This window comes from Curtobacterium sp. 314Chir4.1 (assembly GCF_900215175.1).
GTDB classification, from domain to species: domain Bacteria; phylum Actinomycetota; class Actinomycetes; order Actinomycetales; family Microbacteriaceae; genus Curtobacterium; species Curtobacterium pusillum_A.
Genome location: NZ_OCMI01000002.1, coordinates 400,485 through 515,827 on the forward strand (window position 1 = coordinate 400,485; position 115,343 = coordinate 515,827).

101 protein-coding genes and 1 pseudogene (2 of these 102 cut by a window edge) are annotated in these 115,343 nt (G+C 71.1%); 60 read left to right on the top strand and 42 right to left on the bottom strand.

All coding sequences use genetic code 11. The annotated features are described in order from the left end of the window. On the bottom strand, positions 1–1,193 hold the 5' portion of the coding sequence (locus CRP27_RS06880) for a SufS family cysteine desulfurase (protein ID WP_255257511.1). Its footprint begins 109 nt before the window's first position; 1,193 of the gene's 1,302 nt are visible here — the first part of the coding sequence; its start codon is at positions 1,191–1,193; its stop codon lies beyond the left edge, outside the window. 66 nt (positions 1,194–1,259) lie between these two features. Between CRP27_RS06880 and CRP27_RS06885 the strand changes: the two genes are divergently transcribed. Continuing rightward, the gene (locus CRP27_RS06885) at positions 1,260–1,562 is read left to right on the top strand and encodes a hypothetical protein (RefSeq protein ID WP_141399709.1); all 303 of its coding nucleotides are present in this window, start codon (positions 1,260–1,262) and stop codon (positions 1,560–1,562) included. A 57-nt stretch (positions 1,563–1,619) separates the two neighbouring features. Here the strand turns inward: CRP27_RS06885 and CRP27_RS06890 are convergent, their stop codons facing one another. The 5 genes from CRP27_RS06890 to CRP27_RS06910 form a co-directional block, all read right to left on the bottom strand. Beyond that, the gene (locus tag CRP27_RS06890; RefSeq protein ID WP_369680009.1) at positions 1,620–1,874 is read right to left on the bottom strand and encodes an antitoxin; all 255 of its coding nucleotides are present in this window, start codon (positions 1,872–1,874) and stop codon (positions 1,620–1,622) included. Positions 1,875–1,928: 54 nt separating this feature from the next. Further along, positions 1,929–3,221 carry a chloride channel protein gene (locus CRP27_RS06895; RefSeq protein ID WP_097179965.1) on the bottom strand — a complete coding sequence of 431 codons (1,293 nt, stop codon included), beginning with the start codon at positions 3,219–3,221 and terminating at the stop codon, positions 1,929–1,931. 57 nt (positions 3,222–3,278) lie between these two features. Next, entirely contained in the window at positions 3,279–3,722 is a 444-nt protein-coding gene (locus tag CRP27_RS06900) for a zf-TFIIB domain-containing protein (RefSeq protein ID WP_097179966.1), read from the bottom strand. A gap of 138 nt (positions 3,723–3,860) precedes the next feature. Beyond that, positions 3,861–5,987, bottom strand: coding sequence for an alpha-galactosidase (locus tag CRP27_RS06905; RefSeq protein ID WP_255257466.1), 2,127 nt, complete (start codon positions 5,985–5,987; stop codon positions 3,861–3,863). A 14-nt stretch (positions 5,988–6,001) separates the two neighbouring features. Beyond that, positions 6,002–6,985, bottom strand: a complete 984-nt coding sequence (locus tag CRP27_RS06910; protein WP_097180330.1) for a magnesium and cobalt transport protein CorA — start codon at positions 6,983–6,985, stop codon at positions 6,002–6,004. A 187-nt stretch (positions 6,986–7,172) separates the two neighbouring features. On the opposite strand from CRP27_RS06910, the gene CRP27_RS06915 reads away from it, so the two are divergent. Next, complete coding sequence (locus CRP27_RS06915; protein WP_097179968.1) at positions 7,173–7,982, top strand: tryptophan-rich sensory protein; 810 nt, start codon at positions 7,173–7,175, stop codon at positions 7,980–7,982. Between the two features lie 116 nt (positions 7,983–8,098). On the opposite strand, the gene ald is transcribed toward CRP27_RS06915, so the two are convergent. The 4 genes from ald to CRP27_RS06935 all read right to left on the bottom strand — a co-directional run bounded on the left by ald (position 8,099) and on the right by CRP27_RS06935 (position 12,693). Further along, positions 8,099–9,199 (bottom strand): alanine dehydrogenase, encoded by a 1,101-nt coding sequence (gene ald / locus CRP27_RS06920; RefSeq protein ID WP_097179969.1) that lies wholly within the window; start codon positions 9,197–9,199, stop codon positions 8,099–8,101. Positions 9,200–9,324: 125 nt separating this feature from the next. Then, entirely contained in the window at positions 9,325–10,713 is a 1,389-nt protein-coding gene (locus tag CRP27_RS06925; RefSeq protein WP_097179970.1) for an FAD-binding oxidoreductase, read from the bottom strand. 9 nt (positions 10,714–10,722) lie between these two features. Next, the gene (locus CRP27_RS06930) at positions 10,723–11,691 is read right to left on the bottom strand and encodes a helix-turn-helix transcriptional regulator (RefSeq protein ID WP_097179971.1); all 969 of its coding nucleotides are present in this window, start codon (positions 11,689–11,691) and stop codon (positions 10,723–10,725) included. A 60-nt stretch (positions 11,692–11,751) separates the two neighbouring features. Continuing rightward, positions 11,752–12,693 (bottom strand): sugar-binding transcriptional regulator, encoded by a 942-nt coding sequence (locus tag CRP27_RS06935; RefSeq protein WP_097179972.1) that lies wholly within the window; start codon positions 12,691–12,693, stop codon positions 11,752–11,754. Between the two features lie 216 nt (positions 12,694–12,909). Between CRP27_RS06935 and CRP27_RS06940 the strand changes: the two genes are divergently transcribed. Continuing rightward, complete coding sequence (locus CRP27_RS06940) at positions 12,910–14,652, top strand: glycerol-3-phosphate dehydrogenase/oxidase (protein WP_097179973.1); 1,743 nt, start codon at positions 12,910–12,912, stop codon at positions 14,650–14,652. Positions 14,653–14,883: 231 nt separating this feature from the next. On the opposite strand, the gene CRP27_RS06945 is transcribed toward CRP27_RS06940, so the two are convergent. Next, the gene (locus CRP27_RS06945; protein ID WP_097179974.1) at positions 14,884–15,540 is read right to left on the bottom strand and encodes a histidine phosphatase family protein; all 657 of its coding nucleotides are present in this window, start codon (positions 15,538–15,540) and stop codon (positions 14,884–14,886) included. Positions 15,541–15,568: 28 nt separating this feature from the next. Continuing rightward, on the bottom strand, positions 15,569–15,691 hold the full coding sequence (ykgO, locus tag CRP27_RS06950; protein WP_056224971.1) for a type B 50S ribosomal protein L36: 123 nt from the start codon (positions 15,689–15,691) through the stop codon (positions 15,569–15,571). Between the two features lie 59 nt (positions 15,692–15,750). On the opposite strand from ykgO, the gene CRP27_RS06955 reads away from it, so the two are divergent. Beyond that, on the top strand, positions 15,751–16,773 hold the full coding sequence (locus CRP27_RS06955; protein WP_097179975.1) for a GTP-binding protein: 1,023 nt from the start codon (positions 15,751–15,753) through the stop codon (positions 16,771–16,773). A 100-nt stretch (positions 16,774–16,873) separates the two neighbouring features. On the opposite strand, the gene CRP27_RS06960 is transcribed toward CRP27_RS06955, so the two are convergent. Continuing rightward, on the bottom strand, positions 16,874–18,406 hold the full coding sequence (locus tag CRP27_RS06960) for an MFS transporter (protein ID WP_097179976.1): 1,533 nt from the start codon (positions 18,404–18,406) through the stop codon (positions 16,874–16,876). A 192-nt stretch (positions 18,407–18,598) separates the two neighbouring features. Here CRP27_RS06960 and CRP27_RS06965 point away from each other — a divergent pair, with 192 nt between their 5' ends. Continuing rightward, positions 18,599–19,123, top strand: a complete 525-nt coding sequence (locus CRP27_RS06965) for a DinB family protein (protein ID WP_097179977.1) — start codon at positions 18,599–18,601, stop codon at positions 19,121–19,123. Positions 19,124–19,217: 94 nt separating this feature from the next. Here CRP27_RS06965 and CRP27_RS06970 read toward each other — a convergent pair whose 3' ends face one another. Beyond that, entirely contained in the window at positions 19,218–20,180 is a 963-nt protein-coding gene (locus CRP27_RS06970) for a sugar-binding transcriptional regulator (RefSeq protein WP_097179978.1), read from the bottom strand. Between the two features lie 25 nt (positions 20,181–20,205). Then, positions 20,206–21,054, bottom strand: coding sequence for a GolD/DthD family dehydrogenase (locus CRP27_RS06975; protein WP_097179979.1), 849 nt, complete (start codon positions 21,052–21,054; stop codon positions 20,206–20,208). A gap of 118 nt (positions 21,055–21,172) precedes the next feature. Here CRP27_RS06975 and CRP27_RS06980 point away from each other — a divergent pair, with 118 nt between their 5' ends. The 4 genes from CRP27_RS06980 (at position 21,173) to CRP27_RS06995 (ending at position 25,941) form a co-directional block, all read left to right on the top strand. Continuing rightward, positions 21,173–22,306, top strand: a complete 1,134-nt coding sequence (locus CRP27_RS06980; protein WP_097179980.1) for a zinc-binding dehydrogenase — start codon at positions 21,173–21,175, stop codon at positions 22,304–22,306. Positions 22,307–22,335: 29 nt separating this feature from the next. Further along, positions 22,336–23,649 (top strand): MFS transporter, encoded by a 1,314-nt coding sequence (locus CRP27_RS06985; RefSeq protein ID WP_217990701.1) that lies wholly within the window; start codon positions 22,336–22,338, stop codon positions 23,647–23,649. A gap of 70 nt (positions 23,650–23,719) precedes the next feature. After that, positions 23,720–25,462: a dihydroxyacetone kinase family protein gene (locus CRP27_RS06990; RefSeq protein WP_097179981.1), complete on the top strand. Its 1,743-nt coding sequence runs from the start codon at positions 23,720–23,722 to the stop codon at positions 25,460–25,462. Beyond that, positions 25,459–25,941 (top strand): ribose-5-phosphate isomerase, encoded by a 483-nt coding sequence (locus CRP27_RS06995; protein WP_079236733.1) that lies wholly within the window; start codon positions 25,459–25,461, stop codon positions 25,939–25,941. The genes CRP27_RS06990 and CRP27_RS06995 overlap by 4 nt, the downstream gene beginning before the upstream one ends. Before the next feature lie 175 nt (positions 25,942–26,116). On the opposite strand, the gene CRP27_RS07000 is transcribed toward CRP27_RS06995, so the two are convergent. Continuing rightward, positions 26,117–27,640 carry an FGGY-family carbohydrate kinase gene (locus CRP27_RS07000; RefSeq protein WP_255257467.1) on the bottom strand — a complete coding sequence of 508 codons (1,524 nt, stop codon included), beginning with the start codon at positions 27,638–27,640 and terminating at the stop codon, positions 26,117–26,119. A gap of 150 nt (positions 27,641–27,790) precedes the next feature. Between CRP27_RS07000 and CRP27_RS07005 the strand changes: the two genes are divergently transcribed. From CRP27_RS07005 to CRP27_RS07015, 3 genes are read left to right on the top strand one after another with little or no spacing between them, the layout of a single operon-like run. Further along, complete coding sequence (locus tag CRP27_RS07005; RefSeq protein WP_097179982.1) at positions 27,791–28,861, top strand: sigma-E factor regulatory protein RseB domain-containing protein; 1,071 nt, start codon at positions 27,791–27,793, stop codon at positions 28,859–28,861. Positions 28,862–28,878: 17 nt separating this feature from the next. Continuing rightward, positions 28,879–29,844 (top strand): ABC transporter ATP-binding protein, encoded by a 966-nt coding sequence (locus CRP27_RS07010; RefSeq protein ID WP_097179983.1) that lies wholly within the window; start codon positions 28,879–28,881, stop codon positions 29,842–29,844. After that, on the top strand, positions 29,831–30,745 hold the full coding sequence (locus tag CRP27_RS07015) for an ABC transporter permease (RefSeq protein WP_097179984.1): 915 nt from the start codon (positions 29,831–29,833) through the stop codon (positions 30,743–30,745). Before CRP27_RS07010 ends, CRP27_RS07015 begins: the two co-directional genes overlap by 14 nt. On the opposite strand, the gene CRP27_RS07020 is transcribed toward CRP27_RS07015, so the two are convergent. From CRP27_RS07020 to CRP27_RS07035, 4 genes are all read right to left on the bottom strand, one after another. Continuing rightward, entirely contained in the window at positions 30,738–31,742 is a 1,005-nt protein-coding gene (locus tag CRP27_RS07020) for an NADP-dependent oxidoreductase (RefSeq protein WP_097179985.1), read from the bottom strand. The genes CRP27_RS07015 and CRP27_RS07020 overlap by 8 nt on opposite strands. Positions 31,743–31,984: 242 nt before the next feature. Then, on the bottom strand, positions 31,985–32,899 hold the full coding sequence (locus CRP27_RS07025) for a metallophosphoesterase (protein WP_097180333.1): 915 nt from the start codon (positions 32,897–32,899) through the stop codon (positions 31,985–31,987). 10 nt (positions 32,900–32,909) lie between these two features. Continuing rightward, the gene (locus tag CRP27_RS07030; RefSeq protein WP_097179986.1) at positions 32,910–35,495 is read right to left on the bottom strand and encodes a family 78 glycoside hydrolase catalytic domain; all 2,586 of its coding nucleotides are present in this window, start codon (positions 35,493–35,495) and stop codon (positions 32,910–32,912) included. 89 nt (positions 35,496–35,584) lie between these two features. After that, positions 35,585–36,475 (bottom strand): helix-turn-helix transcriptional regulator, encoded by an 891-nt coding sequence (locus tag CRP27_RS07035; protein ID WP_097179987.1) that lies wholly within the window; start codon positions 36,473–36,475, stop codon positions 35,585–35,587. Between the two features lie 147 nt (positions 36,476–36,622). Here CRP27_RS07035 and CRP27_RS07040 point away from each other — a divergent pair, with 147 nt between their 5' ends. The 7 genes from CRP27_RS07040 (at position 36,623) to CRP27_RS07070 (ending at position 45,296) form a co-directional block, all read left to right on the top strand. Next, a complete protein-coding gene (locus CRP27_RS07040) occupies positions 36,623–36,814 on the top strand; it encodes a ferredoxin (RefSeq protein ID WP_097179988.1) in 192 nt (63 codons plus the stop codon). After that, positions 36,814–37,905: an NAD(P)/FAD-dependent oxidoreductase gene (locus tag CRP27_RS07045; RefSeq protein ID WP_097179989.1), complete on the top strand. Its 1,092-nt coding sequence runs from the start codon at positions 36,814–36,816 to the stop codon at positions 37,903–37,905. Before CRP27_RS07040 ends, CRP27_RS07045 begins: the two co-directional genes overlap by 1 nt. Before the next feature lie 32 nt (positions 37,906–37,937). Then, positions 37,938–39,167: a cytochrome P450 gene (locus tag CRP27_RS07050; RefSeq protein ID WP_097179990.1), complete on the top strand. Its 1,230-nt coding sequence runs from the start codon at positions 37,938–37,940 to the stop codon at positions 39,165–39,167. 211 nt (positions 39,168–39,378) lie between these two features. Next, positions 39,379–40,746: an extracellular solute-binding protein gene (locus tag CRP27_RS07055; protein ID WP_176505495.1), complete on the top strand. Its 1,368-nt coding sequence runs from the start codon at positions 39,379–39,381 to the stop codon at positions 40,744–40,746. Continuing rightward, a complete protein-coding gene (locus CRP27_RS07060; protein ID WP_217990702.1) occupies positions 40,743–41,714 on the top strand; it encodes a carbohydrate ABC transporter permease in 972 nt (323 codons plus the stop codon). The genes CRP27_RS07055 and CRP27_RS07060 overlap by 4 nt, the downstream gene beginning before the upstream one ends. After that, on the top strand, positions 41,711–42,640 hold the full coding sequence (locus CRP27_RS07065) for a carbohydrate ABC transporter permease (RefSeq protein WP_097179992.1): 930 nt from the start codon (positions 41,711–41,713) through the stop codon (positions 42,638–42,640). The genes CRP27_RS07060 and CRP27_RS07065 overlap by 4 nt, the downstream gene beginning before the upstream one ends. 10 nt (positions 42,641–42,650) lie before the next feature. Further along, positions 42,651–45,296 (top strand): glycoside hydrolase family 78 protein, encoded by a 2,646-nt coding sequence (locus CRP27_RS07070; RefSeq protein ID WP_097179993.1) that lies wholly within the window; start codon positions 42,651–42,653, stop codon positions 45,294–45,296. An 82-nt stretch (positions 45,297–45,378) separates the two neighbouring features. On the opposite strand, the gene CRP27_RS07075 is transcribed toward CRP27_RS07070, so the two are convergent. Then, positions 45,379–45,720, bottom strand: coding sequence for an L-rhamnose mutarotase (locus CRP27_RS07075; RefSeq protein WP_097179994.1), 342 nt, complete (start codon positions 45,718–45,720; stop codon positions 45,379–45,381). Then, complete coding sequence (locus CRP27_RS07080) at positions 45,717–47,072, bottom strand: MFS transporter (RefSeq protein WP_217990703.1); 1,356 nt, start codon at positions 47,070–47,072, stop codon at positions 45,717–45,719. Before CRP27_RS07080 ends, CRP27_RS07075 begins: the two co-directional genes overlap by 4 nt. Before the next feature lie 123 nt (positions 47,073–47,195). On the opposite strand from CRP27_RS07080, the gene CRP27_RS07085 reads away from it, so the two are divergent. The 11 genes from CRP27_RS07085 (at position 47,196) to CRP27_RS18185 (ending at position 62,991) form a co-directional block, all read left to right on the top strand. Continuing rightward, positions 47,196–48,206, top strand: a complete 1,011-nt coding sequence (locus CRP27_RS07085; RefSeq protein ID WP_097179995.1) for a LacI family DNA-binding transcriptional regulator — start codon at positions 47,196–47,198, stop codon at positions 48,204–48,206. 218 nt (positions 48,207–48,424) lie between these two features. After that, the gene (locus tag CRP27_RS07090; RefSeq protein ID WP_176505496.1) at positions 48,425–49,519 is read left to right on the top strand and encodes a LacI family DNA-binding transcriptional regulator; all 1,095 of its coding nucleotides are present in this window, start codon (positions 48,425–48,427) and stop codon (positions 49,517–49,519) included. A gap of 337 nt (positions 49,520–49,856) precedes the next feature. Then, positions 49,857–51,179, top strand: coding sequence for an ABC transporter substrate-binding protein (locus CRP27_RS07095; protein ID WP_097179997.1), 1,323 nt, complete (start codon positions 49,857–49,859; stop codon positions 51,177–51,179). Between the two features lie 80 nt (positions 51,180–51,259). Next, positions 51,260–52,114 carry a carbohydrate ABC transporter permease gene (locus CRP27_RS07100; RefSeq protein ID WP_097179998.1) on the top strand — a complete coding sequence of 285 codons (855 nt, stop codon included), beginning with the start codon at positions 51,260–51,262 and terminating at the stop codon, positions 52,112–52,114. A gap of 29 nt (positions 52,115–52,143) precedes the next feature. Then, on the top strand, positions 52,144–52,977 hold the full coding sequence (locus tag CRP27_RS07105; RefSeq protein ID WP_097180336.1) for a carbohydrate ABC transporter permease: 834 nt from the start codon (positions 52,144–52,146) through the stop codon (positions 52,975–52,977). 121 nt (positions 52,978–53,098) lie between these two features. Further along, on the top strand, positions 53,099–55,405 hold the full coding sequence (locus CRP27_RS07110; RefSeq protein WP_097179999.1) for a family 78 glycoside hydrolase catalytic domain: 2,307 nt from the start codon (positions 53,099–53,101) through the stop codon (positions 55,403–55,405). Positions 55,406–55,595: 190 nt separating this feature from the next. Further along, on the top strand, positions 55,596–56,765 hold the full coding sequence (gene rhaI, locus CRP27_RS07115; RefSeq protein ID WP_097180000.1) for an L-rhamnose isomerase: 1,170 nt from the start codon (positions 55,596–55,598) through the stop codon (positions 56,763–56,765). A gap of 5 nt (positions 56,766–56,770) precedes the next feature. Further along, on the top strand, positions 56,771–58,858 hold the full coding sequence (locus CRP27_RS07120) for a bifunctional aldolase/short-chain dehydrogenase (protein WP_097180001.1): 2,088 nt from the start codon (positions 56,771–56,773) through the stop codon (positions 58,856–58,858). A gap of 21 nt (positions 58,859–58,879) precedes the next feature. Then, the gene (locus CRP27_RS07125) at positions 58,880–60,358 is read left to right on the top strand and encodes a rhamnulokinase family protein (protein ID WP_097180002.1); all 1,479 of its coding nucleotides are present in this window, start codon (positions 58,880–58,882) and stop codon (positions 60,356–60,358) included. Positions 60,359–60,486: 128 nt separating this feature from the next. Further along, a complete protein-coding gene (locus CRP27_RS07130; RefSeq protein WP_097180337.1) occupies positions 60,487–61,680 on the top strand; it encodes an alpha-hydroxy acid oxidase in 1,194 nt (397 codons plus the stop codon). A gap of 369 nt (positions 61,681–62,049) precedes the next feature. After that, positions 62,050–62,991: a glycoside hydrolase family 16 protein gene (locus CRP27_RS18185; RefSeq protein ID WP_255257468.1), complete on the top strand. Its 942-nt coding sequence runs from the start codon at positions 62,050–62,052 to the stop codon at positions 62,989–62,991. 61 nt (positions 62,992–63,052) lie between these two features. Here the strand turns inward: CRP27_RS18185 and CRP27_RS07140 are convergent, their stop codons facing one another. Both CRP27_RS07140 and CRP27_RS07145 read right to left on the bottom strand, forming a co-directional pair. Continuing rightward, entirely contained in the window at positions 63,053–63,607 is a 555-nt protein-coding gene (locus tag CRP27_RS07140) for a hypothetical protein (RefSeq protein WP_097180003.1), read from the bottom strand. A gap of 267 nt (positions 63,608–63,874) precedes the next feature. Then, complete coding sequence (locus CRP27_RS07145; RefSeq protein WP_097180004.1) at positions 63,875–65,074, bottom strand: ROK family protein; 1,200 nt, start codon at positions 65,072–65,074, stop codon at positions 63,875–63,877. A gap of 133 nt (positions 65,075–65,207) precedes the next feature. Here CRP27_RS07145 and CRP27_RS07150 point away from each other — a divergent pair, with 133 nt between their 5' ends. From CRP27_RS07150 to CRP27_RS07175, 6 genes are all read left to right on the top strand, one after another. Beyond that, a complete protein-coding gene (locus tag CRP27_RS07150) occupies positions 65,208–66,503 on the top strand; it encodes an ABC transporter substrate-binding protein (RefSeq protein WP_097180005.1) in 1,296 nt (431 codons plus the stop codon). Between the two features lie 11 nt (positions 66,504–66,514). Further along, positions 66,515–67,474, top strand: a complete 960-nt coding sequence (locus CRP27_RS07155) for a carbohydrate ABC transporter permease (protein WP_097180006.1) — start codon at positions 66,515–66,517, stop codon at positions 67,472–67,474. Beyond that, positions 67,474–68,394: a carbohydrate ABC transporter permease gene (locus tag CRP27_RS07160; protein ID WP_097180007.1), complete on the top strand. Its 921-nt coding sequence runs from the start codon at positions 67,474–67,476 to the stop codon at positions 68,392–68,394. The genes CRP27_RS07155 and CRP27_RS07160 overlap by 1 nt, the downstream gene beginning before the upstream one ends. Positions 68,395–68,420: 26 nt before the next feature. Beyond that, on the top strand, positions 68,421–70,088 hold the full coding sequence (locus CRP27_RS07165) for a glycoside hydrolase family 13 protein (RefSeq protein WP_097180008.1): 1,668 nt from the start codon (positions 68,421–68,423) through the stop codon (positions 70,086–70,088). 399 nt (positions 70,089–70,487) lie between these two features. Next, positions 70,488–71,417, top strand: coding sequence for an ABC transporter ATP-binding protein (locus CRP27_RS07170; RefSeq protein ID WP_097180009.1), 930 nt, complete (start codon positions 70,488–70,490; stop codon positions 71,415–71,417). Further along, the gene (locus CRP27_RS07175; protein WP_097180010.1) at positions 71,414–72,631 is read left to right on the top strand and encodes an ABC transporter permease; all 1,218 of its coding nucleotides are present in this window, start codon (positions 71,414–71,416) and stop codon (positions 72,629–72,631) included. The genes CRP27_RS07170 and CRP27_RS07175 overlap by 4 nt, the downstream gene beginning before the upstream one ends. A 6-nt stretch (positions 72,632–72,637) precedes the next feature. Here the strand turns inward: CRP27_RS07175 and CRP27_RS07180 are convergent, their stop codons facing one another. Together CRP27_RS07180 and pnuC are read right to left on the bottom strand one after the other, a co-directional pair. Then, the gene (locus tag CRP27_RS07180) at positions 72,638–73,270 is read right to left on the bottom strand and encodes a TetR/AcrR family transcriptional regulator (protein WP_097180011.1); all 633 of its coding nucleotides are present in this window, start codon (positions 73,268–73,270) and stop codon (positions 72,638–72,640) included. Positions 73,271–73,369: 99 nt separating this feature from the next. Next, on the bottom strand, positions 73,370–74,035 hold the full coding sequence (gene pnuC / locus CRP27_RS07185) for a nicotinamide riboside transporter PnuC (RefSeq protein WP_097180012.1): 666 nt from the start codon (positions 74,033–74,035) through the stop codon (positions 73,370–73,372). A 348-nt stretch (positions 74,036–74,383) separates the two neighbouring features. On the opposite strand from pnuC, the gene CRP27_RS07190 reads away from it, so the two are divergent. From CRP27_RS07190 to CRP27_RS07220, 7 genes are all read left to right on the top strand, one after another. Next, positions 74,384–74,938 carry an alternate-type signal peptide domain-containing protein gene (locus CRP27_RS07190; RefSeq protein WP_097180013.1) on the top strand — a complete coding sequence of 185 codons (555 nt, stop codon included), beginning with the start codon at positions 74,384–74,386 and terminating at the stop codon, positions 74,936–74,938. 156 nt (positions 74,939–75,094) lie between these two features. Next, positions 75,095–75,691: a TasA family protein gene (locus CRP27_RS07195; RefSeq protein ID WP_097180014.1), complete on the top strand. Its 597-nt coding sequence runs from the start codon at positions 75,095–75,097 to the stop codon at positions 75,689–75,691. Next, positions 75,688–76,581, top strand: a complete 894-nt coding sequence (locus CRP27_RS07200; RefSeq protein WP_097180015.1) for a hypothetical protein — start codon at positions 75,688–75,690, stop codon at positions 76,579–76,581. The genes CRP27_RS07195 and CRP27_RS07200 overlap by 4 nt, the downstream gene beginning before the upstream one ends. Further along, complete coding sequence (locus CRP27_RS07205) at positions 76,578–77,249, top strand: signal peptidase I (protein WP_255257469.1); 672 nt, start codon at positions 76,578–76,580, stop codon at positions 77,247–77,249. The genes CRP27_RS07200 and CRP27_RS07205 overlap by 4 nt, the downstream gene beginning before the upstream one ends. Position 77,250: 1 nt before the next feature. Next, the gene (locus CRP27_RS07210; RefSeq protein WP_097180017.1) at positions 77,251–77,778 is read left to right on the top strand and encodes a hypothetical protein; all 528 of its coding nucleotides are present in this window, start codon (positions 77,251–77,253) and stop codon (positions 77,776–77,778) included. A 93-nt stretch (positions 77,779–77,871) separates the two neighbouring features. Next, complete coding sequence (locus CRP27_RS07215; protein WP_097180018.1) at positions 77,872–78,777, top strand: NADP-dependent oxidoreductase; 906 nt, start codon at positions 77,872–77,874, stop codon at positions 78,775–78,777. Between the two features lie 161 nt (positions 78,778–78,938). Then, on the top strand, positions 78,939–79,475 hold the full coding sequence (locus CRP27_RS07220) for a GNAT family N-acetyltransferase (protein ID WP_369680010.1): 537 nt from the start codon (positions 78,939–78,941) through the stop codon (positions 79,473–79,475). A gap of 97 nt (positions 79,476–79,572) precedes the next feature. On the opposite strand, the gene CRP27_RS07225 is transcribed toward CRP27_RS07220, so the two are convergent. From CRP27_RS07225 to CRP27_RS07235, 3 genes are read right to left on the bottom strand one after another with little or no spacing between them, the layout of a single operon-like run. After that, positions 79,573–80,097 (bottom strand): GrpB family protein, encoded by a 525-nt coding sequence (locus CRP27_RS07225; RefSeq protein WP_097180339.1) that lies wholly within the window; start codon positions 80,095–80,097, stop codon positions 79,573–79,575. A 34-nt stretch (positions 80,098–80,131) separates the two neighbouring features. Beyond that, on the bottom strand, positions 80,132–80,680 hold the full coding sequence (locus CRP27_RS07230; RefSeq protein WP_097180019.1) for a GNAT family N-acetyltransferase: 549 nt from the start codon (positions 80,678–80,680) through the stop codon (positions 80,132–80,134). Between the two features lie 11 nt (positions 80,681–80,691). After that, positions 80,692–81,621 (bottom strand): NADP-dependent oxidoreductase, encoded by a 930-nt coding sequence (locus CRP27_RS07235; RefSeq protein ID WP_176505497.1) that lies wholly within the window; start codon positions 81,619–81,621, stop codon positions 80,692–80,694. A 91-nt stretch (positions 81,622–81,712) separates the two neighbouring features. Between CRP27_RS07235 and CRP27_RS07240 the strand changes: the two genes are divergently transcribed. The 5 genes from CRP27_RS07240 to CRP27_RS07260 all read left to right on the top strand — a co-directional run bounded on the left by CRP27_RS07240 (position 81,713) and on the right by CRP27_RS07260 (position 85,457). Then, the gene (locus tag CRP27_RS07240) at positions 81,713–82,207 is read left to right on the top strand and encodes a MarR family winged helix-turn-helix transcriptional regulator (protein WP_097180020.1); all 495 of its coding nucleotides are present in this window, start codon (positions 81,713–81,715) and stop codon (positions 82,205–82,207) included. Positions 82,208–82,335: 128 nt separating this feature from the next. Next, on the top strand, positions 82,336–83,655 hold the full coding sequence (locus CRP27_RS07245) for a GNAT family N-acetyltransferase (protein ID WP_097180021.1): 1,320 nt from the start codon (positions 82,336–82,338) through the stop codon (positions 83,653–83,655). Beyond that, positions 83,655–83,981: a MazG nucleotide pyrophosphohydrolase domain-containing protein gene (locus CRP27_RS07250; protein ID WP_097180022.1), complete on the top strand. Its 327-nt coding sequence runs from the start codon at positions 83,655–83,657 to the stop codon at positions 83,979–83,981. Before CRP27_RS07245 ends, CRP27_RS07250 begins: the two co-directional genes overlap by 1 nt. After that, complete coding sequence (locus tag CRP27_RS07255) at positions 83,978–84,460, top strand: DUF2087 domain-containing protein (RefSeq protein ID WP_097180023.1); 483 nt, start codon at positions 83,978–83,980, stop codon at positions 84,458–84,460. Before CRP27_RS07250 ends, CRP27_RS07255 begins: the two co-directional genes overlap by 4 nt. 10 nt (positions 84,461–84,470) lie before the next feature. Continuing rightward, the gene (locus tag CRP27_RS07260; RefSeq protein WP_097180024.1) at positions 84,471–85,457 is read left to right on the top strand and encodes a squalene cyclase; all 987 of its coding nucleotides are present in this window, start codon (positions 84,471–84,473) and stop codon (positions 85,455–85,457) included. A gap of 140 nt (positions 85,458–85,597) precedes the next feature. Here CRP27_RS07260 and CRP27_RS07265 read toward each other — a convergent pair whose 3' ends face one another. The 9 genes from CRP27_RS07265 to CRP27_RS07310 all read right to left on the bottom strand — a co-directional run bounded on the left by CRP27_RS07265 (position 85,598) and on the right by CRP27_RS07310 (position 97,953). Then, the gene (locus CRP27_RS07265; RefSeq protein WP_097180025.1) at positions 85,598–86,596 is read right to left on the bottom strand and encodes an ABC transporter permease; all 999 of its coding nucleotides are present in this window, start codon (positions 86,594–86,596) and stop codon (positions 85,598–85,600) included. Continuing rightward, on the bottom strand, positions 86,593–87,531 hold the full coding sequence (locus CRP27_RS07270; protein WP_097180026.1) for an ABC transporter permease: 939 nt from the start codon (positions 87,529–87,531) through the stop codon (positions 86,593–86,595). Before CRP27_RS07270 ends, CRP27_RS07265 begins: the two co-directional genes overlap by 4 nt. Then, positions 87,528–89,279 (bottom strand): ABC transporter ATP-binding protein, encoded by a 1,752-nt coding sequence (locus tag CRP27_RS07275; RefSeq protein ID WP_097180027.1) that lies wholly within the window; start codon positions 89,277–89,279, stop codon positions 87,528–87,530. Before CRP27_RS07275 ends, CRP27_RS07270 begins: the two co-directional genes overlap by 4 nt. Next, complete coding sequence (locus CRP27_RS07280; protein WP_176505498.1) at positions 89,276–90,943, bottom strand: ABC transporter substrate-binding protein; 1,668 nt, start codon at positions 90,941–90,943, stop codon at positions 89,276–89,278. The genes CRP27_RS07275 and CRP27_RS07280 overlap by 4 nt, the downstream gene beginning before the upstream one ends. 658 nt (positions 90,944–91,601) lie before the next feature. Beyond that, positions 91,602–92,861: a D-arabinono-1,4-lactone oxidase gene (locus tag CRP27_RS07290; protein WP_097180341.1), complete on the bottom strand. Its 1,260-nt coding sequence runs from the start codon at positions 92,859–92,861 to the stop codon at positions 91,602–91,604. 10 nt (positions 92,862–92,871) lie between these two features. Then, complete coding sequence (gene araA, locus CRP27_RS07295) at positions 92,872–94,395, bottom strand: L-arabinose isomerase (protein ID WP_097180030.1); 1,524 nt, start codon at positions 94,393–94,395, stop codon at positions 92,872–92,874. Then, positions 94,392–95,090 (bottom strand): L-ribulose-5-phosphate 4-epimerase, encoded by a 699-nt coding sequence (locus CRP27_RS07300; protein WP_097180031.1) that lies wholly within the window; start codon positions 95,088–95,090, stop codon positions 94,392–94,394. Before CRP27_RS07300 ends, araA begins: the two co-directional genes overlap by 4 nt. Then, complete coding sequence (locus CRP27_RS07305) at positions 95,087–96,775, bottom strand: xylulokinase (protein WP_101686000.1); 1,689 nt, start codon at positions 96,773–96,775, stop codon at positions 95,087–95,089. The genes CRP27_RS07300 and CRP27_RS07305 overlap by 4 nt, the downstream gene beginning before the upstream one ends. 179 nt (positions 96,776–96,954) lie before the next feature. After that, positions 96,955–97,953: a LacI family DNA-binding transcriptional regulator gene (locus CRP27_RS07310; RefSeq protein ID WP_097180032.1), complete on the bottom strand. Its 999-nt coding sequence runs from the start codon at positions 97,951–97,953 to the stop codon at positions 96,955–96,957. A 165-nt stretch (positions 97,954–98,118) separates the two neighbouring features. Between CRP27_RS07310 and CRP27_RS07315 the strand changes: the two genes are divergently transcribed. From CRP27_RS07315 to CRP27_RS07330, 4 genes are read left to right on the top strand one after another with little or no spacing between them, the layout of a single operon-like run. Then, a complete protein-coding gene (locus CRP27_RS07315) occupies positions 98,119–100,095 on the top strand; it encodes a glycoside hydrolase family 127 protein (RefSeq protein ID WP_097180033.1) in 1,977 nt (658 codons plus the stop codon). 4 nt (positions 100,096–100,099) lie between these two features. After that, positions 100,100–101,407: a sugar ABC transporter substrate-binding protein gene (locus CRP27_RS07320; protein ID WP_097180342.1), complete on the top strand. Its 1,308-nt coding sequence runs from the start codon at positions 100,100–100,102 to the stop codon at positions 101,405–101,407. 40 nt (positions 101,408–101,447) lie between these two features. Further along, on the top strand, positions 101,448–102,413 hold the full coding sequence (locus tag CRP27_RS07325; RefSeq protein WP_097180343.1) for a carbohydrate ABC transporter permease: 966 nt from the start codon (positions 101,448–101,450) through the stop codon (positions 102,411–102,413). Positions 102,414–102,416: 3 nt separating this feature from the next. After that, positions 102,417–103,370 carry a carbohydrate ABC transporter permease gene (locus tag CRP27_RS07330; protein WP_097180034.1) on the top strand — a complete coding sequence of 318 codons (954 nt, stop codon included), beginning with the start codon at positions 102,417–102,419 and terminating at the stop codon, positions 103,368–103,370. A gap of 123 nt (positions 103,371–103,493) precedes the next feature. Here the strand turns inward: CRP27_RS07330 and CRP27_RS07335 are convergent, their stop codons facing one another. Continuing rightward, positions 103,494–104,543 (bottom strand): substrate-binding domain-containing protein, encoded by a 1,050-nt coding sequence (locus CRP27_RS07335; protein WP_097180035.1) that lies wholly within the window; start codon positions 104,541–104,543, stop codon positions 103,494–103,496. Positions 104,544–104,723: 180 nt separating this feature from the next. On the opposite strand from CRP27_RS07335, the gene chvE reads away from it, so the two are divergent. The 3 genes from chvE (at position 104,724) to mmsB (ending at position 108,788) form a co-directional block, all read left to right on the top strand. Then, complete coding sequence (gene chvE, locus CRP27_RS07340; protein WP_097180036.1) at positions 104,724–105,851, top strand: multiple monosaccharide ABC transporter substrate-binding protein; 1,128 nt, start codon at positions 104,724–104,726, stop codon at positions 105,849–105,851. A gap of 215 nt (positions 105,852–106,066) precedes the next feature. Next, entirely contained in the window at positions 106,067–107,620 is a 1,554-nt protein-coding gene (gene mmsA, locus CRP27_RS07345) for a multiple monosaccharide ABC transporter ATP-binding protein (protein ID WP_097180037.1), read from the top strand. After that, positions 107,607–108,788: a multiple monosaccharide ABC transporter permease gene (mmsB, locus tag CRP27_RS07350; RefSeq protein ID WP_079236786.1), complete on the top strand. Its 1,182-nt coding sequence runs from the start codon at positions 107,607–107,609 to the stop codon at positions 108,786–108,788. The genes mmsA and mmsB overlap by 14 nt, the downstream gene beginning before the upstream one ends. A gap of 78 nt (positions 108,789–108,866) precedes the next feature. Here the strand turns inward: mmsB and CRP27_RS07355 are convergent, their stop codons facing one another. After that, positions 108,867–110,204 carry an alpha-amylase family glycosyl hydrolase gene (locus tag CRP27_RS07355; protein ID WP_097180344.1) on the bottom strand — a complete coding sequence of 446 codons (1,338 nt, stop codon included), beginning with the start codon at positions 110,202–110,204 and terminating at the stop codon, positions 108,867–108,869. A gap of 68 nt (positions 110,205–110,272) precedes the next feature. Here CRP27_RS07355 and CRP27_RS07360 point away from each other — a divergent pair, with 68 nt between their 5' ends. The 4 genes and pseudogenes from CRP27_RS07360 to CRP27_RS18435 all read left to right on the top strand — a co-directional run bounded on the left by CRP27_RS07360 (position 110,273) and on the right by CRP27_RS18435 (position 112,562). Next, entirely contained in the window at positions 110,273–110,671 is a 399-nt protein-coding gene (locus tag CRP27_RS07360; RefSeq protein ID WP_097180038.1) for a DUF3253 domain-containing protein, read from the top strand. Positions 110,672–110,708: 37 nt separating this feature from the next. Further along, positions 110,709–111,803: an SDR family oxidoreductase gene (locus CRP27_RS07365; RefSeq protein WP_097180039.1), complete on the top strand. Its 1,095-nt coding sequence runs from the start codon at positions 110,709–110,711 to the stop codon at positions 111,801–111,803. Positions 111,804–111,953: 150 nt separating this feature from the next. Beyond that, positions 111,954–112,067, top strand: a pseudogene (locus tag CRP27_RS18615) (TetR family transcriptional regulator); the annotation flags it as partial. Positions 112,068–112,220: 153 nt separating this feature from the next. Beyond that, positions 112,221–112,562: a hypothetical protein gene (locus CRP27_RS18435; RefSeq protein ID WP_255257470.1), complete on the top strand. Its 342-nt coding sequence runs from the start codon at positions 112,221–112,223 to the stop codon at positions 112,560–112,562. On the opposite strand, the gene CRP27_RS07380 is transcribed toward CRP27_RS18435, so the two are convergent. Next, entirely contained in the window at positions 112,550–113,623 is a 1,074-nt protein-coding gene (locus CRP27_RS07380; RefSeq protein WP_097180041.1) for a spore photoproduct lyase family protein, read from the bottom strand. The genes CRP27_RS18435 and CRP27_RS07380 overlap by 13 nt on opposite strands. A 44-nt stretch (positions 113,624–113,667) precedes the next feature. Between CRP27_RS07380 and CRP27_RS07385 the strand changes: the two genes are divergently transcribed. Next, positions 113,668–113,970, top strand: a complete 303-nt coding sequence (locus CRP27_RS07385; protein ID WP_097180042.1) for a biopolymer transporter Tol — start codon at positions 113,668–113,670, stop codon at positions 113,968–113,970. Between the two features lie 128 nt (positions 113,971–114,098). Here CRP27_RS07385 and CRP27_RS07390 read toward each other — a convergent pair whose 3' ends face one another. Next, on the bottom strand, positions 114,099–115,343 hold the 3' portion of the coding sequence (locus CRP27_RS07390) for a beta-galactosidase family protein (RefSeq protein ID WP_097180043.1). Its footprint extends 570 nt past the window's final position; only the last 1,245 of its 1,815 coding nucleotides appear in the window; the start codon falls outside the window, past its right edge; its stop codon occupies positions 114,099–114,101.

Consider the following 115,343-nt stretch of genomic DNA (forward strand, 5'->3'; position numbering starts at 1 on the left):
GTGGCGACGAGGCCGAGTCGACGGTGCAACGGTTGGGCGCAGTGGTGGCCGGAGCGGACCGCGATGCCCTGCGCGTCGAGGTACTGCGAGACGTCGTGCGCGTGCACGCCGTCGACGTCGAACGACACGAGGCCGGACCGCGGCACGTCGACGGGCGGACCGACGGTGCGGATGCCTGGGATCGCCGCGAGGCCCTCGAGCAGACGGCGCGCGAGGTGCTCCTCGTGGGCGCGGACGCGTTCCGTGCCGATGGCCTGCAGGTACCGGACGGCCTCGGCGAGCGCGACGGCCTGGGACACCGGCTGGGTGCCGGCCTCGAACCGTTCGGGCGCCGGCATGAAGTCGGTGTGCTCCATCGTCACCGTGGTGATCATCGACCCGCCCGTCCGGAACGGGGGCAGGGCGTCGAGGAGTTCGTGGCGCCCCCAGAGCACGCCGATGCCGTTGGGTCCGAGCATCTTGTGGCCGGAGAACGCGGCGAAGTCGACGCCGAGCGCCTGCACGTCGAGGGGTCGGTGCGGCGCGGACTGGCAGGCGTCGAGGACGACGAGCGCACCGTGCGCCTGGGCCGCCGCGACGACGGCGGACACCGGCGCGACCATGCCCGTGACGTTGGAGACGTGCGCGAACGCGACGACCTTCGTGCGGTCCGAGATCAGGGCGACGGCCGCCTCGGCGGTCCAGGTGCCGTCGTCGGCGACCGGCACCCACCGGAGGGTCGCACCCGTCAGCGCGGCGAGTTCCTGCCACGGGACGAGGTTGGCGTGGTGCTCGGCCTCGGTGACGAGGACCTCGTCGCCCGGACCGATCCGGAAGCGCTCGGCCGCCGCTCCCCCGCGGCCACGGCTGGCGTTCGCGATGCCGTACGCCACGAGGTTGAGGGCGTCCGTCGCGTTGCTCGTCCACACGACCTCGTTGGGTGACGCCGCGCCGATGAACCCGGCGACGGTGGCTCGGGCGTCCTCGTAGGCGTCGGTGCTCAGCGCGGCGAGGGTGTGGGCACCACGGTGGACGGCGGCGTTGTCCTGCTCGAGGAACCGGCGCTCGGCGTCGAGGACCTGGCGGGGTCGCTCTGCCGTCGCCCCGGAGTCGAGGTACGCGAGGGGGAATCCGTTGACCTCCTGCTGGAGGATCGGGAAGTCCCGCTTGATCGCCTCGACCTCGGACTCGGTGAGCGGTTGGTTCGGCGCCACGACTGTCACCTCCCCATGGTGGTCCCTCGTGGTTCGCACGTCCAGTCCGCAGGATATATCAGTTTTATGACCATAAAGGCCTGTCACCATATAAATCCGATATGTATACTGCTCACGGAGTGCGAACACGACCCCGGACGACGTGAGGACGAGACCATGCGCACCACGACACGACCCGACATCGATTCGGCCGTCGCCGAGTACACGGACGCCGTGGACGACGGCCTGGTCCACATCGCGGACGCCGTCCGACGGCAGGCGACCCGCGAGATCGCGGCGTCCTCCGGTCTCTCGAGCACCGCGGCGGAGGAGGTCTTCGAGCACGCCGTCGAGGACCGTTCGTCGACGGTTCCGATCATCGTCGCCTGACCGCCCCACGGCGAAGGGCCCCGGACCGCTCGGTCCGGGGCCCTTCGTGTCGCGCGACTACTCGTTGCCGATCTGCTTGTCGGCGGCGTCGCGTGCGCCCTCGATCTTGTCGTCGAACTTGCCGCCCGTCGCCTTCTTCACCGCGTCGGCGACACCGTCGAGCACCTTGTCGCTGATGCCCTCGGCCTTCTCGCTCTTCAGGGCGTCCTGGACCTTCCCGTCCTTCAGGAAGTCCTGGGCCTTCTTCGTGATGTCGTCGAACCCCGCCATCGGGTGCTCCTCGCCTCGGTGCGGAGCCCTGCGCCCCGTCATGGCGCCGATGCTAGGCCCGATGTCCGGGATGTGCGCCGGATCGTGACGAACTGTTCAGACCATCTGTGCGCTGCGCCGACGGGCCAGGACGTAGCCGACCGCGACCGATCCGGAGACGGCGAGCAGTGAGGGGATGAGGATGTCGGTCCCCTGCTGTGTGAACTCGACGACGAGCACGAGGGCGGTGAAGGGTGCCCGCATCGTCGTCGCGAGGAACGCCGCGGCGCCGATGAACGCGAACGCCGTGAGGCTCGGACCGTCGGTGGGCCAGAGCAGGAGCCAGAGACCACCGAGGCCGCCGCCGACGGCCGAGCCGATCGCGATGGACGGGGTGAGCGTGCCGCCGACGGCTCCGGCACCGATGGTGGCCGAGGTCGTGATCGTCCGGATGACGCCGAGGACGAGGAGGAACACGATCGGCGACAGACCAGCGACCGAACCGGCGTCGAGGGAGGAGTTCATGGCGACGAGCCCGAGTGCCCGACCGTTGCCGAGGATCTCCGGGAAGGGCACCGCGATGAGCCCCACCATCGCGAAGACGACGGGGAGCACGACGAGCAGGTGCCACCCCTTCGGCGCGAGCCCCTGCAGCCGGTTCGTGAGCTTCACGAAGCCGACCCCGGCGAAGCCCAGCACGGGGCCGACGATCACGGCCCAGACGAGCAGGGACGGCGAGAGGTGCATCGCGGGCACGTGGTACAGGACCTCGTCCGGGATGACGAGGCGGGCGACGAACGCCGCGACCGCACTCGTGGCGAACGCCGGCAGCGCGGTCGCGAAGGTCAGTTCACCGAGCAGGACCTCGACCGCGAACAGTGCACCCCCGAGCGGGACGTCGTACACGGCAGCGAGACCGGCGGCCGCACCGCAGGCGACGAGGATCTTCGTCTCGCGGGCCGTCAGGCCGGCCCGTGCGGTGACGAGCTGGGCCAACCAGGCACCGATCTCACGCGGCGCCACCTCCTTGCCGATGGAGGCGCCGAGGCCCACGGCGAGGATCTGCACGCCGGCGTTGGCGACCGTGGCCAGGGCGGGCATCCGCTTGCCGTCGACGGCTGCCGGCACGGACACGATCGGTCGACCCCAGCGGCGCAGCGCCCACCAGGCGAACCCGGTCAGGACACCGGCGGCGACGAGGGCCAGGAAGCGGTTCAGCGCCGAGGGGGCGTCGGCTGCCTCGAGGTGGCCGCCGAACGGGTACCCGAACGCGACGAACTGGATGAGCTGCAGGGCGAGCCAGACGGAGACGCCGGCGATGCCGCCCGCGACCCCGACGAGGCCGGTGACCACGGCGAGCTTGAGGGCCCAGACAGGGGTCGCGCGTGTCGCGTGTCCGGTGTGCGGCATATCGGGAAGCCTACTGGCTCACCCAGCCCGGACCGGACACGCGAGGACGCGGAGTGATCAGTCGAAGAGCTCGCTCAGCCAGTTGCCCCGACGCTTCTTGCCGTACCCGTACTGCTGCTGGCCGTACCCGGGCTGGCCGTACTGCTGGCCGTACTGCTGCCCGTACCCGGGTTGGCCGTACCCACGACGCCCCTTGTCCCACGACCCGGGCGAACCGGGCGACCCCGGCGAGGCGTACCCGTTGCGGGGCACGGCCATCCCGGGTGCGTACGCCGGCTGCGGGTACGGGCCGCCGGACTGCGGGAAGGCGGGGTCCGGCACGGCCCGCTGCGCCTGCGGTGCCGGCGGCGTCGTCTGCGCGGGTCCGCCCGAGGCGCGCTCGATGATCTTGTCGAGTTCACCGCGGTCGAGCCACACACCCCGGCACTCGGGGCAGTAGTCGATCTCGATGCCGGACCGCTCCGACATCACGAGGGTGGCCTGGTCGTTGGGGCACTGCATGGGGAGGTCCTTCCGAGCGGAGGCGCCGGTCGAGGCGCTTCCTGTGATCCTGGCCAGGTTCCATGGGGCGACCATGCGAAGGACCTGGACGGACCCGGTGAGACGACCCGTGCCTCCAGGCACGATGCCCCGCTGCGGTCAGACGGCCGTCAGCCGGAACGGCACCACGCAGTCCGCCGGCACCAGCGGCGGCTGCAGGCCGACGCGCTCGAGCGCATTTCCCCGGAACACCCGCTCGCCGGCCCACCACGCGGGTGCCGAGATCCCGTGGCCGTCCCCGACGACGACCGGGTCGACGCGGTACACCGTGTCGGGGTCCAGGTCGCGGAAGGTGATGCGCCCGGTGCCCGACACCTCGGACCGTCCGACGCTCGCGAAGAAGAACAGCGCCTCCCGCTTGTCCGCGGCGACGGTGCCGGAGACGAGACGGGAGCCGTCCACCTCGTCCACCCGGACCAGGTCCCCACCGTGCAGGAGCCCCCGCCACTCCTGGTACAACGCGATCCACTCGGCCAGCTCGGACTCCTCGGCCGGGGTCGCCTGCGCGAGGTCCCACTCGATGCCGAAGTGCCCGACGATCGCGGTGCCCGCGCGGAACGCGAGGTCGTGCACCCGGCCGGTCGTGTGGTTCCGCCCGCTCGCGACGTGCGAGCCGAGGAGCTCCGGCGGCAGGAGCTGCTGCGTCCACCGGTGCATCTGCTGCCGTTCCAGCGGGTCGATGTCGTCCGACACCCAGACGCGGTCGGTGTGCTCCAGGACGCCGAGGTCGGCCCGGGCACCACCCGACGAGCACGACTCGATCTCGAGCGTCGGGAAGCGTTCCTTGAGCGTGGCCATGAGCCGGTAGGCGGCGAGGGTCTGCTCGTGCACGGCCGCGGAGCCGCCCGGGTGACCGGCCTCGACGAGGTCGCGGTTGTGGTCCCACTTCACGTACTCGACGCCGTACTCGCCGATGATCGCCGTCATCCGCTCGAGCACGTGGGCGAAGGCCTCCGGGATCGCGAGGTTCAGCACCTGCTGGTGGCGCGACCGGATCGGCAGGCGGCCGTCGGCCTGCAGGATCCACTCCGGGTGGGCACGGGCGAGGTCGCTGTCCTCGTTGACCATCTCCGGCTCGAACCACAGCCCGAACTCCATGCCGAGGGCCCGCACGCGGTCGACGATCGGGCCGAGGCCGTCCGGCCAGACGTCCTCGTCGACGTACCAGTCGCCGAGGCCGGCGTGGTCGTTGCGGCGGTGGCGGAACCAGCCGTCGTCGAGGACCCAGCGCTCGACCCCGAGCCGGGCGGCCCGTTCCGCGAGGTCGGTCAGGCGGGCGAGGTCGTGGTCGAAGTACACGGCCTCCCAGACGTTGAGGGTCGTCGGGCGCGGGGTCGTCGGGTGCTGCGGGCGGCTGCGGAGCCAGCGGTGGAACCGGCGGGCCTGGTCGTCGAGGCCGTCCCCGTACGCGGCGTACACCCACGGGCCCTCGTAGGTCTGCCCGGTGTCGAGCCGGACCTCGCCGGGAAGGAGCAGCTCGCCGCCGCCGACGACCTGCCGACCGGTCGCCAGGCGCTCGGCGACGTGCCGGTGGTTGCCGCTCCAGGCGGTGTGCACGCCCCACACCTCCCCGCGGGCGAAGCCGAAGCCGAGCGTCCCGACGCTCAGGACGGTCGCCGCGTCGGCCCCCGTGCGGCCCTTCCGCCCCTCGCGCTCGTGCGTGCCGACGACGAGCTCGCGTCGCTGCGGCGTGCGTTCCTTGCCCCAGCGGCCGGCGAAGTCGAGGACCTCGCGGGCGCGGGACGGGATCGGGAACGCCAGGGTGAGGTCGTCGACGGTGTACGCGCCCACGGCGGTGTTCGTGACGGCGGCACGGGTGCGGACGAGCCCGGAGGCGAGCATCTCGACCGTCAGGCGGAGGGCGAGACCGGCGGTGCGGTCCACCGCGTGGGCGGTCACAGCGCCCGGGCCCTGGCCGGGGTCGACGTCGAGCTGCTCCACCGTGAACGCCGGCGACCAGTCCCGTCCGTCCCGGTGCCCGGACAGCCCCGGACGCCCGGTCCACCCGCGGTGCGGCTCGGGCAGGATCGCCAGGCGGACCGGCACGTCGGCCTCGTTCGGTGCGACGGGCGCCACGTCGGCGGACGCCAGGGCGGCGAGCTCGGCGTCGTCGAGGGGACCGAGGGCCGCACCCCAGTGCACGACCGCGGGCAGCGCGTCCTCGCGGCAGTCGAGGACGAGGGAGACGCCCCCGGCGGTGAGGTGGACGACGTCGTTCGTGGACACCGCCCCAGTCTCCATCAGAACCAGCGTTTGACCTTGAACACCACCCAGAGGACCGCCGCGAAGAGCACCATCGCCACGATCGCCAGCGGGTACCCCCAGGGCCACTGCAGCTCGGGCATGTGCGTGAAGTTCATGCCGTAGATCGCCGCGACGAGCGTCGGCGCGAACAGGATCGCCGCCCACCCCGAGATCTTCTTGGTGTCGTCGTTCTGCTTCTGCGCCGCCAGGGTCGAGTCGACCGTCAGGGCGTTCTGCAGCAGCTGCCGGAAGGTGTCGAGGCGTTCGACGGTCCTGATGGCGTGGTCGAGGACGTCGCGGAACCGGCGCTGCATCTCCACCGGCAGGTGGTACTTCTCGGCGCCCCGGTGCAGGTTCTCGATCATGTACACGAGCGGCCGGGCGGCCCGCTGGAAGTCGACGACCTCGCCGAACAGCTCGTAGATGCGTCGGGAGACCCCGGCTTCGCCCGCGAACAGCTGGTCCTCGATCTGGTTGATGTCCTCTTCGAGCCCGTCGATCACCGGCACGTAGCCGTCGACGATCGAGTCCATCAGCGCCCAGAGCTGCGCCTGCGGCCCCACCGTCACGAGGCCCGGCTTGCCGCTCATCCGCTGCAGGGCCCGCGGGACGGTCTGCTTGCCACGCGGATCCGCCTGTACGACCGCGAGGAAGAAGTCCTCGCCGACGAACGCGTGCACCTCGCCGAACTCGACCTCCTCCGCCTGGTCGTTGTAGAGCGCCGGCTTCAGGACGACGAACAGCGTCTTGCCGTAGCGCTCGAGCTTCGGGCGCTGGTGGCCCTCGGCGGAGTCCTCGACCGCGAGCTCGTGCAGGCCGAGGGCGACCGCGACGTCGCCGAGCTCCTGCGCGTCGGGCTGGTGCAGGACGATGCACGCACTGGCGCCCTGGTCCTCGAGCATCCGGAAGGTGTCGTCGAGCGAGGGACTCGGGATCGGAGCGATCCGGTCGACGTAGACGGTGTTCAGCTCGACGGTCACGTGCCCACCGTACGCAGGCTGCGCGGCAGCCGCCGGGCGCGACCCGCTGACGGCCTGGAGGCGCGTGGCGGCCCCGCCCCGTGCCTCCAGACCGTCCCGTCCCCCGTCTGCTGGACGTGCGCTGCGCGCCGGGGCCGCGCACGCGCCTACGGTGCAGGTCATCAGCATGCTGACGAAAGGGGCTGACATGCAGAGGATCTGGAAGCGGATCGCGGTCGCGGTGAGCGCGGTCGTCGCGGTGGTCGGCGCGTTCGTCGGCTCCGGGGCAGCCGGCGGGACCCCGATCCAGGACGCTGCGGGCGGGGCGCTGTCGGCGTCCTCCACTGCCATCGCACCGGACGGGCCGGCGTTCTCGATCTGGAGCGTCGTCTACGTCGGCCTGCTGGCGTACGCGATCCGGCAGTGCTTCCGCACTGCGGACGACGACCGGCACGCGCGGCTCACCCTGCCCGTCGTGCTGTCCCTGCTGCTCAACGCGGCGTGGATCCTGTCCGTGCAGTTCGGGTTCCTGTGGCTGAGCGAACCGATCATCGTGGCGCTGCTCGCGGTGCTGGTGTGGACGTTCGTGCTGCTGCGGCGCTCCCGACCGTCGGGCGTCGTCGAGGCGATCGTCACCGACGGGACCTTCGGGCTCTACCTCGGGTGGGTCTGCGTCGCGACGGCGGCGAACACGGCCGCGGTGCTGACGGCAGCGGGCTTCCGGGGCTTCGGGCTGGGCCAGGACCTCTGGGGGGTCGTCGTGGCACTCGTCGCCGGGCTCGTCGGGGTCCTGCTCGCGGTGTGGGGTCGGGGGCGCCTGGCGCCGACGGCGTCGCTCGCGTGGGGGCTGGCGTGGGTCGCGGTCGCGCGGCTCGACGGGCCGCTCGTGTCGACGCCGACCGCCGTCGCCGCGGTGGTGGCCGCGGCTGCGGCGGTCGTCGTGACGCTCGTGGTGCGCGCCCGGGCGGGGTGGCGCGGCGCGGCCGTCGGCGGCAAAGCGACACTCCTCGCCCACTGAGCCTCGTTCCTCCCGCGAAAGCGACAGATCCCCGCCGGATTCCGGCGGGGATCTGTCGCTTTCGCGAACCGGCGGCCGCGGCACGGCGCCGCCGCTCAGCGCGCGGCGCCGCGCGCTCAGCGCGCGGCGGCCACCAGGCCGTGCGCGGCCGCGACGGCCTCGTTGACGACCTGCCCCGCGTGCACGTTCACCCCGAGCGCGAGCGCCGGGTCCGCAGCGGTCGCCGCCTCCCAGCCCTGGTTCGCGATCGCCACGGCGTACGGCAGCGTCGCGTTCGTCAGCGAGATCGTGCTGGTGCGGGGCACGGCTCCGGGCATGTTCGCCACGCAGTAGTACACCGAGTCGTGCACGGCGAAGGTCGGGTCGTCGTGGGTGGTCGGGTGCGAGCCCTCGAAGCAGCCGCCCTGGTCGATCGCGATGTCGACGAGGACCGACCCCGGCTGCATGTCCGCGACCATGGCGTCGGTGACGAGCTTCGGCGCCGAGGCTCCGGGGATGAGCACGGACCCGATGACGAGATCGGCGTCGCGGAGCGCTTCGGCGATCGCGTGCGACGAGGACCGCAGCGTCGTGATCCGACCGTCGAACCGTGCGTCGAGCGCGCGCAGTCGGGGCAGGCTGATGTCGAACACGGTCACGTCCGCTCCCATGCCCAGGGCCATGGTCGCGGCGTGCTCCCCCGCGACGCCGCCGCCGATCACGACCACGCGGCCCTTCGGCGTCCCGGGCACCCCGCCGAGGAGCAGCCCGCGGCCGCCCTTCGTACGCATGAGGTGGTTCGCGCCGACCTGGGCGGACAGCCGTCCGGCGATCTCGGACATCGGCGACAGCAGCGGGAGCGAACGGTCCGGCAGCTGCACGGTCTCGTACGCGATCGCGGTGGCGCCGGAGTCGATCAGGGCGTCGGTGAGCGGCCGGTCGGCGGCGAGGTGCAGGTAGGTGAAGAGGACCTGCCCGGGTCGGATCGACGCGTACTCCGATGCGACGGGCTCCTTCACCTTGAGGATCATCTCGGCGCGCGACCACACGTCGGCCGCGGTCGGGACCACGGTCGCGCCGGCTTCGGCGTACTCGGCGTCGGGGAAGGACGATCCGTCGCCCGCTCCCGCCTGCACGAGCACCTCGTGGCCGTGCAGCGTCAGCTCGGCGACGCCGGCCGGGGTGGCGGCGACACGGAACTCGTTGTTCTTGATCTCGGTGGGGACGCCGATGAGCATTGCGGACTCCTTCGTGGGCGGTGCTGGTGTCCCCACCATTGAGCGCCGAATTCGTTACGGGAGTGTTACTGCCGAACTTTCCTGCACCGTTGCGCTGATCCGTGCCACGAGATTCGGCGCGGGCCTCAGAACACCTTGCCCGGATTGAGGATCCCCGCGGGGTCGAACACGTTCCGGATACCCCGCTGGAGCTCGAGCACATCATCGCCGAGTTCGTCGCCGATCCACCGCCGCTTGAGCACGCCCACCCCGTGCTCCCCGGTCAGCGTCCCGCCGAGTTCGATCGCCGCGCGGAACAGCTCGTCCGCCGCCTGCCACACGTGCGGGGGTACCTCGTCGCCGTCGAACACGAAGTTCGGGTGCAGGTTGCCGTCTCCCGCGTGCGCGACCGTCGGGATCGAGATGCCGTGGCGGGCACCGATCGCCTCGACCCGCGCGAACATCTCGGCGAGTCGGCTGCGCGGCACGGCGACGTCCTCGATGAGCACGCGGCCGCGGGCCTCCATCGCCGGGTGGAACGAGCGACGGATCGTCAGCAGGCGGTCGCGTTCCGCCGCCGACGCGGCCAGGCGCACGGTCCCGCCGACCTCCTGGAGGCCTGCCACGGCTCCCAGCGCCGCCTCGGCCGCACCAGGACCGTCCCACTCGACGAGGAGGAACACCCCGTCCGCCGACGTGCTCCCCATCGTCTCGGTCATCACCGCTGGTCCGAGGTACGCCGCGATCCCCTCGAGCGCCGCCCGGTCGAGCAGTTCCACCGTCGACGGGCGGGCAGCGTCGGTGACGACGAGCGCCGCGGCCCACGCCGCACGCTCGACGTCCGGGTAGACGGCCGCCAGCGTCGCGGGCTCACCCTCCGGGATCGGCACGAGGCGAACGGTCGCGCCGACGATGACGCCGAGCGTGCCCTCCGACCCGACGAGCAGTGCCGTGAGGTCGAGGCCGGTGACACCCTTGACGGTTCGGTGCCCGGTGGAGATCAACCGGCCGTCGGCCAGGACCACGTCGAGCCCGAGCACGGCCTCCCTCGTGACGCCGTACTTCACGCAGCGCAGGCCGCCGGCGTTCGTGGCGATGTTGCCGCCGACGCTCGCGATCGCCGCACTCGCGGGGTCTGGCGCGAACCGCAGGCCGAACTCGGCGACCGCGGCGTTCAGATCGCCGTTCAGCACGCCGGGTTCGACGATCGCGTACTCGTCCTGCGTCGACACCCCGAGGATGCGGTCCATGCGCGCCACGCTCAGGACGACGCTGCCCTCGGTGCCGTTCGCACCACCGGCGAGCCCGGTGCCGGCGCCGCGCGGGACGACCGGGACACCGAGCTCGGAGCACGTCCGGAGGGTCGCCTGCACGTGCTCGACCGTCCGGGCCTCGACCACGACGCGGGGACCGCCAGGGGCGATCCAGCCGGACTTGTCCGTCCGAGCCGCGTCGAGCACGGCACGCTCGGTCCGGACGACCTCGCCGTCCGGGTCGGCGAGCGCGGAACGGAGGGCGGTGACGACGGTGTCCATCCCGCCACGCTACCGAGCGCGGAGGGACTCGCTCGGCAGTTCCCCGAAACGGGACCGGTACGTCGCCGAGAACCGGCCGAGGTGCCCGAAGCCCCACGCACGGGCGACGTCCGCCACCGACGTGTCGTCGCGGTCGCCCCGGACGAGGTCGGCCCGTGCACCGTCGAGCCGCACGCCACGGAGCAGGTCACCAGGGGTCTGGTCGAGGTGCCGACGGAGCGACTGCTGCAGCCCGCGCGGACTGAGTCCGGCCGCCGCGGCGATCTCCGGCGTGCCGATCGGTTCGCGCGCGTGCTCGTGCACGTACTCGAGCGCTCGCCGGAGCCGCTCGTGCTCCGGCCCGCTGCCGGTCACGGTCGACCGCCACCGGCTGCGCTGCGGGAACGCCGCGATCGCCGCGGTCGCGAACGCCTCGGCGATGTCGCGCTGCGCCGTCGCGGTGAGCTCGTGGTCGACGTCGAGCCAGGTGGCCGAGTGCGCACGGACGACGGACTGCCAGGCCCGCATCCCCTCGGCCGACGGGCGGCGCAGGGGTTCGAAGGCGAAGTCGTCCTCGCCCACGACGGACCGGAGGAACCCGGCGTCGAGGTGCACGAGGTTGAGTGCGATGTCGCGGTGGTGGAGTTCGTAGGTGTCGCAGAACGGCAGCACCACGGGCACGCCGGCTTCGAGGTCGTGCGATTCGCCGCCGTACGTGATCGTGCTCGAGCCGCTGCGCATCCAGGCGACGAGGAACTGGTCGTCGACCCGGCTGTCGCTCCGGAGGTCGACCAGGAACCGCGAGGACCGCAGGGACATCCGGTCGTCGCCGACCCCCGCGAAGTCCCAGTGGGGCTGCGTGCGGGTGCGACGGACGGACGGCGTGCGGAAGTCGTAGTCACCGCCGAAGAACGCCAGTGCCTGGTCGACGTCGGTGCCCACGAGTCGCCGGAAGTACCGGGTGTCGCCGGAACGGCGGGGATCGATGGTGGCAACCATGCTCCAGAACGTACTGCGCACCACCGACAATCCGGATCGGAAGGTGACGCAGGACGCCGCTCAGGGCTGCAGGATCGCCTGCCCGACGCTCTCGTCCAGGATCAGGTCCGTGATGAGCCCGGCGGCGAGGGCACCCTTCAGCGAAGCGGCCTTCGACCGTCCGGCGACGACGCAGACCCGACGAGGAGCGCGCTTGATCGTGTCGAGGTCCGGCGCCCCCGCGCGGGCGTTCACGCCGATGTCCTTCCAGGACCCGTCCGCCCGGTAGAAGACGGTCGAGACGTCCCCGACGACCTGGGCCTTGGTCAGCTCGTCGCGGTCGGACGGGTCGAGGTAGCCACCGGAGTACACGTGCGAGGGCACCGGGGCCTGGGGCGCGCCGACGCCGAACACGACGAGGTCCATGCGTTCGTGCAGGTCGAGCACGCGGCGGATCGAGCGCTCGCGGAACAGGGCCTCCTTCGTCGCGGGGTCGTCGAAGAACGCCGGGACGGGGAACTGCTGCACGAAGGCGCCGTAGGCCTCGCCGAACCGACGGAGGATCTCGGACGCGTAGACGATGCCGGTGGTGCGGGTGTTCGCCGCGCCGTTGATCTGCACGACCGTCGAGCCGTGGGTCGTCTTCGGCACGAGGTAGCGGCTGACGGCGCTCACGGTCGAGCCCCAGGAGATCCCGATGACCATGTTCGACTCGACGTACTGCGTCAGGATGCGGGCGGCGGACAGGGCGACCCGCTCGAGGCGGTCGACGTCGCTCGTGTGGTCGGGCACCGGTACCACGTGCGCGTGCACCCCGAAGCGCGACCGGATGCTGCGGCTCAGCGCGGCGGCCTGGTCGAGCGGCGACCGGATCTGGATGTCGACGAGCCCGGTGTCGCGGGCGTACTTCAGCAGGCGCGACACCGACGACCGCGACGTGGCGAGCTCGTCGGCGATGGCGTCCATCGTCAGGTCCTGCAGGTAGTAGAGGTGCGCAGCGCGCAGCGCCTGCTGCGTGCGCATGGGTTGAGCCGCATCGCTCACGAGTGCTCCGATCGGTAGAACGCAACCATGCACGGACGTGCACGGCCTCTGCAACCCCTGTCGCGCCTCCAGGCCAGCGTCCGGGCCGTGTCCACACGTGTGCTGCACGTTCGTGCACGCGAGTTGCCCGACCTCTCACCCGAGGCGCACGATCGGTGGCGAACCCCACGGAACCGACCAAGGAAGCGACGCACCATGTCGAAGAAGACGCAGCCCCGGAACACGGTGAACGCGCTCACGGAGCGCCCGAACGCACAGGTCCTCGTGGTCGGTGGCGGCATCAACGGCATCGCCACCTTCCGCGACCTCGCCCTGCAGGGGGTCGACGTCGCCCTCGTCGAGCGCGGCGACTACGCCTCCGGCGCGTCGGCCGCGTCGAGCCACATGATCCACGGCGGCATCCGCTACCTGGAGAACGGCGAGTTCCGCCTGGTGCGCGAGAGCGTGCAGGAGCGCAACGGCCTCATCCGCATCGCCCCGCACTACGTCAAGCCGCTGCAGACGACGATGCCGATCTTCTCGACCTTCTCGGGCATCATGAACGCCCCGCTGCGCATGCTGACGCACAAGCAGCGCTCCACGAAGGAGCGCGGCGCGATGCTCATCAAGATCGGCATGACGATCTACGACTCCTTCTCGCGTGACGGCGGCTCCGTCCCGAAGCACGTCTTCCGCACGAAGAAGGCCGCGCTCGAGGACATGCCGGCCCTCAACAGGGACCTCAAGTACACGGGCACCTACTACGACGCCTCCGTGCACGAGCCGGAGCGTCTCGCGCTCGACGTGCTCAAGGACGGCCTCGCCGCAGGGAAGGGCACCGGCTCCGCCGCGACCGCCCGCGCGACCAACTACGTCGAGGCCGCCGGCACCCGCGACGGCGGCGTGCTGCTCCGCGACCGCGAGACCGGTGCGGAGTTCGTGTTCACGGCCGACGTCGTCATCAACGCCTCCGGCCCCTGGACCGACCTGACGAACGGCGCGTTCGGCGGCGAGACGAAGTTCATGGGCGGCACGAAGGGCTCCCACATCGTCGTGCACAACGACGAGCTGCTCGAGGCGACGAAGGGCCGCGAGCTCTTCTTCGAGAACGACGACGGCCGCATCGTGCTCATCTACCCGCTCAAGGGCCGGGTGCTCATCGGCACGACCGACATCGACGCCGACCCCTCGAAGCCGGTCACCACGACCGACGAGGAGATCGACTACTTCTTCGGCCTCGTGAAGCACGTGTTCCCGCAGATCGAGGTCACCCGCGACCACATCGTCTACAGCTACTCCGGCATCCGCCCGCTCCCCCGTCACGAGGACACCGCCCCCGGCTTCGTCTCGCGTGACTACCGGATCGTGGACACCCCGATCGCCGGGCTGCCGCGGTCGACCGTGCTGTCGCTCGTCGGCGGCAAGTGGACGACGTTCCGCGCCCTCGCCGCGCACCTGTCGACCGAGGCCACCACCAAGCTCGGCGTCACCCGCTCGGTCGACACGACGGGCATGCCGATCGGTGGCGGCAAGGACTTCCCCACGACTGACGCCCAGCGCGCCCTCTGGATCAAGTCGCACCGCGACGGGCTCGACGCGTCGGTCGTCGAGGGGCTCCTCGAGCGCTACGGCACCCGTGCCGCCGAGGTCGTCGACGTCCTGGTCGACGGCCCCGTCGAGCCGCTCGAGTCCGACCCCGCGCTGACCCGCGCCGAGGTCGCGTACTTCGCCGAGCACGAGCAGGCCGTGCACCTGGTCGACGTCGTGCTGCGTCGGACGAACCTCGCGTTCGTCGGTGGCGTCACGATCGACCTGCTCGACGAGCTGGCCGACGTGCTCGCGGGAGCGCTGGGCTGGACGCCCGAGGAGCGCGCCGACGAGGTCCAGCGCACGCTCGACGTCCTGCGCGAGTCGCACGGCGTGATCGTGCCGCTGACGTCCGCTTCGCAGCTCGCGTAGCGCAGGCGGCGTCTCGTCTCACCGAGACGAGACGCGCCCTCGTCCGCGAGACGCCGCCTCGACGACGAGACGCCGCCGGATCCGGCGGCGTCTCGTCGTCGAGGCGGCTTCTCGCTGCGCACACGGCGTTTCGCCGCGTGCGTGCACGTCCTGTGTGAGACGGAATGGAGGCGCGGTGCCAGCTGGCACCGCGCCTCCAGTCCGTTGCGTGGTCGCGTTCGCGACCGTGCGTCAGAAACGCTCGCCGGTCGGGTCCTGCGCCGTCCGGTCGATGAGCTGCTCGCCGCCGACCGGTTCGCCCTCCCAGTCGACCAGGCGCCAGCCGTCGTCGAACGAGCCCTCGAGCTCGACGATCCCGGTGTTCTCCAGGTGCCGCTGCGTCCCGAAGTGGTCCGGCGTGTTGTCCGCCGCCGCGCTCGCCCAGGTACGGATCGCGGCACCGTGGCTGAACGCGGCCGCGACGTCGACCCCGGTCTCGAGGATCTGCCGGACGGCGTCGTCGTAGCGGGCGAAGAACTCGTCGCCGCTCTCGGCTCCGGGCATCCGCGTGCTGCGGTCCCCCGCCGACCACCCGTGCACCGTCGAGATGTACATCTGCACGGACACCTCGTCGCGTTTGCCCTGGGTGTCGCCGGCCTCGATCTCGCGGAGCCCCGGCAGCACGACCGGCTCGAGGCCGAGCGACGCCGCCAGGGGTGCCGCGGTGATCTGTGTCCGGACCATCGTCGAGACGAACAGCCGCTCGATCCCCCGGTCGGCGAGGGCGGCGGGGAGCGCGTCAGCCTGCTGCTGGCCGAGTTCGGTCAGACCCGGCCCGGGGACCTCGGCGTCGAGGACGCCGTTCACGTTCGCGGGGGTCTGGCCGTGGCGGATGAGCAGCAGTCGCATGGAACCACCCTACGGAACACCGGCGACGTCACCCCTGGCGGGTGTTCCAGCGCGGGTCCTTCTTGTTGATGACGTACACGCGGCCGCGGCGGCGGACCACCTGCGAGCCGGGGATCTTCTTGAGCGCCTTGAGCGAGTTGCGGACCTTCACGGAGTCTCCTTCGAATGGCGTTCTCTTGTTGAGAACGATGATCATGTACATTAGCCGACATGCGTCCCGCCGCCATCACCCTCGTCTCCGCCCTGCACGACGTCGACACCGACCGGGTGGCCGCACGGATCTCCGTCGGCCACCGGATGCACGCGCGTGGGAGCGCGTTCGCCGCGGCACGCGCGATCGCCGAGCGGGCCGACCAGCTCGACCGCGTCTGCGGGCCCGACGCCGACCACGGCCTGGTCGTCACCCTGCCGCCCGGAGCCGACTCCCGCGCGGTCGGGATGATGCTCGCGAACGCCGCACGGTCCGAGACCGGCGACGACCGGATCCTGCGGCACGTCGTGAGCGTCCTGCGCGCCGACGACGTCGTGCGACTGCTGTGGTCCGACGTCGACGACGCCTTCGTCGCAGCCGACCGGGTGGCATCACTCGTCGAGTACGCCACCGTCATCGCCCTCGACCGTGTCGGGCCCGTCCCGGTCGACCGCCGCCGTGCCCTGCTCGCGCTGCTGCACCGGCTCGCGCCGCAGGCCGTCGTCGTGGCGGTGTCGTCGATCCGGAGCGCCGCGGACCTGCCGGCGTCGAACGGCGGGGCGGCGAGGGTCCTCGCGGCCGGGGCCGGGTGGATGCGGGCGCTCTCCGGCTCGGCGGGACGGGACCCACGGGACGGCCTGGTCGCGCTGCGGTACCGGGAGCCACTGCCGTTCCACCCCGCACGGCTCGCCACGGTGATCGAGCACGACCTCGCGGCCGGGGTCAACGGGCGGGTCCTGCGGTCGAAGGGGTTCTTCCGCCTCGCCTCACGACCGGACCACGTCGGAGTCTGGTCGAGCCTCGGCGCGATGCTGGCGCTCGATCCCACCGCGAACCCGTCGTGGGACGAGGACGCACCGATCGGTCAGGCACTGTGGTTCGTCGGCGAGGGGCTCGACGTCCACGCGATCGAACGGGCGCTCGACGGGGCGCTGCTCACGGCGCCGGAGCTGCTCGCGGGGCCGGAGCTCTGGCGGTCGTGGGCGGACCCGTTCCCGGTGTGGCCGGCGCTCGACCCGTCCGGGGAGCACCGGCACGAGTGACGGGCGGGCGGGCGGGCGGCCGGGCTGCGGGTGGGCTCGGAACGACGAGTCCGACGTCGTACGACATCGGACTCGTCGTTCCGAGTCGACGGGCGGCCGGTCAGCGCGCCGCGCTCAACCCCTCGTCACGAGCAGCCTCACGCGCTCGACGCGCAGCGTCCTCGGCGGCGAACGGCAGGTCCCCCAGGTCGAGGTTCGGGTTCGTGTCCTGCGTCTGCACGAGCTCGCGGGCCTCGTCCTCCGTCTCCACCGCCGGCATCGAACCGGGCAGCGGGCGACGCGAGGACTCCTTCATGCAGAACACCCCGACGGCCCCGAGGACGCTCATGGCCATCAGGAAGTACGCCGGCGCGAGCTCGTCACCCGTCGCCGTGAGCAACGCCTGCACGATGAGGGGCGTCGTCCCACCGAACACGGCGATGGCGATGTTGTACGCGAAGCCCATTCCCCCGTACCGCGTCGAGGTGGGGAAGAGTGCCGGCAGGGACGCCGCCTGGTTCGACACCCACAGCGCCGTCATGAGCGCGAGGAGCCCGAGCCCGGCGAGCGTCGACCACTGCGCACCGTGGCCGATGAGCAGGAACGCGGGGACGACGAGCACGACCGTGGTGGCCGCGCCGATCCACATCACGACGCGGCGGCCGAGCTTGTCGGACAGCTTGCCGGTCAGGGGCAGCATGACCGCGAGCAGCACGAGCACGGGGATCGTCAGGAGCGTGCCGTCGAGCGCGGAGTAGCCGAGCGAGTCGGTGAGGTACGTCGGCATGTACGACGTCAGCGCGTACCCGACGGTGTTCGAGGCGGCGACGAGCATCACGGCGATGACGATCGGGCGCCAGTGGTCGCGGACCATGACGAACACGTTCGCGGGGCGCTCGTCCTCGAAGGACGCACGGTTCGACGAAGCCGCCTCCTGTGCGGCCTGCGTGGCCTGGAACACCGGGGACTCCTCGATCCGCAGGCGGAAGTAGATCGCGACCACACCGATCACCCCGGCGGCCAGGAACGGGAAGCGCCAGCCGTAGGCGGTCATCGCCTCGTCGCCGAGGGTGATCTGCAGCACCGAGACGACGGTCGCACCGAGCGCGAAGCCCAGGTAGCTGCCGAAGTCGAGGATGCTCGCGAAGAACCCGCGACGGCGATCCGGGGCGTACTCCGTGACGAACGTGGTGGCACCGGCGTACTCACCGCCGGTCGAGAAGCCCTGCGCGAGCTTCAGCACGACGAGGACGATGGGCGCGAACACCCCGATCGTGGCGTAGGCGGGCAGCGCGCCGATGAGGAACGTCGACGCCGCCATCATGATCAGCGTCGTCGCGAGGACCTTCTGCCGACCGATGCGGTCGCCGAGCCGACCGAACACGATGCCGCCGAGCGGACGCGCGATGTAGGTCGCCGCGAAGACACCGAGGCTGAACAGGATCTGGACGGAGGGTTCGGCGGTGGGGAGGAAGACCTTCCCCATCGTGACGGCCAGGTAGCCGTACACACCGACGTCGTACCACTCCATGGTGTTGCCGACGACCATGCCACTGACGGCTCGGCGCATCATGCTCTTGTCGACCACGGTGACGTCGCTCACGCGGAGGCGTCGCTCGGGTCGGGTCGGGGTTCGGCTGGGATCGGAGCCCATGCGTTTCTCCTCGAGGGGATCGGCGGGCCGACGGGTACCGGCCCGGGAACAGCGGACGACGTTACCGAGCAACCGAAATGTCATTGGCCGGTGATTCACAGGTACCGGGCGTGTCACCCGAACGAGGGCCACCTGACTCCCGCGCGCCGACGGCGATCGCGGCCCTTCGCGGCGGGGCCGTAGCATCGCGTCATGGCGATCGAACCCGAGACGAAGAACTGGACGTGGGTCATCGAGTCCGCGTGCCCCGAGTGCGGCTACGACGGCAGCACCGTGACGATCCGCGACGTCCCGGGCATCATCGACGCGAACACGTCTGCATGGCCGGCCGAACTCGCCCGCGACGACGTGCGCGACCGCCCCGACGACCAGACCTGGTCACCGCTCGAGTACGGCGCGCACGTCCGGGACGTCCACCGGAAGATGGCGGAGCGGCTGGCGCTCATGCTCGCCGAGGACGCGCCCACGTTCCCGAACTGGGACCAGGACGCCACTGCCGTCGAGGACGACTACGCCGCGCAGGACCCCGCCGTCGTCGCCCGCGAGCTCGGCGAGGCCGCGCACCGCGCGGCCCGGGCGTTCGACGACGTCCGGGACGACCAACTCGGCCGCACGGGCCTCCGCTCCGACGGCAGCGCGTTCACGGTCGCGACGCTCGCCACCTACTACGCGCACGACCCGGTGCACCACCTGTGGGACGTGCGGCGCACGCGGTAGACGCACCCACCTGACGGCCTGGAGGCGCGTGGCGGCCCCGCCCCGCGCCTCCAGGCCGTCACCGGGTCGGGTTCCCGGGAACGAGCGCGCAGGATCAGGCGAGGGCGTCGAGCAGGGCGCGCGCCGTCGCGGCGTCCGTCACCAGCTCGTTGACCAGTCCCCCGCGCACCGCACCGACGATGCTCGCGACCTTTGCGGCCCCGACCGCCACACCGACGGCGTGCGGGACGGACGACAGGACCTCGCGGGAGGTCCGCACCATCCGGTCGCTGCCCGGGAACTCGATCGCCGAGCCGTCGGCGGCGTAGAAGTTGAGGCACACGTCACCGGCGGCCTGGTCGAAGACGGCGTCCTCGACGGGGACGCCACGCGCGAGGGCGTCGCGGGTCGGGGTCGGCGCGCCGATGCCGAGGATCGCGCCCTTCGCCCGCCCCCAGAGCCCGACGACGTGCTGGAACGCCGGGTCCTCGTCGAGCGAGGAGCGCATCGCGGGCGACGGCAGCGCCTGCGCGAAGAGGAACGCCGGGATCGCCCCGGAGTGCTCCGCGGCGGTCCGGGTGATCTCGTTCGTCTGGAACCAGGGCATCGGGTCCGCCTGCCCGCCGACGGTCGGGACGAGCTGCACGCCGGCCAACGGGGGCATGCCCGCGTGCGCGACGTCGTACACGGTGCGACCGGAGGACATCAGGACCGCGTCACCGGGGACGAGCGACATCCCCTCGACCGCGGCGGCCAACGGTGCGGCCAGGTCGGCCCCGAGCGTGGCGGTGTGCGTCACGGCGGCGAGGTGCACGGCCCGGAGCCCGAGCACGACCTGCAGTCGTTCGGCGAGCGCGACGGTCTCGTCCTGGAACGGGTCGACGACCTCGATGCGGACGAGGCCGGCCCGGCGCGCCTCGGCCACGAGTCGCGACACGGTCGGGCGCGAGACACCGAGGCGCGAGGCGATCTCGACCTGGGTGGCGTCCTCGAGGTAGTACATCCGCGCAGCCTGGTAGACGGTGTCGAGCGGGAAGCGGGTCCGGGCACCCTCGGCGGCGGGGATCTCGGCGGACATGGGGCGATCGTAGTCCCGGCACTCGTCAGCGGATCGTGAACCCGCCGTCCACGCGGAGGTCGGCACCGTTCACCATCGCGCTCGACTCGCCGGCGAGGAAGAGCACCGCGGCGGCGATCTCGTCGGGGGTCGCGAAGCGTCCGGTGGGGATCTCGTCCTGGTGCCGGATGCCGTTCTCGTTCGCCCAGGCCGCTCGGCCGAGGTCGGTGAGCACCACGGTCGGCGAGACGGTGTTCACGGTGACGCCACGCCCGCCCCACTCGAGGGCGAGCACGCGGGTGAGCCCGATCACACCGGCCTTCGACGCGCAGTACGCCGCGTGGCCGTCGATACCGACGTGGGCCGCCTGCGACGCGATGTTCACGATCCGCCCGTACCCGGCGGCGAGCATGTGCCGGCCGGCGGCCTGCGCGACCCGGTAGGTGCCCGTGAGGTTGACGTCGATGGTCTTCGCCCAGGACGCGGCGTCGAGGTCCTCGGCCGGGGCGAGGGCTGCGATGCCGGCGCAGTTCACGAGCACGTCGATGCCGCCGAACTGCTCGGAGACGGCGGCGACCGTGCGGGCGACGGAGCCCTCGTCGGTGACGTCGCAGCCGAAGCCGGCGTGGACGCCGACCCTGTCGTCGACCCCGTCACCGGCCACGGCGTCGGCCGCTGGCAGGTCGGCTGCCGCAGCGGCGGCGCCCTCGGCCCGGACGTCGACGATCGCGACCCGCGCGCCACGCTCGGCGAGCGCCCGGGCGACGGCGTTCCCGATGCCCGAGGCGCCCCCGGTGACGATCGCGGTGCGACCGGTGAAGTCGTTCGTCAGGTCCACGCTGCTCGGGCCCGGGCGGAGGGCCGCGGCGAAGTCGGTGGGGGTGCTGGTGGTCATGTGCGCTCCGTTGCGTTCAGTCAGCCGTTGGACCAGACCGTACCAGAAATTGTGTTCTGGACAAACGTTCCGGAGGGTGTACAGTCATCGCCGAAGCCACCCAACGGAGGAACAGCTCATGTCGACGACGACCGAGAACGCGGCCACCACCACCGCCGCCACCACCATCCCCACGACGATGCGCGCCGTCGTCGTCCACGGCCCGGGCGACTACCGCCTCGAGACCCGCCCCGTGCCGACGCCGGGCCCCGGCGAGCTCCTGCTCCGCACCGACGCCGTCGGCATCTGCGCCAGCGACCTGAAGTGCTACCACGGCGCCGCGAAGTTCTGGGGAGACGAGAACCGCCCCGCCTGGGCCGAGAAGGACCGCATCCCCGGCCACGAGTTCGTCGGCACGATCGTCGCCGGCGACGACGACACCCTCGCCAAGCGCGGGGTGTCCGTCGGCGACCGCATCGCGTGCGAGCAGATCGTGCCGTGCTGGGAGTGCAAGTACTGCCTCGAGGGCGCGTACTGGATGTGCAACGTCCACGACATGTTCGGGTTCAAGGGCTACGACGGCGCCATGGCCGAGTACGTCCTCGTGCCCGCCAAGGCCCTGACGCACCCGGTGTCGAGCGCCCTCCCCGGCCAGGTCGCCGCCTTCGCCGAACCGCTCTCCTGCGCCTTCCACGCCGTCGAGCGCGGCGACGTCAAGTTCGGCGACACCGTCGTCATCGCCGGCGCCGGCCCGATCGGGCTCTCCGCCATCGCCGGCGCCCGCCAGAAGAACCCGCTCCGCATCATCGCGCTCGACGTCGTCGAGGCGAAGCTCGAGCTGGCCCGCAAGGTCGGTGCGGACATCACGATCAACATCGCCGAGGACGACGCCGTCGCCCGCGTCAAGGAACTCACCGACGGGTACGGCGCCGACGTCTACATCGAGGCGACCGGCCACCCGTCCGCGGTGCCGCAGGGCCTCAACCTGCTCCGCAAGCTCGGCACGTTCGTCGAGTACTCGGTCTTCAAGGACAACGTCTCCGTCGACTGGTCGATCATCTCCGACGACAAGGAACTCGACATCCGCGGCGCCCACCTCGGCCCGCACACCTGGCCGGCCGCGATCAAGCTGCTCGAGACCGAGACCCTGCCGATGTCCGAGATCTGCACGCACCAGTTCCCGCTGGAGCGCTTCCAGGAGGCCCTCGACCTGGTCGGCGACTCCGCCGGCGCCAGCGTCAAGGTGTCGATCATCCCGTCCCTGCAGGCCTGAGCCGAAGCCCACCACAGGAGTCAGCAAGCATGTCAACGACGACACAGCGCGCCACCGGTGCGCCGACGACGCCCCGCACCGAGGGCCGCCTCGACAAGATGGGCATCCCCCGCCCGCTCGCCCTCGGGTTCCTCGCCGTCCTGGTCTTCATGACCGGCAACGGCGTCGAGTCGAACTTCATCACGCCGCACATGGTCGCGGTCCTCGGCAGCCCCGAGGCCACGGTCGCGACGATCGTGACGTTCTACAGCCTCGCCGCGCTCATCGGCAGCTACGTGTCCGGCGCCCTGTCCGACCTGGTCGGTCCGCGCCGGGTGATGATCCTCGGCTTCGCCGTCTGGGTCGTCTTCGAGGTCCTGTTCCTGCTCGCGCTGAACGTCGGCAGCGTCCCGTTCGCCGCCGTGACCTACGCGATCCGCGGCTTCGGGTACCCGCTGTTCGCCTTCGCGTTCCTGGTCTGGGTGAACATCACCACGCCGGTCGAGCGGAACGGTTCGGCCGTCGGCTGGTTCTACGTCGCCTTCACGGGCGGCCTGCCGACGCTGGGGTCCCTCTTCGCGATCGGCGCCATCCCGGTGTTCGGCGGCGGCACCGGCGGTGAGACGGGCGCGATGGTCGCCTCGATCGGCCTGGTCGTCATCGGCTTCCTCATCCTGCTGTTCGGCGTGCGCCTGCCGAACGGGTTCTCCCGCATCGCACCGGAGGGCGAGAGCGCCTGGCGCGTGCTGACGAGCGGCATCCGGCTCACGGCGACACGACCGAAGATCCTGATGGGCTTCCTGGTCCGACTGATCAACACCGCGCCCGAGTTCGGCATGTTCGTCGTCCTGCCCGCCGTGATCGCGAACGAGCGTGGTTGGGGGCAGAGCCGCTGGCTGCTCATGACCGTGTGCGTCTACGCGACGAACATCCTGGTCAACGCGCTGTTCGGCTGGGTCGGCGACAAGATCGGCTGGCAGCGCACCGTCAAGTGGTTCGGCATCGTGGGCTCCGCGACCGGACTCGTCGCCTGGTGGTACGTCCCGCAGCTCGTCCCCGCCGGGTCCGACTGGGGCTACGTGCTCTCGGTCATCGCCGGCTGCGTGTTCGGCTGCCTGCTCGCCGGGTTCGTCCCGATGGGCGCGATCATGCCGGCGCTCGCCCCGGAGCACAAGGGCGCCGCGATGGCGATGTACACGACGGCTGCGGGTGGCGCGGCGTTCCTCGGCACCGGTGTGGTGGCCGCGGTGCTCGCCCTCGGCGGCGGCGGTCAGGCCGTGACCTGGACGTTCGTCGGCCTGTACGCCTGCGCGTTCGTGATGATCCACTTCCTCAAGGTGCCCCAGGGCCGGAGCGCACACTGAGTTCCGGGCGACGGCGGCCGTCCCGCCGTCGCCCGGTGCACCACCCCCACACGACCGAAGGACACGCACCATGACCACGATCCACGACGACCCCGACGAGTTCGCCGAGGACCAGCTCGCCGGCTGGCTCGCCCTCTACGCCGACCGCGTGCGGGGCGTGCACGGCGGCGTCGTCGCCCTGCCGACCGAGGGCGCCGAGCCGCAGGTCGCCGTCGTCGTCGGCGGCGGCTCCGGCCACTACCCCGCGTTCTGCGGCGTGGTCGGCCCGGGCTTCGCCACCGGCGCCGTCGTCGGCAACATCTTCACGTCGCCGTCCACCGCGCAGGTCTACTCCGTCGCCAAGGCCGCCGACCAGGGGAAGGGCGTCGTGCTCTCGTTCGGCAACTACGCCGGCGACACGATGAACTTCGGGCTCGCGGCCGAGCGGCTGAACGCCGAGGGCATCGACACCCGCATCGTGGTGGTGACGGACGACATCGCCAGCGCCGACGAGGAGTCGAAGCGCCGCGGCATCGCGGGCGACTTCTCGGTCTTCAAGGCGATGGGTGCCGCAGCGGCAGCGGGTGCGGACCTGGACGAGGTCGAACGGATCGGCAACGCGTCCAACACGGCGACCCGCACCATCGGCGTCGCGTTCTCGGGCTGCACCATGCCCGGCGCGACCGAGCCGCTCTTCACCGTCCCGGACGGCCACCTCGGCCTCGGGCTCGGCATCCACGGCGAACCCGGCATCGAGGACGTCCCGCTGCTGCCCGCGACCGAGCTCGCGAGCCTGCTGGTCGAACGGCTGCTCGCGGACCGTCCGGCGAACGCGGGCACCAGGGTCGCCCCGATCCTCAACGGTCTCGGCGACACCAAGTACGAGGAGCTCTTCCTGCTCTGGGGCCGCGTGCTCCCGCTGCTGCAGGACGCCGGCATCGAGGTCGTCGAGCCCGAGGTCGGCGAACTCGTCACGAGCCTCGACATGGGCGGCTGCTCGCTCACCCTGCAGTGGCTCGACGACGAACTCGAGACGCTCTGGAGGGCCGACGCCTACACGCCCGCGTACCGCAAGGTCGCGGCGGCGGTCGCCGCGCTCGTGCCGGCCGACGCGGTGGACGCGGCGGAGGACGAGGCGACGGTCGTGCCGGAGGCGAGTGGTGCCTCCAGGCAGACCGCGCAGACGGCGCGCGCCGCGATCGAGGCCGTCGACGCGCTCCTGCGGGAGCACGAGGAGGAGCTCGGCCGCATCGACGCGGTCGCCGGTGACGGCGACCACGGACGCGGCATGGTCAAGGGGATCGGTGCGGCCCGCAAGGCGGTCGACAGGGTCGGCCAGGAGGCAGGGGTCGCCTTCGTCCTCGGACGCGCCGGTGATGCGTGGGCCGAGTTCGCGGGCGGCACCTCCGGGGTCCTGTGGGGTGCGGCACTCGAGGCGTTCGGTCGGTCGCTGCGCGACGACCGCTCCGCGTACGAGCCCGCAGACGTCGTCGAGGCAGCGCAGGCGTTCGCGGACTCGATCGTGCACCTCGGCGGGGCGTCGCGCGGGGACAAGACCCTGCTCGACGCACTGCTGCCGTTCGTCGACGAGCTGCGGAGCGGCGTCGACGCTGGCAGCTCCCTCACCGAGGCGTGGCAGGCTGCCGCCGAGGTCGCGGTGTCGGAAGCCGCGGCGACCGCAGACCTGAAGCCGAAGGTCGGGCGGGCCCGGCCGCTTGCGGAGAAGAGCCTGGGGACACCCGACGCGGGTGCCACCTCGATGGGGATGATCCTCACGCGGGTCGGCGAGGTCCTCGCCGCCCGTGCAGCAGACAAGGAAGGGACACACGCATGACGTACCGTCTCGTGGTCGGCTCGGACGATGCCGGGTTCGACTACAAGGAGATCATCAAGGCCGACCTCCTCGGCGATCCGCGGGTGGAATCCGTGGTCGACGTCGGGGTGGACGCGGACGGGCACACCGCCTACCCGCACGTGGCCGTCGACGCAGCACGACTCGTCGCGAACGGTGAGGCCGACCGGGCGATCCTGATCTGCGGCACCGGTCTCGGCGTCGCGATCAGCGCGAACAAGGTGCCGGGCATCCGCGCCGTCACGGCGCACGACTCGTTCTCGGTCGAGCGGTCCATCCTGTCGAACGACGCCCAGGTCCTCTGCATGGGCCAGCGCGTCATCGGCGTCGAGGTGGCCCGACGCATGGCGAAGGAGTGGTTGGGCTACGAGTTCGACCGCTCGTCCGCGAGCGCCGCGAAGGTCCAGGCGATCTGCGAGTACGACGGCTCGGCGCCCGCGGGCGTCGACGCCTCCGCCTAGGGCGCGCCGCGCTCCGCTGCGGGGCGGCGCGCGCCGCCGAGGGGCGGCGCGCGCCGCCGAGGGGCGGCGCGCGCCGCCGAGGGGGCGCCGCGCGCCGCACAACCAAAGTGGGCCGGAACCGCGAACTTCCGCGGTTCCGGCCCACTTCGGTTGTGCGGCGGCAACCGGAACCGGGTCAGCCGCGGGCCGCCAACCGGTGCACGACGGCCTTCGTCGCCTCGTACAGCTCGCGGTAGTCGCGGTACCCCGGTTCGTACGCGGCCGTCGCCGCCGGGTCCGGTTCGATGCGGGCTGCGGGCGGGTTCCAGGCGCCGAGGTCGACGCCGTCGCCGGGCCCCGCCACGAGGCCCGCCGCGAGGAACGCCGACCCGTAGCAGGCACCGATCGTCACGCTCGGCACCGTCTGCGGCAACCCGGTGACGTCCGACACGATCGTCGGCCACAGCCGCCCGAGCAGTCCCCCGCCGGCGCCGACGAGTTCGCGGACCTCGACGCCGGCCTCCCGCAGCACCTCGATGTTGTGGCGCACCGCGTACGCCGTGGCCTCGAGCGTCGCCCGGTACAGGTCGCCTCGCGTGTGCCGGACGGTCAGCCCCGCGATCACCCCGCGGGCGTCCGGGTCGGCGATGGGTGTCCGCTCGCCCGCGAAGTACGGCAGCATGAGCAGCCCGTTCGCGCCGATGCCGGAGCAACGGGCCTCCTCGAGCATCGTCGACCACTCGCCGTCCACGAGCCGCCGCAGCCAGTCGGTGATCGCGCCGGAGGTCGCCATCCCGCCGGACACGCTCGGCTGCCCCGGGTGCGTCCCGACCGTCGTCCACATCCCCGGCACCGGGATCGGCTGGGCCGTCGGCACGATCATGAACATCGTGGTGCCGTACTGCAGGAACATCCGGCCCGGCACGGACTCGCCGACGCTCACGCCCTCGGCCCAGGCGTCGATCGTCCCGGCCGTCACGGGGATGCCGGCCGGGAGGCCCGTGGCCGCGGCCGCCTCGTCCGTCACGACCCCGGCCCGGTCACCAGACCAGACGAGCCTGGGCATCTCGAGCCCCGGGGCGAGCCGCTCGCACCACTCCGGGATCCAGGCGTTCTCGTGCACGTCGTAGAGGGGCGTCGTCTGGCTCGCCGAGTGGTGGTCGAGGACGTACTCCCCCGTCAGCCGTTCCACGATGCGCGACGACGGCATCGTGAACCTGGCGGCCTTCGACCACACCTCGGGCTCGTGCCGGGCGACCCAGGCGAGCTTCACCCCGGCCGCCTGCGTGCTGAGCGCCGACCCGCAGCGCTCCCGGATCGCCCCCTCGCCGCCGAGCTCCGCGGTGACGTCCTCGAGCATGTCCGCCGTCCGGGTGTCGACGCCGTACAGGATCGCCGGACGCAGCGGTTCCCCGGCGTCGTCGCTGAGGAGCACGCACGGACCGATGCCGCTCACCCCGACGGCGGCGACGTCGGCGTTCGGCACCCGCTCGAGCAACTCGCGCGTCAGCGTCGTGAACTCGTCCCACCAGACGTCGGCGTCCATCTCGACGAGCCCCTGCTCCGGGCGGTCGACGTCGTGCTTCCGGCTGACCTCGGCGATGACGGTGCCGTCGAACCGGGCGAGCAGCGCCTTCGTGCTCGACGTCCCGATGTCCAGACCGAGCACCGCCCGCATGCCGTCTCCCTCGTCGCCACCGACCGTCGTCGGTCGTGCCACGAGTCTACGAACGATTGACGCCCGTCATCCTCGCGGTGGACGACGGCGCGCGCCTCGGGAGGGATCGTTGGAGTACGGCGACGCCCAGGCTCCTGTCGGGGGCCGGACGTACCGTACTCCCGACTCCGATGCTCCACCGAGGGGAAACCGATGAAGAAGTCAGCCTGGCTGCCCGCCGTCATCGCGCCGGTCGTCGTCGCCGGCGCCGTCGCGGCTCCGATGATCGCGAACGCCGCCAGCGACCCAATCGCCGGCACGAGCCCGACCGCGGCCGCCGTCATCGCGAGCATCGCCCAGTCGTCCGACGCGCAGTACTCCGGCAAGCTCGTGCAGACGAGCGACCTCGGACTGCCCGAGCTCCCGACCGGATCCGGCGGTTCCTCGCTCGAGGGGAACGCGTCCGACGCCCTCGGCCTGCTGACCTCGTCGCACACCGCTCGTGTCTACGTGGACGGCGCCGACAAGCAGCGGGTCCAGCTGACCCAGCAGCTCGCCGAGCAGGACCTCGTCCGGAACGGCTCCGAGGTCTGGACCTGGGACTCGAAGGAGCGCACGGCGACGCACGTCGTCCTGCCGAAGGACGCCGCGACGCCGAAGAGCGGCACCGCGACGCCGTCCGACATCGCGCAGCAGGCGATCGACGCGATCACGCCGAGCACGAAGGTCTCGAAGCCGAAGGACGTCCGGGTCGCCGGGCACGACGCCTGGCAGATCACGCTGACGCCGAAGTCCTCCGGCACCCTGGTGGGCTCCGTGCGGCTCGCGGTCGACCAGCAGACCGGTCTCCCGCTGCGCGCCACGATCGAGGCGACGGGCCAGTCCGACCCGGCCGTCCAGGTCGGCTTCACGAGCCTGCAGTACGGCGCGCCGGCCGAGCGGCTGTTCGACTTCACCCCGCCGTCGAACGCGAAGGTCGAGACGAAGGACCTCTCCGACGCGCCCGCACACGCGAAGGGTGACGCCCAGCACCGGTCCGCACCCTCCGGAGACGAGCCGACGTTCACCGGGAAGGGCTGGAGCACGATCGCCGAGCTCCCGAAGGGTTCCGTCGACCAGTCTGCGCTCGGCGACGACGCGACCGGGCTGCTCGACCAGCTGACGAAGTCGGTCGACGGCGGCCGCGCCGTGCAGACCTCGCTCGTGTCCGTCTACCTGACCGACGACGGACGGGTCCTCGCTGGTGCCGTGCCGGTGTCGGCGCTGGTCGCCGCCGCGAAGTGAGCACGACGGAACCACCGGTGGTGGACCAGGCCGCCCCGTCGGCCGCAGCCGACCTCGCGATCCGCACCACGGGCCTCCAGAAGGTCTTCCGCAAGCAGCGCGCGGTGGACGGCATCGACCTCGCCGTCCCCCGGGGAGCCGTCTTCGGCTTCCTCGGGCCGAACGGCTCCGGCAAGACCACCACGATCCGCATGCTCCTCGGGCTGTCGAGCGCGACGGGCGGGACGATCGAGGTGCTCGGCGAGCCGATGCCGAAGGCGTTGCACGACGTGCTGCCCCGGGTCGGTGCGCTCGTCGAGGGCCCGGCGTTCTACCCGTACCTGTCCGGTCGGGCGAACCTGCTCCGCTTCGACGCAGCGGACCCGACGTCCGATCCGCGCAGCCGGAAGGCCCGGGTGGCGAGCGCCCTCGACCGCGTCGGGCTGAGCCACGCGGCGGACAAGAAGGCGCACGCGTACTCGCTCGGGATGAAGCAGCGGCTCGGGTTGGCGAACGCCCTGCTCTCGCCACGGGACCTCCTCGTGCTCGACGAACCGACCAACGGCCTCGACCCGCAGGGCACCCGCGAGGTCCGGAACTTGATCCGTTCCCTGGCGGACGACGGCACGACGGTGTTCGTGTCGAGCCACCTCCTGGCCGAGATCGAGCAGGTGTGCACGCACGCCGGGGTCATGCGGACGGGCAAGCTCGTTGCGCAGGGCACCCTCGACGACCTCCGGTCCGCCGGGGCGCGCACGGTCACGGTCCGCACGCCGGACCTCGGACAGGCCGGATCCGTGCTGACCCGGCTCGGGCTGACCCCGCGGCACGACGGCGGTGCGGACGTGCTCGTCGCCGACCTGCCGCACGAGGTCATGCCGGAGACCATCACCGCCGAACTCGTCCGCGCCGACGTGCGGGTCCGCGGGCTGACCGTCGGCGGCGGAACCCTCGAGGACCTGTTCGTCGCCCTCACCGGAGAGGGCTTCGATGTCGCAGCCTGAGCCCGCCACCGCGCCGCAGCCTGAGCCCGCCACCGCGCAGCCGGACGCCACGCCGACGCACGACGTCCGCGAGTTCGCACGGCGCCGCCCACGCCCGTTCGCCCTGCTCGGCTCCGAGCTCGCGCTCGTGTTCCGCCGTCGCCGGACCTGGGCGATGCTCGGAGCACTCGCGCTGGTGCCGATCCTCATCGCCGTCGCGGTCCGGCTGACGACGGGCGACGACAGCGGTGGCCCGGCGTTCCTCGGCGACATCACCAACAACGGCCTGTTCGTGTCGTTCACCGCGCTGACGGTGTCGATCCCGCTCTTCCTGCCGCTCACCGTCGGGGTGGTGGCGGGCGACACGGTCGCGGGCGAGGCGAGCCACGGCACGATCCGCTACCTGCTCGTCGCCCCGACCGGCCGGGTGCGGTTCATCCTCGTGAAGTTCGCGGGTGCGGTGGCGTTCTGCCTGGCAGCGACGCTCCTCATCGTGCTCGTGGGTGCGGCGATCGGCGCAGCGCTGTTCCCGATCGGACCGGTCACGCTGCTGTCCGGCACGCAGGTCGACGGCTGGTCGTACGCCGGCCGCGCGCTGCTCCTCGCGCTCTACGTCACCCTGTCGATGCTCGGACTGTCCGCGATCGGCTTGTTCGCGTCGACGCTGACGAGTGTGCCGGTCGGGGCGATGGCCGCGACGGTCGTGCTCGCCGGGGCATCACAGGTGCTCGACCAGCTGCCGCAGCTCGACTGGCTGCACCCGTTCCTGTTCTCGCACCAGTGGCTCGGGTTCGGGGACCTGCTGCGCGACCCGATCGCGTTCGACTCGTTCGGGTCGAACGCCGTCCTGCAGCTCGGGTACGTCGTCGTGTTCGGCGCGCTGGCCTACGGCCGGTTCGCCAGCAAGGACATCCTCAGCTGACGGGGTCCCGCAGGTCGCGCGACTTCTCGGACTTGTACCAGTGCAGCCGCGCCCCGGTCTCGACGGGCTGCATCCCGACGACGACCTTGCCGCGCGAGTGCATCTCGGCGAGGTCCTCGTACGCGTCGACGATGTACTCGAACGGGTAGTACCCCGAGATGATGAACTGCACCTTGTGCCGCTGCACGAGGTCGCCGAGCGTGGTGAGCATCTCCGCCGCCTCGGTGTCGTCGCCGGGCGCCCGCAGGAACCGGATCTCCAGGTCGCGGCGGTCCTCGCTCGAGACGAAGCGCTTCGGGTCGACGCCGAGTCGGGACGCCAGGTCGACGTTCTCGCCGTGCTCCCGGTTGTCGATGAACGCCGTGATCGGACGGTCCTCGGCGATGTCGCGGATCCGCTGCTCCTCGCCCTCGCCGTAGGCGACCGGACGGACCCCGATCTGCCGAAGGGCGTCGTGGTTGCGCGGACTGCCGAGGCCGATCACGGTCGCCCCGGCGTCGCGCGCGAGCTGGCACTCGATGTGCCCGACCCCGCCCGCGGCGGCGCTGATCACGACCGTGTCGTCGGGGCCGAGCTTCAGGGAGCGGACGACCGAGAGCGCGGTGCACCCCGCCAGGTACAGGCTGCCGGCCACCTCGAACGTCATCGTCGAGGGCTTCTTCACGACGGCACCACGCGGCACCGCCACCCAGGTCGCATGGGATCCGCCGTGCGGCGCGTGGCCCATGACCTCGTCGCCGACGTGCAGGTCGCGCACGTTCGACCCTCGGGACCGGACGACACCGGCGAAGTCGACGCCCTGGTGAGCGGGGAACTCGAGGTCGATGAACTCGCGGAGCCGCCCTTCGCGGAGGAACCGCTCGATGTGGTTCAGCCCGGCGACGGAGACCTCCACCACGACCTCGTCGGGGCCGGGGTCCGGCCGTTCCTGAGGGACGAGCTCGACGACGTCGAACCCGCCGTACCGGTCGTACTGCACTGCACTGCCGATCCGCATGGGGTGCTCCTTCGCTGGAGGTGTGGCCCCGGCCTACTCGGTGTTCCCGCATGCAACCCGTGCGTGCGGGGTACCAGCGTCCCGCGCACGACGCCGCGCCGCGCGAGAAACGCCGCGTCCTGCATGAGACGCCGCGTCGCGCACGAGACGCCGCCGGATCCGGCGGTGTCTCGCACGGCGCCCGGTGTCTGACCAGTCCGGCGTCGTCTCGGCCGAGCCGGACACCGCGCGTCGGCGGGCGTCTACTGCCCGGTGGACGCCTCGATGATGCGCGCAACCGTGTCCGCGTCGAACGCGAACGCGAGCGGATCGGCGTCCGGACGCGGCACGCGGACCGGCGTCGACCAGACCGAGCCGTCCTCGGCGACGTCGACGACGAGGGCTCCGGCGTCGACGTACGCGGCTTCCTTGTCGTACGGCCCCGTGACGTCCGTGTCGTTCGCGACGCCCGGCGCGACGAGCACGGGGACGCCTGCGAGGGCCCCGGCGAAGTGGTGGTGGTAGTGGCCGGCGAGGACGACCCGGACGTCCGACCCGCGGATCACGTCGGCCAGGGCCTCCGGGTTCCGCAGCTGCAGCGCCGCGTGCAGTGCGGTCGGGGCGGGCAACGGCGGGTGGTGCAGGACGACGACGGTGCCGTGCGGGGCGTGCTCGCCGTCGAGTGCTGCTCGGAGTCGCTCGAGCGATGCCGCGCTGATCTCGCCGTACCCGGCGCCGGGCACACTCGTGTCGACCGTCACGATGCGGCGACCGGCGACGAGTGACTGCCCCCAGACCGGGACCGTCGGCGGGTGGTACTCCATGGTGTGCATGAGGGGACGACCGCCCTCGCCGAGCACGTGCCCGTTGGTGAGGACCTGCCGGAAGCCCTCACGCAGGTCGTGGTTCCCGGGCACGACCACGAGCGCCGCACCGTGTCGTTCGGCCCAGCCGCCGACGCGCTCGACCAGTGCGGCGTAGGACTCCGGGCTGCCGTCCTCGGACACGTCTCCGGACACCACGACGAGGCCGATCCCGGGGACGCCGTCGAAGCGGGCGAGCACGCTCTCGAGCGCTGCGGTGGTGTCGACCGATCCCTGGTGCAGGGCGCCGTCACCCGTCAGGTGGGTGTCGGAGAGGTGGAGGATGCGGAGGGTCCCGGCGGCTGGCTGCTGCATGCGGCCCACGCTACCGAGCGTGCCTTGCGGGCCCCGGTGCCTTCGGCCTGCGTTCAGTGGGCAGGGTGTGGGTGCCGGGGCCGACCTGATCGGTCCCGCCGGACGGCAGGCGGACCTCGGCCGACGTGCCGGGCGGGACGGTCACCGTGAGTGCCACGTCGTCTCCCTCGACCCGCCAGTCGACGGCGGCCGTGCCGTACGGCGTCCGCACCGAGCACGACGCCGAACCGACCGGGCCGCACACCGCTGGTGCGACGAGGAACCGCCGCCAGCCGGGGTCGATCGGCCGGATGCCCGCGACGTACCCCGTCAGCCAGTCGTCCGCCGTCCCGAGGAAGTAGTGCCCGTGCGACCGCGCGGCGAGGTCCCAGTGCTCGAACGTCGACGTCGCCCCGGCCTCGCGCCAGGCACCCCACGACGGCGCCGTGGTCTGCCGGGCCACGGCGAGCGCGAGGTCGGCGTACCCGGCGTCCGCGAGGACCGGGAGCAACCACTTCGTGCCGATCGCTCCGGTGTCGAGGTGGTCGCCGCGCGCCCGGACGTCGTCGGCGAGTGCTGCGGCGATCGACGCGCGCAGCGGGCCCGAGGTGACGACGTCGAACGCGAGCGCGAGGACCTGGTGCGATTGTCGGAAGCCCTCGTCGCGCTCGCCGCGAACGACTCCGTCGACGACGAAGGTGCGCTCGAACGCCTCGCGGACCGAGGCCGCCGCGTCGATCGCCCACGACGGATCGCGTCCGAGCACCTCGTCGATCCGGGCGACGGTGTCGAGGATCCGCACGAGGAACGCCGTTGCCGGCACCCGGGAGTCCTCCGGCGGGTTGCCGCCTCCCGGGTCGGTGCCCGGTGCGACCCAGTCCCCGAGGATCGTGTCCGCGATGCCGCCGGATGAACGGGAGACCTCGAACCGGGCGTACGCCTCGATGACGTCGACGTGCCGTTCGAGCACCGCGGGATCACCGGTGTGCCGGTACACGTCCCACGGCACCGTGACGAGGGCCGAGTGCCACACGGGGGCCTGCGTGTCGACGCCGAACACCCCGGCGTTCGGGGCGATGAGCGCCGGCGGGTGCCCCGGCGCGACCGTCTCGGCGAGGTCCTGCACCCACTTCGTGAGCAGACCGGCGCTGTCGGTGTTCGTCAGGAACATGTCCGCGCCCACCGCGGCGTCGCCGGTCCACCCGTTCTTCTCGTACTTCGGGGTGTCCGTCGGGTACCCGTGCAGGTTGTTCTCGACGGTGTGCATCGTCGCGTCGTGGATCCACTGCAGCAGGTCGTCGTCGACGACGAAGGTGCTCGTCCGTTCGACGTCGGTCCGGACGACGCAGGCGGTGACGTCCGCAGCGGTGGGTGCTCCGGGCCAGCCGGACAGCTGCACGTGCCGGAAGCCCTTGTACGAGAACCGCGGCTCCCACTCGACGGCGTCGTCGTCGAGGGTGACCTCGTCCGTCTGGAACCCGTCCGCGAAGTAGTGCTTCTCGTCGTCGGCGTTCGGGAGTCCGTCGGTGCGGAGCCGTTCGCCGTACCGGATGCGCACGGTCGCGCCGGGCGAGCCACCGGGCAGTCGGAGACGCACCCACCCGGCGATCACCCGTGGGAAGGTGACCACCCATTCCCCGGGCGCTGCCTCGACGACAGCGGTCGGGGCGAGTTCCTCGACGACCCGGATCGGGGGTTCGAGGCGCGCCTCGAAGTGTCCGGCGGGGCCGGTCACGACGGTGGCGGAGACCGCCGGCTCCGCGAGTGGTCGGCCGGGTCGACGGCGCAGGTCGTGGACCTCGCCGCCGTACAGGTCGTCCAGGAGGATCGTCCCGCGCCGGGCGAGCCAGTCACGGCCGGTACGGATCACCTCCACCCCGCCGTCGGCGCGTTCCAGACGCAGCAGCGCGCGGGCGCGTGGTTCGGCGTGCCACGGCGCACGCTCCCACGCCCAGACGTTCGCGTTCGTCATGCCGAAGAACCCGCGGCCGAGCTCGAGCGCGAGGTCGTGGGCTCCCCCGTCGGCGAGCGTCGCGGTGAGGTCGTGCAGGACGACCTGCACCCGCTGGTCCCAGTGGGTGGTGGTCGGTGACAAGACCTCGTCGGTTGCGAGCGCACCGTCGAGACGGACGTCGACGTGCCCGCCGGCCGCGACGGCCAGGAGCGCGCGGACGACCGGCTCACCCGACGGCACGGTGGTGGTCAGCACGGGGGCCGCGAACGACCCGTCGTGGCAGCGCTCCCGCGGGCTCGTGTCGGTCGTCGCCGCCGGCGACGGCGCGGCGGTGAGCCACTCGGCACCGGACCATTCCCGGTCGTCGACGGGGGCGGGGGTGAACGTCCCGCCCGCGGTGGTGACCGTCGCACCGGACTCGATCCGGGCCTCCCATCCGAGTCGCCGCCACGGTGCGAACCGCAGGCCGCTGGGCGACCGCAACCACGGTCGGTCGGTGGCGACGCGGCCGGAGTCCCAGACGGTGCTGTCACCGTCGGTGACGACCACGCGGACGGCGGTCTGCGGCTCGGTGCCGACCGAGCGCCAGGCGAACCGGACGCGTTCGTCCGTGGTCCCGAGCGGGTCACGTCGGCCGTCGACTTCGGTGTCGAGGGACTCCATCGATCCTCCGTGTCCGGCGCATCGGCACGCTCGGACGCCTGAAACGATTCACCGATCGGGAGCACGTTGTCAAGCCGACGGCACGTGCGTCAGGGTCGGATCCGGCCCTGCCCGTACCGACTCGGCGGCACGCCGTACTCGTTGCGGAAGACGCGCGAGAAGTACAACTGGTCGGTGAAGCCCACGGCTCGGGCGACCTCGCCGACCCGGAGCCCGCTCGTCCGGAGCAGCTCCGACGCCTCGCGCATCCGGGCGCCACGGACCCACGAGGACACCGACGTGCCGAGGTGCGCCGCGAAGAGCCGGCCGGCGGTCGACACGCTGCAGTCCCCCGCGGCCGCGACGTCGGCGACGGACAGCGGCCGCTCGAGGTTCCTGGTGACGAAGGTCGTCATGGTCTCGAGCGCCCGCGGGAGCGCGCCGTCGGAAAGCCCGTCGACGCCGACGCCCCCGGTGGCACCGGCGGCTCCGGTGGCACCCGCGACTCCGACCGTTTCGGCGACGAAGAGCGCTCCGAGCGCACGGAGCACGGTCTCGTCGGCAGCCCCGTCGTCGAACCGCTCGACCGCGTACCGGCCGAGCGAAGCGACCCGCTGCGCGACCACGGACGACGCCGGGGTGAACACCGGGGAGCCCGGGTCGCCGGAACGGTCCGACGACCGGTACAGCGGGTCACCGGGCTGGTGCGCGACGACCGCGAGGACCGGGTGGTCGAAGCCGTACCGCGGCACCACGTGCACGGTCCCGAGGCGGAACGGCGAGCCGTCGTCGGCGACGTACTCGACGTCGTGTCCCCACGGCAAACGGAGGACGGCACCCGGGTCGAGGGTGAACGACCGCCCGTGCGAGCGGACCGTCCCGGTGCCGCCGAGCGCCCACAGGAAGCACATGCTCATCACGCGGTCGTGGTGGATGCGTTCCCGCGCTCGGAAGCGGTACCAGTTCGCCCACACGACCGCGGGCCCTGCGGCTTCGTCCATGTGCTCATCCTGTACTCGCCGAGCGAGATAGCGCAACTGACCGGATCGTCCATGTTCTGCTCGGTCGTCCCATGTCGTCGGACGCACCGGCGACCGTAGCGTCGTGGCCACCGGTCAGGACGACCGGACGGACCAACGGAGGTCAGCATGCGGATCATCGCCGACACCGGCGCCTGCGTCGGAGCAGGTCAGTGCGCGCTCGTCGCGGGGACGCTCTTCGACCAGGACGACGACGGCATCGTCGAGCTCCTCGAGGAGCACCCGGGCGCCGCCGACGAACCGGCTGCCCGACGCGCGGCGAGCCTCTGCCCGGCCCGCGCGATCACGATCGAGGACTGATGGTGCACGTGGTCGTCATCGGTGCCTCGGTCGCGGGCGTCACCCTCGCCGAGGCGCTCCGAGCATCCGGGCACAGCGGGCCGATCACCCTCGTGGGCGCGGAGCCGCACGCCCCGTACGCCCGACCGCCCCTGTCGAAGCAGGTGCTCGACGGCACGTGGGAGCCGGACCGTGCGGCCCTGCGGACGGCGTCGGAGCTGCAGGCGCTCGGCGTGACGCTGCGGACCGGGGCGGCCGCGTCCTCGCTCGACCCGGTCCGACACGAGGTCGTCGTCGACGGCGACCCGCTCGGGTACGACGTCCTCGTGCTCGCCACCGGGGTCGAGCCGACCCGACCGGTGCTGCCCGGGCGGTCGGTGCACGTGCTGCGCACCCTCGACGACGCCGTGGCGCTCCGGGCGACCTGGGAGCGGGCGTCGTCCGTCGCGGTGCTCGGGACCGGGGTCCTCGGGTCCGAACTGGCATCGGCCGCACGGAAGTCCGGCCGCGACGTCACGATGATCGGTCGCAGTGGTCGTCTGACGTTCGGCACGGTCGGGGCACTGCTGTCGGACCGGCTCGCCGAGCTGCACCGCGCGAACGGCGTGTCCCTGCGCCTGACCGCCGCGGCCGAGCCGAGCGCGGTCGCCGCGGTCGACGCCGACCTCGTCGTCGCCGCGCTCGGCGGGCGGCCCCGGACCGACTGGCTCGCCGACTCGGGCCTGACGATCGACGACGGAGTCGTGTGCGACGCCACCGGGCTGGCAACACCCGACGTGTACGCCATCGGCGACGTCGCCCGGTGGACCGACCCGTCGACCGGCCGAACCGTCCGGGTCGAGCACCAGACGAACGCGATCGAGCAGGCACTCGCGGTCGCGGCGACGCTCACCGGGGGGCCACCGCAGGCCGCACCGACCCCGTTCTTCTGGTCCGAGGTGCACGGCGTCCGGATCCAGGCCGCCGGGTCCTTCGACGCCGCTGTCCCGCTCGTCGCGGATGACGACGAGCCACGGGTCCTCCGACAACCGGCCGGCGTCGTCGGCTGGGGAGCCCCACGGGCGTTCCGGCTCGCCCGCGCCGAGCTCGCATCCGTCCCCGCGCCCGCCTGACCGCGGACGACACACCGACCCGAGGAGTCCCGATGTCCGGATGTCCGTTCCACCAAGCCGTCACCCTCCCCGGCGACGGCACCCCGCTCACCCCCTCCCAGACGATCGCCGATTGGCGCGAGGCCGGCCCGGCAGCGCCGCTCGAGTACGACGACGGCCACGTCGGCCTCGTCGTCACGCGGTACGACGCCGCACGGGCTGTCCTGTCCGATCCCCGGTTCAGCCAGCTCCCGCACCGGATGCCGCGGGGACCGGCTGCACCGGTGGACCACGCGGACCGCACTGACCACGCGGCGGCCGAGTCCCCCGCTCCGCTGCTCGACGACGCCGCACGCCGCTCGATCGACGCCGCGAACCTGCTCGCCCTGGACGGCGACGTCCACCAGCGGATGCGCCGGGGCGTCACCGGCCGGTTCTCCCTCAAGCAGGTGCGGGGCCGCGAAGCCGAGGTCTCGCAGCGGGTCGCGGCGCAGCTCGAGCACCTCCGCGCCCTCGGCGGCCCGGTCGACCTGTTCGCCGAGTACGCGAAGCCGATCTCGGCGGGGACCCACTGCAGCGTGATCGGGGTGCACGAGGAGCTGGTGCCGGAGTTCGTCACGCACTTCGTGGCACCGAGCGCCAGCAGCACGCAGCAGCGGTTCGACTTCATCCGCCGGGTGGTGGACCGACGCGCGGCCGACCCGGGCGAGGATGTGATCACGGACCTGCTCGCGTCGGAATTCTCACGGGTCGAGACCGAGGGGCTGGTGTTCCAGCTGATGAGCGCCGGGCACGACTCGGTGGCGTACCTGATCGCGACGGCCACCGTGGCGTTGCTGACCAACCCCGTGCAGCTCGAGCGCCTCCGCGAGGACCCGGACCGGATCGCACCGGCGATCGAGGAGTTCATGCGCACGGGTGCGATGTTCCTCACACTGTTCCCGCGGACGGCGACCGAGGACGTGGACCTCGACGGACTCGTGGTGCCCGCCGGGACGACGGTGTCGGTGTCCCCCGTGGGCGCGAACCGCGATCCCCGCCGCTACGACGATCCGGAGACGTTCGACGTCGACCGGGACGCGTTCGGGCACCTCGGGTTCGGGTTCGGCCCGCACGGGTGCATCGGTCAGCAGCTGGCTCGTCTCGAGATCCGTCAGGCGATCACCCAGCTCCTGGCCGGCCTGCCGGACCTGCGGCTGGTCGAGGCCGAACAGCTGCACCCCCTGCCGTTCGCGAACCCGGTGGCGACGTACGAGGCCGGTGCCGTGATCGTCACCTGGTGATCGGAAACCGACCGCAGTTCGATTTCTCCATCATTCTGACTTAACGCTTGCGCACACGACGACGACTGCGTACATTCGTCGCCACCGGCACCTGAAACGATTCACTCGCGGTTCCGGTCCCAGCTCCATCCCGATCCTCAACGACGACGACCGGAGGCACTCGATGACGAGTCGACCACCACATCCACCCACCAGGCCCGCGGCACGCGACGTGTCCCGACGGGCGTTCCTCGCCGCGATCGCCGCTGGCGGCGCAGCCATCGGACTCGCCGGCTGCACGGTCATCTCCGGCGGTGCCGTCGCCGCCGACCAGCAGGGCCTCCGGCTCAGCAAGGACCCCGCCCCGGGGCGCACCCACGTCGTCGAGATGTACAACATCTGGGGCGGCACCCTCGGGAACGCCTGGGTCGAGCTCGCCGAGCTGTACGAGAAGTCCCAGTCGCACACCGGCGTCCGCGTGACCTACGCCCCGCTGTCCGGGAACACGCAGATCCGCCTGCAGACCGCCATCGCCGCCGGCACCCCACCGGACCTCGCGTTCTGCACGCCCGAGGAGTACCCGCAGTTCGCCGGGTACGGCGTCGTCGAGCCGCTCGGGTCCCGGATCAAGGCAGCCGGTCTCGGCGAGGCGAACTTCGCACCGGCGGTCTGGAAGCAGATGACCGCGACCGACGACATCTACGCGATGCCGGTGCTCGTCGACGTCAACTTCCCGATGTTCTGGAACAAGAAGGTGTTCGCGTCGGCCGGCCTCGACCCCGAGGCACCGCCGAAGACCATCGACGAGCTCGAACGCTACTCCGACAAGATCCTGCAGAAGCGCGGGAACCAGGTCACCCGGATCGGCACCGTCCCGTGGGACTACTACGGCTTCAGCAACTCCATGTTCACGTTCGGGTTCGCGTTCGGCGGCAAGTTCATGAGCGATGACAACATGGAGGCCACCCCAGACGACCCGAACATCGTGCAGGCGCTGCAGTGGATGGTCGACTACGCGCGGAAGGTCGGCGGCGCGAGCCACCTCGCCCTCACCAGCCCGTCGCAGACCCTGCCACCGATCGCGAGCGGCAACATCGGGATGGCCCCGATGACGACGACCGACGCGCAGAACGTCTACCGCAGCGGAGACAAGGCGAAGGTCGAACTCGGCGCGACGCTCTTCCCGTACGCCGAGGGGCTCGGCTCCCCCGGCAGCGCGACGTGGCTCGGCGGATACGACCTCTTCATCCCGAAGGCGTCCAAGGAGCGCGACGCCGCGTGGGACTTCCTGCAGTTCGCCACGGTGTCCGACGCCGGCACGCAGTCGAACTTCACGTACGGCACGCTCCTGCCCGGCTGGTCGGACTCCCCGGTCCTCGAGGAGTTCCAGAAGGACCCGAAGATCGCCGTCTACCGCGAGGGCCTGCTCACGGCGAAGAACATCCGCCCGACCATCCCGGTCGCCAGCACCTACGCGACCGCCCTCGACATCCAGGTGAGCTCGGCGATCTACGGCCAGATCACTCCAGAGCGCGCCCTGGCCAAGGTCAAGACCACGGTCAACAACGCGTTCGCCGAATTCCGGGAGGAGAACTCGTGAGCGTCACACGGAGCATCACGACGCGCGGCCCGAAGCCGCGCGGAACGTCCTGGCTGACCCACTGGATCCCCCGGACGAAGCGGCAGCGCGCGACGTTCGGTTGGGGCCTGTTCTTCACCGCCCCGGCGATCATCGGGCTCGTGCTCTTCACGGGCGGCCCGATCATCACGAGCGCGGTGAACAGCTTCACGAACGCGAACCTGCTCGGCGGCACGAGGCAGTGGGTCGGGTGGGACAACTACTCGCAGCTGTTCGCCGACGACCAGTGGTGGCTGTCCCTCGGCAACACCCTGTTCCTCACGGTGATCTCGGTGCCGCTCGGCATCGCGGTCGCCCTCGGGTTGGCCCTGCTGCTCAACCTGCGCGTGAAGGGCCTCGGCATCTACCGGGTCATCTTCTTCATCCCGTCCATCGTGCCGATCGTCGCCAGCGCGGTGATCTGGGCGTACGTTCTCAACCCGCAGTACGGCGTGATCAACAACGTCCTGAACGTCTTCGGCATCCAGGGACCCGGCTGGCTGTCCGACCCGAACTGGTCGAAGCCGGCGCTCATCCTGTTTGGCCTCTGGGGCGTCGGGAACCTCATGGTGATCCTGCTCGCCGGCCTGCAGGGCGTGCCGCAGGACCTCCTCGAGCAGGCGTCGCTCGACGGCGCCGGCGCGTGGCAGAAGTTCCGCAACGTGACGATCCCGTTCATCAGCCCACAGCTGCTGTTCGCCACGATCACCGGGCTGATCGCCGGCTTCCAGTACTTCACGCAGGCGTTCGTGATGACCGGTGGCTACGGCGACCCGGCCGGATCGACCCTGGTGTCCGGCGTGTACCTGTACCAGTCGGCGTTCTACCACTACCAACTCGGCTACTCGAGCGCGGTCGGATGGGTGCTCTTCGTGATCATCGCCATCGTCTCGATCCTGGCGTACCGCATCATGGGCCGCCGCGTGTACTACGGAGGCGAAGCACGATGACCGCGATCGAGAACCCCACGGCGGCCGCGGCCGTCGCCGGTGAACCCCGGGGGTCGGCGAACCCGACCCGACCGATCCCGAAGCACCGCAAGCTCACCTGGCCCCGCGTCGCCGAGGCGATCGCGAAGCACGCCGTCCTCATCGTGCTGAGCGTCGTCTTCCTCATGCCGCTCATCTGGATGGTCACGGGGTCGTTCAAGACCCAGGCGGACATCGGCGCGTTCCCGGTGAAGTGGTTCCCGGAGACGATCACGACGGGCAACTACACGTACGGGCTGCAGGCGTTCCCGCTGCTGCAGTACTTCTGGAACACGCTCGTGATCTGCGTGCCGTCGATGATCGGTGCCGCACTGTCGAGCGCGATGGTCGGCTACGGCGTCTCGCGCATCCGCTGGCCCTGGCGGAACGGCGTCTTCACGATCCTCATCGCGACGATGATGGTGCCGTTCTACGTGACGATGGTCCCGCTGTTCGTGGCGTACCGCGACGTCGGCTGGACGGGTACGTACCTGCCGCTCATCGTCCCGACGTTCTTCGGCATCCCGTTCTTCATCTTCCTGATGCGGCAGTTCTTCCTCGGGATCCCCGACGCCCTGACCGACGCGGCCCGCATCGACGGCGCCGGCGAACTGCGCATCTTCGTCCAGGTCATCCTGCCGCTGTGCAAGCCGGCACTCGCCGCCGTGATGCTCTTCCAGTTCCTCGCCTCGTGGAGCGACCTGCTCGGGCCGCTGCTGTACCTCACGAAGTCGAGCCAGTACACGCTGTCCCTCGGCCTGACGTTCTTCCAGGGAGCGCAGGGCGACACGGCGACCGGCCCGCTGATGGCCGTCTCGACCATCATCCTCATCCCGATCGTGGTGCTGTTCTTCTTCGCCCAGAAGACCTTCATCCAGGGCATCACGATGTCCGGCATCAAGGACTGAAAGGAACCGCATGACCGACACGACGATCGCTCCGGCCTGGAGGCGCGGCTCGGCCCCGGCAGGCACGTCCGGCCCGACGGCGCTCCGGGTCGAACACCTCCGCGAACCCCTCGGGATCGGCTCGCCGGAGCCGCGCCTCTCCTGGCACGTCCCGGACGCACCGGAAGGTTGGGTCCCCACCGCCGCCGAGGTCGAGCTCCTCGACCGTTCCGCCGGCGACGACGCCGGCACCACCACCCGTGTCGACGCGTCCGGGGTCCTCGTCGCGTGGCCGTTCGCCCCGTTGGTCTCCCGCGAGCGCGCGGTCTGGCGCGTCCGCGTGGTGGGTGACGACGGCTCTGGAGCCGAGCACGCGACGGACTGGAGCGAACCCCTGGAGGTCGAGGCGGGCCTCCTGGCCGACACCGACTGGACCGCCTCGTTCGTCGCCGCGCCCTGGCGGGAGAACACGCGCGTGGACCAGGCGCCACCGATCCTCCGACGCGAGGTCACGCTGCGCGACGAGGTCGTGCGCGCACGGCTCGTGGTGGCGAGCCTCGGCCTGCACGAGGTGACGATCGACGGCGTCCGTGTCGGCGACGCCGAACTCGCGCCGGGCTGGACCTCGTTCGGGCACCGCGTGCGCTACCTCGTGCACGACGCGACCCCGCACCTGGCCGGCGGCGCACGCACCGTCGCCCTCGGCGCACGGCTCGGCGACGGTTGGTACCGCGGCCGCATCACGTGGGACGACCGTGTCCGCAACGTGTACGGCGACCGGCTGGCGCTCATCGCCCAGCTCGAGGTCGAGTACGCCGACGGCTCCGCGGAGACGTTCGGCACGGATGACTCCTGGCGCGCCTCGCGCGGCGGGATCCTGCTCTCCGGACTCTACGACGGAGAGAAGTGGGACGGCAGGGTCGAACCCGGCGGTTGGCAGGCTGCCGGGTTCGACGACACCGAGTGGGACGCCGTCGACGTGCTCGACCGTCCCGCCGCCGCGCTCGTCCCGTTCGACGGCCCCGTGGTGCGCGTCACCGAGGAGATCCAGCCCGTCTGGTCCCGCCGGTGGGACGCCGGTGCGATCCAGCTCGACTTCGGCCAGAACCTGCCGGGACGGCTGCGGATCCGGAACCACCCCGTCGGACCGTTCGGGGTCACGCTCCGGCACGCCGAGGTGATGCAGGACGACGAGCTCGCGACCCGCCCGCTGCGGACCGCGAAGGCCACCGACGTCTACTACTCGGGAGCCGACGACGACGGCACCGGGACCTGGGAACCGCGGTTCACGGTGCACGGCTTCCGGTACGCGGAGGTCGAGGGCTGGCCGGTCGAGGCGCTCGAGGACGGTGACGTCGTCGCGCAGGTGATCCACTCCGACATGCGACGCACCGGCTGGTTCCGCTGCTCCGACCCGCGGCTCGAACGGCTGCACGAGAACGTCGTGTGGTCGATGCGCGGCAACTTCGTCGATGTGCCGACCGACTGCCCGCAGCGCGACGAACGGCTCGGGTGGACGGGCGACCTGCAGGTGTTCACGCCGACCGCGGCGTTCCTCTACGACTGCGCCGGGGTGCTCCGCTCGTGGCTGCGGGACCTGGCGCTCGAGCAGCGTCAGGACGGGGGCGTGCCGTTCTTCGTGCCGACCCTGCCCGACTCCGACCCCGCCGGCCACCACGCCGCCGTGTGGGGTGACGCGGCGACGCTCACGCCGTGGGGGCTCTACCAGGCGTTCGGTGACCGTGGGCTCCTCGAAGACCAGTGGGCCTCGGCGAAGGCCTGGGTGGACGGAGTCCTCTCGACCTCGGACGACGCCCTCGTCCGGTTCGAGGGGTTCGAGTTCGGCGACTGGCTCGACCCGCTCGCCCCGCCGGAGGACGCCGCCGCCGCGAAGGCCGACAAGTACTGCCTGGCGACCGCGTACTCGTACCGGTCGACCTCGGTGCTGGCGGCGTGGGCTGCCGTCCTGGGCTTCACCGACGAGGCTGCACGGTACGAGTCGCTCGCATCGCGCGTGGCCGACGGGTGGCGGTCCCGGTTCCTGACCTCGTCGGGCACCGTGGTCGACGATTCGCAGGCGTCGTCGGCGATCGCGATCGTGTTCGGGCTGGTCGAGCCGGACGGTCCGGTCGGCGCCCGCCTGGCCTCGCTCGTGCGTTCCAACGGCCATCGCATCGGCACCGGGTTCGCCGGGACGCCCGTGGTCTGCGACGCCCTCCTGCTCGCCGGGTACCCGGACGACGCGTACGCGATGCTGCTGCAGGACGAGTGCCCGTCGTGGCTCTACCCGCTGACGCAGGGTGCGACGACGATCTGGGAGCGGTGGGACTCCCTGCTGCCGGACGGCCGCGTGAACTCGGGCGGGATGACCTCGTTCAACCACTACGCGCTGGGATCCGTCGCGGACTTCATGCACCGCGTGGTGGCCGGCATCGCGCCCGCGGCACCGGGGTACCGCGAGATCCGGTTCGCACCGCGGCCGGGCGGTGGGCTGACCTCAGCCGGTGCGACGCTCGACACCCCGTACGGTCGGGCGGCGATCGACTGGTCGGTGGCCGACGGCACGCTGTCCGTGGCGGTCACGGTGCCGGTCGGTGCGACGGCGGTGCTCGACCTGCCCGGTGCCGATCCGGTGCCGCTCACCCACGGCACGTGGGAGGCGTCCGTCCCCGTGTGAGTCCCGTCCCGTCCGCTTCGTGAGCCGAAATGGTCGAGTCCGTTGGCTGGACTCGACCATTTCTGCTCACGCGATGCACGCGTCACTCTGCGACGGCCGCCAACTGGTCCTCGAGGTTGAACACCTCGGGCAGCACCCGCGCGGTCTGGTCGGCCCGCCCGGTCGCACCGTCGAACAGGTCCTGCATGTGCGACTCCCACGCCGCCGCGACCTCCGAAGCGGCGAGCGACGCATCGGCATCGGCCACCGAGTCGGTCTCGTAGTACCCGATGAGCAGCCCGTCGTCGTCCAGGAACAGCGAGTAGTTCCGACGTCCGGCCGCCGCGATCGCCCGGAGCATCGCCGGCCAGACCGCCGCGTGCCGCTCGCGGTAGGCGTCCAGGTGTGCGCCCTGCACCTGCAGCCGGAAGCAGACGCGGGTCACCGGTCGGCCTCGGCGCGACGACGCTGCTCGGCCTCTCGGACGGCCCGCTCGTCGGCGGTGCGCACGGTGCCGGTGACGCTGGTCACGGTGCCGTATCGCTCGGCCTCGATCGCCTCGAGCGTCTTGCCCTGCGTCCGCGGCGCCCAGATCGTGCCCACGAGGAACGACAGTGCGAGCAGCCCGAGGATGAGGCCGCCGAGCGCACGCAGTCCGATGTCGGACAGGAGCAGCGGGAACCAGATGCTCAGCAGACCGACCATCACCCGAGCGGCCAGGAACAGCACGCCCTGGGCACTGGCGCGGTAGCGGGTGGCGAAGAGCTCCGACGTCCAGAGGCCGTAGAACGCCTGTGCACCGATGCCCGAGGACACACCCCACGCGATCGCGAAGAACAGCAGGGTGCCGAGGTTCGCCGGTGCGTAGATCAGGACGGCCCACGAGACGATGGCGAGCGCGGCGCCGATCGCGAACAGCATCCGGCGGCTCACCCGGTCGCCGTACCGCATGAACCCGAAGTAGGTCGCAGCGACGGTGCAGCCCCACACCAGGATCTGCAGCCCGTACTGCTCGGTGACGCTGGTCACCCCGGTGGCCGAGTAGACGCGCGGCTGGAAGATACCGGCCTGTCCCGCGACGGTGTTCCAGAGCGCGTAGACGCCGAACAGGAACAGCATCGCGGTGAGGTTCTTCCGGCGGCTGAACAGCTGCGTGAACCCGTGGAAGAAGTTCGCCGAACCGCTGGCGGCGCGCTCGTCCTTCCATATCGTCGACTCGGGCAGTCCGCGACGGAGCCACCACACGATCGCGGCGACGACGAACAGGTGTGCGAAGATCAGCCGGCTGCCGAGGAGCCCGAGGGGTGCGGCGGCGATGGCCAGGGCGAACCCGACCATCGGGCCGATCGACCACGCGAGCTGCGCGGTGCCGACGTGGGCGGCACGCTTGTCGGCGGGCGCCTGCTCGGCGATGTACGTCCAGCTCGCCGGGACGCCGGCGCCGACCGCGATGCCGGTGAGGATGAAGCCGACGAGCAGCATCCCGTAACTGCCCGCGAACACGGCGAGCAGGATGCCGAGCATGTACAGCAGCAGGTCGTAGGTGTAGATGAACTTCCGGCCGTAGCGGTCGCAGAGCGGTCCGCCGATGATGGCGCCGGCGGCAGCGCCGAACGCGTTCGCGGACAGGCTCGCGAGGAGCCCGACCTGCAGGTCCCCGACGTGGAACTGGGCCTGCCAGAGGCTGAGGCTGGTGGCGATCGCGATGATCGACCCGGACTCGATGTAGTTCGACATGGCGACCGAGATCGTCGCCTTCCAGCCCGTGGTGTTGCGGGCTCCGATACGGACCGCCATTGGTCCTCCGTTCGCGTGTTCTTCGATGAATCGTTTCAACGGTGCTGCGAGGACGTTACCCGTGGATCGACACGAGGGCAAGTCGCTCCGCCGAATCGCCGGGCCCGATGCCAGGATGACCCCATGGCAGTGAGCGTTCGTGACGTCGCAGCGCTCGCCGGCGTGTCACTCGGCACGGTCTCGAACGTGCTGAACCGCCCGGACAAGGTCGCCCCCGGCACCGTCGAACGGGTGCAGTCCGCGATCGCCGAACTCGGCTTCGTCCGCAACGACTCGGCACGCCAACTCCGCGCCGGTCGCAGCTCCACCGTCGGGCTCATCGTGCTCGACGGCGGCAACCCGTTCTTCACCGACGTCGCCCGCGGCGCCGAGGACGCCGCGATGCGGAAGGGCCTCGCCGTCCTCGTCGGCAACTCCGACGAGTCCGTCGACCGCGAGCACACCTACGTCGACCTCTTCGAGGAGCGCCGCGTCGCCGGACTCCTCATCTCCCCCGCCGGCGACGACCTCACGCGGCTCGAGCGGCTCCGCGACCAGGGCACCGCCGTGGTGCTCGTCGACCGACGTGCCGACGACGAGCACTTCGCCTCGGTCTCGGTGGACGACGTCGCGGGCGGACACATCGCGGTGTCGCACCTCACGTCGATCGGGCGGACGCGCATCGCCTTCGTCGGCGGCCCGTTCGGCATCCGGCAGGTCGCCGACCGGCACGCCGGAGCGGTCGCCGCCGCAGCCGCCGCGGGGGCGTCGCTCGAGGTGCTCACCACCTCGTCACTGTCCGTCCTCGAGGGCCGCCGCATCGGCGAAGCACTCCAGGCCCGCCCGGCCGCCGAGCGCCCGGACGCGGTGTTCGCGGCGAACGACCTCCTCGCCGTCGGCCTCGAACAGGCCTTCATCATGCGCGGATCGATCCGCGTTCCGGACGAGATCGCCATCGTCGGGTACGACGACATCGCGTTCGCCGAGGCTGCCGTCGTCCCGCTCACCTCGGTGCGGCAGCCGGCGCAGGACCTCGGGCGGCGGGCGATCGAACTGCTGCTGGCCCAGGTCGAGGAGGGCCAGGAGGTCGAGACCCTCCACGTGGAGTTCACCCCGGAGCTCGTCGTGCGGCAGTCCACGGTCGCCGAGCGCTGACGCGCGCGCCGCGCGCCGCGCGCCGCGCGCCGCGTTTTGTGCTGGGCGACCGTCCTCGCGCTCCGGAGCGCGAGAACGGTCGCTGAGCCGGAGACTCGGCTCGCGTCATGCGAGACTCGGCTCCGCCGTGTCGGACTGGAGGCGCGTGGCGGCGCCGCACCGTGCCTCCAGTCCGGTGGTGGGCCGGGACGACACCCCGCTCCGCCTACGATCGGAGCATGGTGGATGTCCCACGGCGCGACGGACCGCCGAGCGTGCACCACGTCGCGGCTCGAGCGGGCGTCTCGCTCGCGACGGTCTCGAACGTCCTGAACCACCCCGAGCGCGTCGCCGACGGCACCGCGGCCCGCGTCCGCGCGGCGATCGCGGAGCTCGGGTACACGCCGAACCGCAACGCCCGCGCCCTGGTGTCGGGGAGCACGCGAGCGATCGGCCTGGTCGTCACGTCGCTGCGGAACTCCCTGTTCACGGACATGGTGAGCGGAGCCCAGACGGCCGCGCGCGACCGTGGGAACACCCTGCTGGTGGCGAGCAGCGAGAACGACCTGGTGGCGCAGGGGGAACACCTGGCGTTCCTCGAGAGCACGAGGGTCTCCGGCATCCTGCTGGCCTCCATGACGGAGTCGCGCGACCAGGTCGAGGCCGCGAAGCAGCACGGCCGGCCGATCGTGTACGTCAACTACGAACCGACCGAGGTCGACGCCTGCTCGGTCATCGTCGACAACGAGCAGGCCGGGTACGTCGCGACGAAGCACCTCGTCGAGCAGGGATGCCGACGGATCGGGTTCGTGAGCGCGCGACCGGACCTGCAACCCGTGGCGCGACGCCGGGCCGGCATGCTCCGGGCGATCGCCGAGCACCCAGGCGTCGAGCTCGTGGACGTCGACGCCGGTGACATCGACCCTCCCGGCGGGACGGACGCGGGCGCACGCATCGCCGCCATGCCCGCCGAGGTCCGGCCGGACGGCGTGCTCGGCGTCACGGACCTGCTGGCGATGGCGGTCGTGACCGAACTGCGCGCAGCGGGGATCCGCGTGCCGGAGGACATCCCGGTGTCGGGCTGCGACCACAACTCGGTGGCGTGGGGTGGCGCGGTGCCGCTGACCTCGGTGACGATGCACGGCGAGGAGATGGGCGCGGCGGCGGTGTCGCTCCTGCTCGACGAGTTGACGGACGACCCCGCGGAGCACGTGCACCGGACGGTGATCCTCGGCAGCGAGCTCGTGCCGCGGGAGAGCACGCTCGGACGGGTGCGCGCCGCCGAGGTGGCCGCGGCGGGGACGCCGAGCGACCCGAGGCGCACCGAGGCCTGAGTGGGGGCGCGGCCGGCGGCGGCCGCTGCAGGCGCATGTGTCCGGCCAAAGCGACAGTCTCCGGCGGACACGCACCGTCCGTGTCGCCAGAGCGACTGTCTCCCGCAGATCTCCGGCGGCAGCCTGTCGCTTTCGCGAACCACCGCACCGCGCCCCGGGCCGTGCGGGAGCACGCGCTTCCGTAACGAATCCGAATCAGTGATTGACACGCTTCAATCCGCATGGTTCCATTCCGATTGAAACGTTCTAAACAGCACCACCGGAACCCGCATCGGCGCGGGCCCGGGTCCGTTTCACCCGGGGTCACCCCGCCCCGGGCCTTACGAGGAGGTAAGGAATGTCAGCTCGTTCCCTGACCACCCGGCTGCTCGCCATCGGCGGCGCCACGGTCCTCATCGGCGGTCTCGCCGCCTGTTCGTCCGGCGGCTCCGCCGACACCGGCAATGGCGGCGGCAAGGTCACGATCACGTACCTCGCCGACAACGCCGAGGCCACCGCCGCCACCGCGAAGCCGCTCATCGCAGCCTTCGAGAAGGCGAACCCCGACATCACCGTCAAGTTCGACACGAAGCCGCAGGGCACCGACGGCGACAACCTGGTGAAGACCCGGCTGTCGACCGGCGAGATGGCCGACGTCTTCAACTACAACTCCGGCTCGCTCATGCAGGCCCTCAACCCGGACAACACCCTCGTCGACCTCTCGAAGGAGAGCTGGGCGAAGGACGTCGACCCGCAGTTCACGAAGGTCGTCAGCACCGACAAGGGCATGTACGGCGCACCGTTCGGCACCAGCTTCGGCGGCGCGGTCCTCTACAACAAGAAGGTCTACGAGAAGCTCGGCCTGAGCGTCCCGACCACGTGGTCGGAGTTCATCAGCAACAGCGAGAAGATCAAGGACGCCGGCATCGCGCCGATCATCCAGACCTACGGCGACACCTGGACCAGCCAGCTGTTCGTCCTCGGCGACTTCGCGAACATCACCGCGCAGCAGAAGAACTGGGCGACGCAGTACACGAAGCACAAGGAGTCCTACGCGGACCAGCCGGCACTCGCCGGGTTCCAGCACCTCCAGGAGGGCAAGGACAAGGACCTCTACAACGAGGACTACGCGTCGGCCACGCAGGCGAACGGCCTGAAGATGCTCGCCGACGGCACGGGCGCCCAGTACCCGATGCTGACCAACGCGATCTCGGCGATCCAGCAGGACTCGCCCGACGCGGTGGACGACATCGGCGCCTTCGCCCTGCCGGCGGAGAACGCAGACGACACGAACCTCACCATCTGGGAGCCGAACGGCCTCTACATCCCGAAGACGACCACGGGCGACAAGCTCACGGCCGCGAAGAAGTTCATCGCCTTCGCGAACTCGTCCGAGGGCTGCAAGGTGCAGAACGACACCGGCACCCCCGGCGGCCCGTACGTCATCTCGACGTGCACCCTCCCCGACTCCGTGCCCCCGATGATCGGCGACCTGCAGAAGTACCTCGACGACGGCAAGGCGAGCCCGGCGCTCGAGTTCCTCTCCCCGATCAAGGGCCCGAACCTCGAGAAGATCTGCGTGCAGGTCGGCTCGGGCATCACCAACGCGGCCAAGGGCGCTGACCAGTACGACGACGACGTCGTCCAGCAGGCCCAGCAGCTCGGCATCAAGGGCTGGTGACCGGCGTGACCGCGACGCTCACGACGGCGGTTGCCCCGCCGCAGACAACGAAGGCGGGCCCCGGCCCGGCCCGGAAGCGGATGCGCTCGTTCTACCCGGCGTGGTTCTTCATCCCGGCGATCGCGCTGTACGTCGTGTTCTTCGCGGTCCCGACCTTCGCTGGGTTCTACTTCTCGCTCACCCGCTGGACGCTGTTCGACCAGACCTTCATCGGCTTCGACAACTTCGTCCGGTTCTTCCAGGACCCGCAGCTCGTCTCCGGGTTCGTGCACACGTTCGAGTACGGGTTCGTGACGAGCGCGGCGAAGGTGGTCCTCGGACTCGCCCTCGCGCTGCTCCTCACGAGCCCCGTGCTCGGGCGCGGGTACCTGCGAGCGGTGGTGTTCTTCCCCGTGCTGGTGTCGACCATCGGCATCGGCATCACGTTCAAGGCGCTGATGGACCCCTTCCACGGGATCATCAACGGCGTCCTCGGTTCGGTCGGCCTCCCCACACCGGGGTGGCTGACCGACCCGGCCCTCGCCCTCTGGAGCGTCGCCGCGGTGGACGTCTGGAAGGGCGTCGGCATCGCGACGCTCATCTTCATCGCCGGCATCGTGGCGATCCCCCAGGAGTACTTCGAGGCCGCCAGGGTCGACGGTGCGAGCTCGTGGACGATCTTCCGGAACATCACGCTCCCGCTGTCCCGACCCGCGATGGGGACGGTCATCATCCTGTCGCTGATCGGCGGGCTGCGATCGTTCGACCTCATCTGGGCGATGACCGGCGGCGGACCGGGGTTCACGAGCGACGTCATCGCGAGTGTGATCTACAAGCAGTACCAGGCCGGGTTCTACGGGCTGTCGACCGCGGGCAACGTCGTGCTCTTCATCGTCGTGACCGCGATCATGGTCCCCGTCTCCTGGCTGCTCAACCGCAAGGAGGCGGAACTGTGACCGCGACCACCGCGCCCGCGCGCCGGCCCGTGAAGCGCCAGACCGTCCAGCGGTGGACCGTCGGCTCGATCGCCATCGTCGTCAGCTTCGTGGTCTTCCTCGTGCCGTTCGTCTTCGTCCTGCTGCAGGCCGCGAAGAGTCCGGCCGAGGCGAACCAGCTCGGCTTCAGCCTGCCGACCCAGTGGCAGCTGTGGCAGAACCTCGTCGCGGTCATGCAGACCGGCGACGGCGGGATCCTGCGCTCGTTCCTGAACAGCGCCGTCCTCACCGTGGGGAGCGTCATCATCATGGTGGTGTTCTCCGCGATGGTCGGCTACGTCCTGCAACGGCGGCCGAGCAAGTGGAACGGCGTCATCAACTTCTTCGTCCTGGCCGGCCTCATCGTCCCGCCCGCGATCGTCCCCACGATCTGGGTGCTGCAGGGGCTCAACCTGTTCAAGACCATGGGCGGGATGATCCTCATCGAGGCGACCTTCGGCCTGTCGTTCTGCATCCTGCTGTTCCGGGCGTTCGTCGCGACGATCCCCAAGGAGCTCGACGAGGCCGCCGTGCTCGACGGCGCCGGACCGATCCGTCTGTTCTTCGGAGTCGTCCTGCCGCTGCTCAAGCCGGTGATCATCACGGTCGTGCTCGTCCAGTCGGTGACGGTGTTCAACGACTTCACGAACCCGCTGTACTTCCTGCCCGGGTCCGAGAACGCCACCGTGCAGCAGACGCTGTACACGTTCCAGAGCCAGTCGGTCAGCCAGCTGAACCTGCTGTTCACGGACGTGCTGCTCATCACGATCCCCCCGCTGATCCTCTACGTCTTCTTCAACCGCCAGATCGTCGCCGGCATGACCAGCGGCGCCGTCAAGGGCTGACGCCCGACCCCGGCCTGGAGGCGCGACCCGCCTCCTCCGCACCGCCCACCCGGGCGGGCGGCCGGGCCCCAGACCCCCGCACCGGTCGACGACGACCGGTCGCGTGAAAGGACCACACCACATGACCACCTGGACCGCACCGTTCATCGCGAGCGACGCCGACCTCGGGAGCGCACCGATCCTGCGCCGGGAGTTCACCCTCGACGACGGCCACGGCGCCGTCACGAGCGCGACCCTCGACGTCAGCGCACTCGGTGTCGTCGAGGCCTGGCTCGGCGGGACCCGCGTCTCCGACCACCTGCTCGAGCCTGGATGGACGAGCTACGAGTGGCGCCTCCGCGTCGTGTCGCACGACGTCACGGCGCACCTCACGGACACCGGGTCGGGCGACGCCGCCGTCCTCGCACTCGTGCTCGGCAGGGGCTGGGCCGCCGGCCGCCTCGCCTGGGGCGGCGGTGGCGGCTGGTACGCCGACGAGGTCGCCGGGTTCGCCGAGCTCCGGATCGTGTTCGCGGACGGCCACGAGCAGCGGGTCGCGACGGACACCGACTGGCAGGCGCTGTCGAGCGCCATCACCGCCGACCAGCTCTACGACGGCGAGGACATCGACGCCCGCCTGCGCGACGGCTCGTTCCTCACGCCGGGCGACGTGACCGTGCCGAGCGTGGACGGACACGAGGGTCGCACCAGCACGGTGCACACGGTGGACCTCGGCGACCGCGAACTCGTCGCGGACACCGTCCCGCCGGTCCGTCCCCTCGCCGAGATCGCCCCCGTCGCGGTCTGGACGAGCCCGTCCGGCGCGACCCTGGTCGACTTCGGGGTGAACCTGGTCGGCTGGATCCGCGTGACGACCTCCGGCCCGGCCGGCACCGTCCTGACCCTCCGTCACGCCGAGGTCCTCGAGCACGACGAGCTCGGCACCCGTCCCCTGCGCACCGCGAAGGCCACCGATCACTTCACCCTGAGCGGCGGCGACGACGTCTTCGAACCGCGCTTCACGTTCCACGGCTTCCGCTACGCCCAGGTCGACGGGTGGACCGGCACGCTCGACGACCTCCGCTCGGCGGTCACCGCGGTGCAGGTCGGATCGGACCTCACCCGGACCGGCACGTTCGAGTCGAGCCACGAGCTGCTCAACACGTTCCACGACAACGTCGTCCGCGGCATGCAGGGCAACTTCCTCAGCGTGCCGACGGACTGCCCGCAGCGCGACGAGCGCCTCGGGTGGACGGGCGACATCGCCGCGTTCGCCCCGACGGCCTCGTACCTGTTCGACACCAGGTCGTTCCTCGGCGACTGGCTCCGCGACGTGTGGCTCGAGCAGCAGCACGCCGACGGCGTCATCCCGTTCGTGGTGCCGGACGTGCTGAAGTACTCCCCCGCCGAGGACTTCGGCACGCCCGACGCGACCGCGATCTGGTCGGACGCCGGCGTGTGGGTGCCCTGGACGCTGTACCAGGCGTACGGCGACACCGCGGTGCTCGAGGAGCAGCTCGACTCGATGACGGCGCACCTCCGTCGCATCAAGGGCCACCTCTCCCCGCAGGGCCTCTGGGACACCGTGTTCCAGTTCGGCGACTGGCTCGACCCGGACGCCCCGCCGGAGGACGCCGCCAAGGCGAAGGCCGACCCGGGCGTCGTCGCGACGGCGTGCGCCTACCGCAGCGCCACCCTGGTGGCGCAGGCGGCGCGGTTGACGGGCCACGAGGCGGAGGCGACCGAGGCCGAGGAACTCGCCACGGGCCTCCAGGCCGCCTTCACCGAGCACTACGTGACGGACGGTCGGATCCGCTCCGACTGCACGACCGTGTACGCGCTGGCGATCGTCTTCGGCATCCTGTCCGCCGACGACGAGGCGAAGGCGGGCGACCGCCTGGCGGAGCTGGCCGAGCAGTCCGGCTACCGGATCTCGACCGGGTTCGCCGGCACGCCGTTCATCACCGACGCGCTGACGCAGACCGGCCACCTCGACGACGCGTACCGGCTGCTGCTGCAGACGGAGTGCCCCTCGTGGCTGTACCCGGTCACGATGGGCGCGACCACCGTGTGGGAGCGCTGGGACTCGATGCTGCCGGACGGCACCATCAACCCGGGCGAGATGACCTCGTTCAACCACTACGCGCTCGGCGCCGTGGCGGACTGGATGCACCGCGTGGTGGGTGGCCTCGCGCCGCTGACCCCCGGGTACGAGTCGGTGCTCATCGCGCCACAGCCGGGCGGTGGCCTGACGTGGGCGTCGACCTCGCTCGACACGGTGCACGGGCACGTCGCCGTGCGGTGGGAGCTCGTCGACGGCGAGCTGCTCGTCCGTGCGACGGTCCCGGAGGGTGTCTCGGCCGTGGTGCGCCTGCCGGGTGCTGCGGAGCAGCGGCTCGGCGGCGGGACGCACGAGCTGCGCGCGCCGGCCGCGGTGCCCGCAGCGTAGCGGGGCGGGCGGGCGCGGGTTCCTGCTCGCGCCCGTCCGCCGGCGGCTCCGCACAACCAAACGCACCTCGCACCACGCAATCGCGCGGTTCCGAACCACTTTGGTTGTGCGCAGACACCCCGCGCTTGCGCGAACCGCGCGCGGCGCGTACGGTATGAAACGATTCAATCGACCACGAGGAAGTGACACGATGACATCTGCGAGCTTCAGCTCCGTCGCCGACCAGCTGGCCAGGCAAGCGATCGAACTCCCGAGCTGGGCGTTCGGCAACTCCGGCACCCGCTTCAAGGTGTTCGGGACGCCCGGCACGCCGCGCGACCCCTACGAGAAGATCGCCGACGCCGCCCAGGTGCACAAGTACACCGGCCTCGCCCCGACCGTCGCGCTGCACATCCCGTGGGACCTCGTCGACGACTTCGCCGACCTGAAGCGGCACGCCGAGGAGCACGGCGTCTCGCTCGGCACCGTGAACTCGAACACGTTCCAGGACGACGACTACAAGTTCGGCGCCCTGACCCACGTCGACGAGACGATCCGGCAGAAGGCGATCGACCACCACCTGCGTTGCATCGACGTGATGGACGCGACGGGATCGCGCGACCTGAAGATCTGGCTCGCCGAGGGCTCGAACTACCCGGGGCAGGAGGACATGCGGAGCCGCCAGGACCGCCTACACGAGTCGCTCAGCACGATCTACGACCGCCTCGGCCCGGACCAGCGCCTGGTGCTCGAGTACAAGTTCTTCGAGCCGTCCTTCTACCACACGGACGTCCCGGACTGGGGCACGAGCTACGTGCAGACGGCAGCGCTCGGCGACAAGGCGATGGTCTGCCTCGACACCGGCCACCACGCCCCCGGCACGAACATCGAGTTCATCGTCATGCAGCTCCTGCGCCTCGGGAAGCTCGGTTCGTTCGACTTCAACTCGCGCTTCTACGCGGACGACGACCTCATCGTCGGTGCGGCGGACCCCTTCCAGCTGTTCCGCATCCTGGTCGAGGTCATCCGCGGCGGTGGCTACGACAACCCCGACGTCGCGTTCATGCTCGACCAGTGCCACAACATCGAGGACAAGATCCCCGGGCAGATCCGCTCGGTGCTGAACGTCCAGGAGATGACGGCGCGTGCGCTGCTGCTCGACCGCGTCGCACTGACCGCGGCGCAGGAGGCACACGACGTCCTCGGCGCGAACGAGATCTTCATGGACGCGTACCAGACGGACGTCCGGGCCGACCTCGCCGCGTGGCGGGAGTCCCGTGGGCTGCCGGCGAACCCGATGCGCGCGTACCTCGAGTCGGGGTACCAGCAGTCGATCGCCGAGGACCGCGTCGGCGGCGTCCAGGCCGGATGGGGCGCGTAGACATCATGACGAGCACAGGACTGGAGGCACGGGTGGACCCCGCAACGCAGCGCACGGACGCAGACACGACGATCAGTGCACTCATCGCACGATCGAACGCGCTCGGCTCGGATCCGCGGATCACGAACTACGCGGGCGGCAACACCTCCGCCAAGGGCACCGACACCGACCCCGTCACGGGCGAACCGGTGGAGCTGCTCTGGGTGAAGGGCTCCGGGGGCGACCTCGGCACCCTCACCCCGGCGGGCCTCGCGGTCCTGCGGGTCGACCGCGTCCGCGCACTGCAGGACGTCTACCCGGGTGTCGAGCGCGAGGACGAGATGGTCGCCGCGTTCGACTACACGCTGCACGGCAAGGGCGGTGCCGCGCCGTCGATCGACACGGCGATGCACGCGCTCGTCGACGCCGCGCACGTCGACCACCTGCACCCGGACGCCGGCATCGCGATCGCGACGGCAGCGGACGGCCCCGAGCTGACCGAGCGGATCTTCGGCAACCGGGTCGTGTGGGTCCCCTGGCGTCGCCCGGGGTTCCAGCTCGGCCTCGACATCGCCGCGATCAAGCGCGACAACCCGCAGGCGATCGGCACGATCCTCGGCGGTCACGGCATCACGGCCTGGGGCGACACGAGCGACGAGGCCGAGGCGAACTCGCGCTGGATCATCGACACGGCGGAGCAGTACATCGCAGCCAACGGGAAGGACCAGCCGTTCGGGCCGGTCCGCCCCGGGTTCGAAGCGCTGCCGACCGACGAGCGCCACGCGCGCGCCGCCGCGCTCGCGCCGACGATCCGGGGCATCGCCGGGCACGACAAGCCCGTCGTGGGACACTTCACCGACTCCGACGTCGTGCTCGACTTCCTGGCGAGCGCCCGCGCGGAGGAGCTCGCCGCCCTCGGAACGAGCTGCCCGGACCACTTCCTGCGGACGAAGGTGAAGCCGCTCGTCCTCGACCTGCCCGCTTCGGCGAGCACCGACGACACCATCGAGCGACTGCGGACGCTGCACCAGCAGTACCGCGAGGACTACCAGGCCTACTACGACCGGCACGCGACGCCGGAGTCCCCTGCCATCCGCGGCGCCGACCCACTCATCGTGCTCGTCCCCGGCGTCGGGATGTTCTCGTACGGCAAGGACGCCCAGACCGCCCGGGTCGCCGGCGAGTTCTACGTCAACGCCATCAACGTCATGCGCGGCGCGGAGTCCCTCAGCACGTACGCCCCCATCGACGAGGCCGAGAAGTTCCGCATCGAGTACTGGTCGCTCGAGGAAGCGAAGCTCCAGCGGATGCCCGCCCCGAAGAAGCTCGCCACGCGCATCGCGCTGGTGACCGGCGCCGCGAGCGGGATCGGCAAGGCCATCGCAAAGCGCCTGGCGGCCGAGGGCGCCGCGGTCGTCATCGCCGACCTCGACCTGGCGAAGGCGCAGGACGCCGCAGCCGAGATCGGGAACACGGACCAGGCCATCGGCGTCGCGGCGAACGTGACGGACGCCGGCGCGATCGACCAGGCGATCCAGCAGACGCTGCTGCACTTCGGCGGTCTCGACCTCGTCGTGAACAACGCCGGGCTCTCGCTCTCCAAGTCCCTCCTCGAGACCACCGAGCAGGACTGGGACCTGCAGCACGACGTCATGGCGAAGGGCTCGTTCCTGGTGTCCAAGGCGGCGGCGAAGGTCCTCATCGAGCAGGGCCTCGGCGGTGACATCGTGTACATCTCGTCGAAGAACTCGGTGTTCGCCGGCCCGAACAACATCGCGTACTCGGCGACCAAGGCCGACCAGGCGCACCAGGTCCGCCTGCTCGCCGCCGAGCTCGGCGAACACGGTGTCCGCGTCAACGGGATCAACCCCGACGGCGTCGTCCGCGGCTCGGGCATCTTCGCGTCCGGCTGGGGTGCCAACCGCGCGAAGACGTACGGCATCGAGGAGCAGGACCTCGGCAAGTTCTACGCCCAGCGCACGATCCTCAAGCGCGAGGTCGTGCCCGAGAACGTCGCCAACGCCGTCTACGCGATCTGCACCGACGACTTCTCGCACACCACCGGGCTGCACGTGCCGGTGGACGCGGGTGTCGCGGCAGCGTTCCTGCGCTGATGAACGACAGGAGGTAGCGACGTGACGAACAACGGCACCGTCGCCGCCGTCGACCTCGGGGCCACCAGCGGCCGGGTGATCCTCGGCCACGTCGACGCCGACGACATCCGGATGGAGCTTGTCGCCCGGTTCCCGAACGGCCCGGTGACCCTCCACGAGGGCGACCGCGAGGCGCTGCACTGGGACATCGTCGAGCTGTACCGGCAGGTCACCGCGGGCCTCCGCGACGCCTTCGGCCGGCACCCCGAGATCGCGAGCATCGGCATCGACTCGTGGGCGGTCGACTACGGGCTGCTCCGCGACGGGCGCCTGCTCGGGCTGCCGTACCACTACCGCGACGAGCGGCACGAGCACGGCGTCGCTCCGGTGCACGAGCGAGTGTCGGCGGTCGAGCTGTACGCCCGGAACGGCCTGCAGCACCTGCCCTTCAACACGGTGTTCCAGTTCGCCGCCGACCCGTCCGTGCGGCTCGCCCAGCGGGCGCTGCTCGTCCCCGACCTGCTCGGGTACTGGCTCACCGGGGTCGAGGCCGCCGAGCGCACCAACGCGTCGACCACCGGGCTCCTGCACGCGACCACCCGCGGGTGGGACCCGACGTTGCGGGCTGCTGCGCGCCTCCCGTCCGGACTCCTGCCCACCCTGCGCGACCCGGGTGACCGTCTCGGTCCCCTGCTGCCGTCCGTGGCCGACGCCGTCGGCGGCGTCGCTCCGGTGACGCTCGTCGGGTCGCACGACACGGCATCAGCGGTCGTCGCGGTGCCCGCGACGGAACCGGACTTCGCCTACGTCTCGTCCGGCACGTGGTCGCTCGTCGGCGTCGAACTCGATGCGCCGGTCCTGTCGGACGCGGCACGCCGGGCGAACTGCACGAACGAGGGCGGGGTCGACGGCCGCGTGCGCTTCCTCAAGAACGTGTCGGGACTGTGGTTGCTGTCCGAGAGCGTCCGCACCTGGGAACGTGGCGGGGACCGCATCGACCTGGAGGCACTGCTCGCCTCCGCCGCGGCCGTCACGGCCCCGGTTCCCGTCTTCGACGTCGCGGACGAGTCGTTCACGCCGCCGGGCGACATGCCGTCGCGCATCGCGGCCTGGTGTGCCGCGCACGGCCTCAGCGCGCCGGCTTCGCCGGCCGAGTACGTGCGGTCGATCCTCGAGTCGCTGGCGTCCGCGTACGCGGAAACCCTCGAGACGATCATCACCGTCACGGGCCGAGACGTCCGACAGGTGCACATCGTCGGTGGCGGGTCGCAGAACCGTCTGCTGTGCCAGCTGACCGCCGATCGGACCGGGCTGCCGGTCGTGGCCGGACCCGTCGAGGCGACCGCGCTCGGCAACGTGCTCGTGCAGGCACGGGCAGCCGGGCTGGGCGGATTGCCCGGTGCATCGCTCGAAGCGCTGCGCGACCGGGTCGCCCGCACCGTCGAGCCCGTGCGGTACACCCCCGCCACCTCCCCCACTTCGACCCACCGATCCACCCCGAGACGTAGGATGTCTGTATGACCTCGACCGACAACCAGCACCGAGTCGACCCGGCGACGGGCGCACCGGCAGCGACCCCGGGCGCCCCGTCGGCCCGGCGCACGCCGATCAAGCGTCAGCTGCCGACCGTTCGCGACCTCGCACCGCTGATGCAGTTCAAGAAGCCCTCGCTACCGGGACGCCGTCAGCGTCTCGAGCAGGCGTTGACGATCTGGGACCTCCGGGACATCGCCGCGCGACGCACCCCCCGCGCCGCCTTCGACTACACCGAGGGCGCGGCAGAGGCCGAGATCTCCCTCGCCCGCGCCCGCCAGGCGTTCGAGGACATCGAGTTCACGCCCGCGATCCTGCGTGACGTGTCGTCCGTCGACACCTCGAGCTCGGTGTTGGGTGCGCCGGTCGCGTACCCGTTCGGCATCGCACCGACCGGGTTCACCCGCATGATGCAGACCGAGGGCGAGCGAGCCGGGGCCCGGGCGGCCGGACGCGCGGGCATCCCGTTCTCCCTGTCCACGATGGGCACCACCGCGATCGAGGACGTCCGCGACGCCAACCCGCACGGGCGCAACTGGTTCCAGCTGTACATGTGGAAGGACCGCGAGAAGTCGATGGCGCTCGTGTCCCGTGCCGAGAAGGCCGGGTTCGACACGCTGCTCGTCACCGTGGACGTCCCCGTCGCCGGCGCCCGCCTGCGCGACAAGCGGAACGGGTTCTCGATCCCGCCCCAGCTGAGTGCTCGCACCGTGCTGAACGCCATCCCGCGCCCCTGGTGGTGGTTCGACTTCCTCACCACCGAGCCGCTGGCGTTCGCGTCGCTCGACCGCTGGTCCGGCACCGTCGGGGAGCTCCTCGACCACATGTTCGACCCGACCGTCACCTACGAGGACCTGGAGTGGATCCGCTCGCAGTGGAAGGGCAAGGTCGTCGTCAAGGGCGTGCAGTCCCTCGCGGACGCCAAGCGCCTGGCGGACATGGGCGTCGACGGCATCACGCTGTCGAACCACGGCGGGCGCCAGCTCGACCGCGCTCCCGTGCCGTTCCACCTGCTCCCCTCCGTGGTGAAGGAGGTCGGCAAGGACACCGAGGTCCACCTCGACACGGGCATCATGTCGGGCGCCGACATCGTCGCCGCCGTCGCCCTCGGCGCACAGTTCACGATGGTCGGACGCGCCTACCTGTACGGCCTGATGGCGGGTGGCGAGGCGGGGGTCGACCGGATGATCCAGATCCTGTCCGAGCAGATCGAGCGGACGATGCGCCTGCTCGGGGTCGCGTCACTCGAGGAGCTCGAGCCGGGGCACGTCACGCAGCTGCAGCGGCTCACACCCATCGCCCGGACCTGACGCGGGGCAGGCACCCCGCGGCGTCCCCTCGCGCTCCCGCGGCGTCCCCTCGGCCCGAGTCTCGGTCAGGGCGACAGTTCCCGCGACCAGCGGCGCGAGAACTGTCGCGCAGGCCGAGTCTCGGCGCGGCCGAGTGCCGGCGGGAACGGTCAAATCGGGCAGGACCCCCCAAACGGGGCACAGATGATGCATGATGTTCGGGGACCCGTCACCGAAATCCGTGGATCGCGCCGTGGAGCGGGCCCCTTCCGTGCCCGAGCCCCACCCGAGGAGCCCGACATCTCTGCTTCGAAGCACCTGCGCGACCGCGCGCAGCACGCATCCACGACGAACCGTCCGACCCGTCACCGCCGCAGCCGCATCGTCCTGGTGGCAGCGGCCGCCAGCGCCCTGCTGATCGGCGTCCCGACCGCTGCCTCCGCCCACGACTGGTGGGGCGGACGCGGCCACCAGTCACCACCCACGGCCCCGGTCTCGCCGACACCGACGGACGAGGCCACGCCCTCTGACCAGGCCACACCCTCCGACCAGGCCACACCCTCCGACGAGGCCACGCCGACCGACGAGGCCACCCCCACCGCGAGCCCGTCCGCCGACTCCGCCCCCATCGAGGAGTCGGCACCCTCCGACGACGCGACGCCCGGCGACGACACCGCCCCCGCTGACGACGCAGCTCCGGCAGACCTGGTCTCCCTCGCGCCCGACACGTCGTTCGTCGAGAACTTCGACCTGTCCGCCGTGACCGGTCTGGTCAGCCGCCTCTACCCGCAGGCGTGGCAGCCCTACCCGGACGGGACGTCCGGCATCTACGAGCCGAGCAAGACCGTCTCCGTCCACGACGGCGTCATGGACGTGCAGCTCGGCGGCGCGGGCACGGCCGGCACGTTCGGCTCCCGCGCCGACGCCTACGACCACGTCGGCGGGACGTTCTCCGTGCGCGCGAAGGCCACCGGCGGCGACGGCAACGGAGCGGCCTTCATGCTGTGGCCGAGCTCCGACAAGTGGTCCGACGGTGAGATCGACTTCCCCGAGGGCAACTTCGACGAGAGCCCGTCGGCGTTCCACCACTCGATGACCCCCGGACACGAGGCCGAGCGCGTCCAGCTCGGCACCGGTGTCTCGTGGCGTGACTGGCACACCTACACGATCGACTGGGACCCGGGGAAGTCGGTCACCTACAAGGTGGACGGCAAGGTCATCGGCACCGTCACGCACGACGTCCCGACGACCGAGCACCGGTTCATGTTCCAGACCGGCAACTGGGGCGAGTCCGGGAACCTCCTCATCGACTGGGTCGCGACGACCGAGTAGCGGGCGCGACCAGACCACGGACTGGAGGCGCGGTGCCGGCTGGCACCGCGTCTCCAGTCCGTCAGTGGTCGCGCTCGGGAACAGCCGGTGCCGAGGACGGCACCGTCCAGGTCCCACGGAGCCGATCGAGGACGTGCTCGATGTTGCGGAGCGTGCGGCGCGTCTCCCACACGGAGTAGGCGCACATGCCGAGGAACAGCGCCAGGATGAGCCACCAGAACGGGTTGACGGCGAACGCGGCCCACACCGAGAACACCCCGAAGACGACGGCCATGACCGGCACGATCACGCGGTTGTTCCGGTAGCGCTTCCGGGTCGCCTCGAGTTCGCGCGTCCACACGACGTGGTCGACGGAGTCCGGGACCTCGCCGGTGCGCACCGCCCGCTGGATCGCCGCCGCCTGATCCGTCCCGCCCGCCCGACGCCGACGGTAGGCGATGAGGATGCCGAAGAACACCGTCATGAGCACGGCGTAGAAGACCGAGCCGATCGCCCGACCCGCGAGGTGATCCGGGTCGGGGTCCGAGGCGACGCCGATCCCGAGGTAGAGCCCCCCGACCAGGACGAAGAGCACGGGCAGGAGTGCCGGCAGTGGCAGCCTCCGGAAGCGGTCCATGGTGCGTTCCCCTCGATGAGTGCGAGCAGTCCTCGCCTCTTCAACACTGCCGACGACTTTCTCGGAATGGCCTGAGTGGGCACCGCAGGGGGGGGCGACCGAGTGACGTCGGACGGCGCTGGTACACCAGATCGAAACGGGCGTACCAGGTCGAAACGGGCGTACCAGGTCGATTCTTCCGACCAGGTGTGCCCGTTTCCACATCCCATCGCGAGCGTGCTGGGAAGCAACGGGCGTTCGGTGTTCGAGCGGACCGAAGGTTGCGCCTCAGTGCTGCGACGCCGCAGTTCCTGGCGGACGCGCTCGGTGTTGCGGAGCAAGCGGGAACGACAGCGGGTCGGCACGGACGGCGTCGACGGCGTGCGCGACCGCACCGATGACGACGACGTCCGCACCGAGCGACGACGCCACGATCTCGGGCACGGGGTCGAAGTGCCCGTCGTCGAGCAGTGCCCGTGCGCGCTCGATCACGGCGGCGGCGAATTCGGCGATCGCGCCGGCGACCACGACACGGTCGATGTCGAGCAGGCTCGCGAGCAGCACGCACACGCGGCCCAGGCGATCCCCGAGCCGGTCCACGATCTCGGTCGCCTGAGCGTCACCGTCCCGCGCGGCCCGGAACACGGTGGCGGCGTCGATCCCTTCGGTCGCGAGCGGGCTGCCGGGCCCGACCGCGCCGGCCGCGACGGCCTCGGCGACGAGCGTGCGGGCCGTGGCGCCGATGCCGTCCGACGACCCGACCCCCTCGACGAGTTCGAGCACCCGCATCTCCCCCGCACCACCGTGCGCGCCGCGGAGGAGGACCCCGTCGACGACGAGTCCGGCGCCGAAGCGTTCGCCGGACAGGAGCGCCGCGAACGAGGCCTCTCCGGAGGACGGCCGCTCGGCGAGCGCCGCGAGGTTGGCGTCGTTCTCGACGAGGACCCGGCCGTGCGGGACGGTGCCCGCGAACCCGGGGTTCATCCGGTCCCAGAAGCCGCCGTCCCCGGGAGAGGCCCCGCCGGTGTCGACCGGAGCGGGGATGCCGACGACCGTCACGAGCACACGTCCGGGGTCGATCGCGGCGTCGGCGAGCGCAGCCGCGACGGTCTCGGCGAGGACGCGCAGGCGGACCGGGACGTCGAGCCCGGACTCCCCGAGCGTCCCAGAGGCACGGCCGAGGACGGTGCCGCGCAGGTCCGCGACGAACGCGGTCACCCGGTGCTGTCCGGCGTCGACCCCGACCACGACCCCGGCCGTGGTGTCGAGCTCGTAGCGCCGAGCGGGCCGCCCCATCCGGTACTCCCCCGCGGCCCGGGCGTCGTCGAGTTCACGCAGCCAGCCGAGGCGGACGAGCTCCTCGCAGGTGCCGAGGATCGTGGAGCGGGTGAGACCGGTGGTGTCGATCGCCTCGGTCGCGGTGAACGCACGGACCGCGAAGGCGTACTCGAGCAGCGTCTCGGCGCTCGTTCCACGGTGCGGCGGCATGCGGTGACCCTATCGCGGCGACACTTCCTTGCGTAATTAGATTTTCTCGCTAGATTAAGTCCTGCGGGCGGCACCGGAGCCGGACCGCGAACCGGAACGGCAGGGACGCCGGGTCCGGACGGACGGAGACGACGTGCAGACACACGCCACCAGGAGCACCGCCGCGGTCAGCCGCCGCGGGTTCCTGCTCGGGGCGGGCGGCATCGGCGCAGGACTGGCACTCGCCGGGTGTGCCCCGCTCGGTTCCTCGAGCAGCCGACCCGAGACGATCACCTTCTACGTGTCCAAGCCCGAGGTCATCGGGTACTTCGACGACGTGATCGCGAAGTTCCACGCCAGCCAGTCGAAGATCCGCGTCGTCCGCGACTCGACGTCGAGCATGTCCGCGAACTTCGTGCGGAACCGACCGCCGGACCTCGGGTGCTGGAACTACAACTTCTCGGTCGCACCGTTCGTCGAGCACGGCGCCCTCACCGACCTCTCCGACCTGCCCCAGGCGGACACGATCAACCCCGACCTGTGGCCGCTCCTCGAGCAGACCGCCGACTACCCCGGTCGCAAGAGCGCCCTGCCGTACTCGGTGACGGCGGCGTCGGTCATCTACAACAAGCAGCTCTTCGCCGAGCAGGGACTCGACGTCCCGACGACGTGGAGCGAGTTCGCGGACGTCTGCGAGCGCCTGACGTCGGCCGGTATCGCACCGATCTACGGCACGTTCAAGGACAACTGGACGATCGCGCAGGGCATGTTCGACTACTCGATCGGCGGCATGGTCGACGTCCCGAAGACCTTCGCAGCGCTCCAGCGCGAGGGCACGAAGGTCGGCAAGGACGCCTCGGTGTCGTTCGAACGCGACTTCCAGGGGCCGATGGAGCGCATGGTGCAGCTCCGCCAGTGGCACCAGAAGGGTGCGGCCAGTCGCGGGTACGGCGACGGCAACCTCGCCTTCGCCCAGGGGAAGGCGGCGATGTACCTGCAGGGGCCGTGGGCACTCGGCGAGATCGCGAAGACGACCCCCGACATGGACCTCGGGACGTTCCCGCTGCCCGTCACCGACGACGCCGCCGACAACAAGGTGCGCGTGAACGTCGACCTCGCGCTCTGGATCCCGGAGGCGTCCCGCAAGCAGGAGGCCGCCCGCGAGTTCCTGACGTACCTGATGACCCCGAAGGTGAACGACAAGTACAACGCGGACAACAACGGGTTCGGCGTGCGGAAGGACGCTCCTCCCGCCTCGAACCCCGCCCTCACCGGCATGCAGTCCTACTACGACGACGCCGCGTTCTACCTCGGCGCCTCGCAGCTCATCCCCGCCGAGATCCCCGTCGCGAACTACGCGCAGTCGATCGCCTTCGGCGGCGACCCGAAGCCCCAGCTCCGCACCCTCGACGCCGACTGGGCGCGCCTCGCGCTCCGCACGGCCGCGTAAGGAGACGTCGAATGGCCACCACGACCACCGAATCCGTCACGACGGCGGACCGCCGCCGACGGGGCGGAGCCGCACCGCGCCTCCAGGCCGGAACGACCGGGACGCGACGCCGCAGCCGGCGTCTCGACCCGCTCTTCCTGGCGTTCCTGCTCCCCACCCTCGTGCTCTTCACCCTCGCCATCACGCTCCCCGCGGTGATGGGCATCGTGCTGAGCTTCACCAACTCCGTCGGCTTCGGCGAGTTCCGGTTCACCGGGCTGACGAACTACATCGCGGTGTTCTCCGACCCCGCGATCCTGCAGGCGTACCTGTTCACGATCGGGTTCTCACTCGTCACCGTGATCGTCGTCAACGCGGTCGCGTTCCTGCTCGCCATCGCCCTGACGTCGAAGATCCGCGGGAAGATCGCGCTCCGCGGTGTCTTCGTCCTGCCGATGGTGATCTCCGGGATCGTCATCGCGTACGTGTTCTCGTTCCTGTTCGCGAACAGCCTGCCGGCGCTCGCGACCTCGATCGGGTTCGCGCCGCTGGAGCAGAGCATCCTGGCGAACCCGGACCTGGCGTGGGTGGCGATCGTGATCGTCACCGCATGGCAGGCGATCCCGTCGACGCTGCTCATCTACATCGCGGGCGTCCTGTCGATCCCCGGCGAGGTGTACGAGGCCGCCGCCCTCGACGGGGCGAGCTCGTGGCGCCAGCTGATCTCGATCACCGCACCCCTCACGGCGGGCTACATCCTCATCAACCTCGTGATCGGGTTCAAGAACTTCCTGAACTCGTACGACATCATCGTCGGCCTCACCGACGGCGGCCCGGGCACCTCGACCACCAGCGTCGCGATGAGCATCTTCAAGGGCTTCAACGGCGGCGACTACGCCTACCAGATGGCGAACGCCACGATCTTCTTCGTCATCGCGGTCGTCATCGCCGTGATCCAGCTGCGGGCGACCCGCGGGAAGGCAGCGCTCTGATGACCATGCAAGCACCCCTGCGACCGGGCACGACCAAGACCGGCAGCATCCGGTCGGTGGACGCCGACCGGTCCGCCGGCGGACGTACCGCCGGCCGCCGTGGCGGGAACGCAAACTGGCCCGTCACGATCGTCCTGATCGTCTGTGCACTGTCCGTCCTCGTCCCCCTCTACGTCACCGTGACGATGGCGTTCAAGACCACGGCGCAGTCGGTCGACGGCAACGCGTTCTCGCTCCCCGCACCGTTCAGCGTCGACGGCTTCGTGCAGGCCTGGCAGCTGACGGACTTCCCGCGGGCGTTCGGCGTCTCGGTGCTCGTCGCCGCGATCACCGTGGTCGGCACGATCCTGCTCGCCTCGTTCACGGCGTACGCCATCGCCCGGAACTGGGACCGCCGGCTGTTCCGCTGGTCGTTCTTCTACCTGCTCGCCGCGATGTTCCTGCCGTTCCCCGTGCTCGCGCTCTCGCAGGTGAAGCTGACCGGCCTCGCGCACCTGGACAACCCGATCGGCGTCGCGATCCTGCACGTCATGTTCCAGCTGTCCTTCAGCGTGCTGCTGTTCACCGCGTTCCTGCGGTCGATCCCGGCCGAGCTGGAGGAGAGCGCCCGCATCGACGGCGCGAGCACCGGGCAGGTGTTCTGGCAGCTGGTGTTCCCGCTCCTCGCGCCGATGAGCGCCACCGTCGGGATCTTCGCGTTCCTGGCCTCGTGGAACGACTTCGTGATGCCGTCGCTCATCACCTCGGACCCGGCGCTGCAGACGCTGCCGGTGCTGCAGCAGATGTTCCAGACGCAGTTCAGCAACAACTACAACGTGTCGTTCGCCTCGTACCTGATGGCGATGGCCCCGGCGATCATCGTCTACCTCATCACCCAGCGCTGGGTGATGGCCGGCGTGACGCAGGGCGCGATCAAGTGACGACAGCAACCGAAGGAAGGAACCCCGTGACCGACACCCTGGTCCAGAACACGCCCGCCCCGACCGCTGCCGACGAGACCTGGTGGCGCCAGGCCAGCGTCTACCAGATCTACCCGCGGTCCTTCGCGGACGCGAACGGCGACGGCATCGGCGACCTGCCCGGCGTGACCGCCCGCGTGCCGTACCTGGCGTCGCTCGGCATCGAGGCCGTCTGGCTCAGCCCGTTCTACCCGTCCGCCCTCGCCGACGGCGGCTACGACGTGGACGACTACCGCGACGTCGACCCGCGCCTCGGCACGCTCGAGGACTTCGACGAGATGGTCGCGGCGCTGCACGGTGCGGGCATCCGCGTGATCGTCGACGTGGTGCCGAACCACACGAGCGACCGCCACGCGTGGTTCCGCGAGGCACTCGCCTCGCCGAAGGGCTCCCCCGCCCGCGACCGCTACGTGTTCCGGGACGGCACCGGGCCTTCCGGCGAACAGGCCCCTGCTGACTGGGTCTCGATCTTCGGCGGCCCGGCCTGGACCGCGGTCGGCGACGGCCAGTGGTACCTGCACAACTTCGCCAAGGAGCAGCCCGACCTGAACTGGGCGAACCGCGAGGTCCGCGACGACTTCCTGCACACCCTCCGCTTCTGGTCCGACCGGGGTGTCGACGGCTTCCGCATCGACGTCGCGCACGGCCTGGCCAAGGACCTGCCGGAGGGCGAGCTGCCGACCTGGGCCGAGGTGCTCGCGTCCCCGAAGGACGGCTCCCACATCCTCTGGGACCGCGACGACGTGCACGAGATCTACGCCGAGTGGCGGAAGGTCTTCGACGAGTACACCCCGGCACGCACCGCCGTCGCCGAGGCGTGGGTCGCCGCCGACCGCCGCGCCCGGTACGCCAGCGCCGACGGGCTCGGGCAGGCGTTCAACTTCGACCTGCTCGAGGCCGACTTCGACGCCGCGTCGTTCCGGACGATCATCGAGTTCAACCTCGGACTCGCCGAGCAGTCCGGCTCGTCGACCACGTGGGTGTTCTCGAACCACGACGTCGTCCGGCACGCCACCCGCTACGCCCTGCCCGCCCGCAACGGCGCCGAGGAGAAGCAGGGCAGCGCCTGGCTGCTCGCCGGCGGCTCGCAGGACGCGCTCGACCGGTCGCTCGGTCTGCGGCGGGCGACGGCGGCGACGCTCCTCGAGCTCGCCCTGCCCGGCTCGGCGTACCTGTACCAGGGCGAGGAGCTCGGCCTGCACGAGGTCGGCGACATCCCTGACGCGGACCGCCAGGACCCGGCGTTCTTCCGGAACCCCGGCATCGACGTCGGCCGTGACGGGTGCCGTGTGCCGCTCCCCTGGACGACGTCGGGTTCGTCGTTCGGCTTCGGTTCCGGGACGGCACACCTGCCGCAGCCCTCGTGGTTCGGCGACGTGAGCGTCGAGGCCGAGGACGCGGACCCCGACTCGACCCTCAACCTGTACAGGAAGGCCCTCGGCCTGCGCGGGCAGCTGCAGTCCGAGGAGCACCTCGAGTGGCTCGAGACCGGGCGCGACGACGTGCTCGCGTTCCGCCGGCCGAACGGCTGGACGAACGTCACGGTGTTCGGCGACGAGCCCTACGAACTCCCCTCCGGCGAGCTGCTGCTCGCCTCCGCGCCGGTGGCGGACGGCGCACTGTCGGGTGTGGGGACCGCCTGGTTGCGTTCCTGACGCGACCAAGCGACGGACTGGAGGCGCGGTGCGGGCAGGCACGGCGCCTCCAGTCCGTCAGGCGGTCGCCTCCTGCACCCGGTCGAAACGGGCGTACCAGGTCGAAACGGGCGTACCAGGTCGATTCTTTCGACCAGGTACGCCCGTTTCCGCATTCCAACGCGAGTGGGATGGGAAGAACCGTGCACCATGGCGACGCGACCGAGCGACGGGCTGGAGGCGCGGTGCGGGCAGGCACCGCGCCTCCAGTCCGTCAGGCGGTCGCCTCCTGCACCCGGTCGAAACGGGCGTACCAGGTCGATACTTTCGACCAGGTATGCCCGTTTCCGCATTCCAGCGCGAGTGTGATGGGAAGGAACGAACGCGGGCCGTCAGCCGCTCGCCGGTAGGGTCGGCGGCATGAGTGGGGCGAGCATCAGCGTGCGGGACTTCGTGATGCGGTTCGGGGACCGGAACGTGGTCGACGGGCTGTCGTTCGACATCGCCCCCGGCGAGACCTTCGGCCTGCTCGGCAGCAACGGCTCCGGCAAGACCACGACGATCCGCGCCCTGCTCGGCATCACGACGCCGACGGCGGGCACCCTGACGATCGACGGGCACCCGTACAAGCCCGCGACCGGCGGCATCGGCTACCTCCCCGAGGAACGCGGCCTGTACCGCAAGGAGTCCGTCATCGACGTGATGACCTACTTCGGGCGACTGCGCGGCCTGCGGGGACCCGAGGCGACGGCCTGGAGCATGGACTACCTCGCCCGGGTCGGCCTGGCGGACCGTGCGAAGCTCCGCGTCGACAAGCTCTCCGGTGGCCAGCAGCAGAAGGTGCAGCTCGGGATCACGATCATGGACCGGCCACGGCTGCTCATCCTCGACGAGCCGACGAAGGGCCTCGACCCGGTGAACCGTCGACTGTTGCTCGACCTCGTCGACGAACGGAAGGCCGACGGCGCCACCGTGATCCTCGTCACGCACCACATGGACGAGGTCGAACGACTCTGCGACCGCATCCTCCTGCTGAAGGACGGCACCGCGGCCGCGTACGGCACCATCCCCGACGTGCAGGACGCCTTCGGCGGTGCGGTCGCCCGGGTCGGTCTGGACGGTCCCGTGCCGCCGTCGCCGCTCTACCGGATGGCTCGGCACGAGGGGCACGTCGCGTGCCTCGTCCCGACGCCCGCGGCGACCGCCGACGGCTCGGACATCCTCGCCTCCCTCGTCTCGGCGGGCGTGCACGTCACCGCGTTCGAGATGCGACGGATCCCGCTCGACGAGATCTTCGTCCAGGTCTACGGGCACGACGCGCTCGCTGCCGAGTCGGGGGTCGCCGCGTGAGCCGCCTCGGGACCGTCGTCCGGTTCGAGTTCGTCCGCGCGGTGAAGAAGCCCGCGTTCTGGATCGGCACGCTCGCCCTGCCGGTGGTCATCGTCGTGGTGTCGCTCCTCGTCGGGGTGGGTCAGGCCGCCGGTACCGACTCGGTCATGACGAGCTCCTCGGCGTCGAAGACCCCGTTCCGGTACGTCGACCACTCCGGACTCGTGTCGCAGACCGTCGCGGCGAAGTGGGGCGGATCGCCCTCCACCGACGCGGCGGCCGACCGGGCTGCTGTCCGTGACGGCACGCTCGACGCGTTCATCGAGTTCCCGGAGTCGCCGTCGACCAAGCCGATCCGCGTCGACGCCGCCGATCGTGGGCTGTTCGGCAACGGCGGCTACTCCTCGCTCGCCGAACGCGTGCTCGAGCAGAGCGTCGCCGCGACCGTCGACGACCCCGAGACCATCCAGCTGCTGCGGACGCCTCCGGACACCGACCTCACGACGTACGCGGACGGCCAGGTCGCCCCGGGCTGGCTGTCGATCGTGCCACCGTTCCTCTACGTCGCGGCGTTCTTCGGGCTCGTGATCCTGCTCGCGACGCGCATGGTGACGGTCGTCGTCGAGGAGAAGGAGAACCGCATCTCCGAGATGATCCTCACCACCGTGACCGCCGGTGACCTCATCCGCGGCAAGGTCATCGCGATGCTGCTCGTCGGCTTCGTGCAGATCGGGGTGTTCCTGGTGCCCGGCCTGATCGGGCTGCTGGTGGCACTCCCCCTGATCGCCTCGCGCCTCGGCGGGTTGGTCGTCGACCCGTGGCGGATGCTCGTCGGCGCGCTGCTGCTCATCGGCGGCGTGCTGCTCGCCTCGGCGCTGTTCGTGGCCGTCGGTGCGGCGGTGCCCTCGATCAAGGACGCGTCCGCGCTGCAGTCCGTCGCGATCTTCTCGCTGATCATCCCGCTCTACGCGGCGTTCTTCGTGATGACCACCCCGACGTCGCCGATCGCGTCGTTCTTCACGTACTTCCCGACGTTCACACCGATCACCGCGATGGTGCGCAATGCAGTCGGGTCGCTGACCGTCGTCGAGTCGGTGGTGTGCATCGTGGAGGTGTTCGTCGTCGCGGCACTGCTCCTGTGGTTCGCCCAGTACCTGTTCCGGCACTCGGTCGCCCAGTACGGGTCGAAGGTCACGCTCCGCCAGATCGCGTCGTGGCGGCGCTCGCGTCCGTAGTGGCGGTCAGCGGGTGAGGACGACCTCGTCGAGGTCCCAGGCGGGGACCTCGCGCTCGCGCCACCCCTGACGGAGGGTGCGGACGGATCGGTCGAACTCCACCAGGACGTCGATGTGCGGCCGGACGAGCATCTGGATCTGCAGCCCCTCGTAGACCGCCAGCAGCTGTGTCGCGGCCTGGTACGCGGGGATCGCCAGTCGCTCGCTGCCCGCGTCGACGTCGCGCTGGAGCCCGGCCGAGAGCTGGTCGACGTACTCCTCGAAGCGCTTCCGGAACAGCTCGGCGAACCCGGTGTCGGCCGCCGCGATCGTGATCACGCCCGCGAGCACCCGCACGAGCCCCGGGTCGGCGACGTCCTCGGCGAGGGTCATCCGGACGTACTCGATCGTGCACGTCGGCGGGTTCGTCCGACGGGTCCCGCGCAGCTGCGTCCACCGGTCGTACGTCACGAGCAGCAGGGCGTCCCACGTCGGGAACAGCCGCTCCACGACCGCGACCTCGATCCCGGCCACCTCGGCGACGACGCTCGCGTCGACACTGTCGAACGGGTGGAGCCGGTAGGCGCGGATGGCGCCGCGGACGATCCGCTCGGCCAGGGACTGCTCGTCCCCGAGCGAGGCGTCGTGGTCGTGTTCCATCCGACCATCTCACCTCGTCGACCGCCCGGTGTCTCGTCCCAGAGCGGGGGCCGCGCGCTCCGGACGGTCAGCACTCCGGACGGTCAGCACTCCGGACGGTCAGCCGACGGTGACCGGCGCCGCCGACGGCTTCGTCCGCTGGTTCATCCAGACGAAGAACCCGGTCAGGGTGAACACGCCGTAGAACACGTACATGAGTCCGGACGCGTAGTAGCCGGCCGAGAACAGCAGGGGCACGCCGACGAGGTCCACCGCGACCCAGACGAGCCAGAACTCGACCCAGCCCTTCGCCATGCCGTACGTGGCGAGCAGCGACCCGACGAAGATCCACGCATCGCTCCACACCGGTTCGTAGGAACCGAGAGCGCGGAAGATCGGGGTCAGGACCGCGGTGCCACCCACCATGACGAGGACCATCAGTCCACGAGCCTGCCAGGAGGCCCAGCGCGGCTCGATCACGGTCGTCGCGTCATCGGGACGGTGCGTCCAGCGGTACCAGCCGTAGACGCTCACGATGATGAACATGACCTGTCGGCCGGCCTGGCCGAGCAGGTTCACCGGGTTCGGGGTGTCGAAGAGCGCCCCCATGAAGACCGTGAAGAGCAGGGCGTTGCCGACGATGCCGACCGGCCAGGCCCAGACCTTCCGGCGCATCCCACCGAGCGCGCTGAGCAGGCCGAACACGTTGCCGATCACCTCGCGCCAGAGCACGGTCTGGTCGCCGATGACGAGCTGCGCGTCGAACAGCCACCGCACGATGCCCATGGGCCCTCCTCGTTTCCGGACGGTGCAACGGTACGGGGGTGCTCGGCATTCCGCGCTCCGGGGCTGTCACATCGGGGTACAAACCGTGTCGGCACTCTCGGGGACGAAAATGCCCCCTGTACTGGGTCCATGCAGACGCATGTTCCCCCTTGTCGGCACTTTGGGGGACCGGTAGCGTCGTCACCAGAGCGAGTCCAGCCCGCCCGAGACGTGTCACGTCGCGGAGCCCGGCGACCACTCTCCGGCACAGGTCAGCCGCGGCCCCGCGAACCAGGGGCCGATGACATCGTTCCATCGGCAGCGCCGATGGCCTCAGCGCGCCCGAACGCGCAGGAACGGACTTCCTCCATGCACAAGATCGTGACCGGTGCCATCGCCGGCGCCGCCGGTGTCGCCCTCCTCCTCGGCGGTGCGGGCACCTTCGCCCTCTGGAACGCCAGCGCCAGCACGGCGGCTTCCTCGGTGAGCTCCGGCTCGCTGACCCTCAGCGCCAACAACGACGGTGTCTGGACCGACGTCACGAACGGCCGCTCGGCGACGATCAACCCGGCGAGCGCCCTCATGGTGCCGGGCAACACGTACCAGTTCACCCAGACACTGACGATCGGTGCGACCGGCCAGGACCTCAAGGCCAACCTCACGTACGCGAACCAGAGCATCACCGGTGACGCCGCGCTCCTCGCCGCCACGACGAAGACCCTCGCGGTGACGTCGTCGAGCGCCTCCGTCGTGCAGTCGACGGCGAACGCGAACACCTTCGTGGTCTCGCCCTCGGCGGCGACCTCGACGGTGAAGGTCGTCTTCACCATCGCGCTCCCCTCCTCGGCGACCACCGGGCAGGGCGGGACCCTCAACGTCGGCGCGCTCGCCTTCACGCTGACGCAGACCGCGATCGGTTCCTGACCCGCGGGTGCCGACCCGGGCCTGGAAGGCCGTGGTCCCGATGGGTCCCTGATCCGCCGATCGCGACCACGTGCCTCCAGGCCGTGTCAGCAGCACCCGCACCACCGCACCGCCCCACCGGCGGTGACCGCACGACCACGACGACCAGGGACGGACATGACCAGGACACCGAGGACGACCGGGCGCCACCGCGCACCGCGTCGTCACCGGTGGATCTGGCCGACCGTCATCGCCCTGGTCGTCGCGGTCGTCACCGCGATGCTCGGCACCGGCGGCACCTACGCGCTGTGGAACGGCACGGCGAGCACCTCGGCGTCGACCGTCCGGTCCGCAACCGCGACCATCACCACCGGGCCGCTCTCGGCGATGAACACGGCCGTGCTCGGGCCCGGTACCGGCGTGACCGGCACGTTCACCGTGCAGAACACGGGTTCGATCCCGCTCAGCATGCGCGTCGCGACCACCTCGACCAAGGTGTCGTACGCCACGAACTCCACGACCACGGCCGTGCTCGGTGAGCTGACCCTGCGCCTGTCCGTCGTCGGCTCGACCGCCGACTGCCGCACGGGACTGTCCGGCGCGAGTGGCCGTCTGGCGGCCTTCGACACCGGGAGCGGGTCCTTCACCCTCGCCGCCGGGGCCAGCGCCGTCGGCTGCGTCGAGATGGACCTCGACGCCGACGCGCCGCAGAGCGTTGCAGGTGCCGTGACCGACTTCTCCCTCACCGTCACCGGAACGCAGGTGAGCGCATGAGCCGCCGGCTCCGCGCCCTGCTCGCGGTCGTGCTCACCGTGGCGTTCGTCGCCGGTGGGACCTCGGCGGCGTGGGCGCTCTGGAGCGCCACCGGGACCACCGCGTCGAGCGTCACGATCGGCAAGACCGGGGCGTCCCTGAGCGGCACCAGCGACATGACGACCACGTTCTCGTCCAGCGTGACGTCGATGACGAAGCCGATCACGCTGACGAACACCGGCTCCCTCGCCGGCACCGCGACGACCACGGTGTCGGTCGTCTCCGGCAGCTCGACCGCCCTCGCCCAAGCGGTGAGCGTCGTCGCGTGGCCCGTCACCGCGACGTCGGCCTGCACGGCGTCCACCGCGGTCGGCACCGGGTCCGTGTCCGGCACCTGGGCGTCCCTGCCGAGTATGACGTCGAAGCTCGCGGCCGGCGCCAGCGCCGTGTGGTGCACGCGGAGCACCCCGAGCTCGTCCGCTCCGGCGTCCAGCACCACGAACGTGAACCTCAACCTCACGGTGATGGCAGGTACGTGGACGTCCGGCGTCGTGCAGGGCGGCTTCTACCTGAACACCTCGGCCGCCACCCCGGCGTTCACCTGCACGGACCACAGCGGCACGTACGTCGAGGTCGCCTGGCCGACGTCGTCCCGGCCGAAGGACACCTGGTACGGCGCGTTCGTCGGCCCCGATGCCTCGACCATGGTCGGGCAGAAGGAGCAGGACTACTACGGACGCTTCACCCTGGCGCCCGACCAGATCCCGGCGAGCGTCGCCACGAGCGGTCCGGTGACCGTCACGGTCAAGATCCTCGACAGGGCGGGCAACCCGACGAGCACCGTCGTCGCCAGCGGCACGATCACCCTCTTCACGCAGAACAACGGGAAGGCAGTCCGATGCGGCGCATGATCCCTGCCGGTCCGTCGGTCGCGGGCTCTTCGGTCACCGGTTCTTCGGTCGCCGGTTCTTCGGTCACGGGCTGGAAGGCCGTCGTCCGGGCCGTCATGCTCGGGCTGAGCACCGGCCTGCTCCTGCTCGTCGCGGGGCTGGCCGTCGTGCTGATCGTCGTGCCGAAGGCCACCGGATCGACCCCGCTCACCGTGCTCACCCAGTCGATGGACCCGACGCTCCCCCCGGGCACCCTGCTCGTCGTCCGACCGACGCCCGTGGAGGACATCCGCATCGGCGACGTCGTGACGTACCAGATCACCTCCGGGCAGCCCGCGGTCATCAGCCACCGGGTGGTCTCCGTGGCGTCGTCGTCCGACGGGTCCCGGACCTTCACGCTCAAGGGCGACAACAACGCGCTCGCCGACCCGGCCCCCGTCACCGCCGCACAGGTCCGCGGTGTGGTCTGGTACAGCCTGCCCGACATCGGGCTGGTCAACCAGCTCGTCAACGGGTCGCGCTCGTGGCTCATCCCGGCGATCGCGGGGGTGCTGCTCGCCTACGGGGCCGTCATGGTGACGATCGGCATCGTGTCGGCTGCACGGCGTCGGCGTCGGCGACGCGTCGCCGTTGCCGGTCGTCCCCACGGCAGGCGGTCGTCGGGCGCGCACCGGGCTACGCTCGGGTGACGTGACGGACGGCGTGGAACGGGCCAGGGCGCTGCTCGACGACGCCGCCCGGACGCTCCGGGACGCTGCCGTCCCGGACGAGGCACTCGGGGAGTACGTCGAGCCGAAGGCCGTGCTCGGGATCCGTCGCGAACCCACCATGCGCTCGCTCGGCCGCGTCTGGCGGGTCGGCGCACTGCTCGTGGGTTCCTCGCTCGAGACCGGAGGGCGGGTCTGGTCGACGGGCCTGATCACGCGGGTCACCGACCCCGGCCGCTCCCAGTTCGTCTCGGTGTCCGCCGAGGTGCGACGGGCGTACCGGGCTGCGGCGCAGAAGGGGCACTTCGCGCCGGGCGACACCGTGAACCACGGAGCGACGCCGATCCCGCTCGACGAGTCGCTCGTCGGTTCGTCGGCGGTGCTCTTCGTCGACGACGGGATCCCGCTCGTGCGCTGGTCCCCCGCTGCCGGCGCTGCCGTGCCGCTCGAGGCGTACCTCGCCGACCGGGTGGGCCTGCTGGTCGATCCGCCACGGGGTGCGACGGACTGAGTGGGCGCCCGCACGTTGCGGTGCCGCGTCGGTGCCCGCGCGTTGCGGTGCCGTCCCGGTGCCATCGCGTGGAGATGCTGACAAGATGTCACCATGCATGCGGTCGTCGTCACCGAGTACGGGTCCTCGGACGTCCTGTCCTGGCAGGAGGTCCCCGACCCGGAACCCGGACCCGGCCAGATCCGGATCGCGGTCCGCGCAGCGGGGGTCGGCCCGACCGACCTGCACATCCGCGCTGGGCACCTGCAGGGTCCGTTCCCACTGCCGACGCCCGGGGTCCTCGGGTTCGAGGCGGCCGGGACCGTCGACGCCCTCGGCGCCGGGGTCGACGGCGTCGCGATCGGGGACGACGTCGCCGTCCTCCTACCAGGGCTCGGCGGGTACGCCGAGCGGGTGCTCGCGGACACCTGGGTGGCCAAGCCCCCGAACGTGTCGTGGGAGGCGGCCGCGGCGTTCCCCGCCTCCGCCGAGGCGGCCGTCGCCGGACTCGTGCAGCTCGACGTCCGGGTCGGCGACCACCTGCTCCTCTTCGGCGGTGGCGGATCCGTCGGGTCGATCGCCCTCCAGCTCGCCGTCGCCCGCGGGGCCACGGTCGTCGCCGTCGGTCGCGAGCACTCTCGGGCCACGATCGAGGAACTCGGCGCGACGTTCGTCCCGTCCGACGAACCGCTCCTCGACGCCGTGCGCGCCCGGACGGACCGCGTCGACGCCGTCCTGGACGCCGTCGGGCTTGGCGACCTCGGACCGGCCGTCGAGCTCGCCGGAGGCACCGACCGGGTGGTGACCCTCACCGGAGCAGCTGCCAAGGACGGCGTGCACCTGCTCGCGTCGGGGCCGCACCGGGCACCCGGTGCGCTCGACGAGACCATGCCGCTGCTCGCCGCCGGAGAGCTGCGACTCCGGTCACGGACCACGTTCCCGATGCGTGAGGCGGCGGCGGCGCACGCGGCACTGGAGACCGCGGGGCCGCACGACAAGGTCGTCCTCGTCGTGGACTGATCGCCCGAGCGCCGGACACCTGCGGATCGCATGCCAGAGGGTCGTGACAGCGGTCGACCGCGGTGGCAGGATGACCGCACTGCACCGAACGACGGGGACGGTGGACCGCTGATGACGACCGCGCACGAGATCAAGCCGCTGACGGCGGAGACCTTCCCCGCTTGGCGAGCACTCGCCGAGAAGCACGACGGCGTCTGGGCGGGTGCTACTGCTCGTACTTCCACGGTGACACCGACCAGACCGTCAAGCGCGAACACGACGGGCCGACGTTCAAGCAGCGGCTCGTGCAGGAGGGCGTCGCCCACGCAGCGCTGGTGTTCGACGGCGAGGACGCGATCGGGTGGTGCGAGTACGGCAGTCCGGCGGAACTGCCGAACATCTACCACCGCAAGCAGTACGACGCGGGCGAGACCCGACCGGCTCCGTGGCGGATCACCTGTTTCTTCGTGGATCGGGACCACCGCCGCAGGGGCGTCGCACGAGAGGCCCTCGACGGAGCGCTCGGCCTCATCGCGGCTGCCGGTGGCGGCGAGGTGGTGCCCTTCCCCAACGAGCTCACACCGGGGAAGCGGACCTCGTCCTCGTTCCTCCACAACGGCACCCGTGCGATGTTCGAGCAGGCTGGGTTCGAGTTCGAACGGCACATCGGGAAGAGCAAGACCGTGATGCGCAGGACGGTCATGCCCGTTCAGGCCTGACGGGGAGGTCCGTCGTCCTGGTACCGGTGTTCGCGGTCGCGAACCCCACCAGCAGCAGCGAGGACTCCGGCCGTACAGATCGCGCCAACGAGGCACGCTACTTGTCCCACGCCCGGACGGACGGCAGCCCACGAGCCGCTCGCTCCTCGTCCAGGAGCTCCTGCACGATCGCGCTCTTGGCCTCGGTGTACCGCGCGCCGTCGGCTTCGGCTGCGAGCCGGACCTTCGCGGCGCCGTACCGCCCGCGGGCACCGGGATCGTGCAGCAGCTTGTCGCGGAACAGCCGCTGGTTGCACGCGTCCCACGACTCGTGCGCGAAGACGTGCAGGATGTGCGTCCGCGTTCCCTGGTCGGCACGGACGTACACGCCGTGGTTCTTCGGGCCCGACCGGTGCAGCTCGTACCCGAGCGGCGCGATCAGTCCCGTCAGTCCGAACACGTCGACGTGCTCTGCGGCTCGGGCGGCGAGGTCGATGACCGGCTTCGCGACGAGGCCGGGGACCGCCGTGCTGCCGATGTGTTCGAGGGCGGTGACGCGCGTGCCGAGCGCTCCGGACAGACGACCGGCCTCGCGCTCGTACTCCCGCGCCCAGGCAGCGTGCCGGTTCTCCAAGGACACCATCGGGAGCACCCTGGCCGCGGTGCGGGCGTCACGGTCAGCCCGTACGCCGCTCCAGGTCCGCGGTGGCCTCGACGGCGATGCCCGTCGGCCGCCCGCACTCGTCGCCGAGGGGACGCGACCACGCGATCTCGTGCTCGAGTTGCCCCGTCTCCGAGAACCGCCGGACCTGCTGCGCGTCCGGGAGCGCAGCGGCGAGGTCGTCTCGGTCGGCCCCGACGAAACCGAGCCGTTGCCAGAACGGGCCGGACCGGCGCGAGAACAACCAGGCTCGCGTGGCACCTGACCGGGCTGCTTCGTCGAGCGCGAACCGTGCGAGTCGGGTGCCAGCGCCCCGAGTACGTCGACTCTCGGCGACCGCGACGCTCCGGATCAGCGCATGCGCTCCGTCGCTGCTCAGCTCGAACCCGGTGCTGCCGACGATGCGACCGTCGGCAGCACGCTCGATGAACAGCCGGACCGTTTCCGAGTCGATGCCGTGCACGGTGAGGTCGGCCTCGCCCAGGAACACCCTGAGGTCGTCGAGGTCGGTGACCCCGACGGGCCGGAGGTGCCCGGGTTCCTCGGCGGACAGCGCGGCAGCCATGCTCGATCCTCTCAGACGAGCACGATGACCTTGCCCGCGATCCGACCCGCAGCACCCTCGGCGTGCACGGCCCGGAGTTCCGTCAGCGGCACTCGCCGCGTCACCTCGACCGTGAGCTCCCCGGCGTCGACGAGCGCCACGAGCTCGGCCAGGCGCTCCCGGTTCCGCAGGACGAACACCGTCTCGGCACGGACACCCCGGGACTCGTCGCCCGGCGTCGCGATGAACGCCGTGGTGCTCACCACCGCTCCCCCGTCGCGGACTGCGGCGACGAATGATTCGAACCGCTCGGGCTCGAGCGGCGCGAGGTTGAGCAGGACGTCGACCTGCCCGTCGACCGCCTGCAGGACGTCCGTCTCGGTGTGGTCGATCACCTGGTCGGCGCCGGCTGCGCGGACCGCGTCGGCGCTGCGCGGGCTGGCGGTCGCGATGACGTGCACGCCGAGCCGCTTCGCGAGCTGGATCGCGTACTTGCCGACGACACCGCCCGCACCGACGATGAGCAGTCGCTGCCCGGCTTCGAGCCGACCGGAGTCGACGAGCGCCTGCCACGCGGTCAACGCCACGGACGGCAGCGCCGCGGCGTCGGCCAGCGGGATGCTCGTCGGTGCCGGGACGAGGGCGTCCGCCGGGGCGACGACGTACTCGGCCGCTCCCCCGTCGCGCTCCATGGGCAGGAACCCGATCACGGCATCGCCCACCGCGAGGTCGGTGACGCCGTCGCCGAGGGTGTCGACCACGCCGGAGACGTCGTAGCCGGGGATGTGCGGGAGTTCGATCGGGATCGGGAGGAACCCGGCGCGCATGCCGTTGTCGGCCGCGCTGTAGGCGGACGCGGTGACCCGGACGAGCACCTCGCCGGTGCCGGGTGTGGGCTGCTCGACCTCGCCGTACTGGAGGACCTCGGGTCCGCCGACCTCGTGGAACTGCACTGCCTTCATGATGATCTCCTTCGTCGTTTGCTTCGAATTCGAAGCGAATACCAGGAACGTACCACTGCTTCGAACTCGAAGCAACAGGTAGGATCGAATCATGTCCGAGACCCCGACCTCCCTGACCCCGACGCAGCTGGGCGCGTACTTCGCCTTCACCGAGGTCGGTGCGCTCCTCCGCCCCGCCGTCGAGCAGCAGCTCAAGGAAGTGGGTGGGCTCAGCTACGTGCAGTTCCAGCTCCTGGCCACGCTCGGGGACGCCCCCGACGGGCACATGCGGATGACGGACCTCGCCGACGGGGTCGTCTACAGCCGCAGCGGGTTGACCTACCAGGCACAGCTGCTCGAGCAGCGCGGACTCGTGACGCGGTCGCCGTCACCGGACGACGAACGCAGCACGATGGTCTCGATCACCGATGCCGGACGGGACGTCCTCGCCGCGGTGTTCCCCGGTCACATCAGCACGGTGCACGGGCTCCTGTTCGCGTCGATCACCGACGACGACGCCGCCGACCTCGCGCGCATCCTCGGCACGATCAGCGGGCACCTGCGCGCGAACCCGCCGCGGTCTGCGGCCCGCCGCCGCGCGAAGTGACGGAACCGGCCGAGCCGACCACGGACCGAGATGGTGCGGACCGCACGACGCGACCGACGAGGCGGCGCCGACCCGTGCCTCCAGGCCGGCCCTTCTCGTTCGTCACCGGCCACCGATAGTGTCGAGGCGTGAGCAACGAGGCATTCGACGACCGTTACGAACTGCGCGAGTTCGCGCCCGGCGCGGGCGACCAGGGCGCACCCGACGCCGAGACCGAGGCCTGGATGCAGGCCGTCGGCCTCGGGTTCCACGAGACGCACCCCGGCGACGAGCACGCCGCCCGCATGGTCGAGCACTTCGTCGAGGACGGCAACACCTGGCTCGGCGCCTACGTGCGCCGCCCCGCGACCGGCTCCGTCGACGAGACCTGGCCCGCCGGCACGTTCGCGTGGTTCCGGAAGTCGCTCAGCTGGGGCGACGGATCGTCGATCGACACGCAGGCGATCTCCGCGGTCACGGTCCGACCGACCGAACGACGCCGCGGCATCCTCCGCAGCATGATGACGCACGCGCTCCAGCGGGGCGCCGCCGACGGCTACGCCATCGCGTCGCTCACCGCGTCGGAGGGCACCATCTACCGCCGCTTCGGCTTCGGCAGCGCCATCCGCGAGCGCGCGGTCAGCGTCCGCCGCAACCGCGCGCTGCCGTTCCTCGCGCCGACGACCGGCGTCGTCAGCGTCGTCACGCCGCAGTGGCTCGCGGGCGGTCCCGGCCGGGCCGTGTTCGACCGCTTCAACGCACGCACCCCGGGTTCGATGGTGCGGAACGCCGGCACGTGGCCGGTCGTGTTCGGGCTCCTCGACCAGGAGGGCCAGAAGGCCAAGGACGTCCGGGCGGCCGTGCACCGCCCCGACGACTCCGACGAGGTCGACGGCTACGTCACCTGGCGCGTCAAGGAGAGCCGTGACGGCGACACCGTGCTCGAGGTCGTCGACCTGGTCTACGCGACCGACGCTGCGTACCTGTCGCTGTGGGAGTTCCTGCTCTCGATCGACCTGAACGACGTCGTCAAGTACAACCGGTCGCGGCTGGACGACCCGATCGTGGCTGCCCTCGGCGACAACCGCGCGTACGACGTCGACCACGAGGAAGACCACGTCTGGCTGCGGATCCTCGACGTGCCGGCGGTGCTCGCCTCGCGGCCGTACGCCGTCGACGGTTCGCTGACGCTCGCCGTCACGGACGCGCTCGGGTTCACCACCGGCACGTACCGCCTGGACGTCCTGGAGGCACGGGGCACCGTCACGAAGACCGCCGACGTCGCCGACGCGGCCGGCTCTGACGTCCAGCTCGACGTCGCAGACCTCGGTGCGTTGCTCCTCGGCTCGGTGTCACCGGTCACGCTGGCGGCCGCCGGCCTGCTGCGCGCAGCCGACCCGGCTGCGCCGGCGCTGCTGCGCGCGATGCTCACCCCGCCGCGGACGCCGCACGGGATCACGTACTTCTGATGGACGTGCAGGAGCTGAGCGACGAGGTCGAGGAGGTCTCCGCGTTCTACGCCGAGCGACACGGCATCGACCGGACGCCCGAATGGTTCGTGCTGAAACTCGGCGAGGAGGTCGGCGAACTCACGCAGGCCTTCCTCGCCCGGTCGGGTCAGGCGCGGCGCAAGGGACGGACCGATGCCGAGCTCGAACAGGGCTTCCGTGACGAGATCGCGGACGTCCTCGCCCAGGTGCTCCTCGTGGCGCGGCACTTCGAGGTCCCGATCGACGACGCGATCCGCGAGAAGTGGTCGAAGTGGCACCCGGACCGGATGAGCGCGGGGTCATGACCGACCTGACCCGGTCGGTGGGGCGGGCGCGGCAGGCGGTCGCCGTGCTGGCCAGCCCGACGCTGCGTGCCGCCGTGGTCGGTGACGCCGAGCTCGACGACCGGACCCGGACGGCGATCGCGGCGTTCGACTGGCTCGGCGACGACGGCCCGGACACGCCGCTGCTCGGACGCACGGCGCAGGACCTGCAGCGCCTGCAGGCACCCGCCGCGTTGCTCGAGTTCGACCGGATCGCGCGGATGCCCGCATCGGACGACCAACGACACCCGTTGTCGCTGCGCATCGTGGGGCTGGTGTTCGAACGGCTCGGGGCGACCCGTCCGGTCCCCGAGCCGGTGCTCAACGCGGCGATCGCGATGTTCGCCGAGGACGTCGCGATCGTGCGACGGGACGCGGTGGACCTCGGCGTGCTCGAGCGGACGGACGACGGCGCGGCCTACCGGTACGTCGGCCAGGACGGGTCGGGCGGTTCGGCGTAGTCTCCGCGCCATGAGCGACGACGACGTGGTCGACTGGCTGCTCGATTCCGACCCGGCGATCCGGTGGCAGGTGGAGCGGGACATCGTCGGCGTGCCCGCGTCCACGTGGGAAGCCACCCGCACACGCGTCGCCACCGAGGGACTCGGCGCTGCACTCCTCGCCCACCAGGACCCGGACGGGCAGTGGGCGGGCGGTGCGTACTTCCCCGCGGACTTCGACTTCGACGGTCCCGAGGCGAAGCAGCCCGGGCAGCCGTATACGGCGACGACCTGGTCGCTCAACGCCCTGCGCGACTGGGGCCTCGACGCCGCCGTGCTCGGGGACACCGCCGCGCGGCTCGACGCGAACAGCCGGTGGGAGTACGAGCAGCTGCCGTACTGGGGCGGCGAGGTCGACTGCTGCATCAACGCGTTCACGCTCGCGAACGGCACGTGGCTCGGGGCGGACGTGGACGGCATCGCGGACTGGCTGCTCGAGCACCAGCAGCCCGACGGCGGCTGGAACTGCGAGTGGGTCGAGGGCTCGACAGTGTCCTCGTTCCACTCGACCCTGAACGTGCTGGACGGGTTGCTGCACCACGAGCAGCTCACGGGCGGCCGGCACCCGCGCGCGGAGGAGCTCCGGGACGCCCGGCACCGTGGTGCGGAGTACCTGCTCGAGCGGCGGCTGCTGCACCGGAAGTCCGACGGCGAGGTCGTCGGCCCCTGGGTCCACCGCTTCGCGTACCCGTTCCGGTGGATCTACACCGCGTTGCGGGTGACGGACCACCTGCGCGCGGCATCGCTGCACGACGGCACTCCCCCGGACCCGCGCGCTGCCGAGGCCGTCGAGGTCGTCCGCGCCGCGCGGAACCCCGACGGCACCTGGACGCAGGGCGAGCGGCCGGCCGGGCGGCAGTGGTTCGAGGTGGACGTCGCCGCGGGTGAGCCGTCGCGGTGGCTCACGCTCTCGGGTACGCGGGTCCTGCGGTGGTGGGACGGCGCACGCCCCGCGTGACGCTCGGATCCGGTCTGTCGTCGCACAACCAAACTCAGCTCGCGCCGCGGAATGCCGTGGTTCGGCGTGACTTTGGTTGTGCGCGAGCGCGCGGCACCGCGCACCGCGCCCCGCGGCGCCGCGCCCCGCGAGAGCCCCGCCTACGCGCGCCGGCGCACCCGCGGGTCGACGAACGCGTACACGACGTCGACGATCACGTTCGCGGTCACGATGAGCAGCGCCGAGAACAGCGTGAAGCCGACGACCACCTGCAGGTCGAGCGTGTGCACCGCGTCGATCAGCAGCGCGCCGAGGCCCTGCATCGAGAACACCTTCTCGGTGATGACCGCACCGCCGAGCAGTGACCCGAGGTCGAGCCCGAACAGCGTGACCACGGGCAGGATCGCCGTCCGGAGTCCGTGGCGCACGACGACCTGGCGTTCGCGCAGACCCTTCGCGCGGGCGGTCCGGACGAAGTCCTGCGACATCGACTCGAGCATCTCGCCGCGGGTGAGCCGGGCGTAGATCGCCGCACTGATGAACGCGAGCACGCACCACGGCAGGATCAGGTGCGTCAGCCACCCGACGGGATCGTCACCGAACGCGACGTACCCGCTGGTGGGCAGGATGCCGAGCACGAACCCGAACAGCAGGATGCCGAGCAACCCGACGAGGTACGAGGGCGCGGACACCCCGGCGACGGCGACGGTCATCACGGCACGGTCGACGAACGTTCCCCGGCGCAGGGCGGAGAGCGCTCCGCCCGCGACGCCGGCGACGAGCCACAGCACGGCTGCGCCGACCGCGATCGAGGCGGTGACGGGCAGGCGGGACAGGATCAGGTTCGTGACGCTGTCGTGCAGTTGGAACGAGTAGCCGAAGCACGGTGCGGCGCAGTGGATGACGGAGGCGCCGGAGCCGAACGTCCGGCCGGTGAAGATCCCGGCGAGGTACGCCCCGAACTGCGCGAGCCACGACTTGTCGGTCCCGAGGAACGCCTGGACCTCCCGCAGCCGGTCGGGGGTGCAGGGCTTGTCACAGATCGCCCGGGCGGGGTTCGTCGGCAGCAGCATGAACAGCGCGTAGGTGATCGCGGCGACGACGAGCAGGACGACCGCGGCACCGAGGACGCGGATGGCGATGAAGCGGAACGTGCTCATCGTGCACCTCCACGGGGGTCGAGGGCATCGCGGAGCGCATCGCCGAGCACGTTGAAGGCCAGGGTGATCAGGAACAGCGCGAGACCGGGGAACACGAGGTACATCGGGTCGGTCTGCACCCACCCGATCGCGTCGCCGATGCTCCGACCCCAGGACGGTGTCGGCGGGGTCACGCCGACGGCGAGGAACGACAGGGCGGCCTCGGCACCGATCATCGAGGGGATGGAGATCGTCGCGTAGACGGTGATCGTCGCGGCGAGGTTCGGCAGCAGCTGGGTCCGGATGACGTGCCAGCGGCCGGCGCCCATCGCGGTCGAGGCGACGACGTAGTTCCGGCTCACGAGCGACAGGGTCTGACCGCGGACGACACGGGCGACGGACGGCCAGCCGAAGAAGCCGATGACGAGGACGACGAGCACGGGCTTCGGGAAGGACGTCGGCACGATCGCGGTGAGCGCGATCATGAACACGAGCGACGGGAACCCGAAGATGACGTCGACGACGCGGGACAGCACCCGGTCGTACCAGCCGCCGAAGAACCCGGTCGTGACGCCGACGAGCACGCCGATCACGATCGAGACGACGGTCGCGGCGAGGCCGATGCCGAGCGAGGTCCGCGCACCGTACGTCACGATGGCGAACAGGTCCCTCCCGGTGAGCGGCTCGACGCCGAACCAGTGCTCGCCGCTGATCCCACCGCCCACGCCCTTCGGCGCACCGAACGAGTTCAACGCGTCGATGTTGTAGCCGTACGGGTCCTGACCGGTGATCGCGGCGATGAGCGGCGCGGCGATCGCCACGACGACGAACACGACGATGACGACCGCGGACGCCACGGCCCAGCGGTCCTGCCGGACCCGGCGCACGACGGCGCGGAACCCGGTGCTCCGGTTCCCGGTGGCCGCGACCGGACGGTCGACGACGTTGGCGGTCACGAGGCCACCCCTTCCCACGCACGCCATGCCTCGCGGCGGGCGGCCTGTCGCACGGGGTCGGCGACGGGCGCCGCCGCGAGGAGCATGCGCGTGTAGTCCTGCTGCGGGTCGTCGAGCACCGCGTCGGTGGTGCCGCGTTCGACCACGCGGCCGTCGTGGAGCACGACGACCTCGTCGGCGAGCTGCCGGACGACGGCGAGGTCGTGGCTGATGAGCAGCATGCCGAACCCGAAGTCCTGCTGCAGGTCGGACAGCAGGTCGAGCACGGCCGCCTGCACGGTGACGTCGAGGGCCGAGGTCGGCTCGTCGGCGATCACGAGCGCTGGTCGGAGTGCGAGCGCCCGGGCGACGGCGACACGCTGCCGCTGGCCGCCGGAGAGCTGGTGCGGGAACCGCTCGGCCCACGACGGGTCGAGCTGCACCGCGACGAGCAGTTCGCGGACCCGTTCGGCACGGTCGGCCGCCGAGGCGGTGCCGTGCACGAGGAGCGGCTCGGCGATGCTCCACCCGATGGTCTGGCGCGGGTTGAGCGAGGACGCGGGGTCTTGGAAGACGATCCCGACGCGGCTGCGGAGCTCCCGCAGTCGTCCGCCCCGAGCCGTGCGGAGGTCGCTGCCGTCCACCTCGACCGAGCCGGCCACGACCGGCACCAGGCCGGCGAGCGCCCGCCCGATGGTCGACTTGCCGGATCCGGACTCGCCCACGAGGCCGAGGGTCTCGCCGGCGCGGAGCTCGAGGTCGATGCCGGACACGGTCGGTTCGCCGCGGCGTGCGTACCGCACGGCGACGTCGCGCAGCTGCGCGACGAGCGGACTGGAGGCGCGGGTCGGCTCCCCGAGACTCGCCTGCGCCGCTCCGAGACTCGCGTTGGGCGACACTTCTCGCGCCGTTCCGGCCGAGAACGGTCGCTCAGGCCGAGACTCGGGGACGGCTGCGTCCGCAGCCGACGTGGCGGAGCCGGCCCGCGCCTCCAGGCTGGGGACCGCGTCGAGGAGCGCACGGGTGTACTCGGCGGTCGGGTGCGCGAAGACCTCGGCGACCGTCCCGTGCTCGACCGGGTCGCCCCGGCGCATCACGAGGAGCTCGTCGGCGACGTCCGCCACCACGCCCATGTCGTGCGTGATGAGCAGGACCGCGAGGTCCCGCTCGCGCCCGAGCGTGCGGAGCAGGTCGAGGATCCCCGCCTGCACCGTGACGTCGAGTGCCGTCGTCGGTTCGTCCGCGATGAGCGCCACCGGGTCGCCCGCGAGCGCCATCGCGATCATCGCCCGCTGCAGCTGCCCGCCGGACAGTTCGTGCGGGTACGCCTTCCGGATCCGCTGCGGGTCGGTCAGTCCGGCGGCACGCAGCAGCTCGTCGATGCGGGCCGACACCCCGGCGCGGTCGAGCTCCGTCGGGTGCGCCGTGACCGCCTCGGCGATCTGCGTCCCGATCGAGAGCACGGGCGTGAAGGAGTTCATCGGCTCCTGGAACACGACTCCGATGCCCGCGCCACGGACCGCGCGCAGCTGGTCGTCCGTCGCGCCGACCAGCTCGGTACCGCGGAACCGGATGCTGCCGGTGACGCGGGCCTCTGGCGGGAGCAGGCCGAGCACGCTCATCGCGCTGACGGACTTGCCCGATCCGGACTCGCCGACCAGGGCGAGCACCCGACCGGGCGTCAGGGTGAAGGAGACGTCACGGACGACGGGCTCCGCGTCGCCGAACGCGACGCGGAGCCCCTCGACCTCGAGCAGCGGGGAACTCACTTCGCGAGCGAGACCTTGAGGTAGTTCGGGTACGCCGGGAAGTCCGCGATCTGGAAGTGCTGCACGTTCGAGCCGGCCAGGAAGGACTGCTTCGCGTACGTCAGCGGCACGATCGGGGCGTCGGCCATGATCTTCTTGTCCGCCTCGGCCCAGAGCTTCTGCGCGTCCTTCTGGTCGACGGTCGCGCTGGCTTCCTTGATGAGGGCGTCCACCTCGGGGTTGCTGTACTTCGAGACGTTGTAGCCACCGCCGCCGATCTGCGACGAGTCGTAGAGCGGCTGGATGTTGGCGTTCGCGCTCGGGAAGTCCGGCTGCCAGCTGAACAGCGCCAGGTCGAAGTCGGTGCCGTCGGTCGTCGCGGTGTAGAACGAGTCCGAGTCGAGCGGCTTCAGCGTGACGGTGATGCCGGCGCGCTTCAGGCCGGCCTGCAGGGCCTGCGACTGGGCGAGGCTCGACGGGTCGTTCTGGGTGGCGAGCGTCAGCTTGAGGTCGGACACGCCGGCCTCCTGCAGGAGCTTCTTCGCCTTCGCGACGTCACCCGACGCACCCGGCTTGTACAGGTCGTAGTCCTGGCGACCGGCGATGCCCGGCGTGATGAGCGTCGTGGCGTACGAGCCGGCGAGCGCACCACCGGCGGCGATCCGGTACGACTTCTTGTCGACGGCGTACTGCAGGGCCTGGCGGACCTTGAGCTCCTTGAGCGAGCCCTTCTGCGTGTTGATCGCCATGTAGGTGATCGGGCCGGCCTTCGACGTGGCGAGGCGGTCCTGCGCGGAGGGGTTCGACCGGACCTGGTTCAGTTCGGCGGCACCGAGGTACGTGGCGCCGAAGGAGTCCTTCGCGTCACCGTTGTCGGCGATGAGGGTCTGGGTGACCGTCGAGGGGTCCTGACTCTCCTTGAACACGACCTTCGACGGACCGGCGGTGCGGACGTCGTCGGTCTTCGCGCTCCACTCCTTGTTGCGGACGAGCGTGATCTGCGAGCCCTGCGTGTTCGACTGCACCTGGTACGGGCCGGAGGCGACGGGCTTGGCGTCGTACGCGCCGGTGTCGGTGCCGTCACCCTCGGGGACCGGGGCGAACGCGGGCATCGACACGAGCCACGGCCAGTCGCCGTACGCCGCGTTGAGCTTGAATACGATGGTGGAGTCGTCCGGCGTCTCGATGCTGTCGAGCGTCTTGCCGTCGAACGGGCCCTTGTAGGTGTCGCCGCCGACGAGGAGCGACTTGTGGTAGCTCAGGCCGCCGGTGAGGGTCGGCGCGAACGAGCGCTCGATGCCCCACTTGATGTCCTTCGTGGTGATCGCCGTGCCGTCCTGGAACTTCAGCCCCTTCTTGAGGTGGTAGGTCCAGGTCTTGCCGCCGTCGCTCGAGTCACCGGTGTTCGTCGCGAGGTCCGGGACGACCTTCGCCGTCTTGCCGGGCTCGACGTCCCACGCGGTCAGGCGACGCAGCACGAGGCCGAGGGTCGTGATGTTGAGGTTCTGACTGGTGGCCGGGTCCAGGTGGACCGCGGTCGCCGTCGTCAGGATGTTGAGCGTGCCGCCCTTGGCCGTGCCGCCCGATGCGTCGTCCGACGCCCCTCCGCCCGAGCAGCCGGTCAGGACCAGGGCTGCTGCTGCGGCGACCGCCGCGGTGATGGTCAGGCGCTTGGGGCGTCTCATGACGATGCTGCTCCTCGTGGGAAGTGGTGGGGGTGGCGACCGTGGGGTGGTCGCTGCTGCGGCTCGGGTCGGGTCACCGGGCGCCGTCCATCCTGACACCCGGGCGGTCGACCGTCCGAATCTCGTGCGCGCGGGACGACGCACGGCGTAACGGTGCAAGTCCCGTGCGACGTCCCGCTATTCCCGATGCGTCTGCACAGTGTTCGCGACGTCAGCGAACTGAAATGTGCCGTTCCACCGGACGGACCGTCGTAGGCTGCTCGTGGTTGCGTGGACCGCCGGAGCGCGACCAGGGCGAATGAGCCGAGGCCCGGAACTGGTAACGACAGTTGCCGGGCCTCGATTTGCCTTCCGAGTGGAAGCCAAGGGATGCAAACCCATCCCGAGTCAAACGCTCGGAACCGATGGTAGCCGAGCCCGCTCGGCTCCGCATCCCTCGGCCGAAGCTCCTCGTGTCCGCCGGCGACGACACAAGGAGGTCATCGATGTCGAACGACACCGAAGGCCGGACCAGGCGTCAGGCGCTCTGGTTGGGGATCGCGAGCTTGCTCGTGAACCTCACCAGGCTCGTGCTCGACCTGTTCCGCAAGGCGTAGGGAGACGAGCGTCCCCACACCGCGTCCATCGGTGTGGGGACGCTCCATCCGGCTCCGGCCGGTCAGGACAGGACGCGCGCCAGGAACTCGTTCCGGAACTTCCCCGTGGGGTCGAGGTCCCGCGCCACCGCAGCGAACGCGTCCAGCCGCGGGTAGACCTCGTGCAACCGCTCGGCACTCGCTGCCGAGACCTTGCCCCAGTGCGGCCGGGCATCGAACGGCGCGAGGGCCTCCTCGATGCGCAGGACCGCGGCGGCCACGGCGTCGGCGTCGCGTCGGAACGTGAAGTGGATCCCCACCGACTGCCGTCCGGACGAGGGCGCGAGCCAGGCGGTGTCGGGTGCGACCGTCCGGACCTCGGCGGCGATGAGCAGCGGTGCGAACAGCGACCGCAGCGGACGCAGGGCCTGCAGCGCGTCGACGGCGGACGACGCGGGCAGCAGGTACTCCGCCTGGATCTCGGCACCGGTCGACGGCGTGAACGAGGACCGGAAGTGCGGCAGCCGCTCGGACCAGGGCCCGGGGACGCCGCCCTGCTCGGTGACCCCGGCGGGGTCGTTCTCCCCCGGGTGCACGGGGCCGGTCGCGGGCCGGGCCCCGAGCGCGACGAGGTCGACGGCCGGAGCTGCCTCGTCGACGCGGCGCTTCACCCAGACCTGGCGTGCGCCGCGGTCGTCGAACGACGTGAACACCGACACCGAGTACGCGTCGGCCATGACCTCGTCGAAGTGGGTGACGACGGCGTCCCACGGCAGGTCGAGGTGCACGGTCGTGGCGACCTGGAACGTGGGCTCGACGGCGAGCTCGACCGCGGTGACGACGCCGAGCGCGCCGAGCGCCACGCGGTGCGCGTCGAGGGCACCGTCCGGCGTGGTCGCATCGACCCACGCCACGTCCCCGGAGGCCCGGACGACCTCGAGGCCGACCACCGCCTGCGCGAGCGACGGGTTGCGGATGCCGGAGCCGTGTGTGCCGGTGGCGACGGCGCCGGCCGTGGAGATGTGCGGCAGGGACGCGAGGTTCGCGAGGGCCCAGCCACGTGCCTCCAGGCCGGCCGCGACCTGACTGTGGACCATGCCGGCGGCGACGCGCACGACGCGACGGTCGGTGTCGATCTCGAGCTGGGGCGGCAGCCCCGCCAGCGAGACCTGCACCGCGTCGGTGTCCGCGATCCGGTTGAAGGAGTGCGTCGACCCGAGCGCCGTGAGGCGCGGTGTGCCCGCGACGATGCGCCGGACCTCGTCGACCGAGGTCGGCGAGACGAGCTCGGACGCCCGGTAGGTGACGTTCCCTGCCCAGTTCGTACGCGTCGCTGCGGTCACGGTCACGAGCCTAGAACCCCCGGTCGAGACGGTGCCACGTCTGCTGGAGCCGCACCTCGTCGCGGAAGCCGCGGGCGGTGGTGTGCTCGTCGATGACGACGAACTCGGTGCCGACCATCGTCGCGAGGTCCTCGACGACCTGCAGGCCGACGGCCGTGGTCATCACGGTGTGGTGCGCGGCACCGGCGGTGAGCCAGGCCTCGGCGGCGACCGGGAACGACGGGCGCGGCTCCCACACGGCGCGGCCGACCGGCAGCTTCGGCAGGGCTTCGGTGGGCGGTACGACGTCCACGACGTTCGCGGTGAGCCGGAAGCCGTCGCGGGTGTCGGACAGCGCGACCACGACGGCCTCGCCGGCGTCCGCGGTGAAGACCAGGCGGACCGGGTCGTCCTTGCCGCCGATGCCGAGCGGGTGGATCTCGAGCGTGGGCGTGGTGGTCGTGAGCGTCGGCGAGACCTCGAGCATGTGCGCACCGAGGATCTTCTCGGCCCCCGGCGTGAGGTCGTACGTGTAGTCCTCCATCAGGCTCGCTCCGCCGGGGAGCCCGGCACCGGCGACGTTCATCGCGCGGACGAGGACGGCGGTCTTCCAGTCGCCCTCGGCGCCGAAGCCGTAGCCGTCGGCCATCAGGCGCTGCACGGCGAGGCCGGGGAGCTGCTTGAGGGTGCCGAGGTCCTCGAAGTTGGTGGTGAACGCGGCGGAGTCGTTCTGCGCGAGCAGGGCACGGAGGCCGAGCTCGATGGCGGCGCCGTCGCGGAGGGACTGGTGGCGGTCGCCACCCTCGCGGAGCGACGGGTCGACGTCGTAGTCCTGCTGGTAGGTCGCGACGAGCGCATCGACCGCTGCCGTGTCGGCTTCCGCCGCGGCGACAGCCTCGGTCAGCTCGTTGACGGCCCACGTGTTCACCTGCACGCCGAGCTCGATCTCGGCCTCGGTCTTGTCGCCCTCGGTGACCGCGACGTAGCGCATGTTGTCGCCGAAGCGGGTGAGCTTGAGCTCCCGCACGGCCGCGGCGCCGGCTGCGGCTCGGGTCCAGTTCTGGACACGAGCGACGACGCGCTCGTCGGACACGTGTCCGACGGCGGTCGCGTGCCGGACCCCGAGCCGCGCCAGCATGTACCCGAACTCCCGGTCGCCGTGCGCCGCCTGGTTGAGGTTCATGAAGTCGAAGTCGATGTCCGCCCACGGCAGCGTGACGTTCGCCTGCGTGTGCAGGTGGAGCAGCGGCTTCGTGAGCGCCTGCAGCCCGCCGATCCACATCTTGGCGGGGCTGAACGTGTGCATCCAGGTGGTCACGCCGATGACCTTGTCGTCCGCGCTGGCCTCGATGAGGGCGCGGCGGATGCCGTCGGCGTCCTTGAGCACGGGCTTCCAGACGAGCTTCACCGGCAGCGCACCCTCGAGCTGCGCGTGCACGGCACGTGACTGTTCCTCGACCTGGCGCAGGGTCTCCTCGCCGTACAGCCCCTGGCTCCCCGTCAGGAACCAGACCTCGTAGCTGTCCAGGGTGGCTTGCGGGTTCACCTGCGTCATCGCATGGCTCCTTCTGGGTTCTGTCCGTAGACGTTCTGGTAGCGATCGAAGAGTCGATCGATGTCATCCGGTGCGATCGGCACGGTCTCACCGCCCTGCCGGGCGATGTGCACGGTCCGGGCGACGTCCTCGCACATCACCGCGGCCTTGACCGCGTCGCGGGCGTCGCGACCGATCGTGAACACGCCGTGGTTCTGCATGAGGACCGCCCGTGACCGGTGGCCGCTCAGGGTCTCGACGATGCCGTGGCCGATCGAGTCGTCGCCGATGATCGCGAACGGACCGACCGGGATCGGGCCGCCGAACTCGTCCGCCATCGCCGTGATCACGCACGGGATCTCCTCGGCACGGGCGGCCCACGCGGTCGCGTACGTCGAGTGGGTGTGCACGACGCCGCCGACCTCGGGCATGTTCCGGTACACGTACGCGTGGGCGGCGGTGTCCGAGGACGGGCCGTGCTCGTTGCCCCAGCCGTCTGCGGGCACACCGTCGAGCGTGCAGACCACCTGGTTCTCCGGGGTCAGGTCGTCGCTCGACACCCCGGACGGCTTGATGACGAACAGGTCGGTGCCGGGGACGCGTTCGGAGACGTTGCCGCCGGTCCAGATCACCAGTCCGTAGCGGACGAGTTCGCCGTGCAGCCGGGCGACGCGTTCACGGGTGGCGGCGACCGCCTGCTGGGTCTCGTCGTTCATCGGGTCACTTCCTCTTCCTGGAGGCGCGGCTCGGCACCCGTCGTCGGTTCGCCGTGGTGGGTGGTGGCGCTGGGTCGGGTCGCGGCTGCCGCGGCGGCCTGGACGGGGAGTGCTGCGCGGTACCGGTCGAGGTAGGTCTGGAAGCCCGCGACGTCCCGCTGCTCGGGGTCGGCCACGTGCACCGCGTCGCCCCCGAACACCGTGTCCGCCAGGAAGTCCGCCAGGTGCTGGTCGGTGTGCTCGAGGTACGCCGCGAGCACCGCGATGCCCCAGGCCCCGCCCTCGCCCGCGGTCTCCTCGAGGGCGACCGGCACCCGCAGGGCCGCGGCGAGCAGCTGCTGCGGCGCACCGGGCGTGCGGAAGAGTCCGCCGTGCGCCGTCATCCGGTCGACCCGGACGTGCTCGGCGTGCAGGACCTCCATGCCGATCGCGAGGGTGGCGAACGCGCCGTGCACCTCGGAGCGCACGAGGTTGCCGAGCGTGAACCGCGCATCAGCGGTCCGGAGCAGCAGGGGCCTGCCGTCCTCGACGTGCGTGACGGGTTCGCCCGCGAGGTAGTTGAAGGACAGCAGCCCGCCGGCGTCCGGGTCGGCGTGCGCCGTCTCGGCCAGGAGGGTCGCGTAGACGGTGTCCGTGTCGAGCGGCTGGCCGGCGGCGTCGGCGAACCGGCCGAAGACCTTCGCCCAGCTCGCGATCTCGCTCGCGCCGTTGTTGCAGTGCACCATCGCGACGGCGTCACCGGAGGGCGTGGTCACGACGTCGAGTTCCTCGTGCGGGGTGCGCAGTGCGTGCTCGAGGACGACCATCGCGAAGATGCTCGTGCCGACGCTGACGTTGCCGGTGCGGGGGGCGACGGCGTTCGTCGCGACCATGCCCGTGCCGGCGTCGCCCTCGGGCGGGCAGAGCGGCACGCCGGGCTGCAGGGTGCCGGTCGGGTCGAGCCACGCGGCGCCCTCGGGGGTGAGGTCGCCGGCGTGCTCCCCGGCCACGAGCACCTCGGGCAGGAGCGTGCGGAGGTCCGGCACGGACCCGCCCAGCAGGGCCTGCGCCGTGGCGAGCTTGTCGTGGTCCCAGTCGCGGTGACCGGGTTCGCCCGGCCCGCTGTCCACGGGGCTGCTGTCGATGGGGAACATGCCGGACGCGTCGCCCACCCCGAGGACGTCGCGGCCGGTGAGCCGACGGTGCACGTACCCGGCGAGGGTCGTGATGCCGGCGAGCTCGGCGACGTGGGGCTCCTCGTCGAGGACCGCCTGGTACAGGTGCGCGACCGACCAGCGCAGCGGGACGTTGAAGTCGAGTGCCTCGCTGAGCCGTTCGGCGGCCGGACCGGTCGAGGTGTTGCGCCAGGTGCGGAAGGGCACGAGCAGCTCGCCCGCGGCGTCGAACGCCAGGTAGCCGTGCATCATCGCGCTGACGCCGGCGGCGCGGAAGGTCGTCGGGGTGACGCCGTACTGCGCCTCGACGTCGGCCACGAGGGCGGCGTAGGCGGCGCGGAGTCCGGACTCGACGGCCTCGAGGGAGTAGGTCCAGCGACCGTCGACGAAGGCGTTCTCCCACTCGTGGGCGCCCGCGGCGATGGGTACGAGGTCCTCGTCCACCAGGCACGCCTTGATGCGCGTGGAGCCGAGCTCGATGCCGAGTGTCGTGCGGCCGTCCACGACCTGTTGCCGGCGATCGTCGCCCATGCGTTCCTCCAGAACCTCGTCGTCCTCCGTGAGCGCTCACATCCTGGCACGTGAGCGCTCACGCACGCAACGCCGCCGCGCGCGTCGTGCCGAGGTCGCACGATCGGTCGCCTGGCGGCGCCACGAACGACACTTCGTGCGACCTCGCCGAAGGCACAGGGCACGACCCGCCCCGCGGACTACGCGCCGATCGTGCTCTCGCGGATGACGAGCGTCGGGGTGACCGCGGAGGACGCCGCCGCCCCGCCGTCGATCAGGTCGAGCAGCGCACGCCCCGCCACCCGCCCGAGTTCCTCGAGCCGCAGGTCCACCGTGGTGAGCGGCGGCCGGCTCGCGAGCGCCATCACGTCCCAGTCGTCGAACCCCGTCACCACGACGTCGTCGGGCACCGACCGCCCGACCTCCCGCAGCCGGTCGCACACGCCACGGGCGATCTGGTCGCTCCCGCAGACGATCGCGTCGACGTCCGCCGATCCCCGCGTCAGCACGTCGACGGCCTGCCGCCCCCACCGCTCCGACCACTCGCCGTACAGCGGTTCGCCGACGAGCCGCGACCCGAGCACCGACACCGCGCCGGCCACCCGTCGCTCGGCGGACCGGTGCCGTGCGGGCCCGGTGACGATCGCGACCCGCTGCCGACCGAGTGAGAGCACGTGCGACGCCACCTCGGACGAACCCGCGGCGTCGTCGAGGGTGATCGAGACGTCGGCGTCCGAGGTCGACGGCGTGAACGCGTAGACGACCGGCATGGGCACGTCGATCGGGGGGCGGGGGTCCGCGGAACGCCCGGTCACGATGATGCCGTCGACCCCGCGTGCAGCGAGCGAGCGGAGGTAGTGGGCCTCCCGCACGTGGTCGTCGCGGGTGTCGCACAGGAGCACGGCCATCTGCCCGGCGGACAGGGCGTCCTCGGCGCCGAGCAGCACGGGGATGGAGAACCGGCCGAACGAGTCCGTCGTGATCATGCCGACCGTGTAGGTCCGGCCGGACGACAGCGCACGAGCCCGGGCGTCGCCGACGAACCCGAGCTTCTCGGCGGCGTCCTTCACCCGGGCCCGGGTGGCGTCCCGGAGCTGTCCGGTCCCGTTGAGCGCCTTCGAGGCCGTGCCGATCGACACCCCGGCGAGCGCGGCGACGTCGGTGATCCGCACGGGCTGCGACACACGATCGATCGTCACGGCAACCACCTTTCCGGATCACGGGACGTGTCCATGAGTCTATCCACCGATTGTGCCGCAGCCCTTGCGCCGGGCTCGCACGTGTCGTAGCGTCCCCGCCAGAAACCGTTTTCCGCACCCGACCACGGGTCGGCAGACGGACCAGTCACATCGCAAGGAGGCGACATGACCACCACGCTCGCGACCGACAGCCGCGCGCACACCGCGACGCCGGTCCTCCCGACCGCCGACGCGCACCTCGCGCTCCGGCCCCTGCCGACGGGCGACGCCCGGATCACCGGCGGGTTCTGGGCGCTCCGGCAGGAACGGAACGGCCGCGACGCGATCCGCGGCGGGTACGCCCTGCTCGAGGCAGCCGGGAACTTCCGGAACCTCCGGATCGCCGCCGGCCTCGAGGAAGGCGACGCGACGGGCCCGATCTTCATGGACTCCGACGTGACGAAGTGGCTCGAAGCGGTGGCGTGGGAGTACGGCCGCGCCCCGTCGGAGGACCTGCTCGACCTGCAGCGCGAGGTCACCGCCCTGTACGCCCAGGCGCAGGCAGACGACGGCTACCTCGACTCCGTGCAGCAGATCCGCGGGAAGGGCGAGCGGTACACGGACCTCAAGTGGAGCCACGAGATGTACTGCGCCGGGCACCTGTACCAGGCGGCTGTGGCGCAGCACCGGGCGACCGGGGACACCGGTCTGCTCGACGTCGCGGTCAAGAACGCCGACCACCTGGTCCGCACGTTCGGCGAGGGACCCGGCAAGCAGCAGGACATCGACGGCCACCCCGTCGTCGAGATGGGCCTCGTCGAGCTCTACCGCGAGACCGGCAACCGCGACTACCTCGACCTCGCGCACTGGTTCGTGGACGCCCGCGGGCACGGCATCATCGAGCGGGCCGGCGGCGAACCGACGTACTTCTCCGACCGCGTGCCGATCCGACAGGCCACGACCGTCGAGGGGCACGCCGTCCGCGCCGTGTACCTGGCGGCCGGAGCGGTCGACGTCGCGATCGAGACCGGCGACACCGAGCTCCTGGCGGCGAGCGAGCGGCAGTTCGCGGACATGCTCGCGACGAAGGCGTTCATCACCGGCGGACTCGGCGCCCGCTGGGACTGGGAGGCGTTCGGCGACCCGTACGAGCTCCCGACCGACCGCGGCTACGCCGAGACCTGCGCGGCGATCGGCGGCATCCAGTGGGCGTGGCGCCTGCTGCTCGCGACCGGGAAGCCTGAGTACGCCGACGCGATCGAGCGCCTGCTGTACAACGCGTTCCTCGCCGGGGTGAGCCTGGCGGGCACCGAGTACTTCTACGTCAACCCGCTGCAGCAGCGCGACCACGCCCACCAGGACGAGAACCGCTCCCCCGCGCACGGCCGACGCGGCTGGTTCGACTGCGCCTGCTGCCCGCCGAACATCATGCGGACGTTCGCGAGCCTCGACGGCTACCTCGCCACCGCCACCGACGGCGGCCTCCAGCTGCACCAGTACGCCACGGCGTCGCTCGGCCGGGTCGACGTCGAGACGGGCTACCCGCACGACGGCCACGTGCGCGTCACGGTCACCGAGGACGGCCCGCTCGCCCTCGGTCTGCGGATCCCCGGGTGGTCGGACACCACGACGGTCACGGGTCCGGACGGCACGGACAGCCCCGCGCCGGGCACGCTGCACGTCATCGACCGCGAGTGGACCGCCGGCGACACCGTCGAGCTCGTCTTCGACACGACGCCGCACCGGTACGTCGCCGACACCCGGATCGACGCCGCCCGCGGGCAGGTCGCGATCGAGCGCGGCCCGCTCGTGTACGCGGTCGAGCAGGCCGACCAGCAGGGCTTCACGGTCGACGACCTGACGGTCGACGCGGACGCGACCATCACCGAGGACCGCCAGGACGGGTTGCTCGACGGCATCGTCACGCTGCGCGTTCCGGGTCGTGCGCCTGCCGAGCACGTGCAGGCAGCGTGGCCGTACCGACGACTGGACGGGCCGGGAGGCGCGGATCACGCTCTGGACGCCACCAGCGTCGACGACGCGGCCGGCTCTGCGGGCCCCGCCACGGGCCTCCAGGCGGTCACCGCGACCGCGGTCCCGTACTACGCCTGGGCGAACCGCGGAGCCGCGCCGATGCGCGTCTGGCTCCCGCTGGCGCGGTGACGTGATGCTGCGCAGAGCGTTCCTCGCCGGCGGGCTCGCCGGCGGGGCGGCCCTCACCCTGGCGGCGTGCTCCGGCACCCTGCCGAAGGTGGACGCGAAGGCGGCGTCCTTCGGCCGGAACGCCACCGGCACCGTGCACGTCTGGTGCCGCGCCGCGACGCAGGCCGGGCTCACCGCGGCCGTCGCCGGCTTCAACAAGGCGAACCCGAAGCTGCAGGTCGAGCTCACCCCGGTGCCAGACGGGCAGTACGTGACGAAGCTCGCGACCGCGATCCGTGGCGGTGAGCCGCCGGACGTCGTGGACATCGACGACATCAACTCGCAGCTGTTCATCTTCCGCGAGGCGTTCGCCGACCTGACCGACGTCGTGAAGGGGCTCGACTACTTCGACGAGATCTCCCCAGGGCACCTGCGGCTGCTGGAGTACAAGGACCGGTACTACGGGCTGCCGTACCTGGCGGACAACTCGCAGCTCTTCGTCAACACGGAGCTGTTCGAGAAGGCCGGGCTCGACGTCGACGACTCGACGAAGGACCTCGACTCGCTGCTCGCCGCGGCGAAGGCGATCCGGAAGACCGGCGACGACGTCTACGGCTGGTCGATCTCGGGCAACGCCGCGGGCATCATCGGCTTCGTCACGCAGCCGCACGTCTGGGCCACCGGCGTCGACATGATGTCCGGCGAGGTCGGCTCCCAGCAGGCGAACATCACCGGCAACGAGGCCCTCGAACGCATGCTCGAGTTCTACCGGCAGCTGTGGAAGGACGGCGTGCTCTCGAAGGCGACCTACTCCGACGCGGGGACGACGTGGGGGGCCGACTTCCGGGCCGGCAAGGTCGGCATCTTCCCGACCTCGTACGGCGCCACGGTGCCCGCCGCGACGAAGGCGATGCGGGCGAAGATGCAGACGGTGCTCATCCCGTCGTGGGACGGCAAACGGTCGTTCTTCGACGGCGGGGACAACATGTGCATCCCGAACGGGGCGGCGAACCCGTCCGGCGGCTGGGCGTTCATGCAGTACGCGAACGGGCTGCAGCAGCAGCAGGCGCTCCCGGACGGCGGGTACTTCCCGACCCGCTCGGACGCCGCGACCCCGTCGTACCGGAAGCAGTACCCGCTGGCGTTCGGCCCGCTCGACGCCATCGACAAGGGCTACGCGCCGCAGACGCTCGCGTACAACCTGCTCAACAACCAGCCGTCGTCGCCGTACTTCGCGATGTTCCGACAGGCAGTGTTCGGCTCGGGGGCCGCCGCCGCCATGAAGACCGCGCAGTCCGAGTACCAGCGGATCCTCGACCAGGTCCAGGCCTGACCCACCGTCGCACCACCGACAGCACAGAGAGGTGCACGTCATGTCGACCATCTCCACCCGGCGGTCCGGCGCCGGCCGGCCAACCGTCGGCCGGCCCAGCGTCGGCGGCCGTTCCGGCCGCCCGGTCCGGACCCGCAACTCCCTCACGCACCCGCCGCGCACCGGCGCCGTGCTCGTCGCCCCGGCGATCCTCTTCGTCGCGGTGTTCGTCCTCGCCCCGCTCGTGTTCGCGCTCTACATCTCGTTCACGAACTGGCCCCTGATCGGCCCGTACCGGTTCATCGGCCTGCAGAACTACGCGACGCTGTTCCAGGACCCGACGTTCGTGCACGCCATCGGGTACACGCTGCTGTACACGGCGATCGTCACGCTGCCGATCCTGGCACTCGGGTACTTCCTGGCCGTGCTCGTCCGTGCGCGACGACGCGGGAGCACCCTGCTCCGGACGGTGTTCTTCCTGCCGTACGTCGTCGGGCTCACCACGCTGTCGTTCATGCTCGTGCTCGAGGCCCAGCCGAACTCCGGCGCCGTCAACATGGTGCTCCGCTGGCTCGGCATCACCGACGGCAGCACCGCCTGGCTCGTGAACGGTCCGCTCGCGACGCTGCTCATCTGCGTGCTCGTGGTCTGGGCGGTGTCCGGGCTGACGATGGTGCTGCTCATGTCCGCGATGCAGGGCGTCCCGGACGAGGTGTACGAGTCCGCGCAGCTCGAGGGCGCGTCGTGGTGGCAGACCGAGCGGCTCATCACGTTCCCGATGATCCGGTCCACGGTCGCGCTCAGCGTGATCATCTCGGTCATCGGGTCGCTGCTGGCGTTCAACCAGTTCTACATCCTGACCCAGGGCGGGCCGGGGACCGAGACCACCACGATCGTCAACGCCATCTACAACCGCGGGTTCGTGAACCTGCAGCTCGGAGCCGCGACCGCCCAGTCGATCGCACTCGTCATCGTCATCGCCGCCGTCACGGTGTTCCAGTTCTGGGCACTCCGAGAGAAGGACTGAGCCATGAGCACCACGACCCCGCGGGCATCGCTCGCCGCCCCGGACCTGTCCACGCGGACCCTCACGACCGATGGCGGCGGGCGCAGGAGGCGTCACCACCAGGGCAGCGTCCAGCACCCGCGCGACACGGCCGTCAAGCGCACGCTCTACGCGATCGCCGGCATCGGTTCGGCGCTCGTGTTCGGCGTCCCGCTCGTCTGGTCGATCCTGCGGGCGTTCCAACCGGAGGCCGTGATCACGCAGGCACCGGACCCGGCGACGTTCTTCCAGCTCGGCTGGCAGAACTTCAGCGCCGTGTTCAGCTCGTCGTCGCACCTGCTGACGGGTGTGCTCAACTCGGTGATCGTCTCGGTGTCGACGGCCGTGCTCACCGCGGTCATCGCGACGATGGCGGGGTACGGGTTCGCCCGCTTCCGGTTCGGCGGGTCCGGGCTCGTGTTCGGACTCGTCCTGTTGACGATGATGGTGCCGTTCCAGGCCATCCTCACGCCGCTGTACCTCGAGCTGAACGCGATGAAGCTCACGAACTCGCTGCTCGGGCTCGTGCTGTTCTACACGACGGTGAACCTGCCGTTCGGGGTGTTCGTGATGCGGAACGCCTTCGAGTCGATCCCGACCGAGCTCGAGGACTCGGCGTTCGTCGACGGCGCCTCCCGCTTCCGGGTCGTCGTGTCCGTGCTCCGTCCGCTGCTCCTGCCCGGGGCCGCCACCGCCGCGCTGTACGCGTTCCTGGCGTCGTGGACGGAGTTCCTCGGAGCGCTGACCTTCCTGACGAAGGACTCGCTCTACACGCTGCCCGTCGCGCTGCTGAACCTGCAGACCGGCGCGTACGGGCAGGTGTCGTACGGGAACCTCGTCGCCGGGTCGGTGGTGGCGATGATCCCGTGCATCGCGCTCTACGTCGGGTTGCAGCGGTTCTACGTCGCGGGCCTGTCGTCGGGCGCGTTGAAGGGCTGACGGGAGGCGCGGGTCGGGTCGGTCCCGCGTGTTCTTTCCCATCATGCCCGCGATGGGTGATGGAAACGGGCGTACCTGGTGGAAAGTTCCCACCAGGTACGCCCGTTTCGACCAGGTACGTGCCTACGCGCTCCGGCGCACCACCAGCTCGGGCAGGAGCAGGGTCTCGTCGCGGGGTTCGCCCTCGACGAGGGCCCGCACGGTGTCGAGCACGCGCTCGCCCATCGCCCGGAAGTCCTGGCGCACGGTCGTGAGCGGCGGGGTGAAGTGCGCCGCCTCGGGGACGTCGTCGAACCCGACGACCGCGATGTCGTCCGGTACCCGGAGCCCCTCGTCGGCGAAGGCGTGCAGGACCCCGAGCGCCATCTGGTCGTTCCCGGCGAAGACCGCGTCGACCGTGTGGACGTCGATCGTCCGGGCTGCAGCGAAGCCGCTCGCCGGGGTCCAGTCGCCGTCGAGCACCACGGGTTCGAGACCGGCGTCGTGCATGATCCGCTCGTAGGTCGTCCGGCGGACCTCGGACTCCTGCGAGACCGCAGGGCCGGCGATGTGCACGATCCGACGGTGCCCGCGGGCGAAGAGGTGCTCCATCACGAGCGAGGCACCCGCGGCCTGGTCGATCGCGACCGCTGCGACGCTCGGCGCGACCGGTGCGCGGGCGGCGTCGCGCTGCACGGCGTTCGCCACGACGACGGGCACCGTCACGGGGACGGTCAGCGAGGCGAGGGCGTCGAGCACCCGGTTGTCGGCGGCGACGAGCACGATCGCGGCGACGTCCTGCGCGAGCAGCGTCGTCAGGGCGTTCGACAGGTCGACGGGCCGGGGGTCGTCCGGCAGCGTCGACAGCAGCACGTGGTACCCGGCGGACCGGGCAGCGCGTTCGAAGCCGATCGCGGTGCTCGACGGTCCGTACAGGGCGTCGCCCGCGGTGATGATGCCGAGCGCGCGACTGCGTCCTCCGGCGAGCGCCCGGGCCGCGGCGCGGGGGCGGTACCCCAGTGCGGCGACGGCGTCGGACACCTGGGCGCGGAACTGCTCGCGGACCGTCGGATCGCCGTTGATCACCCGGGAGACGGTCTGGTGGGAGACGCCCGCGCGCTCGGCGACGTCGAAGATCGTGGGAGCCTTGCGACGTTTGCCGCCGGCGTCCCCGAGCGCGGTCGTGGTCGTCACGTGGCCAACCGTACCGCGCAGTCCGGCCGACGCGACAAGATCGCGAAACGGTCACGATGAGTTGACACCCCGTCACGGAACCCCCAGTATGTGAGCGCTCACACGAGCGAATCCCGCGGGGCACAGCAGCCCCGGCACCCGAGTGCGTCGAGGACGACGCGCAGGAACTGAGGTACTTCGATGATGAAGCGCAAGATCGTCGCGGGCGTCGCCGCCCTCGGCATCGCCATCGCCCTGGCAGGTTGCTCGGCCGGCGGCCGTGCGTCCACCGACGGTGGCGGCAGCACCGACAACAAGGGCGCCCTCGTCGGCGTCGCGATGCCGACCAAGGTCTCGGAACGCTGGATCAAGGACGGCAACGCGGTCAAGAGCGACCTCGAGAAGGCCGGCTACAAGGTCGACCTCGAGTACGGGGACAACAAGGTCCAGCAGCAGGCGCAGCAGGTCAGCAACATGATCACGAAGGGCGCGAAGGTCCTCATCATCGCGTCCATCGACGGCGGAGCCCTCTCCGACCAGCTCGACGCCGCCGCGAAGGCCGGCATCAAGGTGATCTCCTACGACCGTCTGCTGACCGGCAACAAGAACGTCGACTACTACGTGTCGTTCGACAACGAGAAGGTCGGCGTCGACCAGGCGAACAGCCTGCTCACCGGCCTCGGCATCCTCGACGCCGACGGGAAGAAGACCGGCGAGAAGGGCCCCTTCAACATCGAGGTCTTCGCCGGATCGCTCGACGACAACAACGCCGGCTTCTTCTTCAACGGTGCGATGAAGACCCTCAAGCCGTACCTCGAGGACGGCACGCTGAAGATCCAGTCCGGCCAGGACCAGCTCTCGCAGGCCGCGACGCAGCAGTGGGACCCGGCCACCGCCAAGGCCCGCATGCAGAACCTCATCGCGAAGTCGTACTCCGGCGGCACGACGCTGAACGGCGTGCTCTCCCCCTACGACGGCATGTCGATCGGCATCATCTCGGCGCTGCAGGGTGCCGGGTACGGATCGAGTGACCGCCCGCTCCCGACCATCACCGGTCAGGACGCCGAGCAGGCGAGCGTGAAGTCGATCATCGCCGGCCAGCAGTACTCGACCATCTACAAGGACACGCGCAAGCTCGCGAAGCAGTCCGTGACGATGGCCGAGGACCTGCTCACCGGCAAGAAGCCCGAGGTCAACGACACCAAGAGCTACGACAACAAGGTCAAGGTCGTCCCGACCTTCCTGTTCCAGCCGACGGTCGTCACGAAGGACAACTACAAGGAAGTCCTCGTCGACTCCGGCTACTACACCGAAGCCGACCTGAAGTGACGGTCGCCGACTCCGGCACAGTGCAGTACTCCAGCACCGAAGCCGACCTGAAGTGACGGTCGCCGACTCCGGCACAGTGCAGTACTCCAGCACCGAAGCCGACCTGAAGTAGTCGCAACCCATCCGTCGGACTGGAGGCGCGGGTCGACCCCGCCCCGTGCCTCCAGTCCGTCTCCTCAGCGCGCGCACGCGCGCACGACGGAAAGGCGGTCCGCATGGCGGACACCATCCTCGAGATGCGGGACATCACCAAGACGTTCCCCGGCGTGAAGGCACTCCAAGGGGTCTCCATCGAGGTCGAGCGCGGCCAGGTCCACGCGATCTGCGGCGAGAACGGCGCGGGCAAGTCCACCCTGATGAAGGTGCTGTCCGGGGTCTACCCGCACGGCTCCTTCGACGGCGAGATCCGGATCGACGGCTCCCCCGTCGAGTTCGGCGACATCAACGGCTCGGAAGCCGCCGGTGTCGTGATCATCCACCAGGAGCTTGCGCTCAGCCCGTTCCTGTCGATCGCCGAGAACATCTTCCTCGGCAACGAGCAGTCGCGGGCCGGCTTCATCGACTGGAACAAGACGAACCTCGCGGCCGCCGAGCTCCTGCAGCGCGTCGGCCTCAAGGACAACCCGGTCACCAAGATCGTCGACATCGGCGTCGGCAAGCAGCAGCTCGTCGAGATCGCGAAGGCCCTGTCGAAGCGGGTGAAGCTCCTCATCCTCGACGAGCCGACCGCTGCACTGAACGACGACGACTCCGCGCACCTGCTCGACCTCATCCGGTCGCTGCAGGCCGAGGGCATGACGGCGATCATCATCAGCCACAAGCTCAACGAGATCAAGGCGATCGCGGACAAGGTCACGATCATCCGCGACGGCAAGACGATCGAGACGCTCGACATGCACGCCGATGACGTCTCCGAGGACCGGATCATCCGCGGCATGGTCGGCCGCGACCTGTCGAACCGGTACCCGGAACGCGAGAACCCGGTGATCGGCGAGGAGCTCCTGCGGATCGAGGACTGGACCGTCCACCACCCGCTCGACGCCTCCCGCGAGATCATCCACCAGGCGAACCTCTCCGTCCGCTCGGGCGAGGTCGTCGGCATCGCCGGACTCATGGGTGCCGGACGGACCGAGCTCGCGATGAGCGTGTTCGGGCAGTCCTACGGCACCGGCATCAGCGGCACCGTCTACAAGCGCGGTGAGCCGATCAGGACCCACACGGTCACGCAGGCGATCGACAACGGCATCGCGTACGTCACCGAGGACCGGAAACGCTACGGCCTCAACCTCATCGACGACATCAAGCGGAACATCTCCGGGTCGGCGCTCGGCAAGCTCGCCACCTGGGGCTTCGTCAACGCGTCCGAGGAGACCACGGTCGCCGGGCAGTTCCTCAAGAGCCTCAACATCAAGGCGCCGAACGTCGACGTCGTGACGGGGAAGCTCTCCGGCGGCAACCAGCAGAAGGTCGTCCTGTCGAAGTGGATGTACGCCGACCCCGACGTGCTCATCCTCGACGAACCGACGCGCGGCATCGACGTCGGCGCGAAGTACGAGATCTACACGATCATCAACCGGCTCGCCGACCAGGGGAAGGGGATCATCGTGATCTCCTCCGAACTCCCCGAACTGCTCGGCATCTGCGACCGGATCTACACACTCTCCGAGGGCACGATCACCGCCGACGTGCCCCGCTCCGAGGCCACCCCAGAGGTCCTCATGCAGTACATGACCCAGGAACGGGAGACCCCTGTCAATGAACGCGCTTAAGTCCGCCGCCGGCTACCTCACCGGGCAGCTCCGACAGATCGGCCTGTTCATCGCGCTGATCGTCATCGTCATCTTCTTCCAGGTGACGACGAACGGCATCACCCTCGCCCCGATCAACGTCTCGAACCTGATCGTCCAGAACAGCTACATCCTCATCCTCGCCATCGGCATGGTGATGGTCATCATCGCCGGGCACATCGACCTGTCCGTCGGGTCCGTCGTCGCCTTCACGGGCGCGATGGCCGGGGTCATGATCACGCAGTGGGGCCTGCCCTGGCCGGTCGCCGTCGTGCTCTGCCTGGTCGTCGGCGCCCTCGTCGGCGCCTGGCAGGGGTTCTGGATCGCCTACTTCGGCATCCCGGCGTTCATCGTGACGCTCGCGGGCATGCTGGCCTTCCGCGGTGCCGCCCAGATCGTCCTGCACAACCAGCAGATCTCGCCCTTCCCGGAGGGCTTCCGCTCCCTCGGCTCCGGCTTCCTGCCGTCCTTCGGCACCACCGGGTACGAGCCGCTCACGATGATCCTCGGCTTCGCGGCCGCGGTCGTCCTGGTGGTCACGTCGTTCCGCGGGCGGGCGACGCGGCGGAAGTACCAGCTCGAGAGCGAACCGTTCGCGTGGTTCATCGTGAAGCTCGCGTTCACCGTCGCGCTCGTCATCTACGTGGCACTCCTGCTCGCCAGCTACAACGGCACCCCGATCGTGCTCGTCGTGCTCGGCGCCCTCGTGGTGATCTACTCGGTCGTCATGCGCAGCGCGGTGTTCGGTCGCCACATCTACGCGATCGGTGGCAACGCCCTCGCCGCGCAGCTCTCCGGGGTGAAGACGAAGCGGGTGACCTTCCTGCTCTTCGTCAACATGGGCGTCATCTCGGCACTGGCCGGTGTGGTGTTCACGGGGCAGCTGAACCTGGCGGCACCGGGTGCGGGCAACGGGTTCGAGCTCGACGCCATCGCGGCCGTGTTCATCGGTGGCGCAGCCGTCACCGGCGGCATCGGCACCGTGCCGGGAGCCATCGTCGGTGGTCTCATCATCGGCATCCTGAACAACGGCATGTCGATCCTCGGCATCGGTACCGAGTACCAGTCGCTGATCAAGGGCCTGGTGCTGCTCGCCGCGGTCGCGTTCGACGTGTTCAACAAGCGCCGGGCGGCGTCCGCGCGCAAGTAGCGCTGCTCGTCACCCGGTTCTCGTCGAGGGATCAGGAATCGTCGGGTCGCCTTCCGCGACTCGACGATTCCTGCTCCCTCAGTTCGCGAGAACGGCCCAACCTCCGGCCTGGAGGCGCACGGTCCCGTCCCGCACGTCGGCACCGCCCGCCTCCACGCGCGTCCCGTCGGCCGCGGGCACGGTGACGGGGTCGGGTGCCAGGTTCAGGGCGGTCACCACCGCGTGCTCCGCGGTCGCCGTGCGCAGCACGATCGCCGTGTTCGTCAGGTGGACGACGTCGGTGTGGGCACGGTGCAGCCACGGGTTCCGTCGACGGAGTGCGATGAGCGCCTCGTACGCGTGCGTGAGCTCGACCGGCGCGGGCGGAACGTCCGGGAACTCCGGTCGGACGGCATCGTCACCGCCGAGACGCTCCTCCTTCACACCGGTCCAGCCGTACTCGTCCCCGGCCCACACGCTCGGGGTCCCGGCCACCGTGAACAGCACCGCGGCAGCGTGGGCGGCGAACCGCTCCCCCACCGCGCTCGCGATGCGGGTCACGTCGTGGTTGCCGACGAACGTGCTCGGAGCCTGCGCGGCCAGCAGCTCGTCGTGCCGCTCGACGGCGTGCGCCAGTTCGAAGCAGTTCCCGTCGGCGATGCCGTGCCAGATGCCCTGCCAGAGCTCGTACTGCGTGGTCGAGTCGATCGTCGAGTCCCGGACGAACGCGGCCGTGTCACCGTGGATGACCTCGCCCGTGAACCACGCGTCCGGGAAGCGCTCCCGCACCCGCGGCAGCACCCGCGCCCAGAACGCGGTCGGTACCGCGTAGGCCGCGTCCAGCCGCCAGCCGTCGACGCCGCGGGCGAGCCAGTGCGTCATGACCTCGACGACGAGGTCCTCGGTCGCGCGGCTCCCGTGGTCGAGCGCGACGAGGATGTCGTGCCCCTCGAACAGTCCGACCGGCACGTCGTCCCCGGGCGACCAGCCCGACCAGTCGATCGCGAACAGCTCGGCGGTCGGCGCGTCCGGTCCCTGTTCCTCGACGGCGCGGAACGCCGGGTGCTCCCGTCCGACGTGGTTGAAGACGCCGTCGAGCAGGACCCGGATCCCCCGGTCGTGCGCGGCGGTGACGAGCCGGTCGACGTCGTCGTCGTCACCGAGCCGCGGGTCGATCCGGAAGTGGTCGACCGTGTCGTACCCGTGCGTCGAGCTCGCGAAGACCGGCCCGAGCAGCAGCCCGTTCAGCCCGAGGTCCACGACGTGGTCGAGCCAGGGCTCGATGCGGCCGAGCCGGTGGTCGACGGGGCGTTCGTCCACGGGGGTGTCCGGCCGGACGTCGGCACCGACGAACCCGAGCGGGTAGACGTGCCACCACATCACGTGCTCCACCCAGGCGGGCTCGCGCGGGCGGTCGGGTGCGGTGTCGGTGCTCACCGCCACGATCGTGCCAGCCGCACCTGTGCTGTGCGCGCAACCGGACAGCGCGGACGATGATGGGTCGCATGGGACGAGCGATCAGGACCGCAGCGGACGCCGACGCGTCGGACTCGGCCCACGCAGAGCGCACCTGCGCCTCGTGCGGACGCCGCATGCCCGCGTCGGCAGCCCCCGAGGCGAAGTGGTGTTCGGGCGCCTGCCGCAAGCACGGCGTCGACGCCACCGACCACGCGCTCGAACAACGCATCGACGAGCTGCTCGCCGCACGGGCGCGCACGTCGAGCATCTGCCCGTCCGAGGTCGCCCGCTCGATCGACCCCGAGGACTGGCGCCCGCTCATGGAGCCCGCACGACGGGCAGCCCGCCGGATGGTCGCCCGGGGCGAGGTCGAGATCACGCAGCACGGCAGCGTCGTCGACCCGTCGACCGCCAAGGGCCCGATCCGTATCCGCCGACCGCGCTGAGGGAACACCTGTCGCCCAGCGACGTTGGACCCCGGTGATGACCACAGCGATCGAACCGTCCACCGACCGTCCCCGAGCCCTCGTGGTGGGTGCCAGCGGCATCACCGGCTCGGCCCTCGTCGAGCACGTGCTCGACCTCGGGTGGGAGGTGACCGCACTCTCCCGACGCCCCCTCGCCCGGGACGGTGTCCGGACCGTCGCCGCGGACCTCCGCGACCCGGACTCGCTCCGCACGGCACTGGCCGACGAGCGTCCCACGCACGTGTTCTTCACCGCGTGGCAGCGGCAGGAGACCGAGGCGGAGAACATCCGCGTGAACGGCGGCATGGTCCGGGACCTCCTCGCCGCGCTCGGCCACGCACCCCTGGAGCACGTCGCCCTCGTCACCGGGCTCAAGCACTACCTCGGCCCGTTCGAGGCCTACGCCGCTGGTGAGATGCCGGACACCCCCTTCCACGAAGAGGAACCGCGGCTCGACACCCCGAACTTCTACTACGCCCAGGAGGACGAGCTCTTCGCCGCTGCCGAGCGTCAGGGGTTCACCTGGTCGGTGCACCGCTCGCACACCGTGATCGGCCACGCCGTCGGCAACGCGATGAACATGGGCCTGACGATCGCCGTCCAGGCGACCCTGGCGAAGGAGCTCGGCCTGGACTTCGTGTTCCCGGGCAGCGAGGCGCAGTGGAACGGCCTGACGGACATGACCGACGCCGGCATCCTCGCCGAGCACATGGTCTGGGCCTCGACCACGCCGACGGGTGCCGACGAGGCGTTCAACATCGTGAACGGCGACGTCTTCCGGTGGCGGTGGATGTGGCCGCGGCTCGCTGATCGCCTCGGGGTCGACCCCGCCCGCGTCGTCGGGTACGAGGGAACCGTCCGTCCACTCGAGGAGCAGATGGCGCCGTACGAGTCCGAGTGGGCGGGCATCGCCGACCGCCACGGGCTCGCCGAGCGGGACATCGCGAGGCTCGCCTCGTGGTGGCACACCGACGCCGACCTCGGTCGCGCGATGGAGGTCGTCACGGACATGGGGAAGAGCCGCGACGCCGGGTTCACCGCCTTCCGACGGACGGAGCGCGCCTTCGCGGAGCTGTTCGATCGCTACCGCGCCGACCGGCTCATCCCCTGACCCGGATCTGCTAGAGCGCGAGCAGCAGCACGACGAGCGTCGCGACCGCGAGCACCAGGAGCACGACGGCCCCCTGGACGTCGCGGTCGCGCGCGCGGAGGTGGGCGCCGCCGCGATGTCGCGCGCAACCGTCAGGCGCTCGTCGACGCGGCCCGGACTGCGTTCGGCGACCACGGCCTCCAGGCTCCACTCGAACCGATCGCGGTCGCGGCCGGACTCGGCAACGCGACCCTCTACCGGCACTTCCCCACGCGCGCAGCGCTGTGGGAGGCGGTCCTCACCGAACCCCTGCAGGAGGTCCTCGACCTCGTCGAGCGGTGTCGGGCACTGTCCGCCGACGACCCCTGGTCCGGATTCGCGACCTTCGTCCGGGAGTCGGCCGAGATCGAGGCGCGGAGCTCCGGCTTCAGCGACCTGATGACGACCGACTACCGAGACGCTCCGACGCTGCTCGACCTCCGGATCCGCGTGCAAGACGGCGTCGACGCACTCTTCCACGCCGCTCGGGACGCCGGCGCGATCCGCACGGACGCGGAGCTCGCGGACGTCGCGATGGTGCAGCTGTCGATCGCCGGGACCATCAGCACGTTCGGCCGCGTGGCACCCGAGTCGTTCCGCCGGTGGGTCGACCTCGCCCTCGACGCGCTCCGTGCGCCCGCCACTCCGCGCGAGCCACTGCGTGCCCGCCCCCTCCGCGGCGACCAGGTCCGCCGGGCCCTGGCCGAACGGCAGCAGCCGACGACGCGTCAGAAGGCGTAGCGGATACGGCAGCTCGGCAGGTGCTCCGCGACGAGCTCGCGGAACCGCTCGACCAGCTGCCCCTTCATCCCGGAGCGGTAGCGCACGTTCACGGCGCCGTTCTGCGACACCTTCTGCTCCTGCAGGTCCGGCCGCCACAGCAGGTCCTCGGCCTTCGGGTGCCAGCCGAGGTTCACCTCGTGCAGCGGCTGGTTGTGGGTGAGGAAGATCACCTCGGCCGCGAGCTGCGCCTTCGCCGCGGGCGAGAGGACGTCGTCGACCTGCTGGAGCAGCTCGGCCCAGTCGGACTCCCACGTGGGCGTCAGGATGACCGGCGAGAAGTTGAGGTGGACCTCGTACCCTGCGTCGACGAAGTCGTTCACCGCAGCGATCCGCTCGGCGATCGGGCTGGTGCGGATGTCGGTGACCTTCGCGGTCTCGTGCGGCATGAGCGAGAACCGGATGCGTGTCCGTCCGAGCGGGTCCCAGTCGAGCAGGTCCCGGTTGACGTACTTCGTCGCGAAGGAGGCCTTGGCCGTCGGTGTCATCCGGAACAGGTCGCAGAGGTCACGCACGTTGTCGCTGATCATCGCGTCGACGGAGCAGTCGCTGTTCTCGCCGATGTCGTAGACCCACGCGTCCGGGTCGCACTGGTTCGGATCGGTCTTCGGCCCCTGCTTCGCGATGTTGCGGGCCACGTGCTTGGTGATCTGGTCGATGTTCGCGAACACGGTGACCGGGTTGCTGTACCCCTTGCGCCGCGGCACGTAGCAGTAAGCGCAGGCCATGGCGCAGCCGTTCGCGGTCGACGGCGCGATGAAGTCGGCGGAGCGTCCGTTCGGCCGGGTGACGAGCGACTTCTTCACGCCGAGCACCAGTGCCTCGGTCTTGATGCGCACCCACCGCTGGACGTTCCGCTCGTCGCCGTGCACCTCCGGGATGTTCCAGTGCGACTCGACGGGGACGATCTCGGCCCCGGGCCAGCGCCCGACGACCTCCTGCCCACGCGGGAGTTCGAGGGCGGCCGGCTCGGCGTAGATCCGGCGGACGTCGAGCAGCGGTCGTACGCGAGGGTGGGTCATCGCCTCCTGTCTACCCGCCACCACCGACGGTGCAGGCTGGGGGCATGAGCGAACCCGACGAGCACTTCTTCGTCGTCGACGGTCGGCGGTGGCGTCGGACCGACCCGGCGCTCCCCGAGGACGTCGCGGCCGCACTCCGGTCGCACCTCGGGCGTGGGCGGAACGCCGTCAAGCAGGCGAAGCGCACGGGCGACGACGACGCCCTCGAAGCCGCGCGGCACCGCAACGGGTTGGCGAAGCACGGCCTCGGCGAACGTGGACCCGGGTGGTGGACGCGCCCCGAGGCCGACCGGATCGCGGATGCGCGCGCTGCCCTCGCCGAGCTCGACGGCCTCGAAGCGGTCTGATCCTTCCCACAACGCCCGCGATGGGAAGCGGAATCGGGCGTACCCGGTCGAAACTTCCGACCAGGTACGCCCGATTCGACCAGGTACGCCGACCAGGCCCCGCCGGGGCCGCCGCCGCCGGGCCCGCGCTACGCCTCGGTGTGACCGAGGTCCGGCTCCGCCAGCAGGTGCACGGTACGAGCGGCCGCGGCGTGCAGCTCGAGCACGACGACCTCGTTCCGCCCGGCACGGAGCACCGGGCCGGGGACGGCAAGGGTGCGCTGCGGCCCGCGGGACCAGTACCGGCCGAGGCAGAACCCGTTGACCCAGGCGACGCCCTTCCGGAACCCGTCGAGGCGCAGGTACCGGTCGTCGGCGGAGTCGAGGTCGAACGACCCGGCGGCGAACACGGGCCCGGCGAGCACGTCGCCGTCCGTCGGCTCGATCGCTGCCAGGACGTCGAGGGCGGCGGCGGGCACCGGGTCGAGGTCGATCGGGGACGCGCTCCACCGCGCGAGCTGGACACCGTCGACGGACACCCCGCCGATGAGGCCCTTCGGTTCGCCGATCCGCGGGCCGTAGTCGACGCGACCCTGGTCCTCGACGAGGAGCTCCAGCGTGCCCGTCACCGCCGGGAGTGCGATCGCGCGGTCGTGGTGTTCGCGTTCGAGCACGCCGACGACGGTGCCGTCGACCGACACGACGGCGCGGTCGCGCACCTCGTCCCCGACGGTGAGCACGCCGCCCGACGGCAGGTCGACCTCGGTCCGGTACAGCACGAAGCCGGAGGCGGCGCCGAGCGCGTCGAACGTCGGCGGGGTGTCGTGCGTCGACCAGTCGGTGAGCGCGGGCAGCAGGGACCGCAGCGACGCGACGCGGTCGAGGCGGACGGCGACGTCCGTCTCGGGGACGACCCGCGCCTCCAGGCCTGAGGATGAGAGGTGACCCGACCCACCCGGCTGCATCGATGCCGGCAACGGGGGGACGGGCGCGTAGCGCTCGATCACCGAGCGGAACGCGTGGAACTTCTCCGTCGGACGCCCGGCCTCGTCGAGCGGTGCGTCGTAGTCGTACGACGTCGCGATCGGCCGGTACACGCCCTTGTCGTTCGCGCCGTTCGTGAAGCCGAAGTTCGTGCCGCCGTGGAACATGTAGATGTTCACCGACCCCCCGGCGGCGAGCAGGTCGTCCAGGTCCGACGCCGAGGCAGCGGCGGGCGTGGTGTGGTGGTGCTCACCCCAGCTGTCGAACCAGCCGTCCCAGAACTCCGAGCACATCAGGGGTCCGGTGGGCTGTGCCTCGCGGAGGCGCGCGAGACGAGCAGCGGAGCGTGACCCGAACGACCCGGTCTTGTGCAACGACGGCAGCGAACCGTCCTCGAGCATCGTGCCCAT

Coding starts and splice junctions, on each gene's coding strand:
- CRP27_RS06885 (WP_141399709.1), top strand. CDS start 1,260: ATGACCATAAAGGCCTGTCACCATATAAATCCGATATGTATACTGCTC.
- CRP27_RS06890 (WP_369680009.1), bottom strand. CDS start 1,874: ATGACGGGGCGCAGGGCTCCGCACCGAGGCGAGGAGCACCCGATGGCG.
- CRP27_RS06895 (WP_097179965.1), bottom strand. CDS start 3,221: ATGCCGCACACCGGACACGCGACACGCGCGACCCCTGTCTGGGCCCTC.
- CRP27_RS06900 (WP_097179966.1), bottom strand. CDS start 3,722: ATGCAGTGCCCCAACGACCAGGCCACCCTCGTGATGTCGGAGCGGTCC.
- CRP27_RS06915 (WP_097179968.1), top strand. CDS start 7,173: ATGCAGAGGATCTGGAAGCGGATCGCGGTCGCGGTGAGCGCGGTCGTC.
- ald (WP_097179969.1), bottom strand. CDS start 9,199: ATGCTCATCGGCGTCCCCACCGAGATCAAGAACAACGAGTTCCGTGTC.
- CRP27_RS06925 (WP_097179970.1), bottom strand. CDS start 10,713: ATGGACACCGTCGTCACCGCCCTCCGTTCCGCGCTCGCCGACCCGGAC.
- CRP27_RS06930 (WP_097179971.1), bottom strand. CDS start 11,691: ATGGTTGCCACCATCGATCCCCGCCGTTCCGGCGACACCCGGTACTTC.
- CRP27_RS06935 (WP_097179972.1), bottom strand. CDS start 12,693: ATGCGCACGCAGCAGGCGCTGCGCGCTGCGCACCTCTACTACCTGCAG.
- CRP27_RS06940 (WP_097179973.1), top strand. CDS start 12,910: ATGTCGAAGAAGACGCAGCCCCGGAACACGGTGAACGCGCTCACGGAG.
- CRP27_RS06945 (WP_097179974.1), bottom strand. CDS start 15,540: ATGCGACTGCTGCTCATCCGCCACGGCCAGACCCCCGCGAACGTGAAC.
- CRP27_RS06955 (WP_097179975.1), top strand. CDS start 15,751: ATGCGTCCCGCCGCCATCACCCTCGTCTCCGCCCTGCACGACGTCGAC.
- CRP27_RS06960 (WP_097179976.1), bottom strand. CDS start 18,406: ATGGGCTCCGATCCCAGCCGAACCCCGACCCGACCCGAGCGACGCCTC.
- CRP27_RS06965 (WP_097179977.1), top strand. CDS start 18,599: ATGGCGATCGAACCCGAGACGAAGAACTGGACGTGGGTCATCGAGTCC.
- CRP27_RS06970 (WP_097179978.1), bottom strand. CDS start 20,180: ATGTCCGCCGAGATCCCCGCCGCCGAGGGTGCCCGGACCCGCTTCCCG.
- CRP27_RS06975 (WP_097179979.1), bottom strand. CDS start 21,054: ATGACCACCAGCACCCCCACCGACTTCGCCGCGGCCCTCCGCCCGGGC.
- CRP27_RS06980 (WP_097179980.1), top strand. CDS start 21,173: ATGTCGACGACGACCGAGAACGCGGCCACCACCACCGCCGCCACCACC.
- CRP27_RS06985 (WP_217990701.1), top strand. CDS start 22,336: ATGTCAACGACGACACAGCGCGCCACCGGTGCGCCGACGACGCCCCGC.
- CRP27_RS06990 (WP_097179981.1), top strand. CDS start 23,720: ATGACCACGATCCACGACGACCCCGACGAGTTCGCCGAGGACCAGCTC.
- CRP27_RS06995 (WP_079236733.1), top strand. CDS start 25,459: ATGACGTACCGTCTCGTGGTCGGCTCGGACGATGCCGGGTTCGACTAC.
- CRP27_RS07005 (WP_097179982.1), top strand. CDS start 27,791: ATGAAGAAGTCAGCCTGGCTGCCCGCCGTCATCGCGCCGGTCGTCGTC.
- CRP27_RS07015 (WP_097179984.1), top strand. CDS start 29,831: ATGTCGCAGCCTGAGCCCGCCACCGCGCCGCAGCCTGAGCCCGCCACC.
- CRP27_RS07020 (WP_097179985.1), bottom strand. CDS start 31,742: ATGCGGATCGGCAGTGCAGTGCAGTACGACCGGTACGGCGGGTTCGAC.
- CRP27_RS07025 (WP_097180333.1), bottom strand. CDS start 32,899: ATGCAGCAGCCAGCCGCCGGGACCCTCCGCATCCTCCACCTCTCCGAC.
- CRP27_RS07030 (WP_097179986.1), bottom strand. CDS start 35,495: ATGGAGTCCCTCGACACCGAAGTCGACGGCCGACGTGACCCGCTCGGG.
- CRP27_RS07035 (WP_097179987.1), bottom strand. CDS start 36,475: ATGGACGAAGCCGCAGGGCCCGCGGTCGTGTGGGCGAACTGGTACCGC.
- CRP27_RS07040 (WP_097179988.1), top strand. CDS start 36,623: ATGCGGATCATCGCCGACACCGGCGCCTGCGTCGGAGCAGGTCAGTGC.
- CRP27_RS07045 (WP_097179989.1), top strand. CDS start 36,814: ATGGTGCACGTGGTCGTCATCGGTGCCTCGGTCGCGGGCGTCACCCTC.
- CRP27_RS07050 (WP_097179990.1), top strand. CDS start 37,938: ATGTCCGGATGTCCGTTCCACCAAGCCGTCACCCTCCCCGGCGACGGC.
- CRP27_RS07065 (WP_097179992.1), top strand. CDS start 41,711: ATGACCGCGATCGAGAACCCCACGGCGGCCGCGGCCGTCGCCGGTGAA.
- CRP27_RS07070 (WP_097179993.1), top strand. CDS start 42,651: ATGACCGACACGACGATCGCTCCGGCCTGGAGGCGCGGCTCGGCCCCG.
- CRP27_RS07080 (WP_217990703.1), bottom strand. CDS start 47,072: ATGGCGGTCCGTATCGGAGCCCGCAACACCACGGGCTGGAAGGCGACG.
- CRP27_RS07085 (WP_097179995.1), top strand. CDS start 47,196: ATGGCAGTGAGCGTTCGTGACGTCGCAGCGCTCGCCGGCGTGTCACTC.
- CRP27_RS07090 (WP_176505496.1), top strand. CDS start 48,425: ATGGTGGATGTCCCACGGCGCGACGGACCGCCGAGCGTGCACCACGTC.
- CRP27_RS07095 (WP_097179997.1), top strand. CDS start 49,857: ATGTCAGCTCGTTCCCTGACCACCCGGCTGCTCGCCATCGGCGGCGCC.
- CRP27_RS07100 (WP_097179998.1), top strand. CDS start 51,260: ATGCGCTCGTTCTACCCGGCGTGGTTCTTCATCCCGGCGATCGCGCTG.
- CRP27_RS07110 (WP_097179999.1), top strand. CDS start 53,099: ATGACCACCTGGACCGCACCGTTCATCGCGAGCGACGCCGACCTCGGG.
- rhaI (WP_097180000.1), top strand. CDS start 55,596: ATGACATCTGCGAGCTTCAGCTCCGTCGCCGACCAGCTGGCCAGGCAA.
- CRP27_RS07120 (WP_097180001.1), top strand. CDS start 56,771: ATGACGAGCACAGGACTGGAGGCACGGGTGGACCCCGCAACGCAGCGC.
- CRP27_RS07130 (WP_097180337.1), top strand. CDS start 60,487: ATGCAGTTCAAGAAGCCCTCGCTACCGGGACGCCGTCAGCGTCTCGAG.
- CRP27_RS07140 (WP_097180003.1), bottom strand. CDS start 63,607: ATGGACCGCTTCCGGAGGCTGCCACTGCCGGCACTCCTGCCCGTGCTC.
- CRP27_RS07145 (WP_097180004.1), bottom strand. CDS start 65,074: ATGCCGCCGCACCGTGGAACGAGCGCCGAGACGCTGCTCGAGTACGCC.
- CRP27_RS07155 (WP_097180006.1), top strand. CDS start 66,515: ATGGCCACCACGACCACCGAATCCGTCACGACGGCGGACCGCCGCCGA.
- CRP27_RS07160 (WP_097180007.1), top strand. CDS start 67,474: ATGACCATGCAAGCACCCCTGCGACCGGGCACGACCAAGACCGGCAGC.
- CRP27_RS07170 (WP_097180009.1), top strand. CDS start 70,488: ATGAGTGGGGCGAGCATCAGCGTGCGGGACTTCGTGATGCGGTTCGGG.
- CRP27_RS07180 (WP_097180011.1), bottom strand. CDS start 73,270: ATGGAACACGACCACGACGCCTCGCTCGGGGACGAGCAGTCCCTGGCC.
- pnuC (WP_097180012.1), bottom strand. CDS start 74,035: ATGGGCATCGTGCGGTGGCTGTTCGACGCGCAGCTCGTCATCGGCGAC.
- CRP27_RS07190 (WP_097180013.1), top strand. CDS start 74,384: ATGCACAAGATCGTGACCGGTGCCATCGCCGGCGCCGCCGGTGTCGCC.
- CRP27_RS07195 (WP_097180014.1), top strand. CDS start 75,095: ATGACCAGGACACCGAGGACGACCGGGCGCCACCGCGCACCGCGTCGT.
- CRP27_RS07200 (WP_097180015.1), top strand. CDS start 75,688: ATGAGCCGCCGGCTCCGCGCCCTGCTCGCGGTCGTGCTCACCGTGGCG.
- CRP27_RS07205 (WP_255257469.1), top strand. CDS start 76,578: ATGATCCCTGCCGGTCCGTCGGTCGCGGGCTCTTCGGTCACCGGTTCT.
- CRP27_RS07215 (WP_097180018.1), top strand. CDS start 77,872: ATGCATGCGGTCGTCGTCACCGAGTACGGGTCCTCGGACGTCCTGTCC.
- CRP27_RS07225 (WP_097180339.1), bottom strand. CDS start 80,097: ATGGTGTCCTTGGAGAACCGGCACGCTGCCTGGGCGCGGGAGTACGAG.
- CRP27_RS07230 (WP_097180019.1), bottom strand. CDS start 80,680: ATGGCTGCCGCGCTGTCCGCCGAGGAACCCGGGCACCTCCGGCCCGTC.
- CRP27_RS07235 (WP_176505497.1), bottom strand. CDS start 81,621: ATGAAGGCAGTGCAGTTCCACGAGGTCGGCGGACCCGAGGTCCTCCAG.
- CRP27_RS07240 (WP_097180020.1), top strand. CDS start 81,713: ATGTCCGAGACCCCGACCTCCCTGACCCCGACGCAGCTGGGCGCGTAC.
- CRP27_RS07250 (WP_097180022.1), top strand. CDS start 83,655: ATGGACGTGCAGGAGCTGAGCGACGAGGTCGAGGAGGTCTCCGCGTTC.
- CRP27_RS07255 (WP_097180023.1), top strand. CDS start 83,978: ATGACCGACCTGACCCGGTCGGTGGGGCGGGCGCGGCAGGCGGTCGCC.
- CRP27_RS07260 (WP_097180024.1), top strand. CDS start 84,471: ATGAGCGACGACGACGTGGTCGACTGGCTGCTCGATTCCGACCCGGCG.
- CRP27_RS07265 (WP_097180025.1), bottom strand. CDS start 86,596: ATGAGCACGTTCCGCTTCATCGCCATCCGCGTCCTCGGTGCCGCGGTC.
- CRP27_RS07280 (WP_176505498.1), bottom strand. CDS start 90,943: ATGAGACGCCCCAAGCGCCTGACCATCACCGCGGCGGTCGCCGCAGCA.
- araA (WP_097180030.1), bottom strand. CDS start 94,395: ATGACGCAGGTGAACCCGCAAGCCACCCTGGACAGCTACGAGGTCTGG.
- CRP27_RS07300 (WP_097180031.1), bottom strand. CDS start 95,090: ATGAACGACGAGACCCAGCAGGCGGTCGCCGCCACCCGTGAACGCGTC.
- CRP27_RS07305 (WP_101686000.1), bottom strand. CDS start 96,775: ATGGGCGACGATCGCCGGCAACAGGTCGTGGACGGCCGCACGACACTC.
- CRP27_RS07315 (WP_097180033.1), top strand. CDS start 98,119: ATGACCACCACGCTCGCGACCGACAGCCGCGCGCACACCGCGACGCCG.
- CRP27_RS07320 (WP_097180342.1), top strand. CDS start 100,100: ATGCTGCGCAGAGCGTTCCTCGCCGGCGGGCTCGCCGGCGGGGCGGCC.
- CRP27_RS07325 (WP_097180343.1), top strand. CDS start 101,448: ATGTCGACCATCTCCACCCGGCGGTCCGGCGCCGGCCGGCCAACCGTC.
- CRP27_RS07330 (WP_097180034.1), top strand. CDS start 102,417: ATGAGCACCACGACCCCGCGGGCATCGCTCGCCGCCCCGGACCTGTCC.
- chvE (WP_097180036.1), top strand. CDS start 104,724: ATGATGAAGCGCAAGATCGTCGCGGGCGTCGCCGCCCTCGGCATCGCC.
- mmsA (WP_097180037.1), top strand. CDS start 106,067: ATGGCGGACACCATCCTCGAGATGCGGGACATCACCAAGACGTTCCCC.
- mmsB (WP_079236786.1), top strand. CDS start 107,607: ATGAACGCGCTTAAGTCCGCCGCCGGCTACCTCACCGGGCAGCTCCGA.
- CRP27_RS07360 (WP_097180038.1), top strand. CDS start 110,273: ATGGGACGAGCGATCAGGACCGCAGCGGACGCCGACGCGTCGGACTCG.
- CRP27_RS07365 (WP_097180039.1), top strand. CDS start 110,709: ATGACCACAGCGATCGAACCGTCCACCGACCGTCCCCGAGCCCTCGTG.
- CRP27_RS18435 (WP_255257470.1), top strand. CDS start 112,221: ATGACGACCGACTACCGAGACGCTCCGACGCTGCTCGACCTCCGGATC.
- CRP27_RS07380 (WP_097180041.1), bottom strand. CDS start 113,623: ATGACCCACCCTCGCGTACGACCGCTGCTCGACGTCCGCCGGATCTAC.
- CRP27_RS07385 (WP_097180042.1), top strand. CDS start 113,668: ATGAGCGAACCCGACGAGCACTTCTTCGTCGTCGACGGTCGGCGGTGG.